Annotated in this window: 99 protein-coding genes, 1 tRNA gene and 1 pseudogene (2 of these 101 cut by a window edge); 65 read left to right on the top strand and 36 right to left on the bottom strand. The window is 70.8% G+C overall.

The genetic code is table 11. The annotated features are described in order from the left end of the window. Positions 1–37 carry the 5' end (the start) of an ATPase BagA gene (gene bagA / locus ACZ7L6_RS14665; RefSeq protein WP_471923687.1) on the bottom strand. It extends 941 nt beyond the left edge of the window, so the window shows 37 of its 978 coding nt (coding positions 1–37); it begins with the start codon at positions 35–37; its stop codon lies beyond the left edge, outside the window. A gap of 165 nt (positions 38–202) precedes the next feature. Here bagA and ACZ7L6_RS14660 point away from each other — a divergent pair, with 165 nt between their 5' ends. Beyond that, positions 203–364, top strand: coding sequence for a DUF4177 domain-containing protein (locus ACZ7L6_RS14660; RefSeq protein ID WP_003975360.1), 162 nt, complete (start codon positions 203–205; stop codon positions 362–364). Beyond that, entirely contained in the window at positions 361–828 is a 468-nt protein-coding gene (locus tag ACZ7L6_RS14655; RefSeq protein ID WP_471923685.1) for a RidA family protein, read from the top strand. Before ACZ7L6_RS14660 ends, ACZ7L6_RS14655 begins: the two co-directional genes overlap by 4 nt. A 451-nt stretch (positions 829–1,279) precedes the next feature. Here the strand turns inward: ACZ7L6_RS14655 and ACZ7L6_RS14650 are convergent, their stop codons facing one another. The 3 genes from ACZ7L6_RS14650 to ACZ7L6_RS14640 form a co-directional block, all read right to left on the bottom strand. Further along, positions 1,280–2,119, bottom strand: a complete 840-nt coding sequence (locus tag ACZ7L6_RS14650) for an MBL fold metallo-hydrolase (RefSeq protein WP_471923683.1) — start codon at positions 2,117–2,119, stop codon at positions 1,280–1,282. Positions 2,120–2,195: 76 nt separating this feature from the next. Then, positions 2,196–3,062: an NUDIX hydrolase gene (locus ACZ7L6_RS14645; protein WP_471923681.1), complete on the bottom strand. Its 867-nt coding sequence runs from the start codon at positions 3,060–3,062 to the stop codon at positions 2,196–2,198. Positions 3,063–3,446: 384 nt separating this feature from the next. Further along, entirely contained in the window at positions 3,447–4,121 is a 675-nt protein-coding gene (locus ACZ7L6_RS14640; RefSeq protein ID WP_015658871.1) for a Crp/Fnr family transcriptional regulator, read from the bottom strand. A 366-nt stretch (positions 4,122–4,487) separates the two neighbouring features. On the opposite strand from ACZ7L6_RS14640, the gene nth reads away from it, so the two are divergent. From nth to ACZ7L6_RS14625, 3 genes are all read left to right on the top strand, one after another. Beyond that, positions 4,488–5,600 (top strand): endonuclease III, encoded by a 1,113-nt coding sequence (gene nth, locus ACZ7L6_RS14635; RefSeq protein ID WP_471923679.1) that lies wholly within the window; start codon positions 4,488–4,490, stop codon positions 5,598–5,600. A 151-nt stretch (positions 5,601–5,751) separates the two neighbouring features. After that, positions 5,752–6,447, top strand: coding sequence for an NUDIX hydrolase (locus ACZ7L6_RS14630; RefSeq protein ID WP_471923677.1), 696 nt, complete (start codon positions 5,752–5,754; stop codon positions 6,445–6,447). A gap of 120 nt (positions 6,448–6,567) precedes the next feature. Then, the gene (locus ACZ7L6_RS14625) at positions 6,568–7,767 is read left to right on the top strand and encodes a MarP family serine protease (protein ID WP_471923675.1); all 1,200 of its coding nucleotides are present in this window, start codon (positions 6,568–6,570) and stop codon (positions 7,765–7,767) included. Positions 7,768–7,780: 13 nt separating this feature from the next. On the opposite strand, the gene ACZ7L6_RS14620 is transcribed toward ACZ7L6_RS14625, so the two are convergent. The 6 genes from ACZ7L6_RS14620 to ACZ7L6_RS14595 form a co-directional block, all read right to left on the bottom strand. Next, positions 7,781–7,963: a hypothetical protein gene (locus ACZ7L6_RS14620; RefSeq protein ID WP_471923673.1), complete on the bottom strand. Its 183-nt coding sequence runs from the start codon at positions 7,961–7,963 to the stop codon at positions 7,781–7,783. A 127-nt stretch (positions 7,964–8,090) separates the two neighbouring features. Continuing rightward, complete coding sequence (locus ACZ7L6_RS14615) at positions 8,091–9,029, bottom strand: alpha/beta fold hydrolase (RefSeq protein WP_471923671.1); 939 nt, start codon at positions 9,027–9,029, stop codon at positions 8,091–8,093. After that, on the bottom strand, positions 9,026–9,523 hold the full coding sequence (locus ACZ7L6_RS14610; protein WP_471923669.1) for a phage holin family protein: 498 nt from the start codon (positions 9,521–9,523) through the stop codon (positions 9,026–9,028). The genes ACZ7L6_RS14615 and ACZ7L6_RS14610 overlap by 4 nt, the downstream gene beginning before the upstream one ends. 77 nt (positions 9,524–9,600) lie before the next feature. Continuing rightward, positions 9,601–11,040 carry a Na+/H+ antiporter NhaA gene (gene nhaA, locus ACZ7L6_RS14605; RefSeq protein WP_471923667.1) on the bottom strand — a complete coding sequence of 480 codons (1,440 nt, stop codon included), beginning with the start codon at positions 11,038–11,040 and terminating at the stop codon, positions 9,601–9,603. Between the two features lie 220 nt (positions 11,041–11,260). Then, positions 11,261–13,258 carry an acetate--CoA ligase gene (gene acs / locus ACZ7L6_RS14600; protein ID WP_471923665.1) on the bottom strand — a complete coding sequence of 666 codons (1,998 nt, stop codon included), beginning with the start codon at positions 13,256–13,258 and terminating at the stop codon, positions 11,261–11,263. Between the two features lie 298 nt (positions 13,259–13,556). Further along, a complete protein-coding gene (locus ACZ7L6_RS14595) occupies positions 13,557–16,211 on the bottom strand; it encodes a SulP family inorganic anion transporter (protein ID WP_471923663.1) in 2,655 nt (884 codons plus the stop codon). A 297-nt stretch (positions 16,212–16,508) separates the two neighbouring features. On the opposite strand from ACZ7L6_RS14595, the gene ACZ7L6_RS14590 reads away from it, so the two are divergent. Continuing rightward, positions 16,509–17,867 (top strand): polysaccharide deacetylase family protein, encoded by a 1,359-nt coding sequence (locus ACZ7L6_RS14590; RefSeq protein WP_471923661.1) that lies wholly within the window; start codon positions 16,509–16,511, stop codon positions 17,865–17,867. A gap of 24 nt (positions 17,868–17,891) precedes the next feature. On the opposite strand, the gene ACZ7L6_RS14585 is transcribed toward ACZ7L6_RS14590, so the two are convergent. After that, positions 17,892–18,902: an ATP-binding protein gene (locus ACZ7L6_RS14585; RefSeq protein ID WP_471923659.1), complete on the bottom strand. Its 1,011-nt coding sequence runs from the start codon at positions 18,900–18,902 to the stop codon at positions 17,892–17,894. A 145-nt stretch (positions 18,903–19,047) separates the two neighbouring features. On the opposite strand from ACZ7L6_RS14585, the gene ACZ7L6_RS14580 reads away from it, so the two are divergent. Further along, positions 19,048–19,872, top strand: a complete 825-nt coding sequence (locus ACZ7L6_RS14580; protein WP_471923657.1) for a Fic family protein — start codon at positions 19,048–19,050, stop codon at positions 19,870–19,872. A gap of 475 nt (positions 19,873–20,347) precedes the next feature. On the opposite strand, the gene ACZ7L6_RS14575 is transcribed toward ACZ7L6_RS14580, so the two are convergent. Continuing rightward, positions 20,348–21,181: an HAD family hydrolase gene (locus tag ACZ7L6_RS14575; RefSeq protein WP_471923655.1), complete on the bottom strand. Its 834-nt coding sequence runs from the start codon at positions 21,179–21,181 to the stop codon at positions 20,348–20,350. Positions 21,182–21,754: 573 nt separating this feature from the next. Here ACZ7L6_RS14575 and ssd point away from each other — a divergent pair. The 7 genes from ssd to ACZ7L6_RS14540 all read left to right on the top strand — a co-directional run bounded on the left by ssd (position 21,755) and on the right by ACZ7L6_RS14540 (position 27,690). After that, on the top strand, positions 21,755–22,867 hold the full coding sequence (ssd, locus tag ACZ7L6_RS14570; RefSeq protein WP_471923653.1) for a septum site-determining protein Ssd: 1,113 nt from the start codon (positions 21,755–21,757) through the stop codon (positions 22,865–22,867). Positions 22,868–23,292: 425 nt separating this feature from the next. Beyond that, positions 23,293–24,504: a TadA family conjugal transfer-associated ATPase gene (locus ACZ7L6_RS14565; protein WP_471923651.1), complete on the top strand. Its 1,212-nt coding sequence runs from the start codon at positions 23,293–23,295 to the stop codon at positions 24,502–24,504. Position 24,505: 1 nt separating this feature from the next. Then, a complete protein-coding gene (locus tag ACZ7L6_RS14560; protein ID WP_471924576.1) occupies positions 24,506–25,357 on the top strand; it encodes a type II secretion system F family protein in 852 nt (283 codons plus the stop codon). Between the two features lie 166 nt (positions 25,358–25,523). Next, positions 25,524–26,312, top strand: coding sequence for a type II secretion system F family protein (locus ACZ7L6_RS14555; protein WP_471923649.1), 789 nt, complete (start codon positions 25,524–25,526; stop codon positions 26,310–26,312). Positions 26,313–26,460: 148 nt separating this feature from the next. Continuing rightward, positions 26,461–26,670, top strand: coding sequence for a DUF4244 domain-containing protein (locus ACZ7L6_RS14550; protein ID WP_471923647.1), 210 nt, complete (start codon positions 26,461–26,463; stop codon positions 26,668–26,670). A gap of 55 nt (positions 26,671–26,725) precedes the next feature. Further along, positions 26,726–27,109, top strand: a complete 384-nt coding sequence (locus tag ACZ7L6_RS14545) for a TadE family type IV pilus minor pilin (protein ID WP_471923645.1) — start codon at positions 26,726–26,728, stop codon at positions 27,107–27,109. A gap of 185 nt (positions 27,110–27,294) precedes the next feature. Then, positions 27,295–27,690, top strand: a complete 396-nt coding sequence (locus ACZ7L6_RS14540; RefSeq protein ID WP_471924574.1) for an Rv3654c family TadE-like protein — start codon at positions 27,295–27,297, stop codon at positions 27,688–27,690. Here ACZ7L6_RS14540 and ACZ7L6_RS14535 read toward each other — a convergent pair. Further along, a complete protein-coding gene (locus ACZ7L6_RS14535; protein WP_471923643.1) occupies positions 27,596–30,415 on the bottom strand; it encodes a DEAD/DEAH box helicase in 2,820 nt (939 codons plus the stop codon). The genes ACZ7L6_RS14540 and ACZ7L6_RS14535 overlap by 95 nt on opposite strands. 163 nt (positions 30,416–30,578) lie before the next feature. On the opposite strand from ACZ7L6_RS14535, the gene bldG reads away from it, so the two are divergent. From bldG to ACZ7L6_RS14460, 15 genes are all read left to right on the top strand, one after another. Then, positions 30,579–30,920: an anti-sigma factor antagonist BldG gene (gene bldG, locus ACZ7L6_RS14530; RefSeq protein ID WP_003975386.1), complete on the top strand. Its 342-nt coding sequence runs from the start codon at positions 30,579–30,581 to the stop codon at positions 30,918–30,920. A 121-nt stretch (positions 30,921–31,041) separates the two neighbouring features. Then, positions 31,042–31,479 carry an ATP-binding protein gene (locus ACZ7L6_RS14525; protein WP_471923641.1) on the top strand — a complete coding sequence of 146 codons (438 nt, stop codon included), beginning with the start codon at positions 31,042–31,044 and terminating at the stop codon, positions 31,477–31,479. Between the two features lie 326 nt (positions 31,480–31,805). Beyond that, the gene (locus tag ACZ7L6_RS14520; protein ID WP_471923639.1) at positions 31,806–34,211 is read left to right on the top strand and encodes a sodium-translocating pyrophosphatase; all 2,406 of its coding nucleotides are present in this window, start codon (positions 31,806–31,808) and stop codon (positions 34,209–34,211) included. 195 nt (positions 34,212–34,406) lie between these two features. Then, positions 34,407–35,018: a small secreted protein gene (locus tag ACZ7L6_RS14515; RefSeq protein WP_471923637.1), complete on the top strand. Its 612-nt coding sequence runs from the start codon at positions 34,407–34,409 to the stop codon at positions 35,016–35,018. Between the two features lie 63 nt (positions 35,019–35,081). Then, positions 35,082–36,617, top strand: coding sequence for a DUF7059 domain-containing protein (locus ACZ7L6_RS14510; RefSeq protein WP_471923635.1), 1,536 nt, complete (start codon positions 35,082–35,084; stop codon positions 36,615–36,617). Between the two features lie 207 nt (positions 36,618–36,824). Then, on the top strand, positions 36,825–36,959 hold the full coding sequence (locus tag ACZ7L6_RS14505; protein ID WP_471923633.1) for a hypothetical protein: 135 nt from the start codon (positions 36,825–36,827) through the stop codon (positions 36,957–36,959). Between the two features lie 186 nt (positions 36,960–37,145). Beyond that, entirely contained in the window at positions 37,146–37,343 is a 198-nt protein-coding gene (locus ACZ7L6_RS14500) for a hypothetical protein (protein WP_471923631.1), read from the top strand. 243 nt (positions 37,344–37,586) lie between these two features. Then, a complete protein-coding gene (topA, locus tag ACZ7L6_RS14495; RefSeq protein WP_471923629.1) occupies positions 37,587–40,424 on the top strand; it encodes a type I DNA topoisomerase in 2,838 nt (945 codons plus the stop codon). Between the two features lie 233 nt (positions 40,425–40,657). Then, entirely contained in the window at positions 40,658–43,897 is a 3,240-nt protein-coding gene (tmk, locus tag ACZ7L6_RS14490; RefSeq protein WP_471923627.1) for a dTMP kinase, read from the top strand. A gap of 196 nt (positions 43,898–44,093) precedes the next feature. Beyond that, the gene (locus ACZ7L6_RS14485) at positions 44,094–45,299 is read left to right on the top strand and encodes a DNA polymerase III subunit delta' (protein ID WP_471923625.1); all 1,206 of its coding nucleotides are present in this window, start codon (positions 44,094–44,096) and stop codon (positions 45,297–45,299) included. Between the two features lie 154 nt (positions 45,300–45,453). After that, on the top strand, positions 45,454–47,085 hold the full coding sequence (locus tag ACZ7L6_RS14480; RefSeq protein ID WP_471923623.1) for an alpha/beta hydrolase: 1,632 nt from the start codon (positions 45,454–45,456) through the stop codon (positions 47,083–47,085). A 142-nt stretch (positions 47,086–47,227) separates the two neighbouring features. After that, positions 47,228–47,301: transfer RNA gene (locus tag ACZ7L6_RS14475), tRNA-Thr, on the top strand. 712 nt (positions 47,302–48,013) lie between these two features. After that, a complete protein-coding gene (locus ACZ7L6_RS14470) occupies positions 48,014–49,465 on the top strand; it encodes an AAA family ATPase (protein WP_471924572.1) in 1,452 nt (483 codons plus the stop codon). 260 nt (positions 49,466–49,725) lie between these two features. Further along, positions 49,726–51,834: a hypothetical protein gene (locus ACZ7L6_RS14465; RefSeq protein WP_471923621.1), complete on the top strand. Its 2,109-nt coding sequence runs from the start codon at positions 49,726–49,728 to the stop codon at positions 51,832–51,834. An 84-nt stretch (positions 51,835–51,918) separates the two neighbouring features. Continuing rightward, complete coding sequence (locus ACZ7L6_RS14460) at positions 51,919–52,629, top strand: UPF0158 family protein (protein ID WP_471923619.1); 711 nt, start codon at positions 51,919–51,921, stop codon at positions 52,627–52,629. A 197-nt stretch (positions 52,630–52,826) separates the two neighbouring features. Here ACZ7L6_RS14460 and ACZ7L6_RS14455 read toward each other — a convergent pair whose 3' ends face one another. Continuing rightward, on the bottom strand, positions 52,827–54,227 hold the full coding sequence (locus ACZ7L6_RS14455; RefSeq protein ID WP_471923617.1) for a hypothetical protein: 1,401 nt from the start codon (positions 54,225–54,227) through the stop codon (positions 52,827–52,829). A 335-nt stretch (positions 54,228–54,562) separates the two neighbouring features. On the opposite strand from ACZ7L6_RS14455, the pseudogene ACZ7L6_RS14450 reads away from it, so the two are divergent. From ACZ7L6_RS14450 to ACZ7L6_RS14440, 3 genes and pseudogenes are all read left to right on the top strand, one after another. After that, a pseudogene (locus ACZ7L6_RS14450) lies at positions 54,563–54,775 on the top strand (hypothetical protein); the annotation flags it as partial. A gap of 608 nt (positions 54,776–55,383) precedes the next feature. Next, positions 55,384–55,905 carry a hypothetical protein gene (locus ACZ7L6_RS14445; protein ID WP_471923615.1) on the top strand — a complete coding sequence of 174 codons (522 nt, stop codon included), beginning with the start codon at positions 55,384–55,386 and terminating at the stop codon, positions 55,903–55,905. Between the two features lie 77 nt (positions 55,906–55,982). Then, complete coding sequence (locus ACZ7L6_RS14440) at positions 55,983–57,077, top strand: ATP-grasp domain-containing protein (RefSeq protein ID WP_471923613.1); 1,095 nt, start codon at positions 55,983–55,985, stop codon at positions 57,075–57,077. A 113-nt stretch (positions 57,078–57,190) separates the two neighbouring features. Here ACZ7L6_RS14440 and ACZ7L6_RS14435 read toward each other — a convergent pair whose 3' ends face one another. Beyond that, complete coding sequence (locus tag ACZ7L6_RS14435) at positions 57,191–60,247, bottom strand: AfsR/SARP family transcriptional regulator (protein WP_471923611.1); 3,057 nt, start codon at positions 60,245–60,247, stop codon at positions 57,191–57,193. Positions 60,248–60,418: 171 nt separating this feature from the next. Here ACZ7L6_RS14435 and ACZ7L6_RS14430 point away from each other — a divergent pair, with 171 nt between their 5' ends. The 9 genes from ACZ7L6_RS14430 to ACZ7L6_RS14390 all read left to right on the top strand — a co-directional run bounded on the left by ACZ7L6_RS14430 (position 60,419) and on the right by ACZ7L6_RS14390 (position 69,049). Then, complete coding sequence (locus tag ACZ7L6_RS14430) at positions 60,419–60,628, top strand: hypothetical protein (RefSeq protein ID WP_471923609.1); 210 nt, start codon at positions 60,419–60,421, stop codon at positions 60,626–60,628. Between the two features lie 205 nt (positions 60,629–60,833). Continuing rightward, complete coding sequence (locus ACZ7L6_RS14425) at positions 60,834–61,739, top strand: LysR family transcriptional regulator (protein ID WP_471923607.1); 906 nt, start codon at positions 60,834–60,836, stop codon at positions 61,737–61,739. Between the two features lie 127 nt (positions 61,740–61,866). Beyond that, positions 61,867–62,331, top strand: a complete 465-nt coding sequence (locus ACZ7L6_RS14420) for a cobalamin B12-binding domain-containing protein (protein WP_471923605.1) — start codon at positions 61,867–61,869, stop codon at positions 62,329–62,331. Next, positions 62,328–63,728 (top strand): methylaspartate mutase, encoded by a 1,401-nt coding sequence (locus ACZ7L6_RS14415; protein WP_471923603.1) that lies wholly within the window; start codon positions 62,328–62,330, stop codon positions 63,726–63,728. Before ACZ7L6_RS14420 ends, ACZ7L6_RS14415 begins: the two co-directional genes overlap by 4 nt. Next, the gene (locus ACZ7L6_RS14410; RefSeq protein WP_471923601.1) at positions 63,725–64,759 is read left to right on the top strand and encodes a transporter substrate-binding domain-containing protein; all 1,035 of its coding nucleotides are present in this window, start codon (positions 63,725–63,727) and stop codon (positions 64,757–64,759) included. The genes ACZ7L6_RS14415 and ACZ7L6_RS14410 overlap by 4 nt, the downstream gene beginning before the upstream one ends. 35 nt (positions 64,760–64,794) lie before the next feature. Further along, on the top strand, positions 64,795–65,829 hold the full coding sequence (locus ACZ7L6_RS14405; protein ID WP_471923599.1) for a DMT family transporter: 1,035 nt from the start codon (positions 64,795–64,797) through the stop codon (positions 65,827–65,829). Further along, the gene (locus tag ACZ7L6_RS14400) at positions 65,826–66,878 is read left to right on the top strand and encodes an aspartate-semialdehyde dehydrogenase (protein ID WP_471923597.1); all 1,053 of its coding nucleotides are present in this window, start codon (positions 65,826–65,828) and stop codon (positions 66,876–66,878) included. The genes ACZ7L6_RS14405 and ACZ7L6_RS14400 overlap by 4 nt, the downstream gene beginning before the upstream one ends. Beyond that, a complete protein-coding gene (locus ACZ7L6_RS14395) occupies positions 66,875–67,975 on the top strand; it encodes an amino acid kinase family protein (RefSeq protein ID WP_471923595.1) in 1,101 nt (366 codons plus the stop codon). The genes ACZ7L6_RS14400 and ACZ7L6_RS14395 overlap by 4 nt, the downstream gene beginning before the upstream one ends. A gap of 6 nt (positions 67,976–67,981) precedes the next feature. Beyond that, positions 67,982–69,049 (top strand): TauD/TfdA family dioxygenase, encoded by a 1,068-nt coding sequence (locus ACZ7L6_RS14390; protein WP_471923593.1) that lies wholly within the window; start codon positions 67,982–67,984, stop codon positions 69,047–69,049. Positions 69,050–69,056: 7 nt separating this feature from the next. Here the strand turns inward: ACZ7L6_RS14390 and ACZ7L6_RS14385 are convergent, their stop codons facing one another. Continuing rightward, positions 69,057–69,881, bottom strand: a complete 825-nt coding sequence (locus ACZ7L6_RS14385; protein ID WP_471923591.1) for a hypothetical protein — start codon at positions 69,879–69,881, stop codon at positions 69,057–69,059. A gap of 177 nt (positions 69,882–70,058) precedes the next feature. Between ACZ7L6_RS14385 and ACZ7L6_RS14380 the strand changes: the two genes are divergently transcribed. Beyond that, on the top strand, positions 70,059–71,435 hold the full coding sequence (locus ACZ7L6_RS14380; protein ID WP_471923589.1) for a Tat pathway signal sequence domain protein: 1,377 nt from the start codon (positions 70,059–70,061) through the stop codon (positions 71,433–71,435). A 137-nt stretch (positions 71,436–71,572) separates the two neighbouring features. Here ACZ7L6_RS14380 and ACZ7L6_RS14375 read toward each other — a convergent pair whose 3' ends face one another. Beyond that, positions 71,573–73,948 carry an ATP-binding SpoIIE family protein phosphatase gene (locus ACZ7L6_RS14375; RefSeq protein WP_471923587.1) on the bottom strand — a complete coding sequence of 792 codons (2,376 nt, stop codon included), beginning with the start codon at positions 73,946–73,948 and terminating at the stop codon, positions 71,573–71,575. Between the two features lie 166 nt (positions 73,949–74,114). Between ACZ7L6_RS14375 and ACZ7L6_RS14370 the strand changes: the two genes are divergently transcribed. Then, the gene (locus ACZ7L6_RS14370) at positions 74,115–74,516 is read left to right on the top strand and encodes a DUF3052 domain-containing protein (RefSeq protein WP_471923585.1); all 402 of its coding nucleotides are present in this window, start codon (positions 74,115–74,117) and stop codon (positions 74,514–74,516) included. Between the two features lie 103 nt (positions 74,517–74,619). Then, positions 74,620–75,513: a glycosyltransferase family 2 protein gene (locus ACZ7L6_RS14365; protein WP_471923583.1), complete on the top strand. Its 894-nt coding sequence runs from the start codon at positions 74,620–74,622 to the stop codon at positions 75,511–75,513. Positions 75,514–75,792: 279 nt separating this feature from the next. On the opposite strand, the gene ACZ7L6_RS14360 is transcribed toward ACZ7L6_RS14365, so the two are convergent. Genes ACZ7L6_RS14360 through ACZ7L6_RS14350 form a run of 3 tightly spaced genes read right to left on the bottom strand, consistent with a single transcriptional unit; the run spans position 75,793 to position 78,959 of the window. Beyond that, on the bottom strand, positions 75,793–77,496 hold the full coding sequence (locus ACZ7L6_RS14360; RefSeq protein WP_471923581.1) for a bifunctional 3'-5' exonuclease/DNA polymerase: 1,704 nt from the start codon (positions 77,494–77,496) through the stop codon (positions 75,793–75,795). A 34-nt stretch (positions 77,497–77,530) separates the two neighbouring features. Then, positions 77,531–78,277 carry a Clp protease N-terminal domain-containing protein gene (locus tag ACZ7L6_RS14355; RefSeq protein WP_471923579.1) on the bottom strand — a complete coding sequence of 249 codons (747 nt, stop codon included), beginning with the start codon at positions 78,275–78,277 and terminating at the stop codon, positions 77,531–77,533. A gap of 49 nt (positions 78,278–78,326) precedes the next feature. Next, a complete protein-coding gene (locus ACZ7L6_RS14350; protein WP_471923577.1) occupies positions 78,327–78,959 on the bottom strand; it encodes a LysE family translocator in 633 nt (210 codons plus the stop codon). Between the two features lie 65 nt (positions 78,960–79,024). Between ACZ7L6_RS14350 and ACZ7L6_RS14345 the strand changes: the two genes are divergently transcribed. Next, the gene (locus ACZ7L6_RS14345) at positions 79,025–80,182 is read left to right on the top strand and encodes a DUF2786 domain-containing protein (protein ID WP_471923575.1); all 1,158 of its coding nucleotides are present in this window, start codon (positions 79,025–79,027) and stop codon (positions 80,180–80,182) included. Here ACZ7L6_RS14345 and ACZ7L6_RS14340 read toward each other — a convergent pair. The 4 genes from ACZ7L6_RS14340 to rpmB all read right to left on the bottom strand — a co-directional run bounded on the left by ACZ7L6_RS14340 (position 80,154) and on the right by rpmB (position 81,944). Continuing rightward, positions 80,154–80,690 (bottom strand): DUF4232 domain-containing protein, encoded by a 537-nt coding sequence (locus tag ACZ7L6_RS14340; protein ID WP_471923573.1) that lies wholly within the window; start codon positions 80,688–80,690, stop codon positions 80,154–80,156. The genes ACZ7L6_RS14345 and ACZ7L6_RS14340 overlap by 29 nt on opposite strands. A 70-nt stretch (positions 80,691–80,760) precedes the next feature. Beyond that, positions 80,761–81,243, bottom strand: a complete 483-nt coding sequence (locus ACZ7L6_RS14335; RefSeq protein WP_471924570.1) for a hypothetical protein — start codon at positions 81,241–81,243, stop codon at positions 80,761–80,763. A gap of 159 nt (positions 81,244–81,402) precedes the next feature. After that, positions 81,403–81,708, bottom strand: coding sequence for a 30S ribosomal protein S14 (rpsN, locus tag ACZ7L6_RS14330; RefSeq protein ID WP_471923571.1), 306 nt, complete (start codon positions 81,706–81,708; stop codon positions 81,403–81,405). Further along, positions 81,708–81,944, bottom strand: a complete 237-nt coding sequence (gene rpmB / locus ACZ7L6_RS14325) for a 50S ribosomal protein L28 (RefSeq protein ID WP_433044952.1) — start codon at positions 81,942–81,944, stop codon at positions 81,708–81,710. The genes rpsN and rpmB overlap by 1 nt, the downstream gene beginning before the upstream one ends. Positions 81,945–82,006: 62 nt before the next feature. Here rpmB and rpmG point away from each other — a divergent pair, with 62 nt between their 5' ends. From rpmG to ACZ7L6_RS14300, 5 genes are all read left to right on the top strand, one after another. Further along, positions 82,007–82,171, top strand: a complete 165-nt coding sequence (gene rpmG / locus ACZ7L6_RS14320; RefSeq protein ID WP_030573688.1) for a 50S ribosomal protein L33 — start codon at positions 82,007–82,009, stop codon at positions 82,169–82,171. Positions 82,172–82,178: 7 nt separating this feature from the next. Then, complete coding sequence (locus tag ACZ7L6_RS14315; protein WP_433044956.1) at positions 82,179–82,436, top strand: type B 50S ribosomal protein L31; 258 nt, start codon at positions 82,179–82,181, stop codon at positions 82,434–82,436. Positions 82,437–82,440: 4 nt separating this feature from the next. Continuing rightward, entirely contained in the window at positions 82,441–83,649 is a 1,209-nt protein-coding gene (locus ACZ7L6_RS14310) for a GTP-binding protein (protein WP_471923568.1), read from the top strand. Between the two features lie 6 nt (positions 83,650–83,655). Further along, on the top strand, positions 83,656–83,889 hold the full coding sequence (gene rpsR, locus ACZ7L6_RS14305; RefSeq protein WP_471923566.1) for a 30S ribosomal protein S18: 234 nt from the start codon (positions 83,656–83,658) through the stop codon (positions 83,887–83,889). 846 nt (positions 83,890–84,735) lie between these two features. After that, on the top strand, positions 84,736–84,954 hold the full coding sequence (locus tag ACZ7L6_RS14300; protein ID WP_471924568.1) for a DUF397 domain-containing protein: 219 nt from the start codon (positions 84,736–84,738) through the stop codon (positions 84,952–84,954). Positions 84,955–85,048: 94 nt separating this feature from the next. Here ACZ7L6_RS14300 and ACZ7L6_RS14295 read toward each other — a convergent pair whose 3' ends face one another. Further along, entirely contained in the window at positions 85,049–85,618 is a 570-nt protein-coding gene (locus ACZ7L6_RS14295) for an ATP-binding protein (RefSeq protein WP_471923564.1), read from the bottom strand. A gap of 364 nt (positions 85,619–85,982) precedes the next feature. Between ACZ7L6_RS14295 and ACZ7L6_RS14290 the strand changes: the two genes are divergently transcribed. The 5 genes from ACZ7L6_RS14290 to ACZ7L6_RS14270 all read left to right on the top strand — a co-directional run bounded on the left by ACZ7L6_RS14290 (position 85,983) and on the right by ACZ7L6_RS14270 (position 90,861). Continuing rightward, positions 85,983–86,807, top strand: a complete 825-nt coding sequence (locus ACZ7L6_RS14290; RefSeq protein WP_471924566.1) for a helix-turn-helix domain-containing protein — start codon at positions 85,983–85,985, stop codon at positions 86,805–86,807. 129 nt (positions 86,808–86,936) lie between these two features. After that, positions 86,937–88,397: an aldehyde dehydrogenase family protein gene (locus ACZ7L6_RS14285; RefSeq protein ID WP_471924564.1), complete on the top strand. Its 1,461-nt coding sequence runs from the start codon at positions 86,937–86,939 to the stop codon at positions 88,395–88,397. 10 nt (positions 88,398–88,407) lie between these two features. After that, positions 88,408–89,049 carry a PadR family transcriptional regulator gene (locus ACZ7L6_RS14280; protein ID WP_471923562.1) on the top strand — a complete coding sequence of 214 codons (642 nt, stop codon included), beginning with the start codon at positions 88,408–88,410 and terminating at the stop codon, positions 89,047–89,049. 73 nt (positions 89,050–89,122) lie between these two features. After that, complete coding sequence (locus ACZ7L6_RS14275; RefSeq protein WP_471923560.1) at positions 89,123–90,109, top strand: ATP-binding cassette domain-containing protein; 987 nt, start codon at positions 89,123–89,125, stop codon at positions 90,107–90,109. Next, on the top strand, positions 90,106–90,861 hold the full coding sequence (locus ACZ7L6_RS14270) for an ABC transporter permease (protein ID WP_471923558.1): 756 nt from the start codon (positions 90,106–90,108) through the stop codon (positions 90,859–90,861). Before ACZ7L6_RS14275 ends, ACZ7L6_RS14270 begins: the two co-directional genes overlap by 4 nt. A gap of 119 nt (positions 90,862–90,980) precedes the next feature. On the opposite strand, the gene ACZ7L6_RS14265 is transcribed toward ACZ7L6_RS14270, so the two are convergent. Next, positions 90,981–92,408 (bottom strand): glutamate decarboxylase, encoded by a 1,428-nt coding sequence (locus ACZ7L6_RS14265; RefSeq protein ID WP_471923556.1) that lies wholly within the window; start codon positions 92,406–92,408, stop codon positions 90,981–90,983. 88 nt (positions 92,409–92,496) lie between these two features. On the opposite strand from ACZ7L6_RS14265, the gene ACZ7L6_RS14260 reads away from it, so the two are divergent. Further along, a complete protein-coding gene (locus ACZ7L6_RS14260; protein WP_471923554.1) occupies positions 92,497–93,258 on the top strand; it encodes a MerR family transcriptional regulator in 762 nt (253 codons plus the stop codon). 27 nt (positions 93,259–93,285) lie between these two features. Here ACZ7L6_RS14260 and ACZ7L6_RS14255 read toward each other — a convergent pair whose 3' ends face one another. Then, positions 93,286–93,651: a YbjQ family protein gene (locus tag ACZ7L6_RS14255; RefSeq protein WP_471923552.1), complete on the bottom strand. Its 366-nt coding sequence runs from the start codon at positions 93,649–93,651 to the stop codon at positions 93,286–93,288. A gap of 138 nt (positions 93,652–93,789) precedes the next feature. Between ACZ7L6_RS14255 and ACZ7L6_RS14250 the strand changes: the two genes are divergently transcribed. After that, positions 93,790–94,692, top strand: coding sequence for a DedA family protein (locus ACZ7L6_RS14250; protein ID WP_471923550.1), 903 nt, complete (start codon positions 93,790–93,792; stop codon positions 94,690–94,692). A 95-nt stretch (positions 94,693–94,787) separates the two neighbouring features. Here the strand turns inward: ACZ7L6_RS14250 and ACZ7L6_RS14245 are convergent, their stop codons facing one another. Together ACZ7L6_RS14245 and ACZ7L6_RS14240 are read right to left on the bottom strand one after the other, a co-directional pair. Further along, complete coding sequence (locus ACZ7L6_RS14245) at positions 94,788–96,416, bottom strand: threonine/serine exporter family protein (protein ID WP_471923548.1); 1,629 nt, start codon at positions 96,414–96,416, stop codon at positions 94,788–94,790. Positions 96,417–96,533: 117 nt separating this feature from the next. Beyond that, complete coding sequence (locus ACZ7L6_RS14240; protein ID WP_031487466.1) at positions 96,534–97,025, bottom strand: inorganic diphosphatase; 492 nt, start codon at positions 97,023–97,025, stop codon at positions 96,534–96,536. Positions 97,026–97,104: 79 nt separating this feature from the next. Here ACZ7L6_RS14240 and dacB point away from each other — a divergent pair, with 79 nt between their 5' ends. From dacB to folE, 6 genes are all read left to right on the top strand, one after another. Beyond that, positions 97,105–98,742: a D-alanyl-D-alanine carboxypeptidase/D-alanyl-D-alanine endopeptidase gene (gene dacB / locus ACZ7L6_RS14235; protein WP_471923546.1), complete on the top strand. Its 1,638-nt coding sequence runs from the start codon at positions 97,105–97,107 to the stop codon at positions 98,740–98,742. 212 nt (positions 98,743–98,954) lie between these two features. Then, a complete protein-coding gene (locus tag ACZ7L6_RS14230) occupies positions 98,955–100,076 on the top strand; it encodes a zinc-dependent metalloprotease (RefSeq protein ID WP_471923544.1) in 1,122 nt (373 codons plus the stop codon). 215 nt (positions 100,077–100,291) lie between these two features. Further along, entirely contained in the window at positions 100,292–101,530 is a 1,239-nt protein-coding gene (gene tilS / locus ACZ7L6_RS14225; RefSeq protein WP_471923542.1) for a tRNA lysidine(34) synthetase TilS, read from the top strand. A 75-nt stretch (positions 101,531–101,605) separates the two neighbouring features. Then, on the top strand, positions 101,606–102,166 hold the full coding sequence (hpt, locus tag ACZ7L6_RS14220) for a hypoxanthine phosphoribosyltransferase (protein WP_398814035.1): 561 nt from the start codon (positions 101,606–101,608) through the stop codon (positions 102,164–102,166). A 207-nt stretch (positions 102,167–102,373) separates the two neighbouring features. Then, positions 102,374–104,413 carry an ATP-dependent zinc metalloprotease FtsH gene (ftsH, locus tag ACZ7L6_RS14215; protein WP_471923540.1) on the top strand — a complete coding sequence of 680 codons (2,040 nt, stop codon included), beginning with the start codon at positions 102,374–102,376 and terminating at the stop codon, positions 104,411–104,413. Positions 104,414–104,563: 150 nt separating this feature from the next. Beyond that, positions 104,564–105,169 carry a GTP cyclohydrolase I FolE gene (gene folE, locus ACZ7L6_RS14210; RefSeq protein ID WP_471923538.1) on the top strand — a complete coding sequence of 202 codons (606 nt, stop codon included), beginning with the start codon at positions 104,564–104,566 and terminating at the stop codon, positions 105,167–105,169. Between the two features lie 22 nt (positions 105,170–105,191). Here folE and ACZ7L6_RS14205 read toward each other — a convergent pair whose 3' ends face one another. The 6 genes from ACZ7L6_RS14205 to ACZ7L6_RS14180 form a co-directional block, all read right to left on the bottom strand. Then, complete coding sequence (locus tag ACZ7L6_RS14205) at positions 105,192–105,680, bottom strand: DUF3180 domain-containing protein (RefSeq protein ID WP_471923536.1); 489 nt, start codon at positions 105,678–105,680, stop codon at positions 105,192–105,194. 63 nt (positions 105,681–105,743) lie between these two features. Continuing rightward, on the bottom strand, positions 105,744–106,355 hold the full coding sequence (gene folK / locus ACZ7L6_RS14200) for a 2-amino-4-hydroxy-6-hydroxymethyldihydropteridine diphosphokinase (RefSeq protein ID WP_471923534.1): 612 nt from the start codon (positions 106,353–106,355) through the stop codon (positions 105,744–105,746). After that, entirely contained in the window at positions 106,352–106,711 is a 360-nt protein-coding gene (gene folB, locus ACZ7L6_RS14195) for a dihydroneopterin aldolase (RefSeq protein ID WP_471923532.1), read from the bottom strand. Before folB ends, folK begins: the two co-directional genes overlap by 4 nt. 328 nt (positions 106,712–107,039) lie before the next feature. Then, positions 107,040–107,543 carry a nuclear transport factor 2 family protein gene (locus ACZ7L6_RS14190; protein WP_471923530.1) on the bottom strand — a complete coding sequence of 168 codons (504 nt, stop codon included), beginning with the start codon at positions 107,541–107,543 and terminating at the stop codon, positions 107,040–107,042. Continuing rightward, the gene (folP, locus tag ACZ7L6_RS14185) at positions 107,540–108,466 is read right to left on the bottom strand and encodes a dihydropteroate synthase (protein WP_471923528.1); all 927 of its coding nucleotides are present in this window, start codon (positions 108,464–108,466) and stop codon (positions 107,540–107,542) included. The genes ACZ7L6_RS14190 and folP overlap by 4 nt, the downstream gene beginning before the upstream one ends. 119 nt (positions 108,467–108,585) lie before the next feature. Further along, positions 108,586–110,418, bottom strand: a complete 1,833-nt coding sequence (locus tag ACZ7L6_RS14180; protein ID WP_471923526.1) for a phosphatidylglycerol lysyltransferase domain-containing protein — start codon at positions 110,416–110,418, stop codon at positions 108,586–108,588. 260 nt (positions 110,419–110,678) lie between these two features. Between ACZ7L6_RS14180 and ACZ7L6_RS14175 the strand changes: the two genes are divergently transcribed. Then, the gene (locus ACZ7L6_RS14175) at positions 110,679–111,794 is read left to right on the top strand and encodes an alpha/beta hydrolase (RefSeq protein ID WP_471923524.1); all 1,116 of its coding nucleotides are present in this window, start codon (positions 110,679–110,681) and stop codon (positions 111,792–111,794) included. 194 nt (positions 111,795–111,988) lie between these two features. Next, positions 111,989–113,365 (top strand): hypothetical protein, encoded by a 1,377-nt coding sequence (locus tag ACZ7L6_RS14170; protein ID WP_471923522.1) that lies wholly within the window; start codon positions 111,989–111,991, stop codon positions 113,363–113,365. A gap of 194 nt (positions 113,366–113,559) precedes the next feature. Here the strand turns inward: ACZ7L6_RS14170 and ACZ7L6_RS14165 are convergent, their stop codons facing one another. Next, positions 113,560–114,859: the 3' portion of a PH domain-containing protein gene (locus ACZ7L6_RS14165; protein ID WP_471923520.1), read on the bottom strand. 35 nt of this gene lie beyond the right edge of the window; 1,300 of the gene's 1,335 nt are visible here — the last part of the coding sequence; its start codon lies beyond the right edge, outside the window; its stop codon occupies positions 113,560–113,562.

The following is a 114,859-nucleotide window of genomic DNA, read 5'->3' as shown; positions in this document are numbered from 1 at the left end:
TCCCGCCCTTGCCGCTGACGACCTGGAGCCTGCTCACGTCTTCGAGCCTAACCAGTCGCCGCGCCGGCTACGCGACTGCCTGTGGACAACGTGACCCGCGGTCGGCCGCATGGCCCTCCGCATGGCCCTCCGCATGGCCCTCCGCATGGCCCTCCGCATGGCCCCTCATGGACCCCGTCGGGCAGCGGATAAAGTCGGCCACATGACCAAGTGGGAATACGCAACCGTGCCGCTGCTCGTCCATGCCACGAAGCAGATTCTGGACACCTGGGGCGAGGACGGCTGGGAGCTCGTCCAGGTCGTGCCCGGGCCGAACAACCCCGAGCAGCTCGTGGCCTACCTGAAGCGGGAGAAGCAGGCATGAGCGCCGTCGAGGCGAAGCTCGCCGAGCTGGGCCTGACGCTCCCGGAGGTCGTGCCTCCGCTGGCCGCCTACCAGCCGGCCGTCCAGTCCGGCGTGTACGTCTACACCGCCGGCCAGCTCCCCATGGTGGACGGCAAGCTTCCGGTCACCGGCAAGGTGGGCGCGGAGGTCACCGCCGAGGAGGCCAAGGAGCTCGCCCGTACCTGCGCCCTGAACGCCCTCGCGGCCGTGAAGTCGGTGGCGGGCGACCTGGACCGCATCGCGCGCGTGGTGAAGGTGGTGGGCTTCGTGGCCTCGGCCCCGGACTTCACCGGCCAGCCCGGCGTCCTCAACGGCGCGAGCGAACTCCTGGGCGAGGTCCTCGGCGACAAGGGCGTCCACGCGCGCAGCGCGGTGGGCGTGGCCGTGCTCCCGCTGGACGCGCCGGTGGAGGTCGAGGTCCAGGTGGAGCTGACGGGGGCGTAGGCCTCCGGCGGTTGAGCCGTTGTGGGCCCGGTGCTCGTGCGTGGGTCGTTTGTCGGCGGCCGGGCGTGGGCGGTCGTGCCGGTCGTCGTGTTTCGGCGGCGGGGCGTGGGCGGTCGTGCCGGTCGTCGTGTTTCGGCGGTCGTGCGGGGCGGTCGGGTGCCGGTGGTTCTGGCCCTGTGGTCGTGTGCGAGTTGTCGGGTTCTGGCGGTTGTGGGCCCAGCGGTCGTGCGTGGGCGGTCGTTCCGTGTGTCGGCGGTCGTGTGCCGTCGCCCCGTCGCAGCAGCCTGTCCGGGGAGCCCGGGCAGGCTGGACATCGCTGAGCGGCGGCGGGAATGGCCCCGCCTCCGGCAGCGGTACGCGCGCGTGCGCGGCGGCAAGCGCGGGCCCCTGTCAGCCGGGCCTGTCGGGTCAGGGCGTGCCTGTCGGGTCAGGCGGCCGGCCGGTCATGAGGTCAGGCCGACTCGATGAGGCCGTGTTCCTCCAGGTAGTCCATCTGCGCCCGTACCGACAGCTCGGCCGCCGGCCACAGGGAGCGGTCCACGTCCGCGTACACGTGGGCCACGACCTCGGCCGGTGTGCGGTAGCCGTCCTCGACCGCCGTCTCGACCTGGGCGAGGCGGTGGGCGCGATGGGCGAGGTAGAACTCGACGGCGCCCTGGGCGTCGTCCAGGACGGGGCCGTGGCCCGGCAGGACGGTGTGCACGCCGTCGTCGACCGTGAGGGACCTGAGCCGCCGCAGCGAGTCCAGGTAGTCGCCGAGGCGGCCGTCGGGATGCGCCACGACCGTCGTACCGCGGCCCAGGATCGTGTCGCCGGTCAGGACGGCGCGGTCGGCCGGGAGATGGAAGCAGAGCGAGTCGGCGGTGTGGCCGGGCGTCGGTACGACCCGCAGTTCCAGGCCGCCGACGGCGACCACGTCCCCGGCAGCGAGCCCCTCGTCGCCCAGCCGCAACGCCGGATCGAGGGCACGCACGCGCGTGCCGGTCAGTTCGGCGAAGCGTACGGCGCCCTCGGCGTGGTCAGGGTGGCCGTGCGTGAGGAGGGTCAGGGCGACGCGCTTGCCGGACTTCTCGGCCATGGCGACGACATTGCGCAGGTGTCCCTCGTCCAGTGGGCCGGGGTCGACGACGACGGCCAGGTCCGAGTCCGGCTCGGCGACGATCCAGGTGTTGGTGCCGTCCAGGGTCATCGCGGAGGGGTTGGGCGCGAGGACGTTGACGGCGCGGGGGGTGGCGGGGCCGGAGAGGACCCCGCCTCGCGGCTGGCCGGGGAGGGCTGCTGCGTCCGTCATACGAGGGGGCCTTCCAGGGCTGCGGGCACTGTGGGCACGTCGGGCTGTGCGGGCACTGTGGGCACTGCGGGCACGGTCATGCGGGGGCTCCGCCGGTCGGGATGTGCTTGGTGAACTCGTCGTGGCCCGGCCAGGAGAGCACGATCTCGCCGTCTTCGAGGCGAGCCTCGGCCAGGACCGGGGTGAGGTCGCGATCGGGGGCGCCGGCGAGGGCCTCGGCGGCGCTGCCGTACGGGGTCAGCTGGCGCAGGGTCGCGATGGTGGGCGGCATCATCAGCAGCTCGCCCTTGTCGTAGGAGGACGCCGCGTCCGCGGGGCGGATCCACACCGTACGGTCGGCCTCCGTGGAGGCGTTCCGGGTGCGCTGGCCCTTGGGGAGGGCGGCGACGAAGAACCACGTGTCGTAGCGGCGCGGCTCGAACTCCGGGGTGATCCAGCGGGTCCAGGCGCCCAGGAGGTCCGAACGCAACGCCAGTCCCTGGCGGTCCAGGAACTCGGCGAACGACATGTCCCGGGCGACCAGGGCGGCGCGGTCCGCCTCCCAGTCCTCGCCCGTCGTGTCGCCGACGACGGAATCACCGGTGGGACCGGCGAGCAGGACGCCCGCCTCCTCGTACGTCTCCCGTACGGCCGCACAGACGATCGCCTGGGCCTCCGCCTCGTCGACCCCGAGCCTTTGCGCCCACCACGCGCGCGTGGGGCCCGCCCAGCGAACCGGATGCTCGTCGCGCGGGTCGACGCCGCCGCCCGGGTAGGCGTACGCCCCGCCGGCGAAGGCCATGGAGGCCCGGCGGCGCAGCATGTGCACGGCAGGACCGGCGTCGGTGTCCCTGAGCAACATGACGGTGGCCGCCCGCTTCGGAGCGACAGGAGTGAGGCTTCCGTCCGCCAGCGCACGGATACGGTCCGGCCACTCCGGTGGGTACCACTGCCCGTTTGCCATGGGCGGAGGCTATCTCCTGGGGCGCGGATGTTCGAGGGGGGCTCTGGGGGGCCTCCGCTTCTCGGCGCCGCCCCGCATCATTCAGCCTGTCCGGCGTTTGAGGACGAGGCACCACCATCCCGAACCCCCACCCACCCGTTCGCAGGAGGCGTCCACCTGTTCAACGCCGGGAGGCATCATCCAGCCCGTCCGGCGTTTGAGGACGAGGCCCTTCGGGCCGACGGGGGTCCAGGGGGCGGAGCCCCCTGGCGGGGTCGAAGGGGCGGAGCCCCTTCAGGATGGGACGGGTAGGGGCGGCGGGGGCGAGACACCCCCGACGGCAACCACAACGGGGCCCCGCCTCGCAGTGAGGTGGCGCCCCGGCGGTCGTACGACTCGGCGTGGTTACCGCGACCGTTTGGCCAGCCGCTCCACATCCAGCAGGATCACCGCACGTGCCTCCAGGCGGAGCCACCCGCGCTGGGCGAAGTCGGCGAGCGCCTTGTTGACCGTCTCACGCGACGCGCCGACCAGCTGGGCCAGCTCTTCCTGCGTCAGATCGTGTACGACGTGGATGCCTTCCTCGGACTGCACGCCGAAGCGGCGCGAGAGGTCCAGGAGCGCCCGGGCCACGCGGCCGGGGACGTCCGAGAAGACAAGGTCGGACATCGCGTCGTTGGTGCGGCGCAGACGGCGCGCGACGGCGCGCAGCAGTGCGGTCGCCACCTCGGGGCGTGCGTTCAGCCAGGGCTGCAGGTCGCCGTGGCCCAGACCCAGCAGCTTGACCTCGGTCAGCGCGGTAGCCGTCGCCGTACGCGGACCCGGGTCGAAGAGGGACAGCTCGCCGATGAGCTCACCGGGGCCGACGACGGCCAGCATGTTCTCGCGGCCGTCGGGCGAGGTGCGGTGGAGCTTCACCTTGCCCTCGGTGACGACGTACAGCCGGTCACCGGGGTCACCCTCGTGGAACAGGGAGTCGCCGCGTGCGAGGGTCACCTCACTCATGGAGGCGCGGAGCTCCGCGGACTGCTCGTCATCGAGCGCCGCAAAGAGCGGGTTGCGCCGCAGAACGTCGTCCACGAGTTCTCTCCTTGTCGACCTGCTCAGGGGATCGCTCCCCCGCGTACCAGGGAACCGTGCTCCCCATTTTGCCGGACGGTCCAAACAGTGTGATCTGTCACAAGGATGCCGCACAGGTGTCCCGAGGTAAGCGGCAGGGGTCCAATTGGGGGCCGATCTTGGGGGTCCGGGGCGGATGTCGGTGTCGGGCTTTAGGCTGGCCGAGTGTCCAAATCGCCGGTGAGAACACAGGCCAAGGGGGCTGGGCGGGTGGTTGTACGTCGCGATTCCGCTGTGGGCGAACAGGACCCTGGTGGCGGAGGGAAAACGGCAAAAGCGGCGAAAAAGGTGTCAGGTGAAACGGCCGCGGATGGCGAGAAGGCTGCGGTGAAGAAGCCGACGGCCGCGCGGAAGGCCGCGCCTGCGAAGAAGGCGGTGGCGAAGAAGGCGGCGGCCACCGCGAAGAAGGCGGCACCTGCGAAGAAGAAGTCTGCGACGGCGGGGAAGACGACGACGGCGAAGAAGAAGTCTGCGACGGCGGGGAAGACGACGACGGCGAAGAAGACAACGGCGACCGATAAGAAGGTCACCGGTAAGAAGGTCACCGGCGCGGTGGTCACGAAAAAGGTGGTCGGCAAGAAACCCGCCATCGCCCCGAAGAAGGCCACCGCCCCCGTCAAGGGCGCCTCCCCGGCCAAGACCGTCACCCCGCCGAAGCCCCCCACGGCCGAGTCCCGCACCGCTCTCGTCCGCCGGGCCCGCCGTATCAACCGCGAGCTCGCCGAGGTCTATCCGTACGCCCATCCCGAGCTGGACTTCGACAACCCCTTCCAGCTCCTGGTCGCCACGGTCCTGTCCGCCCAGACCACCGACCTGCGCGTCAACCAGACCACCCCCGCGCTCTTCGCCAAGTACCCCACCCCAGAGGACCTGGCCGCCGCAAACCCGGAGGAGGTCGAGGAGATCCTCCGTCCGTGCGGCTTCTTCCGGGCCAAGACCAAGTCGGTCATGGGCCTGTCGAAGGCGCTGGTGGAGAACCATGGCGGCGAGGTCCCGGGGCGACTCGAAGATCTCGTCAAGCTGCCCGGAGTCGGGCGCAAGACGGCTTTCGTCGTGCTCGGCAACGCCTTCGGCCGGCCCGGCATCACCGTGGACACGCACTTCCAGCGGCTGGTGCGGCGCTGGCAGTGGACCGAGCAGACGGACCCGGACAAGATCGAGGCCGAGATCGGCGCACTGTTCCCCAAGAGCGACTGGACGGACCTCTCGCACCATGTGATCTGGCACGGCCGCCGCATCTGCCACGCCCGCAAGCCCGCGTGCGGTGCCTGCCCCATAGCGCCGCTCTGCCCGGCGTACGGCGAGGGCGAGACGGACCCGGAGAAGGCGAAGAAGCTCCTCAAGTACGAGAAGGGCGGCTTCCCCGGCCAGCGCCTCAAGCCCCCGCAGTCCTACCTGGACGCGGGCGGCAGGCCCGCCCCGCCGCTGGGGGCCGGATGACGGGGCGAACGGGAGGGATCGGGGCCCCACCACGCGCGCGTACGGCCGGGTCGGGGTGGTCCGGCCGACGGGCGGCGTGCGGTCGTACGGCCCCGGCGGAACGATCTAGGTGCCGTCAGGCGTTGGACTCTGCAGGACGACGGGGGTGGCGATGACGCGCGCGAGCGGTACGCAGGACGGGCCGGTGGTGCTCAGCAAGGAGGGGCTGCCCGACTGGCTGGACCCGGTGGTGCGGGTGGTGGAGACGGTCGAGCCGCTGCAGCTGAGCCGCTTCCTGCCGCCGGAGAACGGCGCGGGGCGCCAGTCGGCCGTACTGATCCTCTTCGGTGAGGGCGAGTGCGGGCCCGAGCTGCTGCTCATGGAGCGGGCCAGTTCGCTGCGGTCGCATGCCGGACAGCCGTCCTTCCCCGGTGGCGCGCTCGACCCGGAGGACGGCGATCCACAGGCCGACGGGCCGCTGCGGGCGGCTCTGCGCGAGGCCGAGGAGGAGACGGGGCTCGACCCGAGCGGCGTCCAGCTCTTCGGCGTGCTGCCCAAGCTGTACATCCCCGTCAGCGGCTTCGTCGTCACACCCGTGCTGGGCTGGTGGCGCGAGCCCAGCCCGGTCGACGTCGTCGATCCGAACGAAACGGCCCGCGTCTTCACCGTCCCCGTGGCGGATCTCACGAACCCGGACAACCGGGCCACGACCGTCCACCCCAGCGGCCACCGAGGCCCGGCATTTCTGGTCGAATCGGCCCTGGTCTGGGGTTTCACGGCCGGAATCATCGACCGTCTGCTCCATTTCGCGGGCTGGGAGCGCCCCTGGGACCGCGGCAAGCAGGTCCCGCTCGACTGGCGGTCATGACAGGGTGTCTGCGGTGCTGTGTTCCTCCGGGGGCCGCTGTGTCCGACTGCTGCTTCGCGGCGGGCCGGGCCCTGGGCCGACCGGGCGTGATCGGAAAGTGACGAGGCGGAGCCTGAAGCAGTGAACGTGCTGGACATCCTGTTGCTGGTCGCCGCCGTGTGGTTCGCGATCGTGGGCTATCGCCAGGGTTTCGTCGTCGGCATCCTGTCGGTGATCGGCTTCCTCGGCGGCGGCCTCGTGGCCGTGTACCTGCTCCCGGTCATCTGGGACTGGCTGACCGACAACGCCGAGGTGAGCACGACCGCCGCCGTCGTCGCGGTCGTCGTCGTGATCGTCTGCGCGTCCGTCGGCCAGGCCCTGACCACCCACCTCGGCAACAAGCTGCGCCGGTACATCACCTGGTCCCCGGCCCGCGCCCTGGACGCGACCGGCGGCGCCCTCGTCAACGTCGTCGCGATGCTCCTGGTGGCGTGGCTCATCGGCTCCGCCCTCGCCGGGACGACGCTGCCGACGCTCGGCAAGGAGGTCCGCAACTCCAAGGTGCTGCACGGCGTTTCGCAGGCGCTGCCCGACCAGGCGGACACCTGGTTCGCGGACTTCTCCTCGGTCCTCGCGCAGAACGGCTTCCCGCAGGTCTTCAGCCCGTTCGCGAACGAGCCGATCAACGAGGTGCAGCCGCCCGACCCGGCTCTCGCCAACAGCCCGGTGGCGACCCGCGCCCAGCGCTCCATCGTCAAGGTCATGGGCACGGCGACGAGTTGCGGCAAGGTCCTGGAGGGCACCGGCTTCGTCTTCGCCGACCGCCGCGTCATGACCAACGCGCATGTCGTCGGCGGCGTCGACGAACCCACCGTCCAGATAGGCGGCGAGGGCAAGAAGTACGACGCGACGGTCGTCCTCTACGACTGGGAGCGCGACATCGCCGTACTGGACGTGCCGGACATGCGAGCGCCCGTGCTGCAGTTCACGTCCACCGACGCCCAGAGCGGCGACAGCGCGATCATCGCGGGCTTCCCGGAGAACGGGTCGTACGACGTCCGTGCCGCACGCGTGCGGGGGCGCCTGCCGGCCAACGGACCGGACATCTACCACCGTGGCACCGTGAGCCGAGACGTCTACTCGCTGTACGCGACCGTCCGCCAGGGCAACTCCGGCGGCCCGCTGCTCACGCCCGAAGGCAAGGTCTACGGCGTGGTCTTCGCGAAGTCCCTGGACGACGCCGACACCGGCTACGCGCTCACCGCGGACGAGATCCAGGAGGACATCGTCAAGGGGCGTACCGCGAACCAGCAGGTGGACAGCGACAGCTGCGCGCTCTGACGGCCGGTCGAGGTCAGCCGCGCGGGTGGCGCAGGCGTACCGAGACCCAGCGGGCCCGGCGGCGCAGGATGCGCGGAATGCCCACCCGGAGGTCGGCGCCCGCTATCTGCGGGGTGCTGCCTCGCTGGTGGGAGCTCAGCCCACCGGCCGAGCGGCGATTGCGTGCTGCGTCACTGTAGTCGTGCGTCCAGCCCATACCCCGACGTCTGCCCCTGCCCCATGGTCGATAACCGCCTCACGCGCCCCCAATTGGCCTATGCGCCGGGCAATTGGCTGTTCGTAGGACAGGTGTTCAGTTCCGGATACCGGGCGCATCGGTGCGGTCACCGATCGGGTTCGGGGTCTTTCAGCCAGTTGATGAGTTCGGTGGAAAAGGCGACCGGGTCTTCCTCGTGGGGGAAGTGCCCGAGCCCGTCGAACAGCCGCCAGCGGTACGGCGCTTCGACGTACTCGCCCGAGCCGGCCGCGCTGCGCGTCCGCATCACCGGGTCCAGGGAGCCGTGCAGATGCAGCGTCGGGACGCGCACCGGCCGCTTCATGCGCCGGTTGAACTGGATGCCGTCGGGGCGGGCCAGCGAGCGCACCATCCAGCGGTACGGCTCGATGGAGCAGTGCGCCGTCGACGGGATGCAGATCGCGCGGCGGTACGTCTCCACCGCGTCGTCCTCCGGCTGGCGGGGGCCCGACCAGTCCCGGACCAGCCGGGCGACGAGCGCCCCGTCGTCGGCCGTGAGCTGCCGCTCGGGGATCCAGGGCCGCTGGAACCCCCAGATGTAGGAACTCGCACTCGTCTGCTTGACGTCCGAGAGCATCGCCGAGCGCCAGCGCCGCGGGTGTGGCATGGACGCGACCGCGAGCCGCCGCACGAGCTTGGGGCGCATCACGGCTGCCGTCCACGCCAGATATCCGCCCAGATCGTGACCGACCAGCGCGGCGTCGGGCTCGCCGAGGGAGCGGATCACGCCGGTGATGTCGAGGGCGAGGTTGGCCGGGTCGTAGCCGCGCGGCGTACGGTCGCTGCCGCCGACCCCCCTGAGGTCCATCGCGACGGCCCGGAAGCCCGCGTCGGAGAGCGCGACGAGCTGGTGCCGCCAGGCCCACCAGAACTGCGGGAAGCCGTGCAGCAGCAGCACCAGCGGCCCGTCGCCCATCTCCGCGATGTGGAAGCGCGCACCATTGGCGGCCACGTCCCGATGTGTCCAGGGACCATCGAGTCGTACGACCGAAGCAGGTTGCGCCGAAGGGGTGGCGGGATCCGTCATGACGACGAGCGTGCCACAGCCTCGATGGCCGCGGGCGCCCGGTCCTCCAGCTCCGGCGCGGATGCGGCGCGCGGGTGCGGCTTGGCCTTCTGCAGGACGCCCGCCGTCTCCTTCATCGACGCGGCGACCTTCTGCGGGCCCTTGCTCTTCTTGGCCTTCTTCGCGAAGACGACGCCGATCAGGGCGAGGACCGCGGCGACGAGGACGTTCGCTGCGAAGGACAGCAGGAAGCAGATCGCGAGGTTCCAGTCGCTCCAGGTCCGAATGCCGTACGCCAGGGCGAAGTTGAGCATCGGCAGGGAGAACACGAGCACAGCGCCGGCCATGGTGAACGCGCCGCCGCTCGTCGCGCCGCGCTTGACGTCCTGCTTGAGCTGCGCCTTGGCCAGCGCGATCTCGTCGTGCACCAGCGCCGACAATTCGGTCGTCGCCGAGGCGAACAGCTGGCCGATGCTGCGTTCGGCGCCGACCGGGCTGCCGTCGGGTGCGCTCATCGCGGTCTCCCTCGTGTGTACGGTTCCGTCTTCTGCCTGACTGCGTACGGTTCCGTCTTTTGTACCGTCCCGTCAGATCATGCCCGACGCTGCTCCTCCTCGCCTGCCCCGCCCGCTACTTCGGCAAGCGCGTGGCGTGCGGCGGCCTTCTCTGCGGCGATACGGCGGTGCTCGGCGGCCTTGCGCTCGTAGAGGGCGGCGAGCCGCAGGTGGTATTCCGGCATGTCCTCCTCGTAGATGTCCGGAATGCCGTCCGCGTCCTCGTCGCGCTCCTCGACCTCGACCATCCTGCGGTACTTGGCGTTCCGTATCTTCAGCAGCACCGTCGCCAGGATCGCCGCGGCGAGGGAGCCCATGAGTACGGCGGCCTTGACCTCGTCGGTCAGCGCGGCGTCGCCCTCGAAGGCGAGCTCGCCGATGAGCAGCGAGACGGTGAAGCCGATGCCGGCGAGGGTGGCCACCGCGAACACGTCGGCCCACTCCAGGTCGTCGCTGAGCGCGGCCCTGGTGAAACGTGCCGTCAGCCAGGTGCCGCCGAAGATGCCGAGCGTCTTGCCGACGACCAGCCCGAGGACGACACCGAGCGTCTCCGGCTGGGTGAACACATCGCCGAGCGCGCCGCCGGAGATGGCCACACCGGCGCTGAACAGCGCGAACAGGGGGACGGCGAGCCCCGCCGACAGGGGACGTACGAGATGCTCGATGCGCTCACCGGGGGAGTGCGTCTCGCCTTCGCGCCGGGTGCAGCGCAGCATCAGCCCCATCGCCACGCCCGCGATGGTGGCGTGGACGCCGCTGTTGTACATCAGCCCCCAGATCACGAGGGCGAGCGGGACGTACACGTACCACCCGCGTACGCCCTTGCGCAGCAGCAGCCAGAAGACGCCCAGGCCGACGACGGCGCCGCCGAGCGCCACGAAGTCGATCTGGTGGGTGAAGAAGATCGCGATGATCAGGATCGCGAACAGGTCGTCGACGACGGCGAGCGTGAGCAGGAAGGCGCGCAGGGCGCTCGGCAGGGAGGTGCCGATGACGGCGAGCACGGCGAGCGCGAAGGCGATGTCGGTGGCGGTCGGAACCGCCCAGCCATCCAGCGAGCCGCTCCCGGTGAGGTTGGTCAGCGTGTACACCAGCGCGGGTACCGCCATGCCGCACAGTGCCGCGATGACCGGCAGCACGGCCGCCTTGGGGTCCTTGAGATCGCCGGCCACCAGCTCACGCTTGAGCTCGATGCCGGCGACGAAGAAGAAGATCGCGAGAAGGCCGTCGGCGGCCCAGTGCTCGATGGACAGGTTCAGCCCGAGGGCCTCGGGGCCGAGGTGGAAGTGGCCGACGGTCTCATAGCTGTCGCGCAGTACGGGCACGTTCGCCCAGAGCAGCGCGGTGATCGCGGCGACGAGCAGCAGCACGCCACCGACGGTCTCGGTGCGCAGCGCTTCCGCGACGAAGTTCCGCTCCGGGAGGGAGAGCCGTCCGAGGAGCTTGCGGGCGGGAGCGGGGGTGCGGGGCGCGGCCACGGGGGAGACCTCCGGTCGGTGGGCAGGACGCAGTACATGCCGACCAGACTTCCCGGCGCACCTGAGAACGAGTTTGTTTTGTTTAGCTTACCTAAGGGTGCGCCGGAGTGCATCTGTCCAGGTCCACCGTACGAACACGAAGGGCACCCGGCGCGTTTGTTGCCGGGTGCCCTCGATGGCCGTACTAAGTCTCGACCGGTAGTCAGTGTGGGACCGGTACTCAGTCCTCGCTCGGCGCCGCCGGGAGCTTCGCCTGGATGAGGTCCATGACCGTGGAGTCCGTCAGCGTGGTGACGTCTCCCAGCTGGCGGTTCTCGGCGACGTCCCGCAGCAGACGGCGCATGATCTTGCCGGAGCGGGTCTTGGGCAGCTCGGCCACCGGGAGGATCCGCTTCGGCTTGGCGATCGGGCCGAGGGTCGCGCCCACGTGGCCCCGCAGCTCGGCGACCAGGTCCTCGGTCTCGGCGGCCGTACCCCGCAGGATCACGAAGGCGACGATCGCCTGCCCGGTCGTCTCGTCGGCGGCACCGACGACGGCCGCCTCGGCGACGGACGGGTGGGAGACCAGGGCGGACTCGACCTCCGTGGTGGAGATGTTGTGGCCCGACACGAGCATGACGTCGTCGACGCGCCCAAGGAGCCAGATGTCCCCGTCGTCGTCCTTCTTCGCCCCGTCACCGGCGAAGTACTTGCCCTCGAAGCGAGACCAGTACGTGTCGATGAACCGCTGGTCGTCGCCCCAGATGGTGCGCAGCATCGACGGCCACGGCTCGGTGAGGACCAGGTAGCCGCCCCCGCCGTTCGGCACCTCGTTCGCCTCGTCGTCGACCACGGTCGCGGCGATGCCGGGCAACGGAGTCTGGGCGGAACCGGGCTTGGTCTCGGTGACGCCCGGCAGCGGCGAGATCATCATCGCGCCGGTCTCGGTCTGCCACCAGGTGTCGACGATCGGCGTCCGGTCCGCACCGATGTGCTTGCGGTACCAGATCCACGCCTCGGGGTTGATCGGCTCACCGACCGAGCCGAGCACCCGCAGGCTGCTGAGGTCGAACTTCGCGGGGATGTCGTCGCCCCACTTCATGAACGTACGGATGGCGGTCGGCGCCGTGTACAGGATCGTCACCCCGTACTTCTGCACGATCTCCCAGAAGCGGCCCTGGTGCGGGGTGTCCGGGGTGCCCTCGTACATGACCTGGGTCGCACCGTTGGCCAGCGGCCCGTACACGATGTACGAGTGGCCGGTGACCCAGCCGACGTCGGCGGTGCACCAGTACACGTCCGTCTCCGGCTTGAGGTCGAAGACGGCGTGGTGGGTGTACGCGGCCTGGGTGAGGTAGCCGCCCGAGGTGTGCAGGATGCCCTTCGGCTTACCCGTCGTACCGGACGTGTAGAGGATGAAGAGCGGCTGCTCGGCGTTGAACGCCTCGGGGGTGTGCTCGGCGGACTGCCGCTCGACGATCTCGTGCCACCAGACGTCCCGGCCGTCGTCCCAGGCGACGTCCTGTCCGGTGCGCCGGACGACGAGCACGTGCTCCACGTTGTCGACCTTGGAGATCGCCTCGTCCACGGCCGGCTTCAGCGCGGAAGGCTTGCCGCGCCGGTAGCCGCCGTCGGAGGTGATGACGACCTTGGCGTCCGCGTCCTGGATGCGGGTGGCGAGCGCGTCCGCCGAGAAGCCGCCGAAGACCACGGAGTGCGCGGCGCCGATCCGGGCGCACGCCAGCATCGCGACCGCCGTCTCCGGGATCATCGGCATGTAGACCGCGACCCGGTCGCCCTTCTGCACTCCGAGTTCCAGCAGGGCGTTCGCGGCCTTGGAGACCTCGTCCTTGAGCTCGGCGTAGGTGACGGCGCGGCTGTCGCCGGGCTCGCCCTCGAAGTGGATGGCGACCCGGTCGCCGTGCCCGGCCTCGACATGCCGGTCGACGCAGTTGTACGCGACGTTGAGCTCGCCGTCCTTGAACCACTTCGCGAACGGCGGGTTCGACCAGTCCAGCGTCTCCGTCGGCTCCTTGGCCCAGGTCAGCCGACGGGCCTGCTCGGCCCAGAAGCCGAGCCTGTCAGCCTTGGCCTGTTCATACGCCTCCGCGGTGACATTGGCGTTGGCTGCCAGGTCGGCGGAGGGTGCGAACCTGCGCTCTTCCTTGAGCAGGTTGGCCAGGCTTTCGTTGCTCACGACATCTCCCTTTCCCAGGGTGTCCGTTGTGTCCCAGGCCACAGCTCATCAGACCCGGGGGCCCGATGACAAGGGTCGACGGAAAATTGGTTTAGACCTGTCGGTGGGGCGGGTCCGGAGTTGCTTTTCGGCGCCGCGGTCATCCGTTCCCACGGACGCCGCACGGACCCGGTTCAGGTCTGTTATCCCTTTCACATTCCGTCCGGACGCAGGTGAAACGCCGGCCCCGTGTGCGCCGCCCTCTTCAGCCGTAGGGCTGCCCACGTGCAGCGCCGCCCCGATGCGCTGCGCGGCCCCGCACCGGACGGGGCCGCGCTCTCCATCCCCTCCCCGCCCCTCCTCACGCCGACAGATCCGCCACCCCCACGTTTTCGAACACCTCGTCCCCGTTCCCCTCGGTGAGCAGGTACGCCTGTGCCTCGCCCACGTGGAAGTACATCCCGTGCAGTTGCAGCGCCCCCGCCCGCAGGGCCCGGGCCACCGACTCGTGGGCCCGCAGATGCTCCAACTGCTGGACCACGTTGGTCAGACAGAGCTGCTCGACCGCGTCGGCCGGCGCCCGCCCGGCGAGTCGGGCCCACGGCCGGCTCTCGTCGGACAACCGGTCCAGGCTGGGCTGCCCGTGCCGCAGCCACCGCCTGAGCGGGGTCTGCGGTCCGTCGGACTCGGAACTGAGCAGCGCCTGCATGGCCCCGCATCCGGAGTGCCCGCACACCGTGATCGACCGCACCTGCAGCACGTCCACCGCGTACTCGATCGCTGCCGCCACCGAGTCGTCCCCGCTCTCGTGGCCGGGCTGGGGGCACCTCCCGGCGTCAGCTGGGGGAGGGACGAGGTTGCCCACGTTGCGCACCACGAACAGGTCGCCGGGACCACTGGACGTGATCATCGACGTGACCAGCCGTGAGTCCGCGCAGGTGAGGAACAGCTGGGAAGGCTGCTGCCCCTCACGTGCCAGCCGTGCCAGCTCACTCCGCACCAGGGGTGCGGTGTTGCGGTGGAACGCGCTGATACCGCGAGCCAGTTGATGCGCCCTCGGCCGGCCTGCGTCGGCTGCACCGGACCTGTCGGCTCTGCTCTCACCGGGTCCGTCGGGGCCGCAGGACCTGCTGTGTCCGCCGGCATCGCGGGCCTCACCGACGGCACCGCCCGACTCACCGACACCGCTGGGGCAGGAACCGTCGTCCGTGGCGGGCTCGCCCGGGCTGCCGGGGGTCGGGCCGGCGGCCTCGGTGGTGCGCGGTGGGCTCGACTCGGCGGTGTCGCCGGCTCCGGTCGCCTGCGCTTTCCCGGGGCGCTCGTCCCGTCCGTCGTGGGACGCGACGGAGTCCGGGATCTCGCACTGGTGGTTGCGCCAGGGCGTCCAGGGGTGGCAACGGCAGCCGGCCGACTCGGCCATGGCGCTCGCGGTGTCGAGGTGGAGGCCGATCGGTGTGGTGGGTTCGCCGATCCGGACTCCGGCTCTGCGGCCGACGAGCTCGACGGAGCCGCCGTGCGCGGTGTGCGTGTTCTGCCAGTCCTGCAGTGACTCGTACGCCGCGTGGTCCATGAACGACCCGTCCAACTCCACGACGGCGTGGGTGCCTTGGGGTACGAGATGCAGGGCGCGGCTGAGCCTTGGCACCGCGAGGAACGTCAACTGCCCTCGTACGTGTACGTGATGGACTCCTTCCTTCTCGTCATGTGTGATCCGGGTGCGGGTGAGGCGGTGCAGGGCGACGGCGACGGCCATGGCGATCCCCAGGGCCACGCCCTCCAGGACGCCGAAGACCACCACGCCGAGGGTGGTGACGGCATACACCAGCACCTCTCGGTGGCGGGTAACCGTGCGGATGTGGTGCAGGGACACCATCTGGATGCCGACGGCCATCACCAGGGCGGCGAGCGAGGCGAGCGGGATGAACTCCAGGATCGGGACCATAAGCAGCGCGGCGACTACTACGAGAACGCCGTGCAGCATCGTGGAGTTCCGGCTGACGGCCCCGGATTGCACATTCGCCGAACTGCGCACGGCCACTCCGGCGACGGGCAGTCCGCCGAGCGTGCCGGAGACGATGTTGGCGGCGCCCTGCCCGAGCAGTTCGCGGTCGAGGTCCGAGCGTCCGACGCGGGCCGGCAGGCCGGGACGTGCGGCCACCATCTTGTCCACGGCGACCGCGCCGAGCAGCGACTGCACGCTGCATACCAGCGTGGTGGTCAGCACCGCGGCGATCAGGCCCAGCGTCGGGCCTTCCGGCAGTCCGGCCAGGGCGTGGCTGCGCCAGGACGGCAGGTCCACCTTGGGCAGGGTCAGGCCGGCGAGCGAGGCGGCCGAGGTGGCGCCGGCGACGGCGACGAGCGCGGCCGGGACCTTGCGCAGCAGGCGGCCGGCAGGGCCGGGGATCCGCGGCCAGAGAAACAGCAGGGCCAGGGTCAGCGCGCTCACCGACACGGAGGCGGGTCTGAGCTCGGCCAACTGGGCGGGCAGCGCGCGGAGGTTGTCCAGGACGGAGCTCTGCGGGGTGCCGCCGAGGACGATGTGCAGCTGGGCGACGGCGATGGTGACGCCGATGCCGGCGAGCATGCCGTGCACGATGGCGGGGCTGACGGCGAGCGCACCGCGCGCCACGCGCAGGGTGCCCAGGCCGAGTTGGGCGATTCCGGCGAGGACGGTGATGGCACAGGTCGTCCGCCAGCCGTACTGATGGATGAGGTCGGCGGTGACCACGGTGAGGCCGGCGGCGGGGCCGCTGACCTGGAGCGGGGCACCGCCGAGCCATCCGGCGACGATCCCTCCGACGGCGGCGGCGACGAGGCCGGCCTGGAGGGGGGCGCCGGTGGCGAGGGCGATGCCAAGCGACAGGGGGAGTGCGATCAGGAAGACCGCGATCGAGGCCGACACATCGGCGCCCGCGATGCGGTAACGCCGGGGCCGGTTCGGGGGTGGGCTGTGGGGCTCGTGGGTGCGCTCCGCTCGACTCGGGTCGTCGGCGCGGGTGGGGACGCAGGCTGACATGTTTTCCCGTCTCCTCCGGGGCAGCGCGGTCGCGGATCAGGTGGTCCCCCGCTCATCGGCGAGGGGTCGGGTCGCGGCCGTGTGGTCACGGCATGCAGCGGCGGGATGCATCAACAGTCGGTAAACGGATCGTAATGCAGAGTAAAGGGCGGGCATAGGTTTTCCGAGCAAATGGACTAATAAATCCCTCTGAAGCGTGAAGTGAGCAATTAGTCGGCTTGTCGTACTAATTCCTTCTCGGCCCCGTGCGACCTTGGCGGCGCTGTCGGCACCCGAGAGAAGGAAGGTGGACGGAACATGGCCGCCACCCGCAGGTTCGCCGCCCCCCGCAGGCTCGTCGGGACACACAAGCTCGTAGGGACGCACCGGATCGCGGCGGGCACCGCGATCGCCGCGGTCTGCGCCGCATCGCTCGCCGGTTGCGCGACCGGCACCGACACGATCGATACCGACACGAGCGGCACCGACACCACCCGGCAGGGGGCGCCCGGACCCCAGAGGCCGAAGCCGGCGGCGCCCGCGCCCGGGAAGGTGGTCCGCCTGATCGGTGACGGGTCCACCGCGTACACCGGAGCCCAGCCGCACCTGCCCAGACCCGAACGGCTGAAGCCCGGTCAGACGCCCCCGCAGTTCGTCGTGTTCTCGTGGGACGGCGCCGGCGAGGACGGCCAGAAGCTGTTCTCCCACTTCCGCGAGGTCGCCAAGGCGAACAACGCGACGATGACGTACTTCCTCAGCGGCGTGTACATGCTGCCGGAGGACAAACGCGACCTGTACCGCCCGCCGCAGCACTCCCCGGGCCGCTCCGACATCGGCTTCAACGACGAGGAGGGCATCGCCGCCACTGTGCGGCAGTTGCGTCTGGCCTGGTTGGAGGGCAACGAGATCGGAACCCACTTCAACGGCCACTTCTGCGGCCGCGGCGGGGGAGTCGGCGAATGGTCGGTGGAGGAATGGAAGGACGAGATCGCCCAGGCGAAGAGGTTCGTGAAGTCCTGGAAGACCAACACCGGTATGACCCGGGCGGCCCCCCTGCCCTTCGACTACGACAAAGAACTCATCGGCGCCCGCACGCCCTGTCTGGAGGGCCAGAAGAACTTCATCAGGGCCGCCCGCGAGATGGGCTTCCGCTATGACTCCAGCGGCGTCAACAACCAGGTCTGGCCCGCGAAGAAAGGAGGCCTGTGGGACCTGTCGATGCAGCTCGTGCCCTTTCCCGGGCACTCCTACGAGCAGCTCACCATGGACTACAACTTCATGGTCAACCAGTCGGGCACCAACAGTCAGGGCGACCCCGCCAAGCACGCCTTCTGGGGCGACCAGATGCGCGACGGCCTGCTCAAGGGCTTCCACCGGGCCTACTACGGCAACCGCGCACCCCTGATCATCGGCAACCACTTCGAGTCGTGGAACGGCGGCACCTACATGCGCGCCGTCGAGGAGGTCGTCGAGGCCGTCTGCAACAAGCCCGACGTGCGCTGCGTCTCCTTCCGGCAGCTCGCCGACTGGCTGGACGCGCAGGACCCGGCGGCCCTGAAGAAGCTGCGCACCCTGGGCGTCGGTGAGGCCCCGAGGCAGGGTTGGGCGTCCTTCTTGTCGGTGCACCCGGCTCCGGCTCCGAAGGGGGTGCCCGGAGCGCCTGCGGTCAAGCGGTAGCGCTCACGGCGCGGGGGTCGGAGCTCACGGAGCGGGAGCCAGGCGGGAGTTGCCCGCAGGCCGGGCGGTGGCGCTCTCGCTCAGGACGAACCCGGGGTCGATCTGCGCCGCCAGGTCGGCCCCGGTGCGTTCGTTGCCCCAGGACTGGGCGTTCTTCAGGTGGAAGTGCACCATCTGGCGTGTGTAGCGCTCCCAGTCCCGCAACTCGTACGTCGCGTCCACGGCCGTGTGCAGCCGGCGCAGGGCGAGGTGGTTGGCGTCCTCCAGGAGCTCGAACCGCAGCGGGCGGCCCTTCTCCATGGCGCGCACCCAGTCCGAGTGCCCGACGGTCACCAGCAGGTCGTCCCCGACCTCTGCGCGGAGGAAGTCGAGGTCGTCCTGCCCATGCACCTTGTTGCCGACGACCTTCAGGACGACGCCGAAGTCGCGGGCGTACTCCTTGTACTGGCGATAGACGGAGACCCCCTTCCGGGTCGGCTCGGCGACGAGGAACGTGATGTCGAAGCGGGTGAACATGCCGGAGGCGAAGGAATCCGAACCCGCCGTCATGTCGACCACGACGTATTCGTCGGGGCCGTCCACCAGGTGGTTCAGGAACAGCTCCACCGCCCCCGTCTTGGAGTGGTAGCAGGCGACGCCCAGATCGGAGTCCGTGAAGGGGCCGGTGACCATCAAACGGACAGTGCCGCCGTCGAGTTCCACCGGCCGGGCGCAGGCGTCGTACACCGGATTGTGCTCTCGCACCCGCAGCAGCCGTGAACCCTCGCCGGGCGGCGTCGTCTTGATCATCGTCCGGGCGGAGGTGATCCGCGGATTGGAGCCGCGCAGATAGTCCTTGATCAGCGGCAGCCGCTCGCCCATCGCGGGCAGTGCGGCGGCCTCCGCCTCGTCGAGTCCGAGCGCGGCTCCCAGGTGCTGGTTGATGTCGGCGTCGACGGCGACGACCGGTGCGCCCGTCGAGGCGAGCCGGCGGATGAAAAGGGAGGACAGGGTCGTCTTGCCGCTACCGCCCTTGCCTACGAAAGCAATTTTCATGTTCACGAAGGGTAGTGGCGTGATAGCTGTATGTGGCAGACGTGGGTGGCGAAGGCCACCCGATCGTGGGGTGCGGGCCGTCGAAGGGGGCGAAGCAGGATGGGGGGTCGCGGCCGGTGGCGGGTGGGCGCGTAGTGTCGTACTCATGAGTACGACAGGCGCGACCGCCGATCCGCTCGCGGCCCTCGGGTCGCTGCCCGGTGTGCCCGAGTCCGTGGAGTCCGTGCGCAAGGCCGTGGACCGGGTCTATGGGCACCGGATCATGCGGCGTCGCAGCAACGAGATCACCTCCGAGGCGGCCCTGCGCGGCGCCCGCGGCTCCGCGGCACTCTCGGGTGCCGACTGGGCTCTCGAAGAGGTCCGTCGGCGTACCGACTTCAGCGGTGACGACGAGGCACGCGTCATGGGCGCGGCCCTGCGCCTGACCGCCGAGGCGGGCCAACTGCTGTCGATCTGGCGGCAGTCCCCGCTGCGGGTGCTGGCGCGGCTGCACTTGGTGGCGGCGGCGAGCAACGACGACACGGTCGGGCGCCCGCGCCAGGAAGGCGAGCCGGTAGACGAGCCGCTGGTCGAGCTTCCCACGCCGAGCGCGGCGGAAGTGCACGGCCGTCTGGAGGGCCTGTCCGAGCTGATCATCGCCGGTGGTTCGGCGCCCGCCCTGGTGACAGCCGCCGTCGTGCACGGTGAGCTGATCGCGCTGCGCCCCTTCACCTCCCACAACGGCCTGGTCGCGCGCGCGGCCGAGCGCATCGTCCTCGTCGGCAGCGGCCTCGACCCGAAGTCAGTCTGCGCTGCCGAGGTCGGCCACGCCGAACTGGGCCGCGCGGCCTATCTGGCGGCGCTCGACGGCTATGTCTCCGGCACGCCCGAGGGCATGGCCGCCTGGATCGCCCACTGCGGCAAGGCGATCGAGCTCGGGGCGCGCGAGTCGACGGCGGTGTGTGAGGCGCTGCAGCGCGGCGCGGCGTAACGCACGCGCGCGTGAGGCGTCGTACGGCCGGATTGAGGGCCGTAGGACGGTTGAGCGCCGTCGGGCGGAATGAGCGCCCTAGACACGAAAAAGGCCCCGCGCGGGGGCTCATAGGAGTTGCGGCGGTACGAGGATTCGTACCGCCGCTGGCATGTCCACCGGGTTACCAAGCGTCCTCGATATGTTGCCCATCAGGTCGGGAACTTTGCCCGTCACCTGGTGCGGCTGGCCCGTAATCGACGGGTCGACGTCGCGTGGGTGCCCGGTGTCCATGCTCGGTCCGTGGGGCCAAATGCGTATTAAAGGTGATCCTCTCGGATGTCCTTGGTCTCGCGGGCCGTTGAGTCCTTTGTACTCCAGGACCCAACCAAGCGGAAGCCCTGGCTGCAGTTCTTTACTTTTACCCTCAAAAAGGTGCCAAACGGGCGCCGATGCCTCGAACAATGCACACGGAACCTGCGAAGTGCAGGTCAGTTCAGGCGAGTGTCGTACGGCGCCGGCTCGCGTACCAGACGAGGCCCGCGGTGGCCGCGGCCGCTCCTATGGCGGCGGCCGCGAGGAGGGCCGGCCGCGGTGGCACGGAGAAGGAGGGGATCCGCTGCTTGAGCCGAACCGGGCGGTGGAAGTCGAGAATCGGCCACCCACGCGTGAGTGCCTCGCGGCGCAGCGGGCGGTCGGGGTTCACGGCGTGCGGGTGCCCGACGGACTGGAGCATCGGCAGGTCGGTGGCCGAGTCGCTGTAGGCGTAGCAGCCGGGGAGGTCGTAGCCCTCGGACTCGGCCAGCTCCTTGATCGCCTCGGCCTTCGTCGGGCCGTAGGCGTAGTACTCCACCTCCCCGGTGAAGCAGCCGTCGTCGCCGACGACCATGCGTGTGGCCACCACGCGGTCCGCGCCGAGCAGCTCGCCGATCGGCTCGACCACCTCGGCGCCCGACGTGGACACGATCACGACGTCGCGGCCGGCCGCGTGGTGTTCCTCGATGAGGGAGGCGGCCTCGTCGTAGATGATCGGGTCGATCAGGTCGTGCAGTGTCTCGGCGACGATCTCCTTGACGTGCTGGACGTTCCAGCCGCGGACGAGCGCGGACAGGTACTCGCGTGTCCGCTCCATCTGGTCATGGTCCATACCGCCGACGCGGAAGACGAACTGGGCATATGCGGTCCGCAAGGCAGCCCTGCGGTTGATCAGACCGCCTTGGTAGAACGACTTGCTGAACGTGAGCGTGCTCGACTTCGCAATGACCGTCTTGTCCAGGTCAAAGAAGGCGGCTGTGCGGGGCAAGGAGTGGTTTTCCACGACCCTGAGCATAGGGGGAGCCCATTCGGCGTAAGGTGGGCGCGTGGGTTTGCCTGAGAGGGCTCTCGGGTACACCATGGAAGTCACGGATCGTTCGCGACCGTGCTAACCCGGTCCGACTCCTCCCCCCCCGAGTCGGCCGTGGAGACGACCCCCGCTCTCCCCCCCGGCGGGGGTCGTCGCATGTCCGGGGTGGTTTCTCCCTTCCGAACGCGGCCGCAGGGCCGGAGCGAGGCTGCAGAGCCCGCATCTTCGGCCTGCCCATGATTCGTGACTGTCCGTAGCCATCGCGCTGCTCTGCGGAAGTCGCACAGGGGTTGGTACGAGAGTCACCGGTATGGGTGATGGCGATATTCACAACCGCCGAGTTGTCCACAGTTATCGACCAAGATCCACACGATTTCCGGGATCGCTGCACCGTGATTCCAGCGCGCCCCGCTCGGGCCGACTTCATGGCCGGTTCCGGTTAGTCGGGCGTGTTTGGCCGGTTCGTATCGGCCGTTCATATGGAGGCCGCTTGCCGGTTCTTCACATGTTTGGGATTCGCGGGGCCGCAGGGCTGCGCGAGTGATGCAGCGAAGGGGGATGGAAACCGTGGCCGCAGCCGTCACACACGATCCGCCGCCCACCGCCTCGGGGCGGCCGGGCAAACCGTTGATCGTCACGGAAGACGCCGAACTGCTCGACGACCTGCTGCGCCTGTGCGCGGCGGCCGGCGCCACACCCGAGGTCCACCACGGGGTGCCCGAGCCCAGAGGCAGCTGGGAGGCCGCGCCGCTCGTCCTGGTCGGCGACGACGCCGCACGCCGTGTGCGCGGGGCCGGGCGCAGGCGCGGAGTGGTGCTGGTCGGCCGGGACCAGGACGACTCGGGGGTATGGCGCCGGGCTGTCGAGATCGGCGCGGATCACGTCCTGATGCTGCCCGACGGCGAGCAGTGGCTGGTCGACCGCATCGCCGACGTCGCCGAGGGCGTGGGCCGGCCCGCCCTCACCGTGGGAGTCATCGGCGGCCGCGGCGGGGCCGGAGCGTCCACGCTGGCATGCGCCCTCGCCGTCACCGCCGCGCGTGAGGGGCTGCGCACGCTGCTCGTGGACGCCGATCCGCTGGGCGGCGGACTCGACGTCCTGCTCGGTGGCGAGGCGACCGAGGGCCTGCGCTGGCCCGCGTTCGCCGGCTCGCGCGGGCGGCTCGGCAGCGGCGCCCTGGAGGAGTCCCTGCCGAAACTGCACTCCCTGCGGGTCCTGAGCTGGGATCGCGGCGACTGCCTCGCCGTCCCGCCGCAGGCGATGCGAGCGGTGCTCGCCGCGGCCCGGCGCCGGGGCGGCACGGTCGTCGTCGACCTGCCCCGCCGTATCGACGACGGGGTCGCGGAGGCCCTCGCCCAGCTCGACGTCGGGATCCTCGTGGTCCCCGCCGAACTGCGCGCCGTCGCCGCGGCCCGGCAGGTGGCCTCCGCGGTCCGGATGGTCCTACGGGACCTGCGGGTGGCCGTACGCGGGCCGTACGGACCCGGGCTCGACGACCGCGAGGTGGCCCGGCTCCTGGAACTGCCGCTCGTGGGCGAGGTGCCGGTCGAATCCGGACTGCTGCGGCCGCACGAGAGCAAGGCTCCGCCGGGCACGGCGGGGCGGGGGCCGCTGGCGCGGTTCTGCCGGGAGTTCTGGGAGCGCGCGGTGCTCGAAGCGAGGGCGGCATGAGTACGGCTTCGGGACTCGACTGGGTGAGCGGCAGCGCGGCTGGTTCGGTGCGGGCAGCCCCCGAGCGGTGGAGGTCGGGCGGAAGGGTGTCCGGCGGGGCACGTAGGGCGACGCCGCGATGGGCGTTGGACGGCTCGGCGAGCGATGCGGTTGCGGGGCGGTTGTCTGAGCGTGGGGTGGGCTCGGGGAGTGCGGGGCGGGACTCGGACCGCGGGGGGAGTGCGGCTGGTGTGCGGCGGGGGTCGGAAGGTGCGGTGAGTGGGGCCAGTGTGCGGCGGGGGTCGGAAGGTGCGGTGAGTGCGGCTCCTGCGCGGCGGGACTCGGCCGGTCGGGCTGGTCTGTCGGCCGGGCGATGGGTCTCGGGTGAGGGGGGTGGTTCGTCGGCTGAGTGGTGGGCGTCGGGCGGGGAGGCGGCTGGGGCGGGTATGCCGGTGGGGCTGCTCGATGGTGTGCGGCAGTGGCTGGCCGAGAGTGGGGCCGAGCCGACGCCCGCGCGCGTGGCGCAGGCACTGCGGGAGCAGGGCAGGGTGTTGGGAGACGCCGAAGTCCTGGGGGCGGCCGAGCAGTTGCGGTCGGAGCTGGTCGGGAGCGGGCCGCTGGAGCCGCTGCTCTCCGATCCGTCCGTGACGGATGTGCTCGTGTCGGCGCCGGACCGGGTGTGGGTGGATCGGGGCGGTGGCTTGGAGCTCACCTCCGTGTCCTTCCCGGACGCGGCGGCCGTACGACGCCTGGCGCAACGCCTCGCCGCGGTGGCCGGGCGGCGACTGGACGACGCACGGCCGTGGGTGGATGCCCGGTTGCCCGACGGGACTCGGCTGCATGCGGTGCTGCCACCGGTCGCCGTCGGCTGCGCCTGCCTGTCGCTGCGGGTCGTACGACCGCGGGCGTTCACGCTCGGCGAGCTGGTCGCGGCGGGCACGGTGCCACCGGGCGGGGACCGTGTGCTGCGGGCACTGGTCGACGCGCGGCTGTCCTTTCTCATCAGCGGAGGGACCGGCAGCGGCAAGACGACGTTGCTGAGCGCGCTGCTCGGGCTGGTCGGGCCGGGCGAACGGATCGTGCTCGCGGAGGACTCGGCGGAGCTCAGACCGGACCATCCGCATGTCGTACGGCTGGAGAGCAGAACCGCCAACCAGGAGGGCGCCGGCCTCGTCACCCTCGAGGACCTGGTGCGGCAGGCACTGCGGATGCGGCCGGACCGACTGGTCGTGGGCGAGGTGCGCGGACCGGAAGTGGTCGATCTGCTGGCCGCGCTGAACACTGGCCACGAAGGAGGCTGCGGAACCGTCCACGCGAATACGGCAGCCGACGTGCCGGCCCGGCTGGAGGCGCTCGGGACCGCGGCCGGGCTCGACCGGGCCGCGTTGCACAGCCAGTTGGCGGCCGCGCTGTCGGTCGTACTCCACCTGGTGCGCGACCGGACCGGGCGTCGGCGGATCGCCGAGGTGCATGTGCTGGAGCGGGACGCGTCGGGGCTGGTGCGGACGGTGCCGGCGCTGCGGTGGGGAGCGGAGGCGTTCGCGTACGAGCGGGGGTGGGAGCGGCTGCGGGGGCTGCTTCGGGAGGCGAGCGGTGAGGGGCGCGGTGATCGTGACGGGTTCGGTGATCGTGAGGGGTCCGGTGAGCTGAATGGGTGAGATGTCGTTGGGTGCGGCCGTGGCGTGTCTCGGGGCCGCGGTCTGGCTGCTGGGCGGGCGGAACTCCGGGGCGCGGCGGGCGCAGTTGCTGCTTGCGGGCGGTGGGGTCGTGGGAGCCGGGCCGCCCGACTGGCGGCAGGTGGCCGGGGAGCTGCGGCGGCTGCGGGGGCGGCTGCGGGCCGAGTGGTGGGCGTCGGCCGTCGGGCTGGTGCTGGCCGTGCTGGGGTCGTCGGTACTGCCGGTCGTCGCGGGGGTGGCCGGGGTGCCCGTGCTGCGGAAGGTGCGGCTGTCCCGGGAGGCGCGGCGGGCACGGGAGCGTCGCGGGGACGCGGTGATCGCGCTGTGCGGGGCACTTGCCGGCGAGGTGCGGGCCGGGCGGCAGCCGGGTGCGGCGTTGCTGCGGGCGGCGCGGGACTCCGGCGGGCTCGGTGAAGCGCAGGCCGCGGTGCTGGCTGCGGCGCGGTTCGGCGGGGATGTGCCGGGCGCGCTCGCCGGTGCGGCACGGCAGCCGGGCGCTGAGGGCCTGAAGGGGTTGGCGGCATGTTGGCGGGTGGCCGTGGACCAGGGCGCCGGGCTCGCGGCCGGACTCGACCGGCTGGAAGGAGCGTTGCGGGCGCAGGGCGACCAACGCGCGGATTTGCGCGCCCAGTTGGCGGGCGCCCGCTCGACGGTGGTGATGCTCGCCGGGCTGCCGGTCCTGGGGCTTTTGCTCGGGGCTGCCATGGGGGCCGACCCGCTGCATGTGCTGCTGCACACCGGGGCGGGTCTCGCATGCCTGGTGGTCGGCGGAGTGCTGGAGGGACTGGGGATGTGGTGGGCGGTGCGGATCGTGCGGGGAGCGGAGGCGGTGTGAGGACTCGCGTCCGGCGGAGGTGTGGCAGGGGTCGGAGTCATCGCAGGCATGGCACAGCAGGCCGCGCTGCAGCAGGAGCAGGAGGAGCCATGGCAGGGAGCCGGGTGCTGAGAAGGGGATGGCATGAGGACTCGTTCGGGTCGGGGGCGTGAGAGGGGGTGACGGCGTGAGTGCGGAAGTTGTCCACAGGCTGGGGGTGACCCTGGGGGCGGTGCTGGTCGTCGGGGGGCTGTTGTGGTGGTTCGTGACGGCACGGCACGAGCGGAGAGTCCGGCGCCGGACGGCCGAGCTGATGACGACCACCGAGGTGACGTCGAAACGCTGGCGGTTCGACGTGCTGCAGGGCGCGCGGCAAGGGCTGCCCATGGTGGCGGTCGTGGGTGCCGGTTGGGTGCTGGTCGGTGGTGTCGCCGGGCCGGCGGTGGGGCTGTTCGTCGCCGGGGCGCTGTGGCTGTGGCGGCGTCGGCAGCGAGCCGCCGGCGCGGAGGAGGAGGTCGACGCCGGTGAGGCGGTTCGGCAACTCCCACTGGCCGCGGATCTGTTGGCGGCCTGCATCGCGGCGGGAGCCGGGCCGGTGATCGCGGCGCAGGCCGTGGGCGAGGCCCTGGGCGGGCCCGTCGGGGACGCGCTGGCGCGAGGTGCGGCGGAGGTGCGGCTCGGTGGTGAACCGGGCGAGGCATGGCAGCGGCTGGCCTCGATGCCGGGGGCCGGGGCGCTGGCGCGGTTGCTGGAACGGGCCGATGTGTCGGGGCTTCCGGCGGCCGACCCGGCGGCGCGGCTCGCGGCGGAGGCCCGCGCCGACTGGGCACGCACCGCGACGGAACGGGCAAGGCGGGCGGCCGTCATGGTCACCGCGCCGGTGGGGCTGTGCTTCCTGCCCGCGTTCATCGCGGTCGGCGTGGCGCCGGTGGTGGTCGGGCTTGCGGGCGGGGTGCTGGGAGGGGGTGGTGGATGACGGGGTGAGGGGCGGCGACGGCCGCAGGTCAGTGGAGGCATTTCGGAGTGCGGCGACAGCTGTTCAGCAGCAGTCGTTCAGCAACAGACGTTCGGCAGCCGATGTTCGGCAGCCGGTTTCGACAGGACTGAGTCTTACGGGGGTTGAGATGTGCAAGGCGGTACGGGCACGGATGCGCAGGCTGGTGTGCAGGGTGCGCGGGGTGCGGAGGGACGCGGGGATGGTCACCTCCGAGTACGCGATGGGGATCGTGGCGGCGGTGGCGTTCGCCGTGGTGCTCTACAAGGTCGTGACGAGCGGGCAGGTCAGCGCGGAGCTGCAGGCCATCGTGAAGCGGGCGCTCGATGCGCGGATGTGAGCGGGAGGGCGGGCCTGGGTCGGAGCGTGTGCCTGAGCGGACGGTGCCTGAGCGGATGCGGAATCTGGCGCTGGCTAGGGGGCCGGCCTGGAGGTCGGACCGGGGGTTCGTGACGGCGGAGTCGGCTGTGGTGCTGCCCGTGCTGGTGATGTTCGCGATGGCGTTGGTGTGGGGGCTGCTCGTCGTGGCCGCACAGATCCAGTGCGTGGACGCGGCCCGGACGGGTGCCCGTGCGGCAGCCCGGCAGGATCCGGCCGACGCGGTCGTCGAGGTGACTCGTGAGGCGGCACCGCGTGGCGCGACGGTCACGGTCGGCCGGGAAGGGGATGAGGTTCGCGTGGTCGTCGTGGCCAAGCCGCCGCTGCTGCGCGGGCTTCCCTTCGAGGTGCGGGAGGAGGCTGTCGCGTCGGCGGAGGAGATGGTGGGGGCGGGCACATGAGTGGGTTCGCCGTGGGCTGCGGATCCGTCGCCGGGCGACGCTCAGGGCGTGGGGCGGCGGGTGGTCGGCGTACTAGTCCTGACCGGCTCTCCGGCGTCGGCTGGCGATGGGGCTTCGGCACAGGGCGGCGCACCGACGTCAGGCCCGCCGCCGGCCGGCACGCGCCCCGCAAGCTTGCCGTCGACCTGCGTTCCGACCGCGGTTCGGCCACCGTCTGGAGTGTCGGCGCCATCACCGTGCTCTGCATCGTCTTCGGCGTCGTACTCGCCTTGGGCCAAGCCGTTGTGACCCGGCACCACGCGGCACGCGGTGCGGATCTCGCGGCGCTTGCGGCGGCCGACCACTGGGCGGAGGGCGGTCCGGCGGCCTGCGCCCGTGCGGAGCGGGTGGCACGGGCTCAGGACGTGCGGCTCGTGCGGTGCGAGGTGGTGGGCGAGGTCTCCGACGTGACGGCGGCGTCGGGCCGAGGGCCGTTCGCCGCGGAGGTCAGGGCGCGGGCGGGGCCTGCGGGCCCGGCCCTGCCGAAGGGGCCTCCGCCGTCCGGCCCTGCGGAGACGGACCGGTCGACTCCGGCCCTGTGACCGGTTCCGGTGCCACATTCGGGACAACCACGTCTCCGGCCGGAGCAACCGCGTCCCTCACCGGGTCACCCTGGTCCCTGACTCCGCCGTCCGCGTCGTTCGCCGGGGCGCCCTGGTCCCTGACTCCGCCGTCCGCGTCGTTCGCCGGGGCGCCCTGGTCCCTGACTCCGCCGTCCGCGTCGTTCGCCGGGCCACCCCGCTCCCCGACCCCGCCGTCCGCGTCCCTCGCCAGGCCACCCCGCTCCACGACCCCGTCATCCGCGTCCCTCGCCAGGCCACCCCAGTCCCCAACCGCGCCATCCGCGTCCCCTGCCGGGGAGGGCTCCCCCTCCCCGCCCATTCCAGCCTCGCCCTTCTCCTCCGGCGCACCCCGCAGCAGCACCGTGAGCAACCGCACGGCCCCCCTCTTGTGCAGCGGATCGTTCCCGTTGCCGCACTTGGGGGACTGGATGCAGGACGGGCAGCCGGCGTCGCACTCGCAGGAGGCGATGGCCTGGCGGGTGGCGGTGAGCCAGGCGCGGGCGGTGTGGAAGGCGCGCTCCGCGAAGCCGGCGCCGCCCGGGTGGCCGTCGTAGACGAAGACCGTCGGCAGGAGCGTGTCGGGGTGCAGCGGGATCGAGACGCCGCCGATGTCCCAGCGGTCGCAGGTGGCGAAGAGGGGGAGCAGGCCGATGGAGGCGTGTTCGGCGGCGTGCAGGGCGCCGCCGAGGATCTCCGGGTTGATCCGGGCCTCGTCCAGCTGGTCCTCGGTGACCGTCCACCACACCGCGCGTGTGCGCAGCGTACGAGGAGGGAGGTCGAGTTTCGTCTCGCCCAGTACTTCACCCGTGATGAGTCGGCGACGAAGGAAGGAGACGACCTGGTTGGTGACCTCGACGGAGCCGTAGCACAGGCGGCCGTCGCCCCACGGGATCTCGATGTCCGTCTCCAGCACGGAGATCGACGTGGTGTCGCGGGCGACCGTCGAATACGGCGGAGCGGCCTCTTCGACCAGGGCGACCGAGTCCTCCAGGTCGAGGGTGCGCACGAGATACGTACGGCCCTGGTGCAGATGGACCGCGCCCTCGTGCACCGTGCTGTGCGCGGCGCCCGCGTCGACGGTACCGAGCAGCCGCCCTGTCCCCGCCTCGACCACCTGGACCGGGCGGCCGCCCCCGCCGCGGATGTCGGTGAGGTCGGCGGCCCGTTCCCGGCGTGTCCAGTGCCAGGCCTTGGTGCGGCGGCGCAGCAGCTTCGCGGCCTCCAGTTGCGGCAGCAGCCCTTTGGCCTCGGGGCCGAACAGTGCCAGATCCTCGTCCGTCAGTGGGATTTCCGCGGCCGCCGCGCACAGGTGCGGGGCCAGGACGTACGGGTTGTCGGGGTCGAGGACCGTCGACTCCACCGGTCGGTCGAAGAGGGCCTCGGGGTGGTGGACGAGGTAGGTGTCCAGGGGGTCGTCACGGGCGACCAGGACGGCCAGCGCGCCCTGCCCGGAGCGGCCGGCCCGTCCCGCCTGCTGCCACAGGGACGCGCGCGTGCCCGGGTAGCCGGCGATCAGTACGGCGTCCAGGCCGGAGACGTCGATGCCGAGTTCGAGGGCCGTGGTGGCGGCGAGACCGAGGAGTTCGCCGGAGTGGAGGGCCTGCTCCAGGGCGCGGCGCTCCTCGGGGAGGTAGCCGCCCCGGTAGGCCGCGACACGCCGGGCGAGGGAGCGGTCGACCTCGGCGAGGCGTTCCTGGGCGATGACCGAGATCAGTTCGGCGCCGCGCCGGGAGCGTACGAAGGCGACCGTACGGGTGCCCTGGACGGCGAGGTCGGTCAGCAGGTCGGCAGTCTCGGCGGTGGCGGTACGGCGGACGGGGGCGCCCTTCTCGCCCTGGAGCTCGGTGAGCGGGGGCTCCCAGAGGGCGAAGACCAGCTCGCCGCGTGGGGAGGCGTCGTCGGCGACCTCCACCACCGGAAGGCCGGTGAGGCGGCGGGCGGCCACCGCGGGCTCGGCGGCGGTCGCGGAGGCCAGCAGGAAGACGGGAGAGGCGCCGTAGCGGGCACACAGGCGGCGCAGGCGGCGCAGCACCTGGGCGACATGCGATCCGAAGACGCCGCGGTAGGTGTGGCACTCGTCGATGACGACGTACTTCAGTGCCTTCAGGAAGGAGGACCAGCGGGGGTGGGACGGGAGTATGCCGCGGTGCAGCATGTCGGGGTTGGTGAGGACGTAGTTGGCGTACTGGCGGATCCACTCGCGTTCCTCGAATGGAGTATCGCCGTCGTACACAGCGGGTCGTACGGAATTGCCCAGCGGATGTGAAAGTTCCTTCACCGAGCGGCACTGATCCGCCGCAAGAGCTTTGGTCGGAGCCAGGTAGAGGGCGGTCGCGCCACGGCCGTTCGGGGCCTCCGAGCCGTTCAGGAGGGTCGAGAGGACCGGCACGAGGTAGGCCAGGGACTTGCCGGACGCCGTGCCCGTGGCGACGACCACCGAGTCGCCGTCCAGGGCGTGCTCGGCAGCCCGTGCCTGGTGAGCCCAGGGATGTTCGATTCCCGCGGTCTGCACCGCGGCGATGACTTCCGCGCGGATCCGGTCCGGCCAGACGGCATGGCGACCCTCGCGCGGGGGCACATGCTCCGTATGAGTGATGCGCGAAGCCCGGCTCGGCCCCGAGGCGAGTCGGCCCAGCAACGTGCCTGGGTCCACCCGGGATACGGGGCCCGTCGGGGATCGATCGGATCGGTGATTCTTGGCCATCGGCACCGAGTGTGTCACTGGCGTGACGGACAATGGGACCAAGGCGTCGTGCACGCCTGCCGGTAAGTGATTGAATGCCATCGCGGCTGGCGAACCGTCCTGGGGGCTGCAAGCCGAGGTGTCCCGAGGGGCGACCGCTCGATAGCAAGGTGCTGGAGGATCCGTGGACCTGTCCCTGTCGACCCGTACCGTCGGCGATCGTACGGTCGTCGAGGTCGGTGGCGAAATCGACGTATATACCGCGCCCAAGCTGCGCGAGCAGCTGGTCGAGCTGGTGAACGACGGGAGTTTCCACCTCGTCGTCGACATGGAGGGCGTGGACTTCCTCGACTCCACCGGGCTCGGCGTGCTGGTCGGCGGCCTGAAGCGCGTGCGTGCCCATGAGGGCTCACTGCGCCTGGTCTGCAACCAGGAGCGCATTCTGAAGATCTTCCGCATCACCGGTCTCACCAAGGTGTTCCCGATCCACACCTCGGTCGAGGAAGCGGTGGCGGCGACCGACTGACCACCGGACCGGGCCCGCCACACAGCGGGCCCGGGCGGCAGAAGGTGAAGAAGTGAAGGGGGATCGGGCTTTCGGCGGCCCGGTCCTCCGGACAGCACGCCCGTAGTTCGGAGGGGGATGCATGGCCACCGTTGAACTCCGCTTCAGCGCGCTGCCCGAGCACGTCAGGACCGCCCGGCTGGTGGCGGCAGCGGTGGCGCGCAGGGCCGGAGTGGACGAGGCCGTACTGGACGAGGTCCGGCTCGCCGTCGGTGAGGCCTGCAGCCGTGCCGTCGGACTGCATCAGAGCGTCGGCATCACGGCGCCGGTGAAGGTGTCGCTGATCGAGGAGGAGAAACAGTTCTCCATCGAGGTCGGCGACGAGGCGCCGCACATCGTCCCCGGCGAGCGGGCACCCGGCGCCGCGGGCGACGACGGTGACGTGGAAACCGAGGAGGACGAGATGGGCCTCGCGGTCATCAGCGGTCTCGTCGACGACGTGGAGGTCTCCGCCGGGGAGCACGGCGGGTTGATCCGCATGACCTGGCCGACCACACCGCCGGCCGCGGTGCTCTCCTGAACGACCCACCGAACCCACCTCTTCGCGAAGGGGCCCTGCTCAGCAGGGCCCCTTCGCGTTTTACTCGGGCAGTGCGGGGGAATTCGTGAAGGAATTCACGATCGATCTTCTGATAATTGATCAAGCTCTCCATCATTTGATCAAGCGTCAATGTGGGCGTCAACGGTTTTAGGGCATTAGCGCTTTCGGGTTCAGTGGCTTGACGTCGATCATTTGCTGAACGGCATGTGAAGGCCAATTCCGTTTACCGCGCTCTGTTTTGATCAGGTTCCGGTACCTAGAATCCGTCCACATCTTGAGCTCAGCCCAAGCGTCAAGGAGGACGAATGGCGGGGCTTTCTACCCCTCATCAGCTTGACCACCCCACAACCCTCGCAGCCGCGGTGCTGACCGACGACAACCGGATCATCATCACGATCATCGGCGTCGTCGCACTGGCGGCACTCGTTGTCGCCGGCGTCCTGGTACGCCAGGTGCTGGCGGCGGGCGAGGGCACCGACAGCATGAAGAAGATCGCGGCAGCGGTCCAGGAAGGCGCGAACGCCTATCTGGCCCGGCAGTTGCGCACACTCGGCGTATTCGCCGTCGTCGTGTTCTTCCTGCTCATGCTGCTGCCCGCGGACGACTGGAATCAGCGCATCGGCCGATCGGTGTTCTTCTTGATCGGCGCCGCGTTCTCGGCCGCCACCGGTTATATCGGCATGTGGCTCGCCGTCCGCAGCAATGTGCGTGTCGCCGCGGCCGCACGGGAAGCGACCCCGGCGCCGGGAGAGCCGGAAAAGGATCTCACCGCCGTCTCGCACAAAGCCATGAAGATCGCTTTCCGCACGGGCGGCGTCGTCGGCATGTTCACGGTGGGGCTCGGTCTGCTGGGCGCCTCCTGTGTGGTGCTCGTGTACGCGGCCGACGCGCCGAAGGTGCTCGAAGGATTCGGTCTCGGTGCCGCGCTGATCGCGATGTTCATGCGTGTCGGCGGCGGCATCTTCACCAAGGCCGCCGACGTCGGCGCCGACCTGGTCGGAAAGGTCGAGCAGGGCATTCCGGAGGACGACCCGCGCAATGCCGCGACCATCGCCGACAACGTGGGCGACAACGTCGGCGACTGCGCCGGTATGGCGGCCGACCTGTTCGAGTCGTACGCCGTGACCCTGGTCGCCGCGCTGATCCTCGGGTCGGCGGCGTTCGGTGACTTGGGGCTCGCCTTCCCGCTGATCGTGCCCGCGATCGGTGTGATCACCGCGATGATCGGCATCTTCGCGGTGGCACCGCGTCGCAGCGACCGCAGCGGCATGACGGCGATCAACCGTGGCTTCTTCATCTCCGCGGTGATCTCGATCGCACTGGTCGCGGCCGCCGTGTTCATCTACCTGCCGTCGTCGTACGCCGACCTCGACGGCGTCACCGACACGGCGATCGCGGCCAAGGACGGCGACCCGCGGATCCTCGCGCTCGTCGCCGTGGCGATCGGCATCCTGCTGGCCGCCGTCATCCAGCAGCTGACCGGCTACTTCACCGAGACCAACCGACGCCCGGTCATGGACATCGGCAAGACCTCGCTGACCGGTCCCGCGACGGTCGTCCTCGCCGGCATCTCCGTCGGCCTGGAATCGGCCGTCTACACCGCCCTGCTGATCGGGCTCGGCGTGTACGGGGCGTTCCTGCTCGGCGGTACGTCGATCATGCTGGCGCTGTTCGCGGTGGCGCTGGCTGGCACCGGCCTGCTCACCACGGTCGGCGTGATCGTCGCCATGGACACCTTCGGGCCGGTCTCCGACAACGCGCAGGGCATCGCCGAGATGTCCGGCGACGTCGAGGGCGCCGGCGCCCAGGTGCTCACCAACCTGGACGCCGTCGGCAACACCACCAAGGCCATCACCAAGGGCATCGCCATCGCCACCGCCGTCCTGGCGGCAGCGGCGCTCTTCGGGTCGTACCGCGACGCCATCACCACCGGCGCGCGGGACGTCGGCGAGAAGCTCAGCGGCGACGGCGCGCCGATGAGCCTGATGATGGACATCTCGCAGCCCAACAACCTCGTCGGCCTGGTCGCGGGCGCGGCGGTCGTCTTCCTCTTCTCGGGGCTCGCCATCAACGCCGTGTCGCGGTCGGCGGGTGCCGTGGTGTACGAGGTGCGGCGGCAGTTCCGCGAGAAGCCCGGGATCATGGACTACAGCGAGAAGCCCGAGTACGGCAAGGTCGTCGACATCTGCACCAAGGACGCGCTCCGGGAGCTCGCGACGCCCGGTCTGCTCGCCGTGATGGCGCCGATCTTCATCGGGTTCACGCTCGGCGTCGGAGCCCTCGGCGCCTACCTGGCGGGCGCGATCGGTTCCGGCACGCTGATGGCGGTGTTCCTCGCCAACTCCGGTGGTGCCTGGGACAACGCCAAGAAGCTCGTCGAGGACGGCCACCACGGCGGCAAGGGCAGCGAGGCCCATGCCGCGACGGTGATCGGCGACACGGTCGGCGACCCCTTCAAGGACACCGCAGGACCCGCGATCAACCCGCTGCTGAAGGTGATGAACCTGGTGTCGCTGCTCATCGCGCCCGCGGTCATCCAGTTCAGCTACGGCGAGGACAAGAACGTCGGCGTGCGGGTCGCGATCGCCGTACTGTCGCTCCTCGTGATCGTCGGCGCGGTCTACGTCTCCAAGCGGCGCGGTATCGCCATGGGTGACGAAGACAACGCCGAGAGGGTGGCCAAACCGGTCGACCCCGCGGTGGTTTCATAGGCGGTCTTACGACGGCCCTGCTCAACGGGCGGGCGGGTGGCGCGCATTGGCGTGCCGCCCGCCCGTCTCGCGCTTGTTCACGCCCTCGCCGTGACCCTTCTCTCACATGGTGCAAAGGCCGCGAAAAGTAATACAAGGAGCAATCGGCGTGTGGGTGTCTTGTGCCCGGTGTGTAAAGTCCGGGGGCCGAGAGCCATGGAAGGGACCGATCCGGTGAACAAGAAGCTCGCGGCCGCACTGTCCGGCGGTGCGGTACTGGCACTGGCACTGACGGGATGCACGGGCGACGAGGGCAACCCGGAGCTGGACGCCTGGGCCAAGAAGGTCTGTGACGCCGTGCCGGCGCAGAACGCGAAGATCTCGGCGGCCTACGTCGCGATCACCAAGGCGGCCAAGGACACCACCAGCACGCCCAAGGAGCTCCAGCAGGCCGACTCCCAGGCCTTCCAGGACCTCGCCGACGGCTACAAGGCGCGCGCCACCGTCATCGACACCGCCGGGGCGCCTCCCGGCGTCGAGGGCGGCGCGAAGGTCCAGCGGGACGTCGTCAAGCAGCTCACCGACCTCTCCGCGGCCTACGCCGACCTGAAGAAGCAGGTCGACGGGCTGAACACCAAGGACCAGGCGAAGTTCGCGTCCGGCCTGAAGGACGTCTCGGCCGAGATGAAGCAGGTGGAGACCCAGCGCAAGAGCGCGGTCAAGGCGCTGAAGAAGCTGGAGTCCGGCGACACCAAGAAGGCGCTGACGTCGCAGGAGGGCTGCAAGCAGGCGGTCTCTTCGGCGTCCGCGCCGGCCGTCGACAGCTGAGCCGCCTCACGGGGCGACAGCCGAGCCGCCTCACGGGGCGGGCGGGGGTGGACACGCGTCACAATGAGGGGCGTGAGTAACTCCGGCCTGCCTGCCCTGCCCGCCTCCGATCGCCCCGATGTCGCCGCCCGGCTGCGCGATGCCCTGCTCGGGGCCTCCTTCACCGCCGACGGGCTGCTCGAGCTGCTCGGTGCGCCCGCGTACGCGGCGCTCGCGCGGAGCGAGACCGTGCCCGCGCTCCGGGCGACCCGCGGAGACACGCCACTGGAGGCGCTCGTACGGCTGTTCCTGTTGCAGCAGCCCGTGCCGCACGCGCGCGTGGCGGACGTTCTGCCCGTCGACGCGTGCCTGGAGAGCGGCTGGCTGGTCCGGGCCGGTGGTGACTCCGGTGACGACCTCGCCGCGACCGTGGACGTACGGCCGTACGGCGGGCCCGGGGGCGAGGACTGGTTCATCGTGTCCGACCTGGGCTGTGCGGTCGGCGGGGCGGGCGGCATCGGCAGCAAGGACGAGGGCGTCGTCCTGGGCGTCGGCGGCGCCTCCACGACCCTCGCCGGCATCACCGTCCGTACGCCCGTCGCTTCCGCTCTGGACCTCGGCACCGGCTCCGGCATCCAGGCGCTGCACGCCGCGCAGCACGCCACGCGCGTGATGGCGACCGACCTCAACCCGCGCGCGCTGCACATCACCGCGCTGACGCTCGCGCTGTCCGGCGCCCCGGCCGCTGATCTGCGCGAGGGCTCGCTGTTCGAGCCGCTCAAGAACGGTGAGACGTACGACCTGATCGTCTCGAACCCGCCCTTCGTGATCTCGCCGGGCGCGCGGCTGACATACCGCGACGGGGGAATGGGCGGGGACGATCTGTGCCGGTCGATCGTTCAAGGGGCGGGGGAGCGGCTGAACGAGGGCGGGTTCGCGCAGTTCCTCGCCAACTGGCAGCACGTGGAAGGGGAGGACTGGCAGGACCGGCTGCGGTCGTGGGTGCCGCGCGGGTGCGACGCCTGGATCGTGCAGCGCGAGGTCCAGGACGTCACGCAGTACGCCGAGCTGTGGCTCAGGGACGCCGGCGACCACCGGGGTGATGCGGCCGAGTACCAGGCGCGGTACGACGCGTGGCTGGACGAGTTCGAGGCGCGCAAGGTGAAGGCCGTGGGGTTCGGGTGGATCACCCTTCGCAAGACGTCGGCCGCCGAGCCCTCGATCACGGTGGAGGAGTGGCCACATCCGGTCGAACAACCGCTCGGGGGCACGGTCCGGGCGCACTTCGAGCGGCTCGACTACCTGCGCGCGCGTGATGACGCCGCCCTGCTGGAGGACCACTTCAAGCTCGTCGCCGAGGTCGTGCAGGAGCAGGTCGGGCTGCCCGGCGCCGAGGACCCGGAGCACGTCGTGCTGCGCCAGCACCGCGGCATGCGCCGGGCCACCCAGGTGGACACGGTCGGCGCGGGGTTCGCGGGCGTGTGCGACGGTTCGCTGAGCGCGGGCCGCATCCTTGACGCGATCGCTCAACTCATGGGTGAGGACCCGGTGTTGCTGCGCGACCGTACGCCCGCGCAGATCCGGTTGCTGGTGGAGCAGGGGTTCTTGGAACCGGCCTGAGACCGTGGATCTCCCGGCGGTCGTACGGAGTTCGGCGCCGCTGACGGACGTTCAGGGCGAACCGCGCGGGAGATTCCTCGCCCAGGGGTGAGGAAGAAGGTCAAAAAGAAGGGCTCCGACAAGCTGAACCGGAGACCGCCGAAACGCATGCGCCGGCGCGGCAGCGAATTGAAGTCGGTCAGGCGTCGGGTCCCGTGCGGACCGTCCATGGCACGGGCGCGCTATGGCCGGATCGCGTCCCGGAAGGACCGGGAAGAGGGCTTCAACAAGATCGTGTGCATGGTCCGCAGAGCCGACGGCAAGAAGACGACCGAAAAGATGCCCGCGGCCTGTGAGATCTGAGGCTGAGGAGGTCTGTGATGGCAGCCGGGCCTATGAGGCGGTCGTGATCACTGAGCCCTCGGGGCTCTGAGAGTCCACAGCGCTGTCGGCCCCACGTTCACCTGAGGTTCGCCTGTGCGCCGCCCGCGCGTGTCAGCCTCGCCGGGCTGGGCACTCGCGGAGCGGAGAAAAGGGGCAAGCGGAACCATGGAAAGGGGACCGGCGATCTTCGCCGGGGTCGTGTTCGCCCTGTTCGGGAGCGGGCTGCTGGTATGGACGGCGGTCCGGGTACGGCAGCGTCAGCCCGTCGCCCACGGTGTGAGCCCTGTCGCATCGGCGACGCTCGCGGGCCTTGTCTCGGTGACCGCGTTGATCATCGGAACCTGGTGCTTCGCCCGCCTCTGAGAACGGCCCGCGAGCTGCGGGGCCGATAATTGGGAGCCTGTCTTCCGGAAAGGCTCGAAAAGGCCGGTGGGCACTCCGGGCGGCAGGAATGGCGGAAGTCGGGTTACCGTTCGAGTGGCCGTTGCGGGCTTTTCCCGTTTGACAACGGGGCGGGATGTACCGTCACACTCCGCAGCGTCACCTACCTGACCCCGGGATGTAGGCCTGGGGAGGCCCCAGCGTCGACCGGAGAGAAGAGCGAAGTTGTCCCCGACCAGCGAGACCGCACAGGGCGGCCGCCGACTCGTCATCGTCGAGTCGCCTGCCAAGGCGAAGACGATCAAGGGCTACCTGGGCCCCGGCTACGTAGTCGAAGCGAGCGTCGGGCACATCCGCGACCTCCCCAACGGCGCCGCGGAGGTGCCCGAGAAGTACACCGGCGAGGTCCGCCGCCTCGGCGTGGACGTCGAGCACGACTTCGAGCCGATCTACGTCGTCAACGCCGACAAGAAGGCCCAGGTCAAGAAGCTCAAGGACCTGCTCAAGGACTCCGACGAGCTCTACCTCGCCACCGATGAGGACCGCGAGGGCGAAGCCATCGCATGGCACCTCCAGGAGGTGCTCAAGCCCAAGGTCCCGGTCAAGCGGATGGTCTTCCACGAGATCACCAAGGCCGCGATCCAGGCCGCCGTGGCCAACCCGCGCCAGCTCAACCAGAAGCTGGTCGACGCCCAGGAGACCCGACGCATCCTCGACCGCCTCTACGGCTACGAGGTCTCGCCGGTCCTGTGGAAGAAGGTCATGCCGCGCCTGTCGGCGGGCCGCGTCCAGTCCGTCGCCACCCGACTTGTCGTGGAGCGGGAACGCGAGCGCATCGCGTTTCGTTCTGCTGAGTACTGGGACCTGACGGGCACCTTCGCGACCGGCCGCGCGGGGGACTCGTCGGACCCGTCGTCGCTGGTCGCCCGCCTGCAGACCGTCGACGGCAGGCGGGTCGCGCAGGGCCGCGACTTCGACTCCCTGGGACAACTCAAGAGCGCGAACACCCTCCACCTCGACGAGGCGAACGCCCGCGCCCTCGCCGCCGCCCTGGAGAACACCCGGTTCTCGGTCCGGTCCGTCGAGTCCAAGCCGTACCGCCGCTCGCCGTACGCCCCGTTCCGTACGACGACGCTGCAGCAGGAGGCGAGCCGCAAGCTCGGCTTCGGCGCGAAGGCCACGATGCAGATCGCGCAGAAGCTGTACGAGAACGGCTACATCACGTACATGCGTACGGACTCCACGACGCTGAGCGACACCGCCATCGCCGCGGCTCGTGCCCAGGTCACGCATCTGTACGGCGCCGACTACCTGCCGCCCCAGCCGCGTACCTACGCCGGGAAGGTCAAGAACGCGCAGGAGGCGCACGAGGCGATCCGCCCCTCCGGCGACCGCTTCCGCACGCCTGCCGAGACCGGACTGACCGGCGACCAGTTCAAGCTCTACGAGCTGATCTGGAAGCGGACGGTCGCCTCCCAGATGAAGGACGCGACCGGTAACTCGGTCACCGTCAAGATCGGTGGCGCGGCGGCCGACGGGCGGGACGTCGAGTTCAGCGCGTCCGGCAAGACGATCACCTTCCACGGCTTCCTGAAGGCCTACGTCGAGGGTGCCGACGACCCGAACGCCGAGCTGGACGACCGCGAGCGCCGGCTGCCGCAGGTCAGCGAGGGCGACGCCCTCAGCGCCGAGGAGATCACGGTCGACGGGCACGCGACCAAGCCCCCGGCCCGCTACACCGAGGCCTCCCTGGTCAAGGAGCTGGAAGAGCGAGAGATCGGCCGCCCGTCGACGTACGCGTCGATCATCGGCACGATCCTCGACCGCGGCTATGTGTTCAAGAAGGGCACGGCACTCGTCCCGTCCTTCCTGTCCTTCGCCGTGGTCAACCTCCTGGAGAAGCACTTCGGGCGGCTCGTCGACTACGACTTCACCGCCAAGATGGAGGACGACCTCGACCGCATCGCCCGCGGCGAGGCACAGGCCGTGCCGTGGCTGAAGCGCTTCTACTTCGGCGAGGGCACCAGCAACGGCGACGCGGCCGACGCCGGCAACGGCGACGGGGACCACCTCGGCGGCCTCAAGGAGCTGGTGACCGACCTGGGCGCGATCGACGCGCGTGAGGTGTCGTCGTTCCCCGTGGGCAACGACATCGTGCTGCGGGTCGGCCGCTACGGCCCGTACATCGAGCGCGGCGAGAAGGACACCGAGCAGCACCAGCGCGCGGACATCCCGGACGACCTCGCGCCGGACGAGCTGTCCGTCGAGCTGGCCGAGGAGCTGCTGGCCAAGCCCAGCGGCGACTTCGAGCTGGGAACCGACCCGGCCACCGGTCACACGATCGTCGCCAAGGACGGCCGCTACGGCCCGTACGTCACCGAGGTGCTCCCCGAGGGCACCCCGAAGACCGGCAAGAACGCCGTGAAGCCGCGTACGGCCTCGTTGTTCAAGTCGATGTCGCTCGACACGGTGACGCTGGACGACGCGCTCAAGCTGATGTCGCTGCCGCGTGTCGTCGGCACCGACGCCGAGGGCCAGGAGATCACCGCGCAGAACGGCCGCTACGGGCCGTACCTGAAGAAGGGCACGGACTCGCGATCGCTGCAGTCCGAGGAGCAGCTCTTCACCATCACCCTCGAAGAGGCGCTGGCGATCTACGCCCAGCCCAAGCAGCGGGGCCGGGCCGCCGCCAAGCCGCCGCTGAAGGAGTTGGGCACCGACCCGGTGAGCGAGAAGCCGGTCGTCGTCAAGGACGGTCGCTTCGGGCCGTACGTCACCGACGGGGAGACCAACGCGACCCTGCGCTCCGGCGACAGCGTCGAGACGATCACCCCGGAGCGCGGCTTCGAGCTGCTCGCCGAGAAGCGCGCGAAGGGGCCCGCCAAGAAGACGGCGAAGAAGGCCGCCGCGAAGAAGACGACCGCCAAGAAGGCCGCCCCGGCCAAGAAGACGGCCGCCAAGAAGACCGCGGCCAAGAAGACGACCACGGCTGCGAAGAAGACGACGGCGAAGAAGACGGCCGCCAAGAAGGCGACGGCTGCCAAGTCGGCGGCGGAGGACTGAACAGCCCGTCGGACGAGGACCGAACCGTCCTTCGAGCGTGGACTGAACCGCGCGTCGCGCTAGGGCCGACGGTCTCCGTGAGGGCCAACCGTGGTCTGGCGGCGGCCGGTTGACGGTCCGGTCCTTCACTCCCGGTTCGCAAAACGAACGCCTCGGCATCAGTTTGGTGTCGGGGCGGGCGTACGTTCGGGCGGGCGCGCCGGGCTGTCAGTGCGTCCCGATAGGCTGAAAGCATGACCCGAGCCGAGCAGACAACGGCCTCCAGCCCCGCCCCCGACGACGCCCTGGTCGCGGACTCCCGCGAGCGTGCCGTCCGCGCCCTGCTGCGCCGACCGCAGCTGAAGCGGCTGTGGAGCGCGCAGTTGGTGGGCGGTGTCGGCGACATCCTCGCTCTTCTGGTGCTGGTTCTGCTGGCCCTTCAGGCGGCGATCGCCGAAGGGTCGTTCGGCGGTGGGTACCGGGGCGTGGCGTTCGCAGTGGCGACCGTCTTCGGGGTGCGCATCCTGGCGACCCTGCTCTTCGGCGCCGTACTCCTCGGCCCGCTGACCTCGCTCACCTCCCAGGAGGGCCCGCTCGACCGGCGCTGGACCATGGTCGGCGCGGACGGCCTGCGGGCCGCCCTGCTGATCGTCGCGCCTCTGTGGATCGACTGGACGCCGGACAACGCGTTGGCCGTCCTCCTGGTGACCGTCTTCGTGACCGGCGTCGCCGAGCGTTTCTGGACGGTGTGCCGGGAGAGCGCGGCGCCCGCGCTGCTGCCGCCCCCGCCGCCGGAGGGCGCGACGGTACGACCGCTGCCGGACCACATGGACGCCCTGCGCCGCCTGTCGCTGCGTACGGGCTTCGTGGCGATCCCGCTGGCCGCCGCCACACTCGTCGCCGCCGCCCTGCTCAACAACCTGCTCGGTGCCGGGCTCGACTGGTTCGAGCAGCATCAGGCGGCCCTCGCGTCGTATGTCGCGGCCGGCCTGTTCGCCGCGTCCCTGTCCGTGCTGACCTTCCTGGAGCTGCCGGACACGCGCACCCCGCGCGCGCGGTCGCCGCTCGAGGGGCTGCGCCGACCCAAGACCGGCTCTGGCGTCGACAAGGGCCGTACCGGCGCGATCCCGCTGCTGGTGCTCGCCTGCGCGGCCATCGCCGGGGCGGTGTCCGCCGCGGTCGCCGTGGCCGTGCTGCACGCCAAGGACCTGGGCGGCGGGCCGGTGCTGTACGGCCTGCTCGTGCTCGCGCTGACCGGCGGCGTGGTCGTCGGCATCCGCACGGCGCCCTCCGTGCTGCCCGCGCTGTCGCGGCGCCGGCTGCTGGCGCTGGTGATCGCCTTCACCGGCATCGCGCTGCTGGCCGCGGGACTCGTCCCCGATGTCACCACCGTGCTGCTGATCATCGCGCTGGCCGGGTTCGGCGCCGGTATGGCCGCCAACATCGGGCACACCCTGCTCGACCAGGAGGCCGAGGAATTCCGGCGGCCGCGCACGACCGAGCATCTGCACGCCGTCGTACGGGTCTGTGTGGCGCTCGGCGCGGTGATCGCGCCGCTGGTGGCCGCGCTCATCGGGCCGCACCGGCTGGAGAGCGGCAAGTTCGTCTTCGCGCACGGCGGTGCGGCGTTCACGCTGATGCTGGTCGGGGCGCTGCTGCTGCCGGTGGCCGCGGTGGTGCTGGCCAAGGTCGACGACCGCTCCGGCGTGCCGCTGCGGCAGGACCTGCGGGACGCCGTGCTCGGCGGGGACGACCCCGAGCAGGTGCCGGCGGCGTCCGGCTTCTTCATCGCCCTGGAGGGCGGCGACGGCGCCGGGAAGTCCACGCAGGCCGAGGCGCTCGCCGAGTGGATCCGGGGCAAGGGCCACGAGGTCGTCGTCACGCGCGAGCCCGGGGCGACGCCCGTCGGCAAGCGGCTGCGGTCGATCCTGCTGGACGTGTCGAGCGCCGGGCTGTCGCACCGGGCGGAGGCGCTGCTGTACGCGGCGGACCGCGCGGAGCACGTGGACACGGTCGTCCGGCCCGCGCTGGAGCGCGGCGCGGTCGTGATCTCGGACCGCTACATCGACTCCTCGGTCGCCTACCAGGGGGCCGGCCGCGACCTGTCCCCGACGGAGATCGCCCGCATCAACCGCTGGGCGACCCACGGTCTCGCTCCGCATCTGACGGTCCTGCTGGACGTCTCGCCGGAGGTGGCGCGCGAGCGGTTCACCGAGGCGCCGGACCGGCTGGAGTCGGAGCCGGCTGAGTTCCACGCGCGCGTGCGGTCCGGTTTCCTGACCCTGGCCGCGGCCGACCCCGGCCGGTACCTGGTGGTGGACGCGGGCCAGGAGCCCGAGGCGGTGACGACGGTCATCCGGCACCGGCTCGACCAGATGCTGCCGCTGTCCGAGGCGGAGATCCAGGCGCAGGAGGAAGCGCGCCGCAAGGCCGAGGAGGAGGCCCGCCGCAAGGCCGAGGAAGAGGCCGCCCGCAAGGCCGAGGAGGAGCGCCTGGAGCGCGAGCGCCAGGAGCAGCTCGCCCGGCTGCGCGCCGAGGAGGAGGAGCGCAAGCGGCGCGAGCTGGAGGAGGCGCAGCGGCGCGAGGCCGAACGACAGGCGGAGGAGGCCCGGCAGCGGGCCGAGGAAGCGCGTCGGCGGGCCGAGGAGGAGCGCCAGCGGCTCCTCGCGGAGGAGAAGGCACGCGCCGAGGAAGAAGCGCGCCGCAAGGCCGAGGAGGAGCGGCGCCGCAAGCAGGCCGAGGAAGAGGCGCGGCTGCGGGCCGAGGCGGAGGCGCTCCGCCTGGAGAAGCAGCGCAAGGCCGAGGAGGCCCTGCTGCGGGCCGAGGAGGCACGTCGGCTCGCGGAGCAGGCGGCGGCCGCCGCGGAGGCGGGACCGAAGCCGGCGGGACCCGGGAGCGGGGCTGCCTCGGGGGACGCGGCGACGGTTCCTACGCCGGTGGTGGCGCCGGGGAAGGCGCCGGGCGGGGCGGCGGACGAGACGACCGTGTTGCGTCCGGTGCGCGATGACGAGCGCGGCGGTGAGCGGCGTTCCGGTGACCGTGCCGCCGGGGAGTCCGACTCCGAGGTGACGGCGGAGCTGCCGCAGCCGCCGGTGCCGCCGGGGGCCGCGGACGAGACGGCTGTGCTGCCGCCGGTGCCGCCGGGCGCGGCGGACGAGACGGCTGTGCTGCCGCCAGTGGCGCCGGGGGCCGGCGATGAGACGGCTGTGCTTCCGCAGGTTCCTCCGCGGGCGGCGGACGAGACGGCGGTCCTGCCTCCGGTGCCGGAGGAGGGAGCTGCGGGTCGGGTTCCGCCGGGGTTCTTCCGCGACGAGGAACGTACGCGTGAACTGCCTCAGGTCGACGAGGCCGGCGCGCCCCGGCGGAGGGCTCGGTCCGACTGGGCCGAGGAGACGCCGCTGGATGATCTGCCGACGCTGGCTGACGAGCTGCTGGGGCCGCATGAGGACGGGTACGACGACGAGGGGGGCTGGGGGAAGGGCCGGCGGCGCTGAGGTTGACCGCAGTGATGACGGCGTGACCGGGCCGACCCGAGGGGCGCGGGGAACTACGTGACCTGCCCTCACCGGCCCGCAGATGCACCACTACCCCCTGTCGCCCGGCGCGCCCCGATTGTCAGTGCCGCCCCCCACAATGGAATCCGCGACGCGAAATGTGGACGCGCGATGTGACGGAAGGGCGGCGTGACCCGTGACCGTATGGGACGACCTGGTCGGGCAGGAGAAGGTGAGTGAGCAGCTGGATGCTGCCGCTCGGGACGCCGACGCCCTCGTCACCGCCGTTGCTGCCGACGCGCCGCTTCCCGAGGCGTCCAAGATGACGCATGCCTGGTTGTTCACAGGGCCGCCCGGGGCGGGCCGCAATCAGGTGGCGCGGGCCTTCGCGGCGGCCCTGCAGTGCGTCAGCCCCGACCGTGCCCTCGGCGGATCCCCTGGATGCGGTTTCTGCGACGGGTGTCATACGGCGCTCGTCGGCACGCACGCCGACGTCACCACCGTCGCCGCCGTCGGCACGCAGATCCTCGCCGACGACATGCGGGACACCGTCCGCAAGTCGTTCACCTCACCTGCGAACGGCCGTTGGCAGATCATCCTCGTCGAGGACGCCGAGCGGCTGAACGAGAAGTCGGCGAACGCCGTCCTTAAGGCCGTGGAGGAGCCCGCCCCCCGTACGGTCTGGCTGCTGTGCGCCCCCTCCATCGAGGACGTCCTGCCCACCATCCGCTCCCGCTGCCGTCACCTGAACCTGAGCACGCCCTCCGTCGACGCCGTCGCCGGCATGCTCGTGCGGCGCGAGGGCATCGAGCCCGACGTCGCCGCCGCGGCGGCCCGAGCCACACAGGGGCATGTCGACCGGGCCCGCCGCCTGGCCACCGACCCGGCCGCGCGCGAACGCCGGGCCGCCGTCCTCAAGCTGCCCCTGCGTCTCGGTGACGTCGGCGGGTGCCTCAAGGCCGCCCAGGAACTCGTGGACGCCGCAGCCGAGGACGCCAAGCAACTCGCCGAGGAGATCGACGGCAAGGAGACCGAGGAGCTGAAGGCGGCGCTGGGCGCGGCCCAGGGCGGCAGGATGCCGCGCGGCACGGCGGGCGTGATGAAGGAACTGGAGGACAAGCAGAAGCGGCGCCGTACGAGAACCCAGCGCGACAGCCTCGACCTCGCCCTGACCGACCTCACCGCTTTCTACCGCGACGTCCTCGCCCTCCAGCTCGGCTCCCGCGTCGCACTCGCCAACACCGACGCCGAGGACGCCCTGGAGCGCCTGGCCCGCGACAGCTCCCCCGAGTCCACGCTCCGCCGCATCGAGGCGATCGCCGCCTGCCGCGACGCCCTCGACCGCAATGTGGCGCCGCTGCTGGCGGTGGAGGCGATGACCATGGCCCTCAGAGCGGGCTGAGACGTCCAGGGGCCGCCGCCCCGATCACTCGCCCCTTTCCCCTCCCCTCCCCGTCCCCTCGCACGTGATCAACGGGAGGTTGACCATGTAACTCGAACGAGCCGTCGTGTGCACGTACGGCATCCATGCGGCTGCACAGAGTTACGCTCGCCTGATGCACAACAGGCGCAGCTCCCCACTCAGCACAGCCCCGAGCCCAAGCGGCGGCCACAGTCCTCGCCAACGCCGCTCGAACCCCCGACGAGCCCGCGTGGTCGGCGGCCTGCTGGCCGTCGCCACGTTGCTCGTCTCCGCCTGTACGGCCGGGGGTTCGCCGAGCAGTCCTGGTCGTCCTGCGGCCGAGGCGGCCCTCACCGCGCTGCCGCGCTCGACGCCGGCCGCGCTCGCGCCGTACTACGGGCAGAAGCTGACCTGGCGCAGTTGCGGGGCGCCCGGCTTCCAGTGCGCCACGATGAGGGCGCCGCTCGACTACGCGAAGCCGGACGCCGGGAGCGTCCGGCTCGCCGTGGCCCGCAAGAAGGCGACGCGACCGGGCGAGCGGCTCGGGTCGCTGCTGGTGAACCCGGGCGGCCCGGGCGGCTCGGCGGTCGGCTACCTCCAGCAGTACGCGGGGATCGGCTACCCGGCCGAGGTGCGTGCCCGCTACGACATGGTCGCGGTCGACCCGCGCGGAGTCGCCCGCAGCGAGCCCGTCGAATGCCTCGACGGACGGGCGATGGACAGGTACACGCAGACCGACTTCACGCCCGACGACGAGAAGGAGACCGAGGAGCTCGTCGGCGCGTACAAGAGGTTCGCGGAAGGGTGCGGAGCGGACGCGGCCGGCGTCCTGCGCCACCTCTCGACCGCCGAGGCGGCCCGGGACATGGACATCCTGCGGGCGGCGCTGGGGGACGAGAAGCTGACGTACGTGGGCGCGTCGTACGGGACCTTCCTCGGGGCGACGTATGCCGGGCTCTTCCCGAACCGGGTGGGCAGGCTCGTCCTGGACGGCGCGATGGACCCCTCCCTTCCCGCCCGCCGCATGAACCTCGACCAGACGGCGGGATTCGAGACGGCGTTCCAGGCGTTCGCGCGGGACTGCGTGCGGCACCGTGACTGCCCGCTGGGCAGGAAGGCCGCCGACGTCGGCAAGAACCTGAAGTCCTTCTTCGAGAAGCTCGACGCGAAGCCCATCCCGACCGGCGACCCGGACGGCCGTGTACTCGGCGAATCCCTCGCCACCACCGGCGTGATCGCGGCGATGTACGACGAGGGGGCCTGGGCGCAACTGCGCGACGCCCTGTCCGCGGCGATGCGGGAGAACGACGGCGCCGGCCTGCTCGTCCTCTCCGACAGCTACTACGAGCGCGACGCCGACGGCCGCTACACGAACCTGATGTTCGCCAACGCGGCCGTGAACTGCCTGGACCTCCCGGCGGCCTTCGCGACCCCCGACGAGGTACGCCGATCCCTCCCCGCCTTCGAGAAGGCGTCCCCCGTCTTCGGTGAGGGTCTCGCCTGGGCCACCCTGAACTGCGCGTACTGGCCGGTGGCCCCGACCGGCACGCCGCAGCGCATCGAGGCGAAGGGCGCGGCCCCGATCGTCGTCGTCGGCACCACCCGCGACCCGGCGACCCCGTACCGCTGGGCCCGGGCCCTCTCCCGCCAGCTCTCCTCGGCCCGCCTGCTCACCTACGAGGGTGACGGCCACACCGCGTACGGGCGGGGCAGCGCGTGCGTCGACAGGACGATCAACGCCTATCTCCTCCGCGGGACGCCGCCCACCCGCGACAAGCGCTGCTGACAGCCGCCCCGGAGGGCCCCGGAGGACACCCCTCCGGGGCCGGGCGCCGGCTGTCCGGGGCCCCGGATGCGGTGGTACGGAGCACTCCAGAAACTGTGTAGACTTACCGACGTTGCTGATCGCACCATAGTGCGGACGGCGCGCCGCCTTAGCTCAGATGGCCAGAGCAACGCACTCGTAATGCGTAGGTCTCGGGTTCGAATCCCGAAGGCGGCTCTTTTTGAACCCCAGGTCAGGTCTCTGACCTGGGGTTTTCTGTTATTCATGCTGTGTCGTCCGGGCTGGACTGCGGCGGTTGACCTGCGCAGGCGCAATGCGCAGGTCGGAGGTTCGTGGCGGTGTGGTTCCCCGGGGTGTGCGTGCGGATACCCCTCTGGCCTTGTGGTTTCGAGAGTTCGCCGCTTCCTGATCGCCTCTGGTTGGCGATGGAGTGTGGGAGGGGAGCGCATCGGTGCAACGGCAGTGCGGCAGCCAGCGTTGATGGCGGGCGGTCGAGCGGGAAGGGCTGGCTCCGGTCAGGTTGTCGATGTCGCACAATCCTGATCAGGAAGGCGGGCGCGGTCGGTTTCGTCGGCCCGGTGGTGTTCCGGGGTGGGGGCGAGGGTGTGAATGCCGTACGCGCGAGATGTGCCAGTCGTGCTCTCGGGGTTCTGCGGCCCGCGCGCGATCCGCCGCTTCCGTTCACGTGGTCCACCCCCGCCCGAACCTCACCCGGCCGGAAGAGCCCAGGGCGGCCCAGTGGCACGAACCCGGAAGGGCTGTGGAACGAGCCGGAATCCTTCAATGGGTCCTACGGCTGGGGCTAGCGGCAGCAGGTGTTCGCCTCGCGAGATCCGGAGTCGGTTTGGTCGATCAGTGAAGCAAATAAGTGAAGCTATAATAACTGCATCTATATATGGGAGCTGGTGCTGTGGACAAGCCCGCCGAGATGTTCGACCGCGCCTTCGAATGGGCCGAGCTGACCCGGTTCGCCACCCTGCCGGGCCCGCAAGCCACGCTGGGTGTGGTCTCCGGTCGTCGCCGGCAGGGCAAGACCTTCCTGCTCGATGCCGTCGCTCGTGCCAGTGGTGGCTTCATGTTCACCGCCACCGAGACCACCGAGGCCGACGCCCTGCGTCAGTTCGGTGAGGCACTGGCCCGTTATCGCGGGCAGCCGACTCCGTTCCGTTTCGCGCACTGGGACGAGGCGGTCGCGGAACTCATGCGCATCGCCGACGCGGGCGGTCCCGCCGTGGCGGTCATCGACGAGTTCCCCTTCCTCGCCAAGGCGTCTCCCTCCCTGCCTTCGATCATCCAGCGCGCTCTGGACCCCGCTGCCCAGCACAGCAACACTCCGGTGCGTCTGCTGTTGTGCGGTTCCGCGCTGTCGTTCATGGGCCGGTTGCTGTCCGGCAATGCTCCGCTGCGGGGCCGAGCCGGTCTCGAACTCGTGGTCCCGACCCTGGACTTCCGGCTCGCGGCCGAGTTCTGGCAGATCGACGACCCGCGCACGGCGTTGCTGACCAATGCCATCGTCGGGGGTACGCCCGCCTACCGCCGTGAGTTCACCCAGGGGGACACTCCTGCCGGGCCGGACGACTTCGATGCCTGGGTCGTGCGTGCGGTGCTCAACCCGGCGCGTCCGCTCTTCCGGGAGGCCCGCTACCTTCTCGCCGAGGAGCCCGAACTTCACGACACCGCGTTGTATCACTCGGTCCTGGCAGCCATCGCCGCCGGTAACGCCGCTCGTGGCGGCATCGCCGACTACCTGGGGCGCAAGTCCACCGACCTCGCCCACCCGTTGAGCGTTCTCCAGGACGTCGGCATGATCACCCATGAAGCCGACGCCTTTCGCCGCAACCGCTCCGCCTACCGCATCGCCGAACCGCTCGTCACCTTCTACCACGCGGTCATGCGCCCGGCCTGGGGCGATCTGGAACGCCCCGGGCGGGCGCCCGACGTATGGCGCCGAACCCAGTCCACCTTCCGCAGCAAAGTCGTCGGTCCGCACTTCGAGCAGGTCTGCCGGGAATGGGCCCGCTGGCATGCGGCCCCCGACACCCAGGGAGGACACGTCACACGCGTCGCCGGCGGAACCGTCAATGACCCGGCTGCCAGGACCAGCCACGAGGTCGACGTCGCAGTCCATGGCGAGAGCCAAGAGGGTCGCCAGGTGCTGCTCGCCATCGGCGAAGCGAAGTGGAGTGAGGTGATGGGAGCCGGCCACCTGGAACGCCTCCGGCACATCCGTTCCCTCCTGATCAGGAGCGGCACGGCTACCGAGGCAACGAGGCTCTACTGCTTCAGCGGCACCGGCTTCACCGATGAGCTGAACCACCTCGCAAAGAACGACCCCACGATTCAACTGATCGACCTGGCCCGCCTTTACCACGGAGAGTGACTCTCGATCTGCAGAGCGGGGGACCGGTCGGCCGCACCGGCCGGCGGACCCGTATGAGGAGTCCGGGCTCTTCGGCGAGGAGGGCGCGAGAGCGTACGACCCGGCGCGATCCGTCGTCGGACGGGCACGGTGAGCGCGGGCAGCCACTACGACATGTCGGTGGTGCCCGAAGAGCCTCGGCCGAGAGTGGTTCGTCTTGATTCGGCGGTAGCGTGGCGAGGCGAGCAAGGCTGCGGACAGGCGGGGCGGATTTCATGCGGATGCGGTGCGAAGCCGGAGCCGAGGACGAGTTCGAGGCGGCGTGTGGGCTGTTGGTCGACCGGCTGGTCCGGTGGGCGGGGGAGCAGGGGCTGCCGGTGAACGCGTTCATGGCTGAGGCGGCGTTGGACTACCGGCACCGGGCGACCGTCGACGGTCGGCTGGGGCTGTGGGAGCCGCGGCATGTGGAGGAGTTGCTGCTGTCCTGGCTCCCCCAGCAGGTCACCGAGCTTCCCGGAGAGGAACGCGGCGACGGTCCGGGCACGTTGCGCACCCTCCTGCGCTTTCTGCATGCCGTGCAGTTGGCGGACCCGCGCGGTCCCGCGATCGGTGAATCCCTCGGCGCGGTGGACGCGGCCGAGGAGCGGTATCCGGCGGCGATGGTGGACCGTACTCGCTGGGGCCTGGCGAAGTTCTGGGCGGTGACCGCTGCTGAGCAGGGCGTGGACGTCATGGACGGGGCGGCGTTGCAGCGGTTCGCGGACCGCGCCCAGCGAGGGGAGGTCGCTTACGATCAGCGAGCTCTTGACGAGATCATGGATCGGCGGTTGAACGGGCGTGTGTTGGCCGACGGAGTCCGGGCCGAGCCGCAGCTGCCGGTGGTGCTCCCTCCGGACGGTGAACTGCGGCTACGGGCCGAGGCGTCGACGACTGTGGCGCAGTTGCGGGGGCTTGCGGAGTGGGCGGGGCGCGAGGGGCGGGTGGTGACGGCCGCGGGGCGACTGCGGATGGCCGACGCCCGCGAGCTGGTGGGCGTGCTGGGCACCGGGGACAGGACCGAGGGGGTGCGCTCCTCGGCCGACCTGCCGCGGCTGGGACTGCTCGTGGAGTGGGCGAAGAAGGCGCGGCTGGTCCAGGTCGCCAAGGGCCGGTTGTACGCGGTGGCCAAGGCCCGGCCGGTGCTGGCCGACCCGCTTCAGCTCTGGTCGCGCGCCTTCGACGCACTCTTCGAACTGCGGCAGGCCTTGATTGGGGCGCCCAGCGGCTGGCACGTCGAGTCGATGCTCTTCGACATCTACGGCGAGATGCTCGAGGACGTACTGAACACGCTCTACAGCCTGCCGTACCCGATGCCCTGGCCGCGGCTGCGTGACTCTGTTCACCTGGGCTACCGGGCCCGCTTCCAACTGGACGGCGGCTCGGAGCTTCGACACTGGATGTGGTTCGAGCACGCCGACCGGGACCTGCGTTCGGTGCTCGACGTGCTGGTGGACCTGGGCGCGGTCGAGCGCGAACAGGGGATGGCCGATCCGGTGTTCCTGGAGGCCGATGTCTCCGATCCAGAGGATTCCGGACCAGAACTGCCTGCGGGCATGCCGCAGGAACTCGCGGAGCTGCTGGGCGCCGTGGGGGCGTCAGCGGATCCGGCTCAGGCGCGGGAGCGTGACCGCCGCCTGCGTGAGGAACTGACCGCAGGGCCCGTCGAACTCATCCGCCTCACCGAACTGGGCACCCGGGCCGTACGGCGGCGGCTGCTGGCGGCCGGCCGGGACGCACCGCTGGTCGGTGAGCTGGTCCAGGCACCGGCGGCCGGTCTGCTGGGGGTGCTGGCCGAGGACTACGACCCAGATACCGCACGCGCGGAACTGGCCGGCTGGATTTCGGCCCGCGGGGAGCGGGATGCCGCACTGCGGCAACTGGCCGACGCCGTACGAGCCATGGCGGGTGCATCCTTCCGTACGCGGGCACAGGCGATGCTCGACGTGCTGGCGGTGGCGTGGCCCGACGGTGAGGGCGAGCGGCTGCTGCGTGCGCTGCGCGGTGACGCCGTACTGGCTCCGCTCGCGCTGAGCGCGTTGGCGCACCGTGAACTGTTGTCCCCCGAGGACATGACCGACGCTGAGCATCTGCTGGTGCTCGCCGAGAGCCTGCTCCAGCTCGTGGAGCTGGCGGGCGGCGCGGGCGGCGGCGAGGAGGCACTGCGCGCCCAGGGCGCCGAGGCCAGGGACGCGGTCGCCGCCGCGCTGGACTCCGGGCACCCGGACCGGGCCGGGCTTGAGGAACTCGGACACCTCGCGGCCAGGGCCTGGCGTACGTCCGCAGTTCGTCACCGCGGCGTCCGCGGGCGGGGGCGTTCTACGGGCAGGGGCGGGCGCAAGCGGCGCCGGTGACAGGGTGACACCGATCGGCACCGGACGACCGTCCGGTCCGACGGCCGGTTCTACGACTCGGTGACGCGCGTTAGCGTCTGGGCCATGGTCGAGGGATGGGACGAGGACGGGCTGCGGGCCGTGCGCGGCGCACTGCACGGGGCGGACGGGAAGGCGCTGCTTGCCGCGCTGCGCCGCGGGCCCGTGAGCGAGGTGCTGCAACTGGCCGGTGACGGCGTGGCAGTTACCGCTGCTCTGGGCCTGCCGGGTGCCGCGCAGATGGCTGCCACGTTCCTCGGAGCATTGCGGGAGCGCGGTTTCCAGGGCGACGAGGAACTGGTGAACGTGTTGCGCGGGTCTGTGGGGCACGTGGTGAATCCCGCCCTTCGTCCGCTCTCAGTCGATCTGGAGATGCTCGCCATGCTGCTGGAGGGCGACCCGGTCGAGTCTGGTGGTCGGCTCGATCTGTCCACAGGGGAGTGCCGGCCGGCCATTGCCGATGAGCTGGATACCGGGTTCGAGGAGGCGGACGCTCCCGACCGGTGGCTGTCCGTGCCGGCGCTGGGTTCCCGGGACGGTTACGAGGACATGGAGCTGTTCATCGAAATGCTCGGTGACACCGCCCTCGCCGATCGGCTGCGGACCGCCATCCGTGGCCGAGGCGCCTTCCGGCGCTTCAAGGATGTCCTCGCCCGTGACGAGCGCGCCTGGCACCGGTTCCACCGGCTCAGCGATGAACGACGGCTCGGACGGGCCCGCGCCTGGCTGGCCGAAGAGGGCTGTCGTCCATGGCTCCCGTTCGGTGGCGACGGGTAGGGCAGCCCCGACCCCCGGCCAGGACGGGCGGGGGTGGCCCCGACGCCGTGAGCCGAGGGTCCACCGGCCAGTGCGGTTCTCTGAGCGCTTGGTTGAGGATGTTCCTCCCATACCGCCGAGGGGCCGAGCGCGCCGCAGAGGTGTGGTCGCCGCTGCTCCGCCGATGAGCGGCGGAGCAGCGGCCATCAAAGCTGCGGTCAGCGTCGGAAGCCGCGCCCCGGGTCCCGGGCGTCCGGGTATCCGAATGGCTCGAACCAGGCTGCGGTGCGCAGGTCTCCCATGCCGAGGCGCTGGTTCACGTCGCCGTCCGGGTCCTCGATGCCGTCGAGGCGCGCGTCGAACAGCATGAGGACATCGTGGTCCTGGAAGAACAGGTCGGAGCAGGCGTCCCAGTCGTAGTCGTCGCGGTGTTCGGGCAGGGTGCCGTGTGCGGTGTCGCGGGTGTCGATGTCGTCCAGGTAGCCGGGCGCGTCCTCGATCGCCAGGTGCAGGGCCATCTCCTCGGCCGTGCACGAGGGTTGGGGCCATCGACCGTGTTCCAGGTCGTCGGTCAGGTCGTCGAAGGCTCGTGCCATTCGGCGGCGCCAGTTCCGGTCGGCGGACCAGGTGAGGGCGGGCAGGCGTGTGAACAGCTCCCAGTCGCCGGGCTGTTGCTTGGTCACGGGCTGGTCCCGTAGTTCGTCGGCGTCGTCGTAGGCCTGGTCGGCCAGAACGCTCAGCGCGGTCAGGAGCAGGTCGGCGGTGCGCGGGGTGAGTTGCCAGCCGCAGTTCTCGCAGTCCTCGTCGCCGCAGGAACACTCCTTGACCGGAAAGAGCGCGACCAGGTCGGGCTCTTCCTCGTCGGCCGGCGTGTCGGGGACCGCACGGCGCAGCCGCCACCCGTGGTGGAAGTGGGTTGTTGTCGGGACGGGGCTCCAGTCGGTGAGCTCGTCACCCTGCTCGGCGCGCAGCAGACCTGCCTCACTCTGGTCTTCCAGGGTGTCGGCACCGGTGATCCAACTGCCGCTCTCGGTCAGGGTCATCACGGCGCCGACCAGATCGCGAGGATCGTCCGCGTCCAACTCGGACGCGGGCAGCGGCTCCCAGCCGGCGTCGATGGCCGCGCGTATGAGCGCGTCCTCGTCGGTGATGTGGAACTCGCGCAGATGAGTAATGCGTACGACCTTGCCCGGCAGCTCTTTCAGCCGCGCGCCGTCAGGCGTCTTTGACCCCGGTGCGGTGGGTGCCTCGTCGACTTGCGTGTCCTCGTCCTCTCCGAGGTCTTCGTCAGGTGGGCAGAACGTCGTGCCTGCGGGGGCGGGCCATGCTCCTGAGGCTGCGTGGGCCGTCGCCGCGCGCAAGGAGCTGGCGGGGGCGTCGGGCAGCGCCGTGGCCAGAGTGTCCAGGTCTTCCATGACAACGGCGGTGTCGCGGGAGGCCAGTGCGCGGCGCAGCAGCTGGACCGCTTGGTGGGCGTGGTGCTTGTCCTTGCAGGTGAACACTGCGGTGAGGGATCGAGCGCCGTGGTAGGGACCGATCAGGGCCATGACGCGGCTCTTGCTGGGGCTGTGCTCGCACAGGAAGTCGACGACTGGAGTGAGTTCGGGCTCGGTGGGCATGCGGGAGACTCCGGGGACGCGTTGGGTGCGCAACCTTGCGGATGCGCAAACGAGAAGGAGATTTCCGCTGGTGAGCGCGGTACTGCCGCACTCCCGGACGGGGAAGTAGGTGAGCTGCGACTGGTGCCTCCGGTGCTGCCGGTGGTCCGGGCCGTGCGGAAAGCCAGCGTACGGCAGTGCACTGACATCGGGCGCCCAGATGGGTGGACAGAACTGTGCTGAGCGGCAGCGAGCCGGAGGCCGCCGCTGACCCGGCGTCACACTGCTGGCGGATTCTGTGGCTTTGTGGCCCGGCACGGCAGGTGGCTCATGCCCCCGCGGGGTACGGATCATCTGTGATCACCAAGCTTGACGACGCATCCCGTGGGCTGACGCGTGAGGAACTGCTGGCGCTGCCCGCGGCCGTGGACTTGGAGACGGCGAATCATGCGCTGTCCCTCAGTCGTACTACGGGGTATGACCTGGCCAAGCGTGGCCGGTATCCGTGCACGGTCCTGCGGCTTGGCAATGCCTACCGGGTTGTCACCGCTGACTTGCTCAAGCTGCTCCACATTGACGTACCGGAACCCGCAGGCGTCGATGAGCCGACGGCTGTCACGCCCGAGGCGGAAGGAGGCCGTCTTTCGTCGAGCTGCTGTTGTTGCTGCTGTGTGTGCCGCTGTGCTCGTCGGCGTGAGGCGTGTGGGCGGGAAGGCCACGGATGATGGTGATCGGTCTCGTGTGTGGGATTTCGACAAGCCGTGCGACGATGGTGTCGCTACCGTGCTTGTATGCCGGTTCGTCGCCCTGCCGAAGGGGCGGGGAGCGCAAGGGGAGCGCGGACGCCTTTGGACGGTGCAACACGGCGTACGAGCAGCGGGACCGTGATCGGTGCTTTGATCTGCGAAAACTGGATCTGATGCGATCGCGTGGCACAGCTCGTCACGATCTCTCACGACCTCGTAATGCGTAGGTCTCGGGTTCGAATCCCGAAGGCGGCTCCATACCCTTGACCAGGGAATCGGTTCGGACAAAGACCCTCGCTGAGCTTCGCGAGGGTCTTTTTCGTGCTGTCGGGTCGTGTTCCGAGTCACCGCCCCACGGCTTCTTCGACCGTGCCCTGTAGGGTCTCGCCGGCGTGATCGCGCGTATGGGTGAGTGGAGGGGTGGGGGAGTCGTGAGTGAATCCGTGTCGGTCGGAGGCGGCTTCAAGGAGCTGGGGCCCGAGCGTGGGGGTGAGCTGGCTGCTCGCTGGTGGCAGTGGGCGTTGTCGGCGCCTGATGACCGTAGCCCTGTGAGGGATCAGACCGGTGAGTTCGCCGGCTGGCGTCAGCCGGACGATGTCTGGTTCCTGGCCGGTACCTACGGTGGTCGCGTGGTGCGGCGCTGTTCGATGCCTTCGGGGCGGCCGGTGTTCTTCCCGGTGTTCAACACGCAGCGGGCGCAGACGATGACCTCTCGCGAGCCGATGGTGATGGAGGTCGCCGAGGCCAAGGCGTTCCTGAACGGAGTTCCGCTGCCGATGCAGGAGTACACGTCGAAGCCCTTCCGCGCGGCGCTGCGGCGGCGCATCGCCTGGGGGCTCTGGTGTTCGTTCGATCCGTTGCCCGTCGGCCACTACGTGCTGGAGATCAAGGCGCGCACCACCGGTGGTTTCTGGGTGGACACGACGTACCACCTCACCGTTGTCGACAGCTGAGCGCGGGATCGGACCGGGAAGTCATCGGTAAGGCGAGGCGGCAGTGTCCTTGACTCCAGGGCAGGGAGGAGAGGGCAGTGGGGGAGAACGCGCCGCGGGAGCGGGTGCTGCTGGTCGAGCCGGAGGCCGAGGTCGTCGACGCGGCGGTGGCGCTGGGGCTCGAGGTCCGGTCGGTGCAGAGCTCGGTGCGGACGGAGGGTGGGGACGCGCTGCACTCCCTGCTGAGGGACTGCGCAGTCGCGTACGGGATCGAACACATCCTGTACTTCGGCGGATCCGAAGCGGTTCAACGGGCCGTCGAGGGGGCGCTGGTGGACCTTTCGCCACGACGCGCCGAAGTGGTGCGCAGGCTCGGTGATCCCGTGGCCATGCGGCGCATCCTCAACGAGAGCCGTGTCTCCGTGGTCGACGCCATGCCGGCCGCGTCCACGGAGGGGGTGTGCGCGCTGGCCGAGCGGTTCGCGCTGCCGCTGGTCGTCAAGTGCGGGAGCGACCCGAGGGCGGTCACGGTCGTCCGGGACCGGGCCGCCCTCGAGGAGTGGACGGCGGGTGCGCAGGCGGGGCCGTATCTCGTCGAGGAGTTCCTTGCCGGGCCCGAGGTGAGCGTGGAGACGCTGACCTGTGCGGGCATGCATGAGGTGGTCGGCATGACCGCCCTGCGAAGTGCCGCGCCCGCCGGAGCCGATCTGCTGTATCCGGCTCCGTTGTCCGACGCGGACCGGGCCGGCGTACGGGCGGCCGTGCGCTCCCTGCTCGACCTGGTCGGTTACGAGTCCGGGCTCGCGCATACCCACGTCGTGCTCACCGAGAGCGGGCCTCGGATCGCGTCGGCGCGGGCGTGGCCCAGTGGTCCTCCGGTCAGGCTCCTGATGCGGGTCGCCACCGGCCGCCATCCCGGGGAGGACGTCCTGTCGGCACTGGCCGGTCGGACTCCGCAGGAGCCGGACGCGGCACGGTTCGCGGCCCTCGCCACACTGGCGCTCCCCGCCGGTGTTCCGGAGCCGGCCGCGCGGCTGGACGGTGTCCGCACCCTGGCGCATGTCCAGGAGGTCCGCGTGGTGGACACCGGGACAGGTTCCGGTGGCCGTGCCGTCCAGCTCGTGGTCGATGGTGCCTCGCCGGAAGAAGTGGCCGAGCGTCTCACCGCCGTACGACGACGGTGGTACGGCTGAGGACGGGACGGCTGAGAACGGGACGGCTGGGAGTGGGGCGGCTGGTAAACGGGACGCCCGAGAACGGAACGCCTGAAACCGCGACTCGGATCCGCGAAGTGCTGCGTCCGGCCTCAGCCGAAGCCGTGCGGTGGTGAACCCATGAAGTCGAACAGCGTGATCGCGGCGGCCTTGTGTTCGGCGGCCGACGTCGCGTCGCCCAGTGCTTGTGCCGCGCAGGCCATGCCGTACAGGGCGCGGGCGTCTTCGGCGCGGTAGCGGATCGCGGACGCCAGTTCGTGGGCGTGGGTGTGAAGGGCCATGGCGCGGTCGTACTCGTGTCTTCGGCGGTGGAACCGGCCGATGAGGTTCTCGACCTTCGCCTGGCGGGTCGGGCTGCCGCTCGTCCGCGCCAGTTCCAGGGCGTGTTCGGTGAGACCGGAGAGCTCCGGACCCTGCTCCAGGCACTGGGTGACCTCGGCGGACAGGGCCAGGACCAGGGCGAAGTCGCCGGGCGGGCTCGACTCGTCGCACAGGCCGCGGGCCCGTTCCAGACAGGCGCGGGCGTCTTCGTACTCGCCCAGGCCCACATGGGCGAAGGCGAGATCCGTCAGGGCCATCACTTCGTTGTTGCGGTAGTCCAGCTCGGCGTGGATCTCCAGGGCACGTCGTGCCGCCGAGGCAGCCTCCTCGTATCTGCCCCACTGCTCGTACAGCGTGCTGAGGACGGTGAGGGTCTCCGCGTGCGCCCGCGGGATGTTCAGCTCCCGCTCCAGGGACATCGCCCGTTCCAGGTGGGGCAGGGCCTCCGCGTGCTGGCCGAGCACCGTCAGCAGCAGTCCGATGGTGGACTCGCCGTGCGCCTCGGTGTACTTGTCGCCCAGGCGTACGGCGATGTCGCGCCCCTCGCCGGCCACTTCGATCCCCTCGTCGAAGTGGCCGAGCTTCCAGCACGCGATGCCCAGGCTGGACAGGCTGGCGCCCAGCAGGGCCAGGTCCTGGACCCGGCGCGCGGCCGAGACCGCGACCTGGCTGAGGTATCTGAAGTCCTCGAAGCGGCCGTGGGCGTTGAGCTGGAAGACGATGTTGCGGGTCAGGCACACCGTGTGGCGGTCGAGGCCGTACGAGTCGGCCAGGACGACGGCCGCCAGCAGGCTGCTGTGCTCGCGATCGAACCACTGTGCGGCCTGGGCCGGGCCCTGGAGGGGCGGCAGTTCGCCCACGTGGGCGGCGATGCCCGTGGAACTGCGTTTGCGCCCGGGGAAGAGCACTTGGCATGCCTCCTCGGTGGCTGTCAGGTAGTAGCCGAGGAGGCGCTCGACGGCCGCCGCGTCGTCCCGTTCGGTGGCGGGGCCGCGCTGGCTCTGCGCGAAGTTGCGCACCAGGTCGTGGAATCGGTACAGGCCGATGTCGGGCTGCTGGAGCAGATGCACGTCCAGCAGGCGTTCGAGTACGGCTTCCGCGTCGCGGGTGTCCCTGCCCAGGAGGGCGGCCGTCGAGTGGACGTCGATGTCGGTGCCCGGGTGCAGCCCCAGAATGCGGAACGAGGTGCGGTGCTCCTCGGCCATCGCCTGGTACGACAGCCGCAGGGTCGCCGCGACGCTGCGTTCACCGGCGCTGAGCTCCTCCAGCCGCCGGGTCTCGTCGCGCAGTCGGTCGGCCAGGTACTGCACGGTCCAGCGGGGCCGGTTGCGCAGTCGGGCGGCCACGATGCGCAGGGCGAGGGGGAGACGTCCGCACAGGGCGACGAGTTCCGCCGCCGCCTTCGGTTCGGCGGCCACGCGCGCCTCGCCGAGCATCTCCTTGAGCAGCAGCGCGCCGTCCTCCTGCGACATGGGCCCGATGGAGATCCATTCGGCGCCGTCGAGGTCGAGCAGCCTGGCCCGGCTGGTGACCAGGACGAGGCAGCCGGGCGCAGGCGGGAGCAGGGGCAGGACCTGGCCGGCGTCGACCGCGTTGTCGAGCAGGAGCAGGACGCGGCGGTCGGCCAGCGTGGACCGCCACAGTGCGGCTCGTCCCTCGACATCGTCGGGTATACGGTCGCCGGGCGTGCCGAGCGCCCGCAGCAGGCTGTCGAGCGCGGAGGCCGGCGTCACGGACCGCTCGCCCGGGGTGAAGCCGCGCAGGTCGATGTGCAGTTGGCCGTCGGGGAAGAGGTCCGCCATCTGACGGGCGGCCCGCACCGCGAGGGAGGTCTTGCCGCTGCCGCCCATGCCGTCGATCGCGACGATCGGGGTGTGCCCCCGCTCCGCTGAATCGTTTTTGCCCTTGATGCAGTCGAGGAGGGCGCCGAGTTCCTTCTGCCGGCCGGTGAAGTCGGACAGGTCGTAGGGCAGCGTGCAGGGAGCCGTGGTCGTGGTCCAGCTCTCGGGCGCGGAGGCGGCAGGGAGGGCGGCGGACTGCGGGGGAGCGGGCGGTGCGGCCGGGGCGGGTGCCGGGGGCTCGGGGGCGGCCAATTCGGGAGCCTCGCGCAGAATGCCCTCGTACAGCCTGGTCAGTTGGGGGCCCGGGTCGATCCCGAGTTCCTCGGCCAGCAGGGCGCGGACCCGCCGGTACTCCTCCAGCGCCTCGGCCTGGCGACCGCTGCGGTACAGGGCCAGCATCAGATGACCGCGCAGGGACTCGCGCAGCGGGTGCTGCGCGATCAAGTCGCGGAGATCGGCGACCAGTTCGGCCGCCTCGCCGCATCCCAGGCGCAGTTCCAGGAGCTGCTCGGCGGCGGCCAGGCGCCGTTCCTCCAGGGCAGTCGCGGCGGCCTCGATCACCGGGCCGCCGGTGCCCGACAGGACGGGGCCGCGCCAGAGCCCGAGTGCGCGGCGCAGGCCTGTGACGGCGTCGGTGGTGCGTCCTTCGGAGACCGCTCGGCTCGCGGTGCGCAGATGGGTGCCGAACTCGATGAGATCCAGCTGGGTGTCGCCCACCGACGCGCGGTAACCGGGGCCGTCCGTGATGATCACGTCATTGCCGTCCGGGACGCGCCGGCGCAGATGGGCGACGGCCTTGCGGACCTGGTGCGCGGCCGTCGTCGGGGGCGTGTCGTCCCACACCGACTCCACCAGCCGGGACACCGGAACCATCCTGCCCGGTTCGAGCAGCAGGGTGGCCAGCACGCGTTCCTGGACGGCTCCGCCGAGACGCAGCCGCGAGGATCCGGACCAACCCTCCAGCGGCCCCAGGATGTTGAAGCGCACCTCTCCTTGCCCGCTTGCCGTCATCATGCCCCCTGATGTCCCCCTGGTCGGGCAAAGCCCCTGGCAGGGGCCCTGCCGCGCGATCATAAGGGGTTCGCCCGACCGGTGGCACGGGAACGGAGCGGTGGCGGGCGGTAACGGGACGGGAACCGTGCGGTAAGGGCTGCGCTCATGATCGGTGACGTCGAGCGAGAAACTCACCGATCCAAGGGGGAGAAAGACATGCGCAAGAAGCCGGCGCGGCTCATCGGATTCCTCGCGGCAGTGGCTCTGGTGCTGGGCCTGGGCGGGGCCGCGGGGGCGATTGCGGCCGATGGGCAGGGGGGCGCGGGCTCCTACGTGGTCGCGGACGACAAGGGGCCTGCGGCGCCTACGCCGTGACAGTCGCTCCGCGGGGGGTGCGAGGCGCTCCGCGGGGGTGCCGAGAGGCGCTCCGCGTGGGTGCCGCGATTGGTCGTCTGGCGTCTGCGGGTGCGTTGTGGCTGGTCGCGCAGTTCCCCGCGCCCCTCTGGCGGCACTGGACTTCCCGGCGCGACAGGGCCAGCCCGTTTCCGTCACCCATCACCGAACTCGCCTAGGAGCCACCGTGGACATCCGTCAACTGACGACCTTTCACAAGGTCGCCACCCTGCTCAGCTTCACTCGTGCCGCGACCGAGCTCAAGTACGCGCAGTCCAGCGTCACGGCGCAGATCAAGAGCCTTGAGACCTCGCTCGGCGTGGAGCTCTTCGAGCGGTTCGGGGGGAGGATCCAGCTCACCCAGGCCGGTCAGCGGCTGCTGCCGTACGCCGAGCAGATGCTGACGCTCGCCGGCGAGGCGCGGGGCGTGGCCGTCGGCGAGGGAGAGCCCTCGGGCCTGCTGACCATCGGCACCATGGAGAGCGTCACCTCCTACCGGATGCCCCCGGTGCTGGAGTTCTTCCACCACCGCTATCCGCATGTGCAGTTGGTGCTGCGGCCCAGCCTCTGCGCGGAGACCCTGCACTCGCTGCGCCAGGGCACCTTCGACATGGGCTTCCTCATGGAGGCGGAGACCCGGCACTCGGGAGTGGAGAGCGAGGTGCTGGGCCGCGAGCCGCTCGTGGTGGTCGCCGCCCCGAACCATCCGCTGGCCGCCGAGGAGAAGGTGACCCTGGACCAGCTGCGCGAGGTGCAGGTGCTGGCCCCGGAGGCGGGCTGCGCGTACCGGGAGCTGTTCGAGGCCGAGCTCAACGACGGTACGGGTGAGCCGGTGCCGTTCCTGGAGTTCGGCAACATCGAGTCCATCAAGCGTGGCCTGGCGGTGGGGCTCGGGGTGAGCCTGCTGCCCACGATGACCGTGGCCGACGACCTCGCCGCGGGGTCCCTCGCCGCACTGGCCTGGGAACCGCCGTTCGAGGTCTTCACCCAGCTCGCCTGGCGGCGTGGCCGGCAGCTCACCCGCGAAATGCGCCTCTTCATCGACCGGACGATGGAGTGCATGACGGCCGAGTACGCCTCGACCGAGGGCTGACGACGGCCGCCTGATCGAAGGCATTGATAACCGGCATCGCGTTTTCCATGCCGTAGTCCCTGGACGCGATTATGCGCACCGGGACATGATTTTCGCGGTCCGTCGCTCACCGTATGGAGAAGAATTCGTGTCGAACGTCATGCGCCAGCGCAGGAAATTCATCGTGTCGAGCGTGTCCTCCGACGCCCACATGTGGAACCTGGTGTTTCTTCAACTATTGCTCGAAGAACACGGCGGCGAGGTGCGAAATCTCGGAGCCTGCGTGCCGGACGAGGTCATCGTCGAGGAATGCCGGGCGGAGAAACCCGACGTCCTGGTCCTCAGCACGGTGAACGGACACGGTCATCTCGACGGACTCCGGCTCATCCGGAAGATACGCAAGGAACCCGACCTCAAGGACCTGCGCGTCGTCATCGGCGGAAAGCTCGGGGTGCGCGGTGCGGAAAACGTCAGGTTCATCGAAGAGCTGGCGGCGGGCGGCTTCGACGCCGTATTCGAGTCCGAGGGCGGCCTGCAGGATTTCCGGGAATTCCTCGCGACGTTGAGCCCGGTTTCCCGGCCCGCGCTCTCCCCGGTGGAGGCGGCCGCATGAACGGCACCGCCGCTGCCCCGGAGCGCATCGCCGGTTCCACGGCGATACCGGCGCCCGGTTCCACGGTGATTCCGGCGCCCGGTTCCACGGTGATTCCGGCGCCCGGTCCCTCGGCGATTCCCGCGCCGCGCCGCGGCCGTTTCTCCGCCTTCGTCCACCGGGCGAAGAGCGAGGGTCGGCTCGTCGTTCAGCCCAGGATGGGCTTCGCCGAGATCCCGGTCATGCGCGAGGGGCTGCGGGCCGTCCGCGGGGCTGAGGCCACCGCCGTGGGCACCGTCACCCTGGACAGCTACACCCGGGTCAACGACCACGACTCGGCCCGCAGCGCGCTGCGCACCGGCGCCGAACTCAACGGCTTCCCGCTAGTGGCGCACGGCCCGCAGGCCACCCGGCGGATGCTCGACGGCCTGGCCTCGGCGGACTTCCCGGTCCAGGTCAGGCACGGCTCGGCGTTGCCGTACCCGTTGTTCGAGGCGATGGTGGCGGCGGGCATCGACGCCACCGAGGGCGGGCCGGTCTCGTACTGCCTGCCCTACAGCAGGGCCCCGCTGTCCCAGGCCGTCGACGCCTGGTCGCGCTGCTGCGAGTTGCTCGCCGCCCAGGACGAGCAGATGCACCTGGAGAGCTTCGGCGGCTGCATGCTGGGCCAGTTGTGCCCGCCGAGCCTGCTCGTGGCGCTCAGTGTGCTGGAGGGCATGTTCTTCCAGGAGCACGGCCTGACCAGCATCTCCGTCAGCTATGCCCAGCAGACCAGCCCGGGCCAGGACCTGGAGGCACTGGCGGCGCTGCGCCGGCTGGCGGGTGAGCGGCTCGGCGGAACCGACTGGCATGTCGTGCTCTACACGTACATGGGCGTCTACCCGCGCACTCCGGTGGGGTCCTTCCGGATCCTGGAGGACAGCGCGCGCCTCGCGGTGCGCAGCGGGGCCGAGCGGCTGATCGTCAAGACCCCGGCCGAGGCGTACCGGATCCCGACCGTCGCGGAGAACGTGGACGCGCTGGAGTTCGCCGCGGCCGTCGCCGCCGACGAGGCCGCCCGCGGCGAACCCTGGGCCGCCACGTCGACGGGCGTGTACGAGGAGGCCCGGATGCTGGTGGACAGCACGCTGGAACTCGGGCCCACGGTGGGCGCCGCGCTGGTGCGGGCCTTCGCCCGCGGCCATCTCGACGTGCCGTTCTGTCTGCACCAGGACAACGCCAACAAGTCCCGGGCGTACGTCGACCCCCGCGGCCTGCTGCGGTGGGCCAAGCCCGGGGCGATGCCCCTGAAGCCGGAGCCGTCCACCGCCACCGCACGGCCGCTCTCCGCGCAGAGCCTGATCGACATGCTCGCCTACAACGAGCGGCGGTTCGACCGCGAGCAGCTGACCCGAGTCCCCCAGTGGAGCCTTTCATGAGCACGGCGACCGAGACCGACGCTCGTGCGGCCGACGCCGACACGAACAACGCCCTTGCGGCCAACGCCCACACGGCCCCCGTTCACACCAGCAGCCCGTCCCCGACGCTCGACGCCGTCCGCGACCGAGGTGCCCTGCGCGCCGTCGTCAGCCGGGGCATCCTCGGGCTGTCGCAGTACGACGACGGCCGCTGGACCGGTCTGGACACCGATGTGGCGCGTGCCGTGGCCGCCGCGGCCCTGGGCGATCCCGAGGCGGTCCAGTGGCTGCCGACCGACCCGGCCGAGCGGCTGGACCCGCTCGCGGCGGGCGATGCCGAGCTGACGGTCTGCAACCTGACCTGGACGCTCGGCCGCGAGGCGCGGTGGCCGGTGCTGTTCGCCGGCGTCACCTGCTACGACGGCGAAGGGTTCATGGTCCGCGCGGACAGCGGCATCGAGGACCCGGCGCAGCTCGCCGGAGCCCGGCTGGCCGTGCAGGCCGGCACCACGAGCGCCGCCAACCTCGCCTCTTGGTACGGCAGTCGGGGCCTGTCCGTCGAGCCCGTGACCTTCCCGACCCCGGCCGCGGCCCTGGCCGGCTATGCGGGCGGCGAGTGCGTCGCGTACGTCCTGGACCGGACCGCGCTGGCCGGTGAGCGGGCCGCGCTCCCCGATCCCGCGGCCCACCGCGTCCTCGACACGTCGATCTCCCGGGAGCCCATGGCCGCCGCCGTCCGCGACAGCGACCCCCACTGGTACCGGCTGTGCCGCTGGGTGCTGCAACTCCTGGTCGCCGCCGAACACCACGTCGACGAGGCGGGCCCGGGCTGTCGTACCGAAGCCCTCACCGAAGCCGCGCGGCTCGCGGGGCCGCACGGCAGCGCGGTGGGCCTGGACGAGGGCTGGGCGGCGCGGGTCCTGGACGCCGTCGGCACCTACGCCGACGTCTACGAGCGCAATCTGGGCGGTGCCTCCGGACTGGGCGTGCCGCGCGGCCTCAACGAGCTGTGGACCCGCGGCGGTCTGCACTACGCCGTTCCCCTGCACTGACGAAGCCGTCCGCACCCCGCGAGGAAGGAACCCTCATGAGTACTGACACCCGTTCCGCCGGTACCGAGTTGAAAGGAACCATCGAGCTGACGATCGCCATGGTGCTCTCCGGCACCCTCGGCATCTTCGTCATCGAGTCCGGCGCCTCACCGTTCAACGTCGTCTTCTTCCGGTGCGTCTTCGGAGCCGTCGCCCTGGGCCTGTACTGCCTGGTGCGCGGGTTCTTCAAGAACCACGGCTTCACCCCGAAGAAGCTGGGCCTCGCGGCCCTGGGCGGCGTCTTCATCGTCTTCAACTGGGCCTTCCTCTTCGAGGCCTACGAGTCGACGTCGATCTCCGTGGCCACCGTCGTCTACCACACGCAGCCGTTCTACGTGGTGCTGCTGGGCACACTGCTGTTCCGGGACAAGCTGACCGCCACCAAGTTCGGCTGGCTGGGGGTCGCCTTCGTCGGGCTGATCCTGGTCGCCGGAGTCTCCGTGTCCGACTTCCAGGACAGCGGCCAGAGCGCGTATCTGATCGGTCTCGGCCAGGCGCTGCTGGCCGCCCTCTTCTACGCCTTCGCCACCGTCATCACCAAGCGGGTGACCGGGGTCAAGCCCCACCTCGTCGCGCTGATCCAGGTGACGCTGGGCATCCCCTTGCTGCTGCCCTTCGCCTCCTTCGCCGACATGAACGGCCTCGGAGCGGACTGGGGCTGGCTGGTCGGCCTCGGCCTGATCCACACCTGCCTGATGTACATCCTCATGTACTCCTCGTACCAGAAGCTGCCCACCCCGAAGATCGCCGTCCTGGCCTTCATCTACCCGGCGGTCGCCATGCTCTGCGACTGGGCCGTGTACGGGCACAGCATCAGCCTGCTGCAGGCGCTGGGCATTCCGCTGATCGTCGCCGCGAGCCTCGGCGTCAACCTCGGCTGGCGGCTCACCCCGCGCCGCAGCGACACCCCGTCCGCCTCCCGCACCCGGGCCGTGCCGACCGCTGTCACCGCCTCCGCCGCTGCCCCCGCCTCCTCTGCCACCGCCTCTGCCCCCTCCGCCGAGAAGATCACGACGGGAGAGTCCCGATGACCCTGATAACGGACCCCGCGGAGCCCACCGCGCCCCGCATCGCCATCGTCGGAGCCACCGGTGCCGTGGGCAGCACCCTGATCGAGCTCATCGAGGAACGCGGCCTGCGCTACCGCGAGTTGCACCTCGTCGCCTCCTCCCGCTCGGCGGGCCGGATGCTCACGGTGGACGGAGCGAAGTACGAGGTCCAGGCGATCGAGACCTTCGACTTCTCCCAGGCCGACGTGGCCTTCTTCTCCGCCGGCACGTCGGTGAGCGAGAAGTGGGTGCCCGTCGCCACCGCCGCCGGCACCCTGGTGATCGACAACACCATCGCCTTCCGCATGGACCCGGACTCGCCCCTCGTCGTGCCGCAGGTCAACGCGCACGAGCTCGACCGGCGCCCGAAGAGCGGCGTGATCGCCAACCCCAACTGCTCCACGATCCCCCTGGTCCGGCTGCTGCGCGGCGTCGAGGACCGGTGGGGCATCCGGCACGCGGTGGTCAGCACCTACCAGGCCGCCTCCGGCCTCGGTTACACCGGCGTGGAGGAGCTGCAGGAGTCCACCCTCGCGTCCCTGAACGGCCCGGACTCCGCCTTCGAGCCGGAGCACTTCAAGCCGTCGCTGGCCTTCAACGTCATACCGAAGATCGACCGCTTCCTGGACTCCGGCTTCACGCTGGAGGAGCAGAAGATGCTCCAGGAGTCGCGCAAGATCCTCGGAATGCCGCACCTGGACGTCACGACCACCTGTGTCCGCGTCCCCGTCGTGAACTGCCACTCCGAGGCGGTCTACATCGAGTGCCACGAGCCGGTGGACCGCGCCGAACTCGTCGAGGTCCTCGGCGGCCTTCCGGAGGTCACCGTCCACGACCGGACGGACCTGAAGGAGTTCCCGACGCCGGCGACCGTGGGCAGCTCGGACCACGTCCACGTCGGCCGGGTCCGGATCACGCAGAGCAATCCCCGCGCCTTCTGGCTGTGGCTGGTCGCCGACAACCTGCGTATCGGTGCCGCCCTCAACGCCTTCCAGATCGCCGAGGAACTGCTGGAACGGGGCACCCTGTGACCACTCCGGCCGTGCTGAAGTTCGGCGGCTCCAGCTTCCGTACCCTCGCGGCGTACGGATCGCTCGCCGAGGCTCTCGGGCGCCGTGTCGACGCGGAGGGCACCAAGCTGGTCGTCGTGGTCAGCGGACAGCCCGGGGAGACCGAGCAGTTCCGGGAGCGGCTCAGCCAGATCAACCCGCACCCCGAGGACGAGACCGTCGCCGGCCTGCTGACCCTGGCCGACACCATCGGGGCGCAGCTGCTCGCCACCGCCCTGCACCGGCAGGGCCGCCGCGCCACCGTGCTCGCCGGCCACCAGCTGGGGCTCGTCACCAACTCGGCGTTCATGTGGGCGAGGCTGGAGCACTCCGACCCCGGGCCGCTGCAAGACGCCCTGCGGGAGAACGACATCGTGGTCGTCCCCGGTGGACAGGCCGCCGACGCCCAGGGCCGGCCGACCTGGCTCGGCAAGAACAGCTCCGACCTGTCCGCGGTGGCCATCGCCGCCGCGCTCGGCGCCCCGCGCTGCGAGATCCACTCCGACGTGGACGGCATCTACAGCACCGACCCGCACCTCGTCACCGGCACCCGGCTGCTGAAGGAGGTCTCGTACAACATCGCGGCCCTGATGTCGCTGTACGGGGCGAAGGTGCTGCACCGGCGATCCGTACGGCTCGCGCAGAAGCACCGCATCGACATCGTCTGCCGGCTCAACCGCGCCCCGTTCCCGGAGGGCTCGGTGATCGGCACGCGCGGCACGTCGGCCTCCGCCGTCGTGCTCAACCAGCGGTCCACCGTGCTGCGTTACGACTCCGAGGACGAGGCCGACCGCGCCTTCGCCGCCTTCCACGGCGCCAACATCGACACCATCCGCCTGACCACCGGTCCGCTGGTGGCCGTCATCGGCGGCTTCGTCGACCTGGAGGAGTTCCAGCGCCGCCAGGGCCTGATACCCGGCGCCTTCGCGGGGGTTCCGGTCACGGCGCTGCGCGGCAGCAAGGTCGCGACGCATCTCGCCGCGAGCGAGGACGAGGCGCTGCATCTGGCGCAGCGTCTGCACGACGAACTCCAGGACCCCGACGCCCTGTTCCCCGAACCCGAGTTGCTGGGAGTGTGACACCGGATGACCACGCTTGCCGACCACCCGCTCGACGCCGACCGCAGCACCGCCGTATCCGGGACTGCCGCCCCCGCGTCGGTACAGACCTTCTCCCGGATCGAACTGCCCGACGAGGTGCGCGACGCCCTGGGCGCCGGGCTGGCGGAAGTGGGCGACCCGAACGCCGACATCGACTGGTCGATGACCCGCTATCTGCAGATCTTCGCCGGACTGCCGACGCCGATCCTGCAGCAGATCCTCGACTTCGGCCGCCACATCGACACCCCCGGTGTCACGCTGGTCGACAATCTGCCCGTCGACGAGCTACTGCCCGACACCCCCGCCGACGGCGGGCCGAGCCGCGACAAGCGGAGCTTCGTCGCCGAGGGGGTGCTCCTGGGCCTGAGCGGGCTGCTCGGCGAACCCCTGGGTGTACGGACGGAGAAGTCGGGGCAGCTCGTCCACGACGTCATCCCGGTCCCGGGCGGCGCCATGACGCAGACCAACCAGGGCTCGGAAGTCTTCCTCAACTTCCACAGCGACATCATGCACGACGTGATCGGCCGCTACGACGTCGCCAACCCCGACTTCCTGGTGCTCAGTTGCCTGCGCGCCGACCACGAGGGCATCGCCGGCACCCACTACGCCGACGCCCGCGACATCCAGGCGGCGCTCGCCCCGGAGGTGCTGGAGACGCTGCGCTCACCGCTGTTCCGGCTCAACGCACCAGGCAGCTACGTCCGTGACGTCGCCGGGGGTGCGGAGGTGCTCTCCGACCCGGTGCCGTTGATCAGCGGCAACGACGAGTACCCGGAGATCGCCATCTCCGCCAACGGCGTCCAGCCGCTCACCACCGGTGCCCGGGCCGCCCTCGACCGGCTCCAGGAGGTCTGCCGCGCCGTCGCCCACGGCGTCCACCTACGGCCCGGCCAGGCACTCCTGATCAACAACCGCAAGGGCGTCCACGCACGCACCTCCTTCACCGCCCGCTACGACGGCCGCGACCGCTGGCTCCAGCGCACGTACGTACGGCGCAGCCTGTGGAACATCCGCTACCGGGTGACGCCGGAGAACCGCCGCGTGCACTACTGAGCCGGGGTCAGCGCACCACCACGGTCAGGGTCTTCGTCACCGAGAACTCCTTGCTCTCGGCCGACGTGGGACGGTCGTCGTACCCGCAGCGGTAGCAGCCGAAGAGTCTGACCGTGGTCGTGCCCTTCTCCCGGGCGGTGAAGCTGTACCAGTCCTGGCGTTCGGCGGCCGGGTCGCCGCTGATGTACGGCTGCTCGGACTCCAGCCACGCCACCGCGCCGTCCGGCTCCCCGGTGACCTTCCAGATGTAGCCGGGCTGGTTGGAGTAGCGGTTGGCGACGGAGAACTCCTCGCCGGGGCGCACGGTGACCGTGCCCGCGAAGTCTGCTGCACGCCGGCGGGACTTGTCCGGCTCGTCCGCGTCGCTGTACTGCGCCCTCGGGTCCTCCGTCACGACGTTGCCCTGGATGCTGTCCTTGACCTCGACCGGGTACGTCATGGTGCGGTCGCCGTCGATCTCCTTCAGCACGATGCGCGCAGTGCCCGGCTCGAGCGCGCTGAACGTGAAGTAGTGCGTGCCCTTGACGGTCTTCTCGCCCTTGGCGCGCAGGACCTTCGCCGACGCGTCCACGCCGGCGACCTCCCAGTCGGCGGCGTCTCCTCCCGGGCGGACGTGCAGTGAGAAGTCGTGCCCGGTCAGCACGGTGGTCTCCACCGACTGGGAGGCGACGTCGATCTCCCCGTCCGGACCGCGCGGCACGCCGTACAGCGGCTTCGGGAGTGCGCAGCACACCTCGTCGTCGGACACGGCCTCGTACCCGGCGAAGCCGAGCCCGCCCAGTACCACCGCCGTCACGCCGCCGGTCACCCAGAACGTCTTTCTCCTACGCATCGGCCGCAAGGCTAGTCGATCATGAAGGCGCCGAGAACGCTCCACCGGTACCCGGCGTTCACACCTGGCCCGCAGTCACGTCAATCGCCAGCCACGTCACGGGCGTTGACCCGCCTCGGGAGCACCAGCAGAATGAGCGCGCATCGTTGAGAGCGCTCTCAGAACCGAGGGAGACCCATGACCGGCATGACCGACAGGCAGGGCCCGGCGCTCAGCCGTCGCACACTCATCGGGGCCGGCCTCGGCGCGGCGGTGCTCACCGCGGCCGGGACGGGCGCCGCCCAGGCCGGCGTCGACTCCGCCCGGCGCCGAGCCCACGCCTTCCTCGCCGCCGCCATGGACGCCTACCCCGAGCACGGCACCACCCGCCTCGCCCAGAGCTACGCCGACCAGGCCGGACTCTTCAGCACCGCCTTCACCTACGACAACGCCCTGGCGATCCTCGCCCTCCTCGCCGGACGTACCTCCGACGGGCGGGCCCGGGCCGTGGTGCTGGGCGACGCGCTGCTGTACGCCCAGCAGCACGACCCGGCCCACGCCGACGGCCGGCTCCGGCAGGCCTACAACGTGGGGCCGTACACCTTCTACGACGGCTCGCGGCAGCCGGACGGGTTCGTGCGGGCGGACGGGACGGTGAATGTCGGGACGCAGTTCGGGTTCACGGGGACGGCCGTGGGGGACATGGCGTGGGCCGGGATCGCGCTCACCGCGCTGGCCCGGCGGACCGGGGAGCGGCGGTTCCTCGACGGTGCCGTGCGGATCGGGGAGTGGGTCGAGCGCAACGGGCGTACCGACGAACCCCTCGGCGGGTACAAGTTCGGGGTGAACGGGGCCGGCGAGAAGCTGCCGTTCACCTCCACCGAGCACAACACCGACCTCGTCTGCCTCTTCGGGCGGCTCGCCCGGCTCACGGGAGACGGCGTGTGGCGGGAGCGGCGGGCTCGTGCCCGGGCCTTCCTCGAGAAGATGTGGGAGCCGGACGGCGGTTTCTTCTACACCGGAACCAATGACGGGGTGACGGTCAACACATCGCCGATTCCCGAGGACACCCAGACCTGGACCCACCTCGCCCTCGACTCCCGCGCCCACGCCCGGTCGTTGGACTGGGCCGCACGCGAGCTCGCCGTCCTCGACCACGCCGGGCGGCGCAACAGCACGGTGCCCGCGGGGCAGTCGTACGAAGGGGTCACCTTCAGCTCCGCCAGTCTCCTCGCGAACGAGGACGCGCCGATCGCCGACTCGCAGCCCAAGCCCGACCGGAACGGGGTGTGGTTCGAGGGGACCGCTCATCTCGCGCTCGCGCTGCGGGAGCGGCAGGCGCGGGGTGACGAGGTGCGGGCCCGGCGGCTGCTCGACTCCGTCGAGCGGGCTCAGGAGTTGCTGGGCGGTGGTCAGACGGTCGGCGGGCGGGCGCTTCCCGAGCGGTCCGGGGTGGTCTCGGCGAGCAGCCCGCTCGACACCGGGTTCGGGTTCGGGTACTACCCCTACCGGCACCTGGGGGCGACCGCCTGGTATCTGATGGCGGCCGTGCGCTCCAATCCGTTGCGGGCCTGACCCGAGGGCGCCAGGCCGCGGCTGTGGCAGTGGCAGTGGCAGTGGCTCCAGCATCCGTCGCACGAGTGGTCGCGCGGTAGGCGCCACGCGGCCGCAGGGAGAGCCGCCTCAGCAGGCGGCTGTGCGCCCGGTCATGGTCAGCCGACCGGGAGGGGCTGTTCGGCCCAGATCGTCTTGCCGGTGGGGGTCTGGCGGGTGCCCCAGCCCTGGGTGAGCTGGGCGACCATGTGCAGCCCCCGGCCGCCCTCGTCGTAGGTGCGGGCGCGGCGCAGATGCGGGGCCGTGCTGCTGGCGTCGGACACCTCGCAGATCAGGGTGCGGTCCCGGATCAGGCGCAGCCCGATCGGTACGTCGCCGTAGCGGATGGCGTTGGTGACCAGCTCGCTCACCACCAGCTCGGTGACGAACGCCGCCTCCTGAAGACCCCAGGCCGCGAGCTGCCGGGTGGCCTGCGCTCGGGCGTCGGCGACGATCGCCGGGTCGGACGGCAGGGCCCAGGCGGCGACCTGGTCGGCGTGCAGGGCGCGGGTGCGCACGAGGAGGAGGGCGACGTCGTCGGCGGGGCTGTCGGGGAGCAGGTCCTTGAGGATGGCGTCGCAGGTGACCTCCAGCGACGGCACCGGGGTGGCCAGGGCCGCGCAGAGCCGTTCCAGGCCGAGGCCGACGTCGTGCTCACGGTTCTCGATCAGGCCGTCGGTGTAGAAGGCGAGCAGGCTGCCCTCGGGCAGCTCCAGCTCGGTCGCCTCGAAGGGCAGCCCGCCGACGCCGAGCACCGGCCCCGGCGTGAGGCGGACGACGCTGACCGAGCCGTCGGGGAGCAGCACCGCGGGCGGGACGTGTCCGGCGCTCGCCAGGGTGCAGATCCGCGAGACCGGGTCGTAGACGGCGTACAGGCAGGTCGCGCCGATCCCGCCGGTGTACGGCAGGTCCCGGACGATGTGGTCGTCGTCCGAGGTGAGGTGGGTGACCAGGTCGTCGAGGTGGGTGAGCAGCTCGTCCGGGGGCAGGTCCACGTCGGCGAGGGTGCGTACGGCGGTGCGCAGCCGCCCCATGGTGGCGGAGGCGTGGATGCCGTGCCCGACGACGTCGCCGACCACCAGGGCGACACGGGTGCCCGACAGCGGGACCACGTCGAACCAGTCGCCGCCGACACCGGCGCCCGTGCCGGCGGGCAGATAGCGGTACGCCACCTCGACGGCCGCTTGCTTCGGCAGGTCGCGGGGGAGCAGGCTGCGCTGGAGGGTGAGGGCGTTGGTGCGCTCGCGGGTGTAGCGGCGGGCGTTGTCCACGCCGACGGCGGCCCGGCCCGCGAGCTCCTCGGCGAGGATCAGGTCGTCGTGCTGGAAGGGTGCGGAGTCCTTGCCGCGGACGAAGACCGCGACGCCGAGGGTGATGCCCCGGGCGCGCAGCGGGGCGGCCACCACGGAGTGGAAGCCGTGGTCGCGGACGATGGCGGCCCGCGCCTCGTGCTCGCCGACCCAGCGGGCGAAGTCGGGGTCGTCCGCGCCGCTGAGCAGCGGACGGCCGCTGGTCAGGGAGCGGGCGGGCGGCGAGAACGGGGGATAGGTGTCGATCCCGCCGAGGTCGACGGCGGCCTCGGGCACGCCCTCGCCCTCGGAGGAGGACTGGTGGGCGACCCGGCGCAGCACCACGGCGGCGTCGACCGGCCCCGGCACCGGCTCCTCCCCGCGCATCACCGAGTCGAGCAGGTCCACGCTGGCGAAGTCGGCGAGCCGCGGGACGGCCAGGTCGGCGAGTTCCTGGGCGGTGCGGGTCACGTTCAGCGTGGTGCCGATGCGGGTGCCCGCCTCGTTCAGCAGGGCAAGCCGCTGCCGGGCGGCGTGCTGCTCGCTGCTGTCGAAGGCGGCAGTGCCGACGCCGGCCACCTCGCCGGTCCCGGGGTCCCGCACGGGCCACAGCTCGACGATCCAGGAGCGCTGCCGGGCGGCGGCGTGCGGCGCCGGGGCGAACCCCTCGTACCGCATCGGCATGGCCTCCTCGGCGACGTGCCGTACGCAGCGGAGGAAGCCCTCGTCGGAACGGGCCCGGCCGAGCGGGTCGGCCTGAGCGACCGCGTTCAGCCGCCACGATCCCGACGCGGCGCTGTAGGTGGACAGGGCGATCGAGGACTGGGCGAAGGCCCACTCCACCATCCGCCGGTCACGCTCCGAGGCGGGCGTTCCCGTGGTGGCGGTGATGACGAACGCCTGGGTCGCCCCGGCGCTGTCCAGCAGGGGATGGGCGTGCAGGGTCAGCTCGACGCGGTGGCCGTCGCGGTGCCTGAGGACCGCGGTGCCGCTCCACTCCGGGGAGTTCACCGGGGAGAAGCCGGTCGCCTCCCGGTCCACGAGGAGGTCGGCCGCGGCCCGTCCCACCACCTCGGCGGGGCGGTACCCCAGCAGCCGCCGGGCGCCCTCGCTCCACCCCGTGACGATGCCCTCCAGGCTGATGGTGGCTGTCGCGGCATCTGGTGACCACCCGTTGTGACCGAGGTTGGGATCAGAAGTGGTCATTCTTGCTCAATTCGCGCTGGTGATGTTACTCACGGTTCCAGCGTGCGCGTCGCGCGAGAATCGGACAAGTCGGATTCCCGTGCATGGATTTCGCGCCGGAGGCGAGCGCGGAGACGGCACGGAAACGGCACGTGGATGACATGGAGACGGGTGGAGGAGTCGGGCCATGGGCTATTCCGGAACGCCGCTCGCCAGGAAGATCGGCATCAAGCCGGGCCACCGGGTCCGGCTCCGTCACGCGCCGGCCCCCTGGGACATTCCCGGGCTGCCGGAGGGCTGCGACGTGGCCGAGGGCAGCCCGCGCGGCGCGGATGTCGCCGTCGCGTTCTATCGGTCGTACGGCGATCTCGTCGCCGAAGGCCCCGCGCTGGTCGGCGACCTCGCCGACGACGCCATGCTGTGGATCGCCTGGCCCCGGCGGGCGGCCGGCCATGTCAGCGACATCACCGAGAACGCGCTGCGGGACGTCTTCCTCCCGCTGGGCGTCGTCGATGTGAAGGTCGCGGCGCTGGGGGAGGACTGGTCGGGCCTGAAGTTCGTACGGCGCAGGGAGAGCCGCCGTACCTAACCCGCAGCCCGCAGCCCGGCAAAACGGCGAACGGAAGACGTCCTTACCGTGAACCACTAGCATCGCGCCGGTAATCGCAGCCGGGACGAGGTGGGTGCAGGCCATGACGGAACCGAGGATCGCCGTCGCCGTGGTGACGATGGGCAACCGTCCCGCCGAGGTCGACGCACTGCTCGAGTCCGTGGCCAAACAGGACCTCGCCCCCGACCGGATCGTCATCGTGGGCAACGGCTGCCCGCTGCCCGAGTTCGCCGAGCGGCTGTCGCTGCCCGGCGAGGTGACGGCGATCGAGCTCGACGAGAACCTCGGCTGCCCCGGTGGCCGGAACGCGGCCCTCGCCCGCCTGCGCGAGTTCGGCGACGTCGACGTCGTGGTCGAGCTGGACGACGACGGGCTCCTCGTCGACGCCGACGTACTGCGCCGGGTGCGGGATCTGTACGCCGCCGACGACCGGCTCGGCATCGTCGGCTTCCGCATCGCCGACGAGAACGGCGAGACACAGCAGCGGCACGTGCCCAGGATCGGCAAGTCGGATCCGCTCCGGGGCGGCTACGTCACCGGCTTCCTCGGCGGCGGCCACGCGCTGAGCATGGCGATGCTGGCCGAGACCGGGGACTGGCCCGCCGAGTTCTTCTTCGCCCACGAGGAGACCGACCTGGCCTGGCGGGCCGCCGACGCGGGCTGGCGCATTCTGTACGCCCCCGAGCTCCTCCTCCAGCATCCGAAGACCTCGCCCGCCCGGCACGCCATCTACTACCGGGTGAACGCCCGCAACCGAGTCTGGCTGACCCGCCGCCGGCTGCCGCTCGCCCTCATCCCCGTCCACCTGGGCGTCTGGGTCCTGCTCACCCTCGCCCGCAACCGGTCGCTGGGCGGTCTGCGTGCCTGGTTCGGCGGCTTCCTGGAGGGCGTACGGGAACCGGCGGGCGAGCGACGGCCCATGCGGTGGCGGACGGTGTGGCGGCTGTGCCGGCTGGGACGGCCGCCGGTCATCTGACCGGCACAGGTCCGAGCGGGGCCGGGTGAGCGGCGCCAGGTGAACGGGGTCGGGAGCGGGATGCGGGCCCCGGCCGTTCACCTCTGCCGACCGGGACCCGTATCCCCGGATCCGGCCACGGCGGCGGCACTCCCCCGAGCTGCGCGTTCTACGCGCGCGCCGTCGGGTCGGATCCGATGTAGTGATCAGATTAAGCCATGCCGGGCGATGATTGACATCCGGTCAACATCGTCCGCACAGGGCCCCGTTCGGTCGACCGTCCCTCCCAACCTGCACAGATCACTTCGCATCGGCATAACACTCCACCACCGCCGTGGTGAACGGAAACCGCACGGGCGTCCGACCGAACGTCAGCCGCCCGGCCAGCTCCGCCGCCTCGCGGATCGCCACCACGACCGCCTCGGCCTCCTCCTCGGGACAGTGCACGATCACCTCGTCGTGCTGGAAGAAGACCAGTTCCGCCGCCATGCCCGCGCAGGCCTGCCGCAACGCGGCGAGCAGCAGCAGGGCCCAGTCGGCCGCGCTGCCCTGGACGACGAAGTTGCGGGCGAAGCGGCCCCGGGCGCGGGCGTTGGTGGAGGCGTAGCCCGGCACCCACTCCTGCGGTCCGGATCCGTCGGCCGACTCGGCCTCGGTGTCCGGTATCGGGATCCCCGCCTCCTCGGCCGCGTCGTCCGTCGCCCCCGCCGCCGGCGGACAGGTCCGCCCCAGCCACGTCCGCACGAGCCGCCCCTCCTCACCGGCCCGCGCCGCCTCGTCGACGTACGCCACCGCCTTGGGAAAACGGCGTCTGAGCGCGGCGAGGTTCTTCAGCCCGTCGCCGGAGGTCTGCCCGTAGACGGCGCCCAGCACGGCGAGCTTGGCCTGCGCGCGATCTCCGGAGAAGGCGCGGTCGGAGACGGACTGGTACAGGTCGGTCTCCCGCCCGGCCACCTCCATCAGCCCGGGGTCCCGGGAGATCGCGGCGAGCACCCGCGGCTCCATCTGGTCCGCGTCGGCCACGACGAGCCGCCAGCCGGGGTCGGCGACGACCGCACGCCGGATGACCTTCGGGATCTGCAGCGCACCCCCGCCGTTGGTCACCCACCGCCCGGTGACCGTGCCGCCCGCGAGGAACTCCGGCCGGAACCGCCCGTCACGCACCCAGTCCTGCAGCCAGGACCAGCCGTGGGCCACCCAGATCCGGTACAGCTTCTTGTACTCGACGAGCGGCTTCACGGCTGGATGGTCGAGGGACTCGATCTCCCAGCGCCGGGTCGATCTGATCCTGATCCCGGCCTGCGCGAAGGCCTTGATCACATCGGCCGGCAGATCGGGCCGCACCCGGCGCCCGAAGGCGGCCGACACCTCGTCCGCCAGCTCGGCCAGCCGCCGTGGCTCCCCGCCCCCGGCGTACCGCTCGCCGAGCAGTTCGTGCAGCACCCGGCGGTGCACCTCGGCGCTCCACGGCAGCCCGGCCCGGTTCATCTCGGCGGCGACGAGCATGCCCGCCGACTCGGCCGCCGTCAGCAGCCGCATCCGCTCGGGGTGCGCGGCCCTGTCGTGCCGGCGCTGCTGGTCGGCGTAGACCTCGACGAGGTCGGCGAGCGGCACATGGACCGCCTGCGGCTCGAAGAGCGGGGACTGCGAGCCGGGTTCGGCCGCACGCTGGGGCGGATCGGGCGGTACGGGGCGCCCGCGCAGCCGGGCCAGGGCCGCGGCGGCCGACCTGGGCTCCCCGTACCGCCCCTCGTGACCGAGCAGGAGCGTCTCGGCGTCCTCGATGTCGTAGCACCGCTCCACTCGCACCCCCGTGGCGAGCAGGCGGGGATAGACCTCGGCGGTGGACCGCCACACCCACCGCGTGACCTCCGGCCGCCCGCGCACGGCCTCGGCCAGGTCCGCCTCCCACCGCACCGGCCCGGCGAGCAGCCCGTCCGGACCGAGGGGGGCGATCTCCACGCCGCCGTCCTCGGCCGGAGCGAGCGCCCACCGGTCGGTCATGCTGCGAGTGTGGCACCCGGGTCTGACAACGGCTTCAGCTCTGCGCCTCGCCCTCCTCGGTGAACGTCATCTTCAGCGTGGCGAGTGCCGCGGCGAGGTACTCCTCCGTCGCGGCTTTGGTGAGGCCGAGGCCCGACAGGACGCCCTCGCCGTTCTCGAACTCCAGCAGGGCGAGCAGGAGATGCTCGGTGCCGATGTAGTTGTGGCCGAGGCGCAGGGCCTCGCGGAAGGTGAGTTCCAGGACCTTCTTGGCGTCGGAACCGTACGGGACGAGGTCCGGGGCCTCCTCGACGGCCGGCGGCAGCACGGCGGTGGCCGCTTGCCGCACCGTGTCCAGGAGGACGCCCTGCGCGGCGACGGCCTTGGCGGCGAGTCCCTCCGGTTCGGCCAGCAGGCCGAGGACGAGGTGTTCGGGGCGGCCCTCGGGATTACGGGCGGCGACGGCCTCGTTGTGGGCGGCCATGACCACGTTGCGGGCGCGCGGGGTGTACCGCTGGAAGCCCTGGCTGGGGTCGAGGTCGGTCGACTCCTTCGGCACGAACCGCTTCTGCGCGGCCTGCCGGGTGACGCCCATGCTCTTGCCGATGTCGGTCCAGGAGGCCCCCGACCGCCGCGCCTGGTCCACGAAGTGGCCGATCAGGTGGTCGGCCACGTCGCCGAGGTGATCGGCGGCGATCACCGCGTCCTCGAGCTGGTCGAGGGGCTCCTGGTGGGCCTTCTTGATGGCCGCGATGAGTTCGTCGAGACGTACGGATGACGTGATGCTCGGGTTCGTCGACATGTGTCAACCGTAGGTTGACAGCCTCCGAGCGTCAACCCATGGTTGACAGTCACTTCGGCGAGGTGGCCACCAACCGCACCGCCAGCCCCGTGAACACCGTCCCGGAGACGATGTTCAGCCACCGGTTCACCCGCGCACTGCGCCTGAGGAGGTCGGCCAGCCGCCCGGCGAGCAGCCCCACGAAGCCGTCCCACAGGAACCCCATGACGACGAGCGTGATGCCCAACAGCAGGAGCTGGCCGGGCACATGGCCGAGGGACGGATCCACGAACTGGGGCAGGAACGCCACGTTGAAGAGGATCACCTTGGGGTTGAGCAGATTGGTGACGGCCCCCTGCCAGAAGGCCCGCCGCATCCCCTTCCCGGCGCCCGCGGCGCTTTCCTCGCCCGGCACCGAACGATCCCGAAACGCCTTCACCGCCAGGTACAGCAGATACGCCGCACCCACCCAGCGCAGCACGTGATACAGCGTCGGCAGTGTCGTGAACAGCGCCGACAGCCCGAGCGCGGCTGCCACCGTGTGTACGAGCATGGCGCAGGCCACGCCGAACGCGGCCATCACTCCGGCGGCGGGCCCGCCCCGGCCGCCCATCGCCACGATGAACATCATGTCGGGGCCCGGGGTGATGCAGAGCGCGAAAGCAGCGATCAGGAACGCCGCGTAGAGAGACATGTCCACCATGCCGCCATGCTCGAAGCCCGGCGGCACGCGGGCGACCGAATTCCGGGGAGTGAGACCATCGCCGGGTGAGCAGCACGAACAGGACGAGCGGCCCGCCCGGCACCGTCGACCGCGCCTTCGAGGCCGCCCTCTACGACACCGGCCACACCGCCCTCGACACCGGCGCCTCCCTCCTCGCCGCCGACCCGGCCGCGGACGCCGAACTCGTCCGGCGCGGCCAGGAGTTCGTGGCGGCCGCCTGGCGCCGCGGCTGGCAGCCCGCCGACGTCGTACGGCTCGTGCGGCGCGACCTGGACGACATCCACGTACAACTGCTCTCGGCGCTGATCCGCGCGCAGCAGCCGTACGACCGCCCCCGCGGCCCCCGCTGGACCGCACAGCTCGACGACCTGCCCACCGAGGCCCCGCCCCGCACCGACCGCTTCTCGCACGCGACGGCCGTCCTGGAGCTGTACCGCCTCCTGCTGCGCCTGCCGACCCTGGAGCCCCTGGAGGAGGCGGCCGAGCCGGCCGCCAGGTCCGCCAGGCCGGAGTCCCGCATGCTCACCCGCATCCGCGCGCTGCTGGCGAAGGCGGAGGCGACCGGCTTCCCCGAGGAGGCGGAGGCGCTCAGCGCCAAGGCGCAGGAGCTGATGGCCCGGCACAGCATCGACGAGGCGCTGATCGCGGCCCGCGAGCACGCCGCGAAGGACGCCCCGGGCGCCTGCCGGATCGGCGTGGAACCGCCGTACGAGCAGGCCAAGGCCGTCCTGCTGGACGCGGTGGCGACCGCCAACCACTGCCGTGCCGTGTGGAACGAACCCTTCGGCTTCTCCACTGTCGTCGGCTTCGAGGCCGACCTGGAGGCGGTCGAACTCCTCTACACCTCGCTCCTCGTGCAGGCCCAGACCGCGATGACGAAGGCGGAGGCGGCCCAGCGCGCGGGCGGCCGCAAGCGCACCAAGACCTTCCGCCAGTCGTTCCTGGCGGCCTACGCCCACCGCATCGGCACCCACCTGGCCGCGGCGGCGCAGACCCAGGTCACCCAGGACCTGCTCCCGGTCCTCGCCTCCCGCGAGGTCGCGGTCACCGACCGCCTGGACCGCATGTTCCCGGAGACGACGACGACCCGTCTGCGCGGCGTCAGCGACGAGGCGGGCTGGGTCGAGGGCGCGCAGGCGGCCGACCGGGCGCAGGTGGAAAGCCGCGCCCGGCTCAGTCCCCGGCCCGGACGAAAGGACTGACCGAGGCCTTCAGGGCGCCCGGGTTGTCCTCTCCCCGGACCGGTCCGTACGACCACTTGTAGCTCTGCTGGGCCGTCGCCCCGGGCAGGCCGATCTTCAGCGTCCTCGCGTCCAGGGTGTCCTTGGCGCCGGCCTCGCCGCGCTCGTAGGTGATGGTGAACGTGGCCGCGGCGCCCTCGTCCAGGGTCAGCTTCACGGCCTTGGCGCCCTTTGCCGGCTGGAGACTCGTCGACATGCCGGAGGCGTACAGGTCGACGCCCGGGAAGCCCTCCAGCGTGCACCGGGGGCCCTTGTTGGTGAGGGTGACGGGCACGTTGCCGGTGTCCCCGGCGGCCGGGGCGGCGTTCGCGGGCCCGACCTGCAGGGCCATCTTGCCGATCGCGCAGGCGGAACCGGCTTTGCCGGCCTGGCTGTTGTCCGTGCCGCCGCCGTCCCCGCCGTCGTCGCAGGCGGTCAGGACGAGGGCCGCGGCGAGGGCGGCAGCGACGGTGAGGGAAGTGGCGCGCATGGTGTCCTTCGGGAAGTGACGTCGGCAAGGCAATGACGTCGATGATCGCGTGCGGTCACCGCATCCGCCATCACGAACCCGGAACGGCCGTCGGCAGCCCCGGCGGCAGCTTGCCGCCCTCCGCCTTGGTGTACGTCTCCGCACCGAGGCCGCCCTCCCACGTCACCTTGAGCGACGTCCTGCCGACGGAGTCGACCATCCCGGACGCCCGGTCCTTGTTGCCGTCGGTGCACTTCAGGCGGATCATCCGCATCCCGTCCTGCTCGCCGGCGGTCCCGCTGCACACGGTCCCGCCGGTCGCGAAGAGTCCGGCCTGAGCTCCGTTGACCATGAGCACCACGGCCTTGCCGTCGGTCGTGGCGAGCCAGTTGCCCTCCAGGTCACCGGCGGGGGAGGCCGACCCTCCGGTCCCGCCGCCGGTGTCAGCACTGGTGGTCGCGGAGGGGCCGGCGTCGTCCTTGGCGGCGGAGTCGGAGTCGGAGCCGCCGTCGCCGCTGCACGCGGTGAGGGCGAGCGCACCCGCGAGCGAGGCCGCCACGGCCGCGCCCCGCATCCGCCGGCCCGGCATCGTACGCGTACGCGAGAAAGTCGCCGAGGTCACTGGTAGCTCCCAAGCTGTAGCGGTCGGCATACGGCCGAATCGGCCACCTGACCGAAACGACCGCAGCAAGTTACCAGGGAGTCCCCTCCGCGGCCCCGGAACGTGCCGGACCTACCAGGACGACTTGCGCACCCCCGGCAGATACCCGGCATGCGCCTGCTCCCGCAGCGACACCCGGGACAGCCCGAAGGCACGGAAGTACCCGCGCGGCCGGCCGTCCACCTGGTCCCGGTTGCGCACCCGCGTGGCGCTGGCGTCCCGCGGCTGCCTGCGCAACTCGCGCTGGGCGGCCAGCCGTTCGGCCTCGCTGGACGACGGCCTGCGGATGATCTCCTTCAGCTCGGCCCGCCGCTCGGCGTACCGCGCGACGACCTCCTGCCGCTTCTCGTTCTTCGCGATCTTGCTCTTCTTGGCCATCAGACCTTCACTCCCCGCGCGCGGATACGGGCGACGGCCGCCTCGATCCCGATGACGTCAACGGTCTTGATCCCCTTGGCGCTCAGCCGCAGCCGCACATACCGGCCCTCGCTCGGCAGCCAGTAGCGCTTGGTCTGGATGTTGGGGTCGAAGCGGCGGGACGTCCGCCGATGGGAGTGGGAAATCGTGTTGCCGAAGCCTGGCTGGGCGCCGGTCAGCATGCAGTGGGCGGACACGGGTGACCAACCTCTCCTCGCTCGTCGCTGTTAATGGAATTCATTTTCAGTAAGATAGCAGCATGGCACGCAACGAACTCCGCCCGGTCATCAAGCTCCGGTCCACCGCCGGCACCGGCTACACCTACGTGACCCGCAAGAACCGCCGCAACGACCCGGACCGCATGACCCTGCGCAAGTACGACCCGGTCGCCGGTCGCCACGTCGACTTCCGAGAGGAGCGCTGAGACCGTCATGCGCAAGGGAATCCACCCGTCCTACGGCCCCGTCGTCTTCCGCGACCGCGCCGCGAACCACGCGTTCCTGACCCGCTCCACCCTGGCCGGCGTACCGACCGACAAGACGATCGAGTGGGAGGACGGCAACACCTACCCGGTCGTCGACGTCGAGATCTCGAACGTCAGCCACCCCTTCTACACGGGCACGGCCCGCGTCCTGGACACGGCGGGCCGGGTGGAGCGCTTCGAGCGCCGTTACGGAAAGCAGGGTTAGCGCGGTGCCCGATCTCTCCGTCGTGATCGTCGGCGGACTGCACGCCGACGCCCGCAGGGCGACCGTGGACCAGTTGCTCGCCGACGTCCCCGACAGCCTCGTACTCCACCACGACCTGGCGACGGCCGCCGCCGGCACGGTCGTCCGTACGATCCGCGACGCCACCGGAATCGTCAGCGCCGGCGAGGCGCCCCTCGTCAACGACTGCGCCTGCTGCGCACTGCGCGAGGACCTGGTGCCGGAGCTGCTGCGCATCCGGGACGCGGGCGGCACCCGCATGGCGGTCGTCGAACTGTGGGACTCGGTGGAGCCGAAGGCCATGGCCGAGGTGGTCACGGCCGGCGGGCTGACGGTGACCGGCGTGATCACCGCGGTCGACCCGGCACTGGTCCTGCCGTACCTGGGCAACGGCGACGACCTGGCCGACGGCGGTCTGGCGGCCGCGGCGACCGACCAGCGCACGGTCGCAGACACCTTCGCGCGCCAGCTGGAGTACGCCCCGGTCCTCGCCCTCGCCGACTCCCCGGAGGCCGACGACGAGGACCGCGAACTGCTCGCCCAGCTCCACCCGACGGCCCGCCAGGTCCCGATCACCGAAGGTGGCCCGGCGGCAGCGCCGGCCCCTGTCGCCGCAACCGACGACCTGATGGTTCCGCCCCCACGCCGTCGCCCCCTTTCTCTCCTCGCTCAGGCGGCGTTGGCGGGGTTCGACATCGAATCGGCCGCGGCGGCCCAGCATCCGGCGTGCGCCCTGCTCCCCGCCGAGGCGGACGCGCACGGCGTCTCCACCCTCGTCTGGCACCGCCGCCGCCCCTTCCACCCCGAGCGGCTGTACGCGGCACTGGAGGACCTCACCTGCGCGGCCGCCCGCAGCCGGGGCCGTTTCTGGCTGGCCGACAAGCCCGACGTCCTCCTGCACTGGGACGCGGCGGGCGGCGCCCTGTGCGTGGAGAGCGCCGGCCCCTGGCTGGCCTCGCTCCCCGACGCGGCCTGGGAGATGGTCCCGCCGGTCCGCCGGGCCGCCGCCGCGCTGGACTGGCACCCCGAGCACGGCGACTGCTGCCAGCACCTGGTCTTCACGTCCCCGGGTCTGGACCGTGACGGCCTCTCCGAGCTCCTCGAGTCCTGCCTCCTCACGGACGCCGAGTACGCCGCCGGCCGCGACGCCTGGAAACAACTCCCGCCCGCCTTCGACACCCTCCTGGAGGTCTGACGCCCCATGCCCCGCAACGCCACCCGCAAGCCCGCGAAGCCCCGCCCCAACCCCTTGGACCAGGCCGGCATCATGTACATCGACTACAAGGACACCGACCTCCTCCGAAAGTTCATCTCCGACCGCGGCAAGATCCGCAGCCGCCGAGTCACCCGAGTAACAGCCCAACAGCAACGCCAACTGGCAAAGGCCATCAAGAACGCCCGCGAAATGGCCCTACTCCCGTACACGGCCCGCTAACGCCCGTCCACCCCGCCCCGCATGCCAGCCCCACTCCGAGGTCCCGGCGTGGGGGCTGGGCGGGGCTGGGTCGCGCAGCCCGGCGCTGACGGGGTGCCGCCTCTGTGGGTCGGGAGCCGCCCCAGCGGCACGACTGCCCGCAGCTGCGCAGGCTGCGGCGGACCGCGGCGGGGCGGGGGACAGCCACCAGCTAGGCACGCTGCTGCAGGCGCGCGGCGCTGGCGCTTACCCCCGCAGGGCCCGCAGCCAGGCACGCTGCTGCGGTCACGCGGCGGTGGCGCGTACCCCCACGCACCCGCGGTCGCGTACGGCGGGAAGGGGACGTGTCGGGGGGTGTCCGCCCGCAGTGGCCGGCGTCAACACGCAGCACGTCTTGGCCTGAGTCCAGCCGCCGGTCCGAGGACGGACACCCCCCGGCGCGGCCCCGACCCACCCACCGACCCGCAGGCGCTACGCGCACCCCCACCCAACCCGCACAGGCGCCGCAGGCATCGGCACGCGCACCCCCACCAAACCCCCGCCTGCCCAACTCCGTTTCCCGCCAAGTCACTTGAATGTGGAACAAGAAAGCCGCAGAACGCGTCTCTTGCTAGTGCACGCATGTGACGCGATCCCTGGGGCATGCGCGGGAACGCATATGGAGCCGCGTACGTCACAGGAGTAACCGCAGGAACACCCCGCGTGCACGTGCATCTGCTCATGCAGCTGCACGTGAACAGAGCTATGATCCGGGAGCAGTTGACCACTGCACCAGCGGCACCACCAGCTGCACTACCTCTCGCATCAATGGCCCGAAGCCACCGCACCACCGGGGAGCGACCTGTGGACCACGACGTGTACAACGGCATGGCAGCCACGGCTCTGTCCGGGGTGGCCTGGCAGAAGAGCAGGCACAGCAACTCGCAGGGCTCCTGCGTCGAATTCGCGCGCCTCCCCGGCGGAGACGTGGCCGTACGCAACTCGCGCTTCCCTGACGGCCCCGCCCTCGTCTACACCCGCGCCGAGATAGAGGCGATGCTCCTGGGCATCAAGGACGGCGAGTTCGACCACCTGATCGCCGGCTGACGCACAGGGACAATCGGGGCCTTCCGCACCGTACAGCCGCCCCGACCCCGCGTAACGCGCGTAGAACCGCGGCATCAGCAAGCGCCGCGCACCATCATTCCGCCGAGGCGGACCCTGAGCCCGAGCCCGGGGAAGCCGAAGCCGACGTAGAGGCCGAAGTCGAAGCCGACCCCGCAGCCGCCCCACCCTCCGACGGCCCCTGAACGCGGAACAGTGCCCACACCACCTTCCCGCTGAGCGCCCCCGCCAACGGATGCCACCCCCAGCCGTCACTGAAGGAGTCGACAAGGAACAACCCCCGACCGGACTCCGCCGAGAAGTCGTCGGAGTCGCGCGCAACGGGACTCTCGTGACTGGGATCGCGCACCGCGCACACCAGCCGCTCGGTCCACCGCATCAGATGCAACCGCACGGGCGGTGTCTGCTCGGGTATTCGCTGCGCACCCGCCGGCAGCGCGTGCCGCAGCGCATTGGTCACCAACTCCGAGACCACAAGACAGACGTCGTCGAAGCGATATCCCAGTTCCCACTGGTCAAGAGTGCGCCGCGTGAACTTCCGGGCCTCACGCACCGCTTCGTAGCGGGCCGGCAGAGCACAGGAGGCGGCGTTGGACACGGCTGCGGGATCCAGCGGCGGAAGGCCCTGCCGTAACGGCTCGAGCATGGTCGATCCATTCGTCCCCATGCGAGGCACTCCCGGGAATTCGCGGTCGTTGCGATGCAGCGGTTGCGCGGGACCATGGTTTCGGATGCGCAGAGCAGATGCAAGGGCAGATGCACGTGCACGTGACCGAATTGGACGTTCCCGTACCGCTTCTTGGCCATTTTTTCCGCCAACTTCACGCCCTCTCCTTGCCTTCCGTGTCCCCTCCGTCACTCGTCCCTGACAGGAATCCTTGTCTTCTTTCCATCTCTGTAATCGGACGAGTACTGCTCGAAGTGATTTAGTGGCAGACTGCGGGCCCTGAAGACGGTTGGGGAGGCTGGCGAACGTGAGCGCGGGAGAGCCCGGATCGGTGGTGCGGCGCATGCTGCTCGGCTCGCAACTGAGGCGACTGCGGGAAGCACGCGGGATCACGCGCGAGGCTGCGGGTTACTCGATCCGCGCCTCCGAGTCGAAGATCAGCCGGATGGAGTTGGGCCGGGTGAGCTTCAAGACACGGGACGTCGAAGACCTGCTGACGTTGTACGGCATCACGGACGAGCAGGAGCGCAACTCGCTCCTCTCCCTCGCCCGCGAGGCCAACGTCGCGGGCTGGTGGCACAGTTACTCGGACGTCCTGCCGACCTGGTTTCCCACCTACGTCGGCCTGGAGGGCGCCGCCAGCCTCATCCGCGCCTACGAGGTGCAGTTCGTCCACGGCCTGCTGCAGACCGAGCAGTACGCCCGCGCGGTCGTGCGGCGCGGTATGAAGGGCGCGAGCGAGGCGGACGTCGAGCGGCGCGTGGCGCTGCGCCTGGAGCGGCAGAAGTACCTCGTCTCCGAGAACGCTCCCGAGTTCCACATCGTCCTCGACGAGGCCGCCCTGCGCCGCCCCTACGGCGACCGCGAGGTCATGCGCGGTCAGCTCCAGCACCTGATCGAGATCTCCGAGCACCCGAACGTACGGCTGCAGGTCATGCCGTTCAGCTTCGGCGGCCACTCCGGCGAGTCCGGCGCCTTCACCATCCTCAGCTTCCCGGAGTCGGACCTCTCCGACGTCGTCTACCTGGAACAGCTCACCAGCGCGCTCTACCTCGACAAGCACGAGGACGTCGCCCAGTACGAGAAGGCGATGAAGGAGTTGCAGCAGGACAGCCCGGGTCCGGACGAGAGCCGGGACGTGCTGCGGGGCCTCCTCCAGCTGTCCTAGGGATTCCCCTCGATGAGGAGCGGAGCCCCCCAACTCACTTGAAACACAAGTACGATGACGTGTGATCAGACCGTGAAGTTGATCAAGTCGATCAGTTGATCAGGGTGTCTGCTAGGGATGAGGGATCACATGTCGTCGTACTTCACCGACCTGGCTCAGCAGTACATCGACGGTGAGTGGCGCCCGGGCACCGGCTCCTGGGACATCATCGACTTCAACCCGTACGACGGCGAGAAGCTGGCGTCGATCACCATAGCCACGGTCGACGAGGTGGATCAGGCCTACCAGGCGGCCGCCCGCGCCCAGAAGCAGTGGGGCGCGACCAACCCGTACGCCCGCCGTGCGGTGTTCGAGAAGGCGCTGCGAGTCATCGAGGACCGCGAGCAGGAGATCACCGACGTGATCATCGCCGAGCTCGGCGGCACCCGGCTGAAGGCGGCCTTCGAACTCCACCTCGCCAAGGAGTTCCTGCGCGAGGCGATCCACCTGGCCCTGCGTCCCGAGGGCAAGATCGTCCCGTCGCCGACGGACGGCAAGGAGAACCGCGTCTACCGCGTCCCGGTCGGCGTGGTGGGCGTGATCAGCCCCTTCAACTTCCCCTTCCTCCTGTCGATCAAGTCGGTCGCCCCGGCCCTCGCCCTCGGCAACGGCGTGGTCCTCAAGCCCCACCAGAACACCCCGATCTGCGGCGGCTCCCTGGTCGCGAAGGTCTTCGAGGACGCGGGCCTCCCGGCCGGCCTGCTGAACGTCGTCATCACCGACATCGCGGAGATCGGCGACGCCTTCCTCGAGCACCCGGTCCCGAAGGTCATCTCCTTCACCGGCTCCGACAAGGTCGGCCGTCATGTCGCCACCGTCTGCGCCTCCCACTTCAAGCGCTCGGTCCTCGAACTCGGCGGCAACAGCGCGCTGGTGGTCCTCGACGACGCCGACATCGACTACGCCGTCGACGCGGCGGTCTTCAGCCGGTACGTCCACCAGGGCCAGGTCTGCATGGCCGCGAACCGGGTCCTCGTGGACCGCTCGATCGCGGACGAGTTCACCGAGAAGTTCGTCACCAAGGTGAAGTCGCTGAAGACCGGCGACCCGCGCGACCCGGAGACGGTCATCGGCCCGGTCATCAACTCCTCCCAGGCCGAAGCGATTTCCGGCGCCGTCGCGCAGGCGATCGCCGAGGGTGCGACGGCTCTGGTGCACGGCACGACCACGGACAACCTGGTCGAGCCGTCGGTCCTGACCGGCCTCCCGGCCGACTCGGCGCTCCTGAAGCAGGAGGTCTTCGGCCCGGTCGCCTTCCTCATCCCCTTCGACGGCGAGGAGGAGGCCGTACGCCTGGTCAACGACACCCCGTACGGCCTGAGCGGCGCCGTCCACACCGGCAACATCGAGCGGGGCGTGAACTTCGCCAAGCAGATCGACACCGGCATGTTCCATGTGAACGACGGCACGGTCCACGACGAGCCGATCGTCCCCTTCGGCGGTGAGAAGCACTCCGGCCTCGGCCGCCTGAACGGCGAGACGATGCTGGACGCGTTCACGACGATCAAGTGGATCTCGGTGCAGCACGGGCGCAGCGGCTTCCCGTTCTAACCTGGACCGCATGTCAGCGATCCGTCTCCTAGTGCTCGGCGCGGTCCGTATGCACGGCCGCGCCCACGGCTACCAGGTGCGCAACGACCTGGAGTACTGGGGCGCCCACGAGTGGTCCAACGCCAAGCCCGGCTCGATCTACCACGCCCTGAAGCAGATGGCGAAGCAAGGGCTGCTGCACGCGCACGAGATCGCCCCTTCGACCGCCGGCGGCCCTCCGCGCACGGAGTACGAGGTCACCGAGCAGGGCACCGAGGAGTACTTCCGGCTGCTGCGCGACGCGCTGGTCACCTACGACCAGCGGGGGGACATGAAGACCGCGGCGGTCGGCTTCTTCGTCGACCTGCCACGGGCCGAGGCGGTGGCGCTGCTGAAGGAGCGGACCCGGCGGATCGAGGAGTGGCGGGCCTCGGTCCTCGAGCACTATGTGCCGGAGGACGGTCCCGAGCAGCTGGGACACATCGGCGAGATCATGAACATGTGGGTCCACACCGCGGACTCCGAGGCCGAGTGGACCCGCGGCCTGATCGAACGCGTCGAGGGCGGCGCCTACACGTTCGCCGACGAGGGAGATCCGTTCGTCGGCGTGCTGGCCGAGGGCCAGGAGAACCCGTACGCGACAGGGGAGACCCATCCCGCGGACGCTCTCTAATCAAGTTTGACTACGTGCAGGTCCTGCTTTACCTTTGAGCTGGTAGTCAAGTTTGACTAGCGAGGGAGTCTCAGTGGCCGACGCGGCGATCATCGTCGAAGGGGCACGCAAGAAGTACGGCGGCAAAGCCGGCAAGAACGCACTGGACGGGCTCGACCTCAGCGTCGCGCGCGGCACGGTGCACGCAGTGCTCGGGCCGAACGGCGCGGGCAAGACGACCCTGGTCCGCATCCTGTCCACCCTCCTGCGGCCGGACAGCGGCCGCATCGAGGTGGCCGGGCACGACGTGGTGCGGCAGGCGTACGAGGTACGCCTGCGGATCGGCCTCCTCGGCCAGCACGCGGCCCTGGACGAGGAACTGGGCGGCCATCAGAACCTGGAGATGTTCGGCCGCCTCCACCACCTCGGCGCCCGCCACGCGCGCGTGCGCGCCGACGAGCTCCTGGCGCGCTTCGGGCTCGCCGACACCGGCCGCAAGCCGGTCAAGCAGTACAGCGGCGGCATGCGGCGCCGACTGGACCTGGCGGCCTCACTCATCGGTGGCAGGCACAGCACCGACCCGCAGGTGCTCTTCCTGGACGAACCCACGACGGGCCTGGACCCGCGCGGCCGCGCCGAGGTCTGGTCCGCGGTCCGCTCCCTGGTCGGCGGCGGCACGACGGTCCTGCTCACCACCCAGTACCTGGAGGAGGCCGACCAGCTCGCCGACCGTATCTCGGTCGTCGACGCCGGCCGCGTCATCGCCGACGGCACGGCGGACGAACTCAAGGCGCTCACCGGCGGCGACCGCATCGACGTCGTCCTGCGCGACGCGGGCCACCTGGGCGCGGCCGTGGCCCTGCTGCCCGTACCGAAGGACGACGTACGCGTCGACCCCGACCGCCGCCTGCTCAGCGCCCCGGTCACCGACCGGATGGCGGCGCTCTCCGGCGTCGTACGCGCCCTGGAGGAGGCCGGCATCGAGGCGGAGGACGTCGTACTGCGCCGCCCCACCCTGGACGAGGTGTTCCTGCACCTCACCGCGGACGAGGAGCACGCGCGCGTGAAGGAGGACGCATGACGACCTACGCACTCACCGACTCCTGGACCATGACCCGCCGCGAACTGGCCCACTGGGCGCGGCAACCCGTGCAGGTCGTGGTCAACCTGGTCTTCCCCGTGATGCTGCTGCTGATGTTCGGCTACCTCATCGGCGGCGGCCGGGGCGTCGAGGGCTCGTACATCGACTACCTCGTCCCCGGCATGTTCGCGCTCACCATGGCCTTCGGCCTGGAGGGCACGATGATCGCGGTCACCCAGGACCTCAACAAGGGCGTGATCGACCGCTTCCGGTCGATGCCGATGGCCAACGGGGCGGTCCTGGTGGGCCGTTCGGCGGCCGACATGCTCCAGTCGGCGCTGGTGCTGCTCGTCCTCATGGGCGTCGGGTACGCCCTCGGCTGGCGCGCGGACGGCGGCCCCGGGGCCTTCCTCGGCGCCGTGGCACTCCTCCTGCTCTTCCGCTTCGCCATGCTGTGGATCGGCATCCACCTGGCGCTGGTGGCCGGGAAGCCGGAGATGGTGCAGGCGGTGCAGATCCTGGTCTGGCCGATCGGCTTCCTGTCCAATGCCCTTGCCCTCCCCGGGTCCATGCCCGACTGGCTGGGCACGGTCGTCGAGTGGAACCCGATGTCCCATACGGCGACGGCCGTACGGGACCTGTTCGGCGGTACGGGCACCGAGAGCCTCGGGGCGGCGGTCGTATGGCCGTTGGTGCTCCTGGCGGTGTTCTTCCCGCTGGCCGTACGCCGGTTCGCCCGCCTGAGCCGCTAGGCGCTCCGCTGGTAGAGCCGCGATGGTGCCGCCGATCGTCTGCGGCGCCGTCGTGGCTGGTCGCGCAGTTCCCCGCGCCCCTCGGGGACGCTGACGAACCGTGGCCCGAGCGGTCTCGCTCAGTGATGGAAGCCGGTGGCCGCCTCCTTGTCCCGCGTCAGGGGGTGCGGCTGCCGGCGCAGCTCCGGCAGCAGCCGGCCCAGGTCCTCCACGAACAGCTCGGCGAGGTCGGCGGAGAAGCCGTTGCGGCAGACGACCCGCAGGACGGACAGGTCCTCGCGGTTCGGCGGGAAGGTGTACGCCGGGACCAGCCAGCCCTTCTCGCGCAGCCGCCGGGAGACGTCGAAGACGTCGTACGCCCGCACGTCGGGGGCCGTCGTGAAGGCGAAGACGGGCAGCTGGTCGCCCCGGGTCAGCAACCGGAAGTCGCCGAGCTTCCCCACGGCGTCGGCGGCCTTCCCGGCCACGTCCCGCGAGGCCTGCTGCACGGCCCGGTACCCCTCCCGCCCGAGCCGCAGGAACGAGTAGTACTGCGCGACGACCTGGGCGCCCGGCCGCGAGAAGTTCAGCGCGAAGGTGGGCATGTCGCCGCCCAGGTAGTTGACGCGGAACACGAGCTCCTCGGGCAGCGCCTCCTCGTCCCGCCACAGCGCCCAGCCGACGCCCGGGTAGACCAGCCCGTACTTGTGCCCCGAGGTGTTGATCGAGGCGACCCTCGGCAGCCGGAAGTCCCAGACCAGGTCCTCGTCGAGGAAGGGCGCCACCATGGCGCCGGACGCCCCGTCGACGTGGACGGGGACGTCGAGCCCGGTCCGCTCCTGCAGACCGTCCAGGGCGGCGCACAGCTCCGCGATCGGCTCGTAGGACCCGTCGAAGGTGGACCCGAGGATCCCGACGACCCCGATGGTGTTCTCGTCGCACAGCTCGGCCGCCGCCTGCGGATCGAGGTGGAACCGGTCGCCCTCCATGGGCACCTGCCGGGCCTCCACCTCCCAGAAGTTGCAGAACTTCTCCCAGCAGACCTGGACGTTCACGCCCATGACCAGGTTCGGGCGGGCGTCCCGCGACGGATAACGGTCGGCGTTGCGCCGCGCCCAGCGCCGCTTAAGCGCCATCCCGGCGAGCATGCACGCCTCGCTCGACCCGGTCGTCGAACAGCCCACGGCCGCCGCCGGGTCCGGCGCGTGCCACAGATCGGCGAGCATCGCCACGCACCTTTTCTCCAGCTCGGCGGTGCGCGGATACTCGTCCTTGTCGATCATGTTCTTGTCCCGGCACTCCGCCATCAGCACCCCGGCCTGCGGCTCCATCCAGGTGGTGACGAAGGTGGCCAGGTTGAGCCGGGAGTTGCCGTCCAGCATCAGCTCGTCATGGACCAGCTGGTACGCCGTCGACGGCGGCAGGGGAGTGTCGGGCAGCCGGTGCCTGGGCGGGGCCTCGGTCATCCCGCCGACCGGGTTCGCCTCGCCGTAGAAAGGATTGACGGCGAGCCTGCGCCCGCCGCCCTCGTCGTGCGGTGCTTCGCTGTTCCCACGGTGCAGGGGCATGCATACGACGGTAGGTCCGGGCCCTGGGGCTTGCACCTCACGTCGCGTGAGGACTCACCGTGGAGTGCGTAAGAAGAAGGGAGCGGAAGTGAGCTACTCCGTGGGACAGGTCGCCGGCTTCGCCGGAGTGACGGTGCGCACCCTGCACCACTACGACGACATCGGCCTGCTCGTGCCCAGCGAGCGCAGCCACGCGGGCCACCGGCGCTACAGCGACGCCGACCTCGACCGGCTGCAGCAGGTCCTGTTCTACCGCGAGCTCGGCTTCCCGCTCGAGGAGGTCGCCGCCCTGCTCGACGACCCGGACGCGGACCCGCGCGCGCACCTGCGCCGGCAGCACGAGCTGCTGACCGCCCGGATCGAGAAGCTGCAGAAGATGGCGGCGGCCGTGGAGCACGCCATGGAGGCACGCACGATGGGGATCAATCTGACGCCGGAGGAGCGCTTCGAGGTCTTCGGGGACAAGGACCCCGAGCAGTACCGCGAGGAGGCGGAGGCACGCTGGGGCGACACCGAGGCGTACACCGAGTCGCAGCGCCGCGCCGCCACGTACACCAAGGAGGACTGGAAGCGCATTCAGGGCGAGGTCGACGACTGGGGCCGGCGGTACGCGGCCCTCGTGGCGGCCGGCGAGCAGCCGTCCGGCGAGGCGGCCATGGACCTCGCCGAGGAACATAGGCAGCACATCAGCAGGTACTACTTCGAGGTTCCGTACGAGATGCACCGGTGCTTCGGCGAGATGTACGTCTCCGACGAGCGCTTCAAGGCGTTCTACGACTCCATGCACCCGGGTCTCGCCGAGCACCTGAGGGACGCGATCCTCGCGAACGCCGACCGCCACACCGCATGAGGGTCCTGGCCCGGGACCCCGGACGGGTCACTCCCGGGCCAGGACCACGGCAGTCCCGTAGGCACACACCTCGGTGCCCACGTCGGCCGCCTCGGTCACGTCGAACCGGAACATCAGCACCGCATTCGCGCCACGCGCGCGTGCCTGCTCGACCAGCCGCTCCATCGCCTGGTTGCGGGTCTCCACCAGCGTCTTGGTCAGACCCCGGAGCTCACCGCCGACCAGCGACTTCAGCCCGGCGCCGATCTGACTGCCGAGGTGGCGCGAGCGCACGGTCAGCCCGAACACCTCGCCGAGAACCTCTGTGATCCGGTGACCGGGGACGTCGTTCGTCGTCACGACCAGAACGTCGGGCCGGGGCCCCTGTCCACCGCCGTACTCATCGATGCCCATGACTCACAGCTTTGTCCCGGCAGGGGCACAGTGCATCCTGAGGGGGTCCATGGAACCTGGGCGGCCGGTGCAGCGTTGATAATTCTTGAGCAGCCAGCTGCGCCCCGCCCGCCCCCTCCCAGCAGGAGCCACAATCCCGTGACCACGCTCGCGCTCGGCCCCGAGTGGCTCGACCCGAACTATCTGATCGAGACCTTCAGCCTCCCCGGCATCCTGCTGATCGTCTTCGCCGAGTCCGGCCTCTTCGCGTTCCTGCCCGGCGATTCGCTGCTGTTCACGGCGGGCCTCTTCGTGGCCCAGGGCCAGTACATCAGCCAGCCCCTGTGGCTGGTCTGCACGCTCATCGTCCTGGCCGCCGTCATCGGTGACCAGGTCGGCTACATGATCGGCAAGTTCCTCGGGCCGAAGCTCTTCAACCGGCCCAACTCCAAGCTCTTCAAGCAGGAGAACCTGGACAAGGCCCATGAGTTCATGGAGCGGTACGGCCCCAAGGCGATCGTCCTCGCCCGCTTCGTCCCGATCGTGCGCACCTTCGCCCCCATCGTGGCGGGCGCGGGCCGCATGAAGTACCGCACGTTCTTCACGTACAACGTCATCGGCGGCATCGCCTGGGGCACCGGCGTCACCCTCGCGGGCTACTGGCTCGGCCAGATCGAGTTCATCAAGACGAACGTCGAGGCGATCCTCGTCCTGATCGTCCTCATCTCCGTGATCCCGATCATCATCGAGTTCCTGCGCGAGCGCGCCAAGAAGAAGCGCGCGGCAGCCGAGACGCCGGCCCACGACCGGCACCAGCCCCCGCTGATGGACGACGCGACGACCCAACTCCGCCGCATCCCGTCCGACGACCAGCCCCAGCCCCAGCAGCAGTACGGCAACCAGCAGGGCGGCCAGCAGCAGTACGGCTATGACCAGCAGTACTACGGCAGCCAGCAGCCCCAGCAGCAGCCGTACGCCCAGCAGTACCCCCAGGGCTACGGCCAGCAACAGTCTTACGGCGCCCAGCAAAACCAGCAGTACCCGCCGAACCAGGGCTACTGAAGCGCCCTGAAGGGGCGCGGGGAACTGCGCGACAAGCCACGCACCACCCGAAGTCGCCGTAGGACAGAAGCGACCGGGCCAGTAGGCACTCGGCGTCAAAACCCTCGCGTCCGCTTCGCGGCCTTGCGCCCCGCAACGGGAATCCTCAAGAACATCCGAGAGATCTCCGACCCCAGGTTGACCCCAATAGCAATGGCCATGGCCAAAGAGGCAGCCGTCGCCAGCGAGACCAGCCCCGCGTCCACCTCGTTCTGCGCGATCGACAACAGCCCGAAGTACGTCGAGGACCCCGGCAGCAGCGGCCCGATCGCCGCCGTCGTGTACGGCAACGCCGACGCGAACCGGTACCGCGCCAGCAACTGCCCGAACAACCCCACCAACCCGGCCGCCACAGCCGTAGAGGCAACCGGCGAGAGCCCACCGGCGTAGTGCATCGCGCCGTACACCACCCACGCGACACCCCCGTTGAGGGTCACGGCGAGCACAGTGGACCGCTCCTGCTGCAACAGCACCGCGAAGGTCAGCGACAGCAGCATCGACGCGCCGATCTGCCAGTACGGCCGTTCGGAGATGTTCAGCGCCGCGTCCGGGTTGAGCTTGGCGCCGAGGTTCACGCCGAAGTACAGGATCACCAGCACGCCGACGACGATGCCGACGAAGAAGTACATGACCTCCAGCAGCCGCGCGGAGGCGGTGATGTAGAACCCGGTCAGCCCGTCCTGCACACCGGCCACCAGCGCCCGCCCGGGCAGCAGCGCGAACAGCCCACCGGTGATCACCGCGGACGCCTTCACGTCGACGTGCGCCAGCGTCAGCGCGACCCCGATCGCGGCCGGCGGCATCGCGGCCACCGTGAACTGGTAGAACTCCGGCATTCCACGCCCCGCGCACAGCCACGCCAGCCGGTCGCCGAGCATCGCGCCCAGCATGGCCGCGATGAAGACGATCACGTCACCACCGACCAGCACGGAGGCGGCGCCCGCGAGCAGCCCGCTCGCTCCGGTCAGCACCCAGGTCGGATACGGGTGCCGGTTCCGGCGGATCTCCGCGAGCCGCCCGTAGGCCTCCTCCAGGGAGATGTGGCTCTCCGGATCGCTGAGGTCGTCGACGAGCTGGTAGACGGCGGCCAGGCGCGTGTAGTCGGTGCCGCGCCGCCGTACCGTGCGCGCCGCCGACACCGGATCGTCCACCAGCGACGGCTGGTACGAGATCGACAGCAGGGTGAAGGTGACGTTCGGCTCGCAGCGGTCCAGGCCGTAGGACCGGCACACGGCGAACATCGCCGCCTCGACGTCCTCCGCGCCCTCACCGCCCGCCAGCAGCAGCTCGCCGATACGCAGGGTCAGGTCGAGCACGCGCGGCACGGCCGGACCCTCGTCCTCCGCCTTCGGCATCCGCTCCGGCGCGGGCCGCTCGGCCACCGGCATGCGCAGCATCGTCCGCATACGGTCCTGCCAGGGCAGGTCCTTGGTCAGGCGGACCATCGGGATGCCGTTGGGCGGAGTGAACGCCGGCAGGGCGTCCTCCGGGCTGTAGCCGCTCGGCGTGCTGAACGCCGATCCCCCGGGCTCCGGGGACGGCGGCTGCGGTACGTCCAGCCCCTTGGGGAGGGCGAACTCGGACGTGGTCTCCGACTCGCTGTCCCCCACCTCGATCCCGGCGGGCGGCCTGAAGGCCATCCTCGCCTCGTCCGACTGCGGCTTGCGGTCCTCCGCGTCCGTCACGTGCGTAGCACTCCCTGTACGACACCTCCTGCCGCACTCAGTATGCGCACAGACACACGAACGGGCCGCACGCGCACGCGTACAGCCCGTTCACAAGGCCAGGAGGCTGCCGGTGGCTCAGTGGCCGCCCTGGTCCTTGAAGCGCTTGTACGACCGCTCGATCTCGGCCTCGGCCTCGGTGCGGCCCACCCAGTCGGCGCCCTCGACCGACTTGCCGGGCTCCAGGTCCTTGTAGACCTCGAAGAAGTGCTGGATCTCCAGGCGGTCGAACTCCGACACGTGGTGGATGTCACGCAGGTGCTCCACACGCGGGTCCGTCGCCGGCACGCACAGCAGCTTGTCGTCGCCGCCGGCCTCGTCCGTCATCCGGAACATGCCGATCGCGCGGCACTTGATGAGGCAGCCCGGGAAGGTCGGCTCGTCCAGGATGACCAGCGCGTCCAGCGGGTCGCCGTCCTCGCCGAGGGTGTTCTCGACGAAGCCGTAGTCGGTCGGGTAGGCGGTCGAGGTGAAGAGGCGACGGTCCAGGCGGATCCGACCGGTCTCGTGGTCCACCTCGTACTTGTTCCGCGAACCCTTCGGGATCTCGATCGTGACGTCGAACTCCACCGGTGGCTCCTCCATGATCAGCACATAGTTCTGGTGGTTAAGTGTCCCTCACGCAGGTGTGTGATCGCGAAAGGGGCTGGTGGTCGTGCCAGAGCTGAGGCCTTGGCGAGCCGCGAGACCGCATGTGACGCGGGTCGCGGACGCCGTACGACCGCGTCTGGCGCGAGCCGCACAGGCCGTACGCCCATGTCTCGCACGCGCCGCGACGGCCGCGAGGCCACGGGCCGCCCGGCTCACGCGAGCCGTCTCCTGGCAGGCCGCGCGGACACGCAAGCCGAAGACCTGGCAGTACACCGCGGGCGCCGCCACCGCCGGACTGGCACTGGCCGCCGGAGTGGTCACCGCCGCCGGTCCCTGGGACTCCACCGGTCAGCGTACGGCCGAGCGGGACCGGGCGGCCGCCCAGGAGCGCACGGGTGGCACAGATCACGGCCGTAAAGCCGATACGTCCGATACCTCCGACACGGCGGCCGAGGCGCCCCGTCCCGCCCCCAGTGCGGCCTCCGTCCTCACCGGCCTCGGCGGCGGCACCAGCACCGTGAAGTCGGCCCCGAACGGCAAGGCCCTCGCCGGCGTCCTGGGGCCGCTCCTGGACGTCCCGGGGCTCGGCACCCGCAGGGCGGCGGCGGTCGTGGACGTGGCCACCGGCGAGCGCCTCTACGGCGAAGGCGCCGGCGAGGCCCTCACCCCGGCCTCGACGACGAAGATCGCCACCGCCGCGGCCGCCCTCGCCGCACTCGGCCCCGACCACCGCCTCACCACCCGTGCCGCCCTCGAACCGGACACGAAGGAACTGGTTCTGGTCGGCGGCGGCGACCCCACGCTGACCGCCCGCAAGGCCGACGGGGGCTGGGCGAGCCTGCGCGAGCTGGCCTCCGCCACCGCCGAGGCGCTGAAGAAGCGGGACGTACGCAAGGTCACCCTCTCCTACGACACGACCCTCTACGCGGGCCCCGACCTGCACCCCATCGGCGTGAACGACAACCTCGCCCGGGTCACCCCCCTGATGGCCGACGAGGCCCGCACGGACGGCTCCAGCAGCGGCCCGGCGCCCCGGGTGGCGGACCCGGCGAAGGACACGGCGACCAGGTTCGCGTCCTTCCTCGCGGACCACGGCATCAGGACCACGGCCCCCGGCCCCTCCAAGGCGACCAACCGGGCCGAGTCCCTCGCCGAGGTCTCCTCGCCTCCGCTCTCCGCCCTGGTCGAGCGCATGCTCACCAACAGCGACAACGACATCGCCGAGGCCCTCGCCCGTCAGACGGCCGTGGCGAGCGGGAAGCGCGCCGACTTCGACGGCGCCGGTGAGGCGATCGAGGACCGGCTGAAGGAGCTGGGACTGCCGGTGTCCGGCGTCGACGTCAAGGACGGCAGCGGTCTCGACCGCGCCGACAGACTCACGGCGGGCCTGCTCGCGACCCTCCTCGCCAAGGCGGCCGACCCGACCCACCCCGAACTCCGCCCCACCCTCACCGGCCTCCCCGTAGCAGGCTTCACCGGCACCCTGGCCGGCCGCTACACGGACGGCGCGGCCGGCATCGTGCGAGCCAAAACAGGCACCCTGACCGGCGTGAACACCCTCGCCGGCACAGTGGTCACCCAAAACGGCCGCCTCCTGGCCTTCGCCTTCCTGGCCTCGAACACGTCGGATCCGGGGGCGGCCCAGTCGTCCCTGGACAAGACGGCAACGGCACTGGCGTCCTGCGGCTGCGACTGACCGTACGAGCTGGTGACGGCGGCCGGCCGACACGCGCCGGTCGCCGACGGGCGCCGCCTCGGCCTGCAGCGCCGGGCGTCGTCCCGAGACACCTCCACCCGTGCCGACCGCAAGCACCCCGGCTCTCACGCCGGGCGCCGCCCAAACCGACCGCCGGCCCCACCAACCCCCACGGCCTGCCCCAAGTGGGAACGCTCACGTACGGTTGACACATGACGAGCATCGGTGGTGCCGAGATGGTCGACTGGAATCTCGCGGTGGCAACCGCGACCCGGCTCGTACGGCCGGGCCCCGAGGTGAGCCGCGACGAGGCCCGCGCCGTCGTCGCCGAGCTGCGCCGACACGCCAAAGCCTCGGAGGAGCACGTCCGGGGCTTCACTCGTATGGGCACGGAGGAGACCCACGACACCCCCGTCCTCGTCGTGGACCGCCCCGGCTGGGTCCGGGCGAACGTCGCCGGCTTCCGCGAGATCCTCAAGCCCCTGCTCGAGAAGATGCAGGAGCGCCGCAGCGGAAGCACCGGCGGCGCGGTACTCGGCGCCGTCGGCGGCAAGGTCACCGGCGTCGAACTGGGAATGCTGCTGTCCTTCCTGGCCTCCCGCGTCCTCGGCCAGTACGAGACCTTCGCCCCCTCCACCCGCGAACTCCCCGCCGGAGAGAACGGCGGCGGCCGGCTCCTCCTCGTCGCCCCGAACATCGTCCACGTGGAGCGAGAACTCGACGTACAGCCCCACGACTTCCGCCTGTGGGTGACCCTGCACGAGGAGACGCACCGCACGCAGTTCACCGCCGTGCCCTGGCTGCGGGACCACCTGGAGGGCGAAATCCAGTCGTTCTTGGGGGAGACGGACGTCGACCCCATGACCGTCCTGGAACGCATCCGCGAGGCCGCACAGTCGCTCGCGGGCGGCCGCCCCGAGGCCGAGGAGGACGACGGCGGACGGTCCTTCGTGGAACTGGTGCAGACCCCGGCCCAGCGGGAGATCCTCGGCCGCCTCACCGCCGTGATGTCCCTCCTGGAGGGCCACGCCGACTTCGTCATGGACGGGGTCGGGCCCCAGGTCGTACCGACCGTCGCCGAGATCCGCGAGAAGTTCCAGCAGCGTCGTGCCAAGGGCGCGTCGAGGCTCGACATGGCCCTGCGCAAGCTGCTCGGGCTGGACGCCAAACTCAGGCAGTACCGCGACGGCGAACGCTTCGTACGCGCCGTCGTCGACCAGGTCGGCATGGACGGCTTCAACCGCGTGTGGACGTCCCCGAACACCCTCCCCACCAAGGCGGAGATCGCCAAACCGGCGGACTGGATCGCGCGGGTGCACCGCAAGGCCGAGTAGTGAAATCACACGGGGAGTCGTGCATCTCATACGAACGTCGTGAACCGAATCCGGCCGACGGCAGGCGAACGCCCCTCCAATCACCCGTCCGAGGGACCGTGGGCGATGGGTAGGCGTGCAATGCTCGGGGAACGGCCCGGTTCTGTCACCATCTACACACTCTGAGTGACCGACCTCGGGCTCACCCCCCGAAAACTTCATGAAGGGAACCGGACATGGGTCCCCATCCTGCGGTCGCGGCGATACGCCTGGCGGTCCGCCGCGTCCTCCACGACATCCTCACCGAACACAGCCACATCACCGACGCGACAGCGCCCGGCAGCCGGCGCGCGATCTCCTACGAGACGCCGCCCGCGACACCGCCGACGGCGCCCGCCGTGACGTCGGCCGCCACCATGCTGGCCACAGCCGCGCACGACACCCCGCGGGCCACGGCCTCCCGCGGCCCGGCCACCCACGGCACGGCTCACGAACCGTCGTACGAGCCCCTCCGCGCAACCTCGCAGGAGCCCCCGCGCCCCGCCCCGCACGAGCGACCCCCCTCCCCGCTCGTGCTCGTGGCCTGCTCCGGCGGCGCCGACTCCATGGCCCTCGCCTCCGCGCTCGCCTTCGAAGCCCCCAAGCTCGGCATCCGCGCCGGCGCCGTCACCGTCGACCACGGACTGCAGCCCGGCTCCGACCTGCGCGCCGAAGAAGTCGTCCTGCGCATGCGCGAACTCGGCCTCGACCCGGTCGAGTCCATCGCCGTCACCGTCGGCCGCGAAGGCGGACCCGAAGCCGCAGCCCGCGACGCCCGCTACGCCGCCCTCGACGACGCGGCCGTACGCCACGGCGCCCTCGCCGTCCTGCTCGGCCACACCCGCGACGACCAGGCCGAAACCGTCCTTCTCGGCCTCGCCCGCGGCTCCGGCATCCGCTCCCTGTCCGGAATGGCCGCGGTCTCGGGGGCCGGCGGCCGTTACCGGCGCCCCTTCCTCCAGCTCGACCGGCAGACCGCCCGCAAGGCCTGCATGGTCCAGTCCCTGCCGGTCTGGGACGACCCCCACAACGCCGATCCCGCCTACACCAGGTCGCGGCTGCGCCAGGAAGGCCTGCCCGCCCTGGAGAAGGCACTCGGCAAGGGCGTCGTGGAGGCCCTCGCCCGCACGGCCCAGCTCTCCCGCGACGACGCCGACGCCCTCGACGCCTGGGCCCGCCAGGCCGAGGCCGCCGTACGCGACTCGGCCGGCCTCCTGGAGTGCGCGAAGCTCTACGCGCTGCCGCCCGCCGTACGCCGCCGGATCCTGCGCCGCGCCGCCATCGAGGCCGGGGCGCCCGCCGGTGCGCTGTTCGCCCGCCACATCGAGGAAGTCGACCGCCTGATCACCGGCTGGCGCGGCCAGGGAGCCATCAATCTCCCCGGCAAAGTCGTCGCCCAGCGCCAGGGTGGCAGACTGGTGATTCGGCAAGGCTGAAACCGGACCTCCCACCGGCCCCTCGATCGGGGCCGCGAGAGCGGCCGGGACAGGCCGGTGGGACGACCGAAAGTGATGCGGGTGGACGCGAAAGACATGGGTGCCGACCTCAAGCAGGTACTCATCACCAAGGAAGAGATCGACGCCAAGCTGGCAGAGCTGGCGGCGAAGATCGACGCGGAGTACGAGGGCAAGGACCTGCTCATCGTCGGCGTCCTCAAGGGCGCGGTGATGGTGATGGCCGACCTCGCGCGGGCGCTGTCCACCCCCGTCACCATGGACTGGATGGCCGTGTCGTCGTACGGCGCCGGGACCCAGTCCTCCGGTGTCGTGCGGATCCTCAAGGACCTCGACACCGACATCAAGGGCAAGCACGTCCTCATCGTCGAGGACATCATCGACTCCGGGCTGACCCTGTCCTGGCTGATCAACAACCTCGGCTCCCGCGAGCCCGCCTCCCTGAAGGTGTGCACGCTCCTGCGCAAGCCGGACGCCGCCAAGGTCGCCATCGACGTCGAGTGGGTCGGCTTCGACATCCCCAACGAGTTCGTCGTCGGCTACGGCCTCGACTACGCCGAGAAGTACCGCAACCTCCCGTTCGTCGGTACGCTCGCGCCCCACGTCTACGGCGGCTGACCCGGACGGTCCGGAAATCCGGACCCGAAGGGCCCAAGCCCCGTACGAAGATCGGGAACCCCGGCGGGCCTCGCGGCGTTGGAGCATGCAGACGGGCTTGCCAGCCCGCCCGTGCGGCTACGGGCGTCAAAGCTGGGGTACCGTCAGAAGAACTGTCTTATCAAACTCACTATGGCAGGAGGGACGGGGCGGCACCGCTCCGTATGGATGGACGTGAAGCGATACTTCCGTGGGCCGGTCATGTGGATCGTGCTGGCCGTCCTTGCCGTGGTCGTGTTGATGCAGGTCGTCGGCTCGTCCGGCGGCTACAAGACGGTGGACACCGGCCAGGTCGTTCAGGCGATCAATCAGAACAAGGTCGAGTCGGTCAAACTGACCACCGGCGACGAGCAGACCGTCAAGGCCCAGCTCAAGGACGGCGAAAAGGTCGAGGGCGCCACCAAGATCCAGGCGTCCTACATCGGCGACCAGGGCGTGACCATCGCCAACACGCTGCAGAACAAGTACGAGCAGAAGCAGATCCCGGACGGCTACACGGTCTCGCCGTCCAAGCAGAACCCGTTCGTCGGCATCCTGCTCTCCCTGCTGCCCTTCGTCCTCATCGTCGTCGTCTTCCTGTTCCTGATGAATCAGATGCAGGGCGGCGGCTCCCGGGTCATGAACTTCGGCAAGTCCAAGGCGAAGCTCATCACCAAGGACACCCCGAAGACGACGTTCGCGGACGTCGCCGGCTCGGACGAGGCCGTCGAGGAGCTCCACGAGATCAAGGAGTTCCTCCAGGAACCGGCCAAGTTCCAGGCCGTCGGTGCGAAGATCCCCAAGGGCGTCCTGCTCTACGGGCCTCCTGGCACCGGCAAGACGCTCCTCGCGCGCGCCGTCGCCGGCGAGGCGGGCGTCCCCTTCTACTCGATCTCCGGTTCCGACTTCGTCGAGATGTTCGTCGGTGTCGGTGCCTCCCGAGTCCGTGACCTGTTCGAGCAGGCCAAGGCGAACGCCCCGGCGATCGTCTTCGTCGACGAGATCGACGCGGTCGGCCGCCACCGCGGCGCCGGCCTCGGCGGCGGTCACGACGAGCGCGAGCAGACCCTGAACCAGCTGCTCGTCGAGATGGACGGCTTCGACGTCAAGGGCGGCGTGATCCTCATCGCCGCGACGAACCGGCCCGACATCCTCGACCCGGCCCTCCTGCGCCCCGGCCGCTTCGACCGCCAGATCGCGGTCGACCGCCCGGACATGCAGGGCCGTCTGGAGATCCTCAAGGTCCACCAGAAGGGCAAGCCGGTCGCCCCGGACGTCGACCTGTCGGCGGTCGCCCGTCGCACGCCGGGCTTCACCGGCGCCGACCTGAGCAACGTCCTCAACGAGGCCGCGCTGCTCACGGCCCGCTCGGACAAGAAGCTCATCGACAACCAGATGCTGGACGAGGCCATCGACCGCGTCGTGGCGGGCCCGCAGAAGCGGACCCGGATCATGTCGGACAAGGAGAAGAAGATCACCGCGTACCACGAGGGCGGACACGCCCTGGTCGCGGCGGCCTCACCGAACTCCGACCCGGTCCACAAGATCACGATCCTGTCGAGAGGCCGGGCCCTCGGCTACACGATGGTCCTGCCGGACGAGGACAAGTACTCCACGACCCGCAACGAGATGCTGGACCAGCTGGCCTACATGCTGGGCGGCCGCGCGGCCGAGGAGCTCGTCTTCCACGACCCGACCACGGGCGCGGCGAACGACATCGAGAAGGCCACGGCCACGGCCCGCGCGATGGTCACGCAGTACGGCATGACCGAGCGCCTGGGCGCGATCAAGTTCGGCGGCGACAACACCGAGCCGTTCCTCGGACGTGAGATGGCTCACCAGCGCGACTACTCGGAAGAGGTCGCCGCGCTGGTGGACGAGGAAGTCAAGAAGCTCATCGAGAACGCGCACAACGAGGCCTGGGAGATCCTGGTCGAGAACCGCGACGTCCTCGACAACCTCGTCCTGCAGCTGCTGGAGAAGGAGACGCTGGGCAAGGAGGAGATCGCCGAGATCTTCGCCCCCATCGTCAAGCGCCCGCCGCGGCCCGCCTGGACCGGCTCCTCGCGCCGCACGCCGTCCACCCGTCCGCCGGTGCTCTCCCCGAAGGAGCTCGCACTGACGAACGGCGCCAACGGCGCGACCCCGGCGATCAGCACCGCGAAGTCGACGGTGGCGGAGCCCGCCCCGGCGACCGAGTCGGCTCCCGAGGAGCGCCCCGAGAGCTGACGCCGCCCGCCCCGGTGACCTCACCGGGCCCGGAATGGATGCCGCGCCCCCCTGGTTTTAGCCTTGGGGGGCGCGGCATTTTGGTATATCCGCAGATCACACGCGCTCGTGGCCCACATGCGCGCGACCCGCACAGGAACGAGGCACCACATGACCGACCCCGTGACGCTGGACGGCGAGGGCTTCATCGGCGAGTTCGACGAGAAGCGCGCCGAGAACGCCGTACGCGAACTGCTGATCGCGGTCGGCGAGGATCCGGACCGCGAGGGGCTGAAGGAGACGCCGGCGCGGGTGGCGCGGGCGTACAGGGAGATCTTCGCGGGGCTGTGGCAGAAGCCCGAGGACGTGCTGACGACGACGTTCGACATCGGGCACGACGAGATGGTGCTCGTCAAGGACATCGAGGTCTACAGCACCTGTGAACACCACCTGGTGCCGTTCCGCGGTGTCGCACACGTGGGATACATTCCGGCCACCTCCGGAAAGATCACCGGACTGTCCAAGCTCGCGCGGCTGGTGGACGTCTATGCCCGCCGTCCGCAGGTGCAGGAACGTCTCACTACGCAGATCGCCGACTCCCTCATGGAGATCCTGGAGCCGCGGGGCGTGATCGTCGTCGTGGAGTGCGAGCACATGTGCATGTCGATGCGGGGTATCCGCAAGCCGGGCGCGATGACCATAACGTCGGCCGTGCGCGGTCAGCTGCGGGACGCGGCGACGCGCAACGAGGCGATGAGCCTCATCATGGCCCACTGAGCAGTGCTGCGCTGAGCCCGCGCTAGACCGTGGGCGCCGTCCCCGCCCCGTCGTGCTCGTCGTCCTCCGGGAGCTTGCACACGCGCTCCAGGAAGATGGCTGCCGCTATGACGGCGATGCCGGCCAGGACCGAGAAGCCGGCGTAGATGGCCTGGTCGCGGCGGGCGGGGATGTCGAGGTACTCCAGGAGGAAGACGCCGGTGCCGCCGTACATGCCGGAGACCAGGGCGGCGACCAGGGCGCTGGCATGGCCGAAGACGACCGCGCGGGCGGCCATCAGGGGGTCGACGCCCTTGGCCTCGGGGCGGCGTTCGCGCTGGGCCTTGAGGCGGGCGCGGATCGAGATCGCCGTGGACAGGAGCACCACGGCGATCAGGGCGAGGACGATGGGGGCGGCCAGGGGGACGCTGGGCAGGGTCCCGACGGAGTTCCACAGGCGGGCGCCCGCCCAGGACAGGACTCCGGCGACGATGAACACACCGGCCAGCATCCTGATGCGCAGCTCTCTCACGGTGTCCCTTCAGCTCCCCCGGGGCCGGGTCCCCGCGGACTTGTGTCGTCTTGACCTTAACGACTACTCGGGCAGCCGGAGTTCCAGGTCCTTGCGCGCTGCGACACCTTCACGGGTGATGCCCGCCAGGAGGTCGGCCACCGGGCCGCGGCCCGGAAGCTGTGCCTGCGGCTCGACGTCGTGCCAGGGAGCGAGGACGAAGGCGCGCTCGTGGGCGCGCGGGTGGGGGAGGGTGAGGTGCGGGTCGTCGGAGACGACGTCGGCGTACGCGACGATGTCGACGTCGAGGGTGCGGGCGCCCCAGCGCTCGTCCCGTACCCGATGGAACGCCTCCTCGACCGCGTGGGCCCGCTCCAGGAGGGACGACGGGGGGAGCGTGGTCTTGAGGACCACGACCGCGTTGAAGTAGGACGGCTGGCTTCCCGGCTCCACGCCCCAGGGCTCCGTCTCGTACACCGGGGAGACCGCCTTGATGCGGATGCCGGGAGTGTCCTCGAGGGCGTCGATGGCGCCCTGGAGGGTCTCCAGGCGGTTGCCCAGGTTGGAGCCGAGGGAGATCACGGCCCGTTTCGGGTTGTGGAGGGTGGTGTCGGCGGCGTCGACCTTCTCGACGACGGAGGCGGGTACCGGCTGTACGGTCGGGTCGCTGTGACCTTCGGTGAAGAACGCGGTCATACTCGGCTCCGGGTGATGGTGACGGTCACGTCGTCGAAGGGGACCGTGATCGGCGCGTCCGGTTTGTGGACGGTGACCTCGACCTCGTGGACCTCTTCGTGCTTCAGACAGGCCTGGGCGATGCGTTCGGCGAGCGTCTCGATGAGGTTGACCGGTTCGCCCTGGACGACGGCCACGACCTCCTCCGCCACGATGCCGTAGTGCACGGTCTTCGCCAGGTCGTCGTCGGCGGCGGCCGGCCGGGTGTCCAGGCCCAGGACGAGGTCCACGACGAAGGTCTGGCCCTCCCTGCGCTCCTCGGGGAACACACCGTGGTACCCGCGGGCCTTGAGGCCGCGCAGCGCGACACGATCCACGCGAATCACTCCTGCAATCGTCGGTGACGGCCGGGCGCTGTCGCGTGCGGGCGGCATGCCGGCCTCGAACGAATCTACCTGCGGGCACTGACAGGGCCGTGCCACGGGGCGTGGGCCCGGTCCGGGGCCAGGAGGATTCATCGCGCGTTTCCCCTGGGGAACCCGGCGGCTCACGGGCTGGTAGCCGCCCCTACCCGGGCCGGCGTGATTCCAACCACTTCTTGGTCCCGGCGGGGCCCCGCGGACCCCCTTGCGGGTGGTCCCCGGGGCTCCTCGGAGTCGTCCCTGTGGTCGTTCCTGTGCGTGTCCCTGTCGGGCGCCTACCCACTCAGGAGGGGCTGCCGTCGCCCTCTTCCTCGTCGTTTTCGGCCAGAATCGGTGAGGCGTGGTGGGACCACACCTTCCAGCCGTCGGGTGTGCGGCGGAACACGTTCGTGGCGACCACCAGCTGGCCCACGAGCGGGCCGAGCTCCTCCCCGCCTTCGGGAGCCGGGCCGCCGCTGAGGATGTTCTCGGTGCACGTCACCACGGCGGTGTCGCCGGTGACGGAGACGTGCACGTCGGTGAGGAAGAACTGGATGTAGTCGGTGTTCGCCATGATCAGCGCGTACGACCTGAGGACTTCGCCGCGTCCGGTGAGCACCGGCCAGCCGGGGTGGACGCAGGAGATCACGCCGGCGTCGGCCGGGTCGTGGTACGTCTCGTCGACGCCCAGGTCGGACGGGGTGAGCCAGAGCGAGGAGAGCTGCTCGAAGTCGCCGCGCTCCATCGCCTCGTAGAAGGCGGCGTTGGCGGCCTCCACCTGCTCGACGTCGGTGTGGGGGGCGCTCACCGGGCTCCTTCGGAGCCGAGTACCGCGCTGGGCTCGCCCTGCGCGCCGGGCGTGTTCTCTGCGGTACGCGCCTCCTCGATGGCGCGTGCGACGCGTACCGCGTCCGCCGTGGCGCGCACCTCGTGCACGCGCACCGCCCACGCGCCGGCCTGTGCCGCGAGCGCCGAGACGGCGGCCGTGGCGGCGTCGCGCTCCCGGGCGGGCGGCGGCGCGCCCTGCGGTCCGGCGAGGACACGGCCGAGGAACCGCTTGCGGGAGGCGGCGACGAGGAGGGGCCGGCCGAGGGTGAGGAGGCGTTCGAGGTGGGCGAGGAGGACGAGGTCGTGCTCGGCGTCCTTGGAGAAGCCGAGTCCGGGGTCCACGACGATGCGGTCGGGGGCGATGCCGCCCTCCAGGACGGCCTCCACGCGCGCGTGGAGCTCGTCGACGACCTCGGTGACGACGTCGTCGTACACGCCCCTGACGTTCCCGCCTTCCAGGAAGCCGCGCCAGTGCATCACGACGAAGGGGGCGCCGGCGTCCGCGACGACCGGGATCATCGCGGGGTCGGCGAGGCCGCCGCTGACGTCGTTGACGAGGGCGGCGCCGGCGGCGAGGGCCTGCTCGGCGACGGAGGCGCGCATGGTGTCGACGGAGATCGTGACGCCCTCGGAGGCGAGGCCGCGGACGACGGGGATGACGCGGCGGAGTTCCTCGGCCTCGTCGACCCGGGTGGCGCCTGGGCGGGTGGACTCGCCGCCGACGTCGACCAGGTCGGCGCCCTCGTCGACGAGGGCGAGACCGTGCTTGACGGCGGACGTCGTGTCGAACCAGCGGCCGCCGTCGGAGAAGGAATCGGGGGTCACGTTGACGACTCCCATGACCGCACACCGGTCCCATTCCGGAAGACCCGAGACGCGCCCGCGTCCGCTCTGCTTGCTCATACGTTCAGCGTAGGCCCAAGGCGGTGCCGCGACGTGCGGTGGCCCGAGCGGGAGCCTCCGGGGCGTGGGGCGGGGGTGAGGCTGCCGCTCGGGCCTGTCCGGGGTGGCCGCGGTCCCGGTCAGGCCGCCTGGGCCTCCCGCTCCGCCACCCGGTGCGGGCAGGGGCGCGGAGCGGTCCTGCGGCGGCGCAGGGAACGCGGCAGCGGCAGGGCCAGGTTCACGAAGCCCTCCGCCTGCATGGCGGCGAAGCCGAGGCGGGGCAGGTCGGCGGAGGCCCGGTAGACGACGAACCTCGGCTCCCAGCGAGGCTGGAACTTGGCGTTGAACTTGTACAGGGACTCGATCTGGAACCAGCGCGAGAGGAACACCAGCAGTCCGCGCCAGGCGCGCAGCACCGGGCCGGCGCCGATCTTCTCGCCGCGCGCCAGGGCCGAGCGGAACATGGCGAAGTTGAGCGACACGCGCGCGATGCCGAACTTCGGGGCGGCCTGGAGAGCGGCCACGATCAGCAGCTCGTTCATGCCGGGGTCCGCGGAGCGGTCGCGGCGCATCAGGTCCAGCGAGACCCCGTCCGTGCCCCAGGGCACGAAGTGGAGGATCGCCTTGAGGTCGCCGTACGGACCCGGCTCCTCGTCGGCCTTGTGGGCGGTGGCGATGAGGCAGTCGCCGTCGGCCGGGTCGCCGACGCGGCCCAGCGCCATGGAGAAACCGCGCTCGGTGTCGGTGCCGCGCCAGTCCTCCGCGGCCTGCCGGATGCGCTCCAGCTCGGCCTCGCCGAGGTCACGGACACGACGTACCCGGGTCTCGTAACCGGCGCGCTCGATGCGCTTGACCATCTGACGTACGTTGCGCATCGCGCGGCCGGCGAGCGAGAAATCCGGGACGTCCACCACCGCCTCGTCGCCCAGTTCGAGGGCGTCGAGCCCGGTCTCGCGGGTCCACACCTCGGCGCCGGTCTCGGAGCAGCCCATGACGGCCGGGGTCCAGGAGTGGGCCTTGGCCTCGTCCATGAAGCGTTCGATGGCGCCCGGCCAGGCCTCGACGTCGCCGATCGGGTCGCCGCTGGCGAGCATCACGCCGGAGACGACGCGGTAGGTCACCGCGGCCTTGCCGCTGGGGGAGAAGACGACGGCCTTGTCGCGGCGCAGCGCGAAGTGGCCGAGGGAGTCCCGGCCGCCGTGCTTGGCCAGCAGGGCGCGCAGGCGTGCCTCGTCGTCCTCGGTGAGGTGGGCGGCGGGGTGTTCCGGGCGGAAGGCGAGGTAGATCGTCGTGACCGCGGTGATCCAGCCGAGGGCGCCCAGGGAGAAGGCGACCGTCCAGGAGGTGTTGCCCTGGTAGTCGACCGGGCCTTCGAAGCCGAAGAGGCCGTACAGGACATGCGTGATGCGGTCGGCCAGGCTCGGGTCGCCGACCAGGGTGTTCGGGTGGGCGCTGACGATGACCAGGCCGAGGGCGAGGGAACCGGCCCCCATGAGGACGAAGTTGGCCAGCGCCCGCCACCTGCTGCGCGGGTCGGGCAGGGCCGCGAACTGGTCGCGGTGGCGCAGCAGGGCCACGAGCAGCGCGACGGAGATGAGGGCGCCCACCAGGGAGTGGCGGTACGTGAACTGCGCCACCGCTCCGGCCGGCAGCAGGACGACGGCGGCGCGCCACGCCCGCCGCTTGCCGCGCTTGAGGCCATGCGCGAGCAGCAGCAACAGCACGCCCGTGCTGAGCGACAGCGCGGCCGCGAACGGACCGACCGAGCCCGGCAGCACCTCGGCGATGGCGTGCATACGGCTGTGCCGGAAGCGCGGGAAGACGCCTGCGGCGATGTTCAGCAGGCCCACCAGGGCGCAGGCCCTGCCGACGAGGACGGGCACGGCCTCGGGGCGCGGGCCGCGCAGCAGGTGCCGTACCCGGCCGGACAGATGCCCCACCTGGCTCGATCGTTCAGGAACCTTGCCCGACATTTCCACATCTGTCCTGACAGACATCGCATCCCACAGTTCTGCGAGAGACCTTGGATCCGGTGCCGATTCGGGCATCCGGCGACATTGCGCCCTCTAGGACGGTGTCTCGAGGGGAGAGGTTCACTCGGCTTCCCAAAACCGTTTCAAAGGCCAAGGAAAGTCCGGGGCAAGCCCTTGCGAAGGAGCAGGGGAGGCAGCGCGGGGAGCACGTGCCCGCGCCGCCGAGGCTCCGGGCGGAAAGTGCGGACAGGTAACCATCGATGGGTCTCACGAGCGACAAGGTGCTGGCGCTGGCGGTTGCGGCCGCCGTAGGGCTGTTCGTCGGCACGGTGTGGCTGTGGCCACGGCTGGCGCGGCGCGGCTGGCGGGCCGTGTCGGGCCGGGTCGGGTTGTTGCTCTCCACTCAGTTGATGCTCTTCGCGGCGGTCGGTCTCGGCGCCAACCAGGCCTTCGGGTTCTACGCCAGCTGGGCCGACCTGTTCGGGCAGGAGAAGGGCCAGGGCGTCGTCGTGGACCACACGCCGGGGCGCGGGCCGCTGCGGGTCGTCGAGACGCGGCGGGTGCCGGGGGCGGCGAGCGCCAGTCCGCAGCTGGGCGGTCAGGTGCAGAAGGTCGCCATCGTGGGCCGTACGACGGACATCGCCACGCCCGCGTACGTCTATCTGCCGCCCGAATACTTTCAGCCGGAATTCCGCACGCGTACCTTCCCTGCGGCCGTCGTTCTGACCGGTTATCCGGGCACGGCGCAGGCGCTGGTGGACAAGCTCGACTATCCGCGTACGGCCGCGAGGCTCGCCGAGGACGGTCGTATGCAGCCGATGATCCTGGTGATGATGCGGCCGACGGTGGCGCCGCCGCGGGACACGGAGTGCGTGGACATTCCCGGCGGGCCGCAGACCGAGACGTTCTTCGCCTCGGATCTGCCCGAGGCCGTGAGCGGCCACTACAGGGTGGGCGGCGGGCCCGGCAGCTGGGGGATCATCGGTGACTCCACCGGTGGCTACTGCGCGTTGAAGCTCGCCCTGCACCATCCCGAGGCGTATGCCGCCGGGGCGGGGCTTTCCGCGTACTACAAGGCGCCGATCGACGCCACGACGGGCGATCTCTTCCACGGCGACGAGGAACTGCGCAATCGCGCGAACCTGTGGTGGTACCTCAAGCACATGCCGGCTCCGGACACTTCACTGCTCGTCAGCAGCAGCAAAGTTGGAGAATCCAACTACAAGGACACGCTGAAGTTCATTGAGCGGGTGAAGGCGAACGGGGTTACCCGGATCTCCTCGATCATCCTCGAAAGCGGAGGGCACAACTTCAACACCTGGCGGCGGGAGATTCCGGGGACGCTGGAGTGGATGAGCGGGCGGTTGAGCGGGTGACGAGCGGGGCGTGATGTGGCAGGTGGAGTGGCGGATGACCGGCGGGTGACGGCGGCGGCCGGGGCTTTGTGATCTTGGTTCCTGGTCAATTCAGTGCCGGGTCTGATTCCTGATGTCGTGTGAACGCCTCGGGATGGCTGTCTTTTTACGGGGCGGGGCAACAAGATTCGCCTACGCGCGGTAAGTTTCTGGCCATGCCACGTGGACGTCACCGTCATTCCCCGCCCTTGCACAGGCTGCTGCCCCCGTCGGCGATCGCAGGCGTCTCCGTCGTCTGTGCCCTTGGCCCCTGGGTGTTCACCGAGCCCATGGTGCTGCGCGGCCTTGCCGCGGCCGCCGCGGCGACGGCGGTCGTCGGTGCGGTCGTCATGCGTCGCTGGGACACGCAGGCGGGCAAGAAGGTCGCCGACCTCACGCGCGCGCGTGCGAGCGACGAGTGGCGGTACGAGGAGCGGGTCGCCGAGCTGGAGACCGATCTCGAGGAGTCGCGCGAGCTGCGGGTGAAGCTGGAGCAGCGACTGCGGGCCAAGCGGGCGGAACTCGCGGGGCTGCGCAACGAGCACGCGGCACTGCTGCGGCGGTACGCCACGGCGGAGACCGAGCGGGCGAGTGTCCTGGAGGAACGCCGGGTTCTGGAGATAGAGGCGGCTGTGCCTGCGCGTGCGTTGCCGCCTGTGCCGGTGCAGGGGTCGGTGCCGGTTGACGGCACGGATTCCGGTGCTGCGGAGGGAGCTGTGGCTGCCCCTGCTGAGGCTGATGTCGAGGGCTCGGCGGGCGAGGAGACGTCCGCGGCTGCTGCGGTCTTCTCCCCGGAAGGGTCCCGGCTGTTTCTGCGGGCCAAGGCGGCGTTGGCGCGGTTCGACGGGGAAGAGGACGCGGCGGACAGCGAGACCTCTGCGGACGAACCGTCGATGGACGAGGCTTCCGAGGACGAGCCATCCGAGGACGGAGCCCCGAAGGGCGGCCCTGCGAAGGGCGAGTCGCCGACAGATGAGTCCCCGAAGAACGAACCTCCGAAGAACCAGCCCCCGAAGGGCGACGGGCCTCCCAACGGCAAGTCCGTGAACGACGGTTCGGATGCCGCCGAGGCGGTGGGCAGCGGCGAATCCGAGACGGAGTCCGCGTCCGCGCTGGAGGACGAAGCGCAGGGGAAGCCCGAGGCGGCCGACGGGCACGAGCGCGCGGCCGCCAACCCCTCGGCAGGCGCGGTCACCAAGGCCGCCCGGCCCGCCCTGCCTCCGGCCCAGCAGCCTGCGGGGCACTTCATCGCGCCGACCGCCGTGGCCGTCGTACCGGCCACGCCCGTGCGGCGCCCTGCGGTCGAGGGTGGGTTCGACTTCTTCGGTACGAAGAACGGGGCGGCGACGCCTTCCGCGTTGGAGTCGGTCCAGAACGAGGACCTCGCCGACGTCGTGGGCCAGGAGGCCCTCGCCCTCCACAAGGCCGAGTCCGAGGCGGAGTTCAAGCCGGCGGACGAGGAGTCCCGGGGTGTCGGGCAGGTCATCGACCTGACGGCTCACGACGAGACGGAACAGATCGATGTGCAGGGGCTGCGGAGCGCGGTTTCCTGACGGTGGTCGGGCGGGATGCCTGCGGCGGTGGCATACGCCCCTGGCTGCGGGCGTCGTGCCCATCCAGTTGCGCGCAGTCGTGCCTCCCCCAGTGCCTTAAGGGCCTGGGAGGTGCCGCCAGGGCGGCTCCCGACCCACAGAGGCGGCACCCCGTCGCGCCGGGCTGCGCACCCGCCCCGCCGGCATGACCGGCCTCACGTCATCCACCGATCCGGCCGCGCATCCCTGCGCCCCGTACGAGACCGCTCCGCCTGCCCGCGCAGCAGCTCCGCCGCCTCCCCTGCGTCCCGCAACCGCGCGGTCACCGTCTTGTTCGCCCCGGTGTCCACGTGTACGTCGGCCACGCCCCACACCCGCTGCCACGGGCCCTGGGCCATCCGTACGCTCTGGACCTTCGCGTGCGGTACGAGCGCCAGGCTTCGGCGGAGGAGGCCGATGCGGGCGGCGAACACCGCGTCCGTGACCGTCAGGCCGTACCCACGCCACCACAGCGGCACACATCGGCCCGCCCGGCGGGGAGGACGGGAGAGGGAGGCGCGCGGGGGGACGGTCACTCCGGGCAGCACGCGTGCGACGACCGATTCGGCGACCTCGCGCGGGGCGACCGGGAGCAGGACCGAGTTGGAGGAGCCGGCCACGTCCAGTTCCACCCGTACCCAGCCGCGTCGGCGCCACAGCAGGGGTTCGACGAGCCGGACGGTCTGGACCCGGCCGGGCGGCACCGTTTCGTGGGCGCGGTCCAGCAGGCCGTGGTCGATGCGCAGCCCGTCCGGTGACTCGCCCACCGTCCAGTCGTACTCGGTGACGAATCGCCCCACACTGCTCGCCCCCGCCGCGCCGAACAGCGGGATCGCGGTGGCCAGGACCGTCCACGCGCTCTCGGTGGTCAGCCAGAGGACGGTCGGTACGACCAGTGCGGCGGCCAGTGTTCCCCAGGTCGCGCCGGTGAGGACGAGGGAGGTGGCCAGGACGGCCGGCGGGACCCGGAGGAGCTGGTGGGAGGGAGCCTCGCCTATTTCGTGTGCCGTTTCGGGGGCGAAACCGGCGGCTCGGGCGAGGAGTTCCGCGCGGAGCGTGCGTGCCTCCTCCGCACCCAGGAAGGCCAGTTCGTCTTTTTTGTCCGTGCCTATGACGTCGAGCTTGAGTTTCGCCACGCCCGCCACGCGCGCGAGGAGCGGCTGGGTGACGTCGATGGCCTGAATGCGTTCCAGCCGGATGTGCGCGGTGCGCCGGAACACCAGGCCGGTACGGATGCGCAGTTCGCTGTCGGTCACCGCGAAGTGCGTGTACCACCAGGTGAGGAAGCCGTACAGGGCGGCTGTGGGGATGACCACCGCGAGCGCCAGCAGGAGCGTGGTCGTGGTCAGTCTTGTCAGCTGGCGTTGCGCCTGGTCCGGGTCGTGCACCGCCCATCCGATGAGTACGGCCACCGGTGCCCACGCGCGCCTGAGCGGTGTGACGGGGTGCAGTCGGCGCTCGGTCACGGGGCGCTGT

This window comes from Streptomyces sp. NPDC107522 (assembly GCF_055657525.1).
Note: the sequence above shows the minus strand (reverse complement) of the source record. Positions and strands in the feature narration are given on the sequence as shown.

Bases quoted from the DNA above. Each gene is read 5' to 3' on its own strand.
- ACZ7L6_RS14315 (WP_433044956.1), top strand. From the start codon at position 82,179: ATGCGCAAGGGAATCCACCCGTCCTACGGCCCCGTCGTCTTCCGCGAC.
- tmk (WP_471923627.1), top strand. From the start codon at position 40,658: ATGACCCGAGCCGAGCAGACAACGGCCTCCAGCCCCGCCCCCGACGAC.
- ACZ7L6_RS14515 (WP_471923637.1), top strand. From the start codon at position 34,407: ATGGAAGGGACCGATCCGGTGAACAAGAAGCTCGCGGCCGCACTGTCC.
- ACZ7L6_RS14340 (WP_471923573.1), bottom strand. From the start codon at position 80,690: ATGCGCGCCACTTCCCTCACCGTCGCTGCCGCCCTCGCCGCGGCCCTC.
- ACZ7L6_RS14400 (WP_471923597.1), top strand. From the start codon at position 65,826: ATGACCCTGATAACGGACCCCGCGGAGCCCACCGCGCCCCGCATCGCC.
- ACZ7L6_RS14360 (WP_471923581.1), bottom strand. From the start codon at position 77,496: ATGACCGACCGGTGGGCGCTCGCTCCGGCCGAGGACGGCGGCGTGGAG.
- ACZ7L6_RS14575 (WP_471923655.1), bottom strand. From the start codon at position 21,181: ATGCTCAGGGTCGTGGAAAACCACTCCTTGCCCCGCACAGCCGCCTTC.
- ACZ7L6_RS14385 (WP_471923591.1), bottom strand. From the start codon at position 69,881: ATGCGTAGGAGAAAGACGTTCTGGGTGACCGGCGGCGTGACGGCGGTG.
- ACZ7L6_RS14370 (WP_471923585.1), top strand. From the start codon at position 74,115: ATGGGCTATTCCGGAACGCCGCTCGCCAGGAAGATCGGCATCAAGCCG.
- ACZ7L6_RS14655 (WP_471923685.1), top strand. From the start codon at position 361: ATGAGCGCCGTCGAGGCGAAGCTCGCCGAGCTGGGCCTGACGCTCCCG.
- ACZ7L6_RS14430 (WP_471923609.1), top strand. From the start codon at position 60,419: ATGATCGGTGACGTCGAGCGAGAAACTCACCGATCCAAGGGGGAGAAA.
- ACZ7L6_RS14595 (WP_471923663.1), bottom strand. From the start codon at position 16,211: ATGTCAGCCTGCGTCCCCACCCGCGCCGACGACCCGAGTCGAGCGGAG.
- ACZ7L6_RS14465 (WP_471923621.1), top strand. From the start codon at position 49,726: ATGCGGTGCGAAGCCGGAGCCGAGGACGAGTTCGAGGCGGCGTGTGGG.
- ACZ7L6_RS14470 (WP_471924572.1), top strand. From the start codon at position 48,014: ATGTTCGACCGCGCCTTCGAATGGGCCGAGCTGACCCGGTTCGCCACC.
- ACZ7L6_RS14500 (WP_471923631.1), top strand. From the start codon at position 37,146: ATGGAAAGGGGACCGGCGATCTTCGCCGGGGTCGTGTTCGCCCTGTTC.
- ACZ7L6_RS14280 (WP_471923562.1), top strand. From the start codon at position 88,408: ATGTCAGCGATCCGTCTCCTAGTGCTCGGCGCGGTCCGTATGCACGGC.
- ACZ7L6_RS14230 (WP_471923544.1), top strand. From the start codon at position 98,955: ATGACGAGCATCGGTGGTGCCGAGATGGTCGACTGGAATCTCGCGGTG.
- ACZ7L6_RS14645 (WP_471923681.1), bottom strand. From the start codon at position 3,062: ATGGCAAACGGGCAGTGGTACCCACCGGAGTGGCCGGACCGTATCCGT.
- ACZ7L6_RS14380 (WP_471923589.1), top strand. From the start codon at position 70,059: ATGACCGGCATGACCGACAGGCAGGGCCCGGCGCTCAGCCGTCGCACA.
- ACZ7L6_RS14460 (WP_471923619.1), top strand. From the start codon at position 51,919: ATGGTCGAGGGATGGGACGAGGACGGGCTGCGGGCCGTGCGCGGCGCA.
- ACZ7L6_RS14335 (WP_471924570.1), bottom strand. From the start codon at position 81,243: ATGCGGGGCGCGGCCGTGGCGGCCTCGCTCGCGGGTGCGCTCGCCCTC.
- rpmG (WP_030573688.1), top strand. From the start codon at position 82,007: ATGGCACGCAACGAACTCCGCCCGGTCATCAAGCTCCGGTCCACCGCC.
- ACZ7L6_RS14650 (WP_471923683.1), bottom strand. From the start codon at position 2,119: ATGACGGACGCAGCAGCCCTCCCCGGCCAGCCGCGAGGCGGGGTCCTC.
- ACZ7L6_RS14295 (WP_471923564.1), bottom strand. From the start codon at position 85,618: ATGCTCGAGCCGTTACGGCAGGGCCTTCCGCCGCTGGATCCCGCAGCC.
- ACZ7L6_RS14390 (WP_471923593.1), top strand. From the start codon at position 67,982: ATGACCACGCTTGCCGACCACCCGCTCGACGCCGACCGCAGCACCGCC.
- rpsN (WP_471923571.1), bottom strand. From the start codon at position 81,708: ATGGCCAAGAAGAGCAAGATCGCGAAGAACGAGAAGCGGCAGGAGGTC.
- ACZ7L6_RS14270 (WP_471923558.1), top strand. From the start codon at position 90,106: ATGACGACCTACGCACTCACCGACTCCTGGACCATGACCCGCCGCGAA.
- ACZ7L6_RS14375 (WP_471923587.1), bottom strand. From the start codon at position 73,948: ATGACCACTTCTGATCCCAACCTCGGTCACAACGGGTGGTCACCAGAT.
- ACZ7L6_RS14355 (WP_471923579.1), bottom strand. From the start codon at position 78,277: ATGTCGACGAACCCGAGCATCACGTCATCCGTACGTCTCGACGAACTC.
- ACZ7L6_RS14505 (WP_471923633.1), top strand. From the start codon at position 36,825: ATGGCACGGGCGCGCTATGGCCGGATCGCGTCCCGGAAGGACCGGGAA.
- ACZ7L6_RS14630 (WP_471923677.1), top strand. From the start codon at position 5,752: ATGACGCGCGCGAGCGGTACGCAGGACGGGCCGGTGGTGCTCAGCAAG.
- ACZ7L6_RS14565 (WP_471923651.1), top strand. From the start codon at position 23,293: ATGCCGGTGGGGCTGCTCGATGGTGTGCGGCAGTGGCTGGCCGAGAGT.
- ACZ7L6_RS14525 (WP_471923641.1), top strand. From the start codon at position 31,042: ATGGCCACCGTTGAACTCCGCTTCAGCGCGCTGCCCGAGCACGTCAGG.
- ACZ7L6_RS14300 (WP_471924568.1), top strand. From the start codon at position 84,736: ATGGCAGCCACGGCTCTGTCCGGGGTGGCCTGGCAGAAGAGCAGGCAC.
- ACZ7L6_RS14285 (WP_471924564.1), top strand. From the start codon at position 86,937: ATGTCGTCGTACTTCACCGACCTGGCTCAGCAGTACATCGACGGTGAG.
- ACZ7L6_RS14620 (WP_471923673.1), bottom strand. From the start codon at position 7,963: ATGGGCTGGACGCACGACTACAGTGACGCAGCACGCAATCGCCGCTCG.
- ACZ7L6_RS14610 (WP_471923669.1), bottom strand. From the start codon at position 9,523: ATGAGCGCACCCGACGGCAGCCCGGTCGGCGCCGAACGCAGCATCGGC.
- ACZ7L6_RS14520 (WP_471923639.1), top strand. From the start codon at position 31,806: ATGGCGGGGCTTTCTACCCCTCATCAGCTTGACCACCCCACAACCCTC.
- ACZ7L6_RS14290 (WP_471924566.1), top strand. From the start codon at position 85,983: ATGCTGCTCGGCTCGCAACTGAGGCGACTGCGGGAAGCACGCGGGATC.
- folE (WP_471923538.1), top strand. From the start codon at position 104,564: ATGACCGACCCCGTGACGCTGGACGGCGAGGGCTTCATCGGCGAGTTC.
- ACZ7L6_RS14660 (WP_003975360.1), top strand. From the start codon at position 203: ATGACCAAGTGGGAATACGCAACCGTGCCGCTGCTCGTCCATGCCACG.
- ACZ7L6_RS14170 (WP_471923522.1), top strand. From the start codon at position 111,989: ATGCCACGTGGACGTCACCGTCATTCCCCGCCCTTGCACAGGCTGCTG.
- ACZ7L6_RS14580 (WP_471923657.1), top strand. From the start codon at position 19,048: ATGAGTACGACAGGCGCGACCGCCGATCCGCTCGCGGCCCTCGGGTCG.
- ACZ7L6_RS14265 (WP_471923556.1), bottom strand. From the start codon at position 92,408: ATGCCCCTGCACCGTGGGAACAGCGAAGCACCGCACGACGAGGGCGGC.
- ACZ7L6_RS14545 (WP_471923645.1), top strand. From the start codon at position 26,726: ATGCGGAATCTGGCGCTGGCTAGGGGGCCGGCCTGGAGGTCGGACCGG.
- ACZ7L6_RS14585 (WP_471923659.1), bottom strand. From the start codon at position 18,902: ATGAAAATTGCTTTCGTAGGCAAGGGCGGTAGCGGCAAGACGACCCTG.
- ftsH (WP_471923540.1), top strand. From the start codon at position 102,374: ATGGACGTGAAGCGATACTTCCGTGGGCCGGTCATGTGGATCGTGCTG.
- ssd (WP_471923653.1), top strand. From the start codon at position 21,755: ATGGAAACCGTGGCCGCAGCCGTCACACACGATCCGCCGCCCACCGCC.
- ACZ7L6_RS14350 (WP_471923577.1), bottom strand. From the start codon at position 78,959: ATGGTGGACATGTCTCTCTACGCGGCGTTCCTGATCGCTGCTTTCGCG.
- ACZ7L6_RS14615 (WP_471923671.1), bottom strand. From the start codon at position 9,029: ATGACGGATCCCGCCACCCCTTCGGCGCAACCTGCTTCGGTCGTACGA.
- hpt (WP_398814035.1), top strand. From the start codon at position 101,606: ATGCGGGTGGACGCGAAAGACATGGGTGCCGACCTCAAGCAGGTACTC.
- rpsR (WP_471923566.1), top strand. From the start codon at position 83,656: ATGCCCCGCAACGCCACCCGCAAGCCCGCGAAGCCCCGCCCCAACCCC.
- tilS (WP_471923542.1), top strand. From the start codon at position 100,292: ATGGGTCCCCATCCTGCGGTCGCGGCGATACGCCTGGCGGTCCGCCGC.
- ACZ7L6_RS14365 (WP_471923583.1), top strand. From the start codon at position 74,620: ATGACGGAACCGAGGATCGCCGTCGCCGTGGTGACGATGGGCAACCGT.
- ACZ7L6_RS14535 (WP_471923643.1), bottom strand. From the start codon at position 30,415: ATGGCCAAGAATCACCGATCCGATCGATCCCCGACGGGCCCCGTATCC.
- ACZ7L6_RS14550 (WP_471923647.1), top strand. From the start codon at position 26,461: ATGTGCAAGGCGGTACGGGCACGGATGCGCAGGCTGGTGTGCAGGGTG.
- ACZ7L6_RS14510 (WP_471923635.1), top strand. From the start codon at position 35,082: ATGAGGGGCGTGAGTAACTCCGGCCTGCCTGCCCTGCCCGCCTCCGAT.
- ACZ7L6_RS14560 (WP_471924576.1), top strand. From the start codon at position 24,506: ATGTCGTTGGGTGCGGCCGTGGCGTGTCTCGGGGCCGCGGTCTGGCTG.
- ACZ7L6_RS14480 (WP_471923623.1), top strand. From the start codon at position 45,454: ATGCACAACAGGCGCAGCTCCCCACTCAGCACAGCCCCGAGCCCAAGC.
- ACZ7L6_RS14590 (WP_471923661.1), top strand. From the start codon at position 16,509: ATGGCCGCCACCCGCAGGTTCGCCGCCCCCCGCAGGCTCGTCGGGACA.
- folK (WP_471923534.1), bottom strand. From the start codon at position 106,355: ATGACCGCGTTCTTCACCGAAGGTCACAGCGACCCGACCGTACAGCCG.
- ACZ7L6_RS14175 (WP_471923524.1), top strand. From the start codon at position 110,679: ATGGGTCTCACGAGCGACAAGGTGCTGGCGCTGGCGGTTGCGGCCGCC.
- folP (WP_471923528.1), bottom strand. From the start codon at position 108,466: ATGAGCAAGCAGAGCGGACGCGGGCGCGTCTCGGGTCTTCCGGAATGG.
- ACZ7L6_RS14455 (WP_471923617.1), bottom strand. From the start codon at position 54,227: ATGCCCACCGAGCCCGAACTCACTCCAGTCGTCGACTTCCTGTGCGAG.
- ACZ7L6_RS14415 (WP_471923603.1), top strand. From the start codon at position 62,328: ATGAACGGCACCGCCGCTGCCCCGGAGCGCATCGCCGGTTCCACGGCG.
- ACZ7L6_RS14255 (WP_471923552.1), bottom strand. From the start codon at position 93,651: ATGGGCATCGATGAGTACGGCGGTGGACAGGGGCCCCGGCCCGACGTT.
- ACZ7L6_RS14180 (WP_471923526.1), bottom strand. From the start codon at position 110,418: ATGTCGGGCAAGGTTCCTGAACGATCGAGCCAGGTGGGGCATCTGTCC.
- ACZ7L6_RS14410 (WP_471923601.1), top strand. From the start codon at position 63,725: ATGAGCACGGCGACCGAGACCGACGCTCGTGCGGCCGACGCCGACACG.
- ACZ7L6_RS14405 (WP_471923599.1), top strand. From the start codon at position 64,795: ATGAGTACTGACACCCGTTCCGCCGGTACCGAGTTGAAAGGAACCATC.